This window comes from Jejuia spongiicola (assembly GCF_023502325.1).
In the GTDB taxonomy this organism is placed as follows: Bacteria; Bacteroidota; Bacteroidia; order Flavobacteriales; family Flavobacteriaceae; genus Wocania_A; species Wocania_A spongiicola.
Genome location: NZ_JAMFLZ010000001.1, coordinates 1 through 115,343, shown reverse-complemented (window position 1 = coordinate 115,343; position 115,343 = coordinate 1). Strand labels below are relative to the sequence as shown.

At 31.1% G+C, this 115,343-nt stretch carries 108 protein-coding genes and 1 tRNA gene (1 of these 109 running past the window's edge); 78 read left to right on the top strand and 31 right to left on the bottom strand.

From position 1 onward, the window contains the following. A protein-coding gene (locus M3P09_RS00545) for a CBS domain-containing protein (RefSeq protein WP_249971638.1) crosses the window boundary here: on the bottom strand, positions 1-1,555 show its 5' portion. The gene continues 302 nt to the left of window position 1, outside the view; only the first 1,555 of its 1,857 coding nucleotides appear in the window; its start codon is at positions 1,553-1,555; the stop codon falls past the left edge of the window. Positions 1,556-1,680: 125 nt separating this feature from the next. Here M3P09_RS00545 and rnpA point away from each other — a divergent pair, with 125 nt between their 5' ends. From rnpA to M3P09_RS00525, 4 genes are all read left to right on the top strand, one after another. Beyond that, positions 1,681-2,058, top strand: coding sequence for a ribonuclease P protein component (rnpA, locus tag M3P09_RS00540; RefSeq protein ID WP_249971637.1), 378 nt, complete (start codon positions 1,681-1,683; stop codon positions 2,056-2,058). A gap of 12 nt (positions 2,059-2,070) precedes the next feature. Then, positions 2,071-3,705: a S41 family peptidase gene (locus M3P09_RS00535; RefSeq protein ID WP_249971636.1), complete on the top strand. Its 1,635-nt coding sequence runs from the start codon at positions 2,071-2,073 to the stop codon at positions 3,703-3,705. 63 nt (positions 3,706-3,768) lie between these two features. Beyond that, positions 3,769-4,620, top strand: coding sequence for an OmpA family protein (locus M3P09_RS00530; protein ID WP_249971635.1), 852 nt, complete (start codon positions 3,769-3,771; stop codon positions 4,618-4,620). A gap of 6 nt (positions 4,621-4,626) precedes the next feature. Further along, positions 4,627-6,096, top strand: coding sequence for a T9SS type B sorting domain-containing protein (locus M3P09_RS00525; RefSeq protein ID WP_249971634.1), 1,470 nt, complete (start codon positions 4,627-4,629; stop codon positions 6,094-6,096). On the opposite strand, the gene M3P09_RS00520 is transcribed toward M3P09_RS00525, so the two are convergent. From M3P09_RS00520 to rpiB, 3 genes are read right to left on the bottom strand one after another with little or no spacing between them, the layout of a single operon-like run. Next, positions 6,097-6,540, bottom strand: a complete 444-nt coding sequence (locus tag M3P09_RS00520; RefSeq protein WP_099565152.1) for a GNAT family N-acetyltransferase — start codon at positions 6,538-6,540, stop codon at positions 6,097-6,099. A gap of 3 nt (positions 6,541-6,543) precedes the next feature. Beyond that, positions 6,544-7,455: a cation diffusion facilitator family transporter gene (locus M3P09_RS00515; protein WP_099565153.1), complete on the bottom strand. Its 912-nt coding sequence runs from the start codon at positions 7,453-7,455 to the stop codon at positions 6,544-6,546. Beyond that, entirely contained in the window at positions 7,456-7,890 is a 435-nt protein-coding gene (gene rpiB, locus M3P09_RS00510; RefSeq protein ID WP_249971633.1) for a ribose 5-phosphate isomerase B, read from the bottom strand. A gap of 619 nt (positions 7,891-8,509) precedes the next feature. On the opposite strand from rpiB, the gene rnr reads away from it, so the two are divergent. The 4 genes from rnr to M3P09_RS00490 all read left to right on the top strand — a co-directional run bounded on the left by rnr (position 8,510) and on the right by M3P09_RS00490 (position 12,756). Continuing rightward, the gene (gene rnr / locus M3P09_RS00505; RefSeq protein WP_249971632.1) at positions 8,510-10,708 is read left to right on the top strand and encodes a ribonuclease R; all 2,199 of its coding nucleotides are present in this window, start codon (positions 8,510-8,512) and stop codon (positions 10,706-10,708) included. Between the two features lie 95 nt (positions 10,709-10,803). Further along, positions 10,804-11,127: a YbjQ family protein gene (locus tag M3P09_RS00500; RefSeq protein ID WP_099565156.1), complete on the top strand. Its 324-nt coding sequence runs from the start codon at positions 10,804-10,806 to the stop codon at positions 11,125-11,127. Positions 11,128-11,264: 137 nt separating this feature from the next. Next, on the top strand, positions 11,265-11,939 hold the full coding sequence (locus M3P09_RS00495; RefSeq protein WP_099565157.1) for a head GIN domain-containing protein: 675 nt from the start codon (positions 11,265-11,267) through the stop codon (positions 11,937-11,939). Between the two features lie 121 nt (positions 11,940-12,060). Then, entirely contained in the window at positions 12,061-12,756 is a 696-nt protein-coding gene (locus M3P09_RS00490; protein WP_099565158.1) for a LysE family translocator, read from the top strand. Positions 12,757-12,774: 18 nt separating this feature from the next. On the opposite strand, the gene M3P09_RS00485 is transcribed toward M3P09_RS00490, so the two are convergent. Beyond that, a tRNA-Cys gene (locus M3P09_RS00485) sits at positions 12,775-12,845 on the bottom strand. Between the two features lie 101 nt (positions 12,846-12,946). Then, positions 12,947-13,309 carry a dihydroneopterin aldolase gene (gene folB / locus M3P09_RS00480; protein WP_249971631.1) on the bottom strand — a complete coding sequence of 121 codons (363 nt, stop codon included), beginning with the start codon at positions 13,307-13,309 and terminating at the stop codon, positions 12,947-12,949. A gap of 251 nt (positions 13,310-13,560) precedes the next feature. Between folB and M3P09_RS00475 the strand changes: the two genes are divergently transcribed. The 4 genes from M3P09_RS00475 to M3P09_RS00460 all read left to right on the top strand — a co-directional run bounded on the left by M3P09_RS00475 (position 13,561) and on the right by M3P09_RS00460 (position 17,913). Next, positions 13,561-15,570, top strand: coding sequence for a glutamine--tRNA ligase/YqeY domain fusion protein (locus M3P09_RS00475; RefSeq protein WP_249971630.1), 2,010 nt, complete (start codon positions 13,561-13,563; stop codon positions 15,568-15,570). A 76-nt stretch (positions 15,571-15,646) separates the two neighbouring features. Beyond that, on the top strand, positions 15,647-16,132 hold the full coding sequence (locus M3P09_RS00470; protein ID WP_249971629.1) for a DUF1761 domain-containing protein: 486 nt from the start codon (positions 15,647-15,649) through the stop codon (positions 16,130-16,132). A 64-nt stretch (positions 16,133-16,196) separates the two neighbouring features. Then, positions 16,197-17,357 (top strand): GNAT family N-acetyltransferase, encoded by a 1,161-nt coding sequence (locus M3P09_RS00465; protein WP_249971628.1) that lies wholly within the window; start codon positions 16,197-16,199, stop codon positions 17,355-17,357. A gap of 61 nt (positions 17,358-17,418) precedes the next feature. Next, positions 17,419-17,913: a hypothetical protein gene (locus tag M3P09_RS00460; RefSeq protein ID WP_249971627.1), complete on the top strand. Its 495-nt coding sequence runs from the start codon at positions 17,419-17,421 to the stop codon at positions 17,911-17,913. Positions 17,914-17,932: 19 nt separating this feature from the next. Here M3P09_RS00460 and M3P09_RS00455 read toward each other — a convergent pair whose 3' ends face one another. After that, positions 17,933-18,424, bottom strand: coding sequence for a YdcF family protein (locus tag M3P09_RS00455; protein WP_249971626.1), 492 nt, complete (start codon positions 18,422-18,424; stop codon positions 17,933-17,935). Between the two features lie 66 nt (positions 18,425-18,490). Further along, entirely contained in the window at positions 18,491-19,414 is a 924-nt protein-coding gene (locus M3P09_RS00450; RefSeq protein ID WP_249971625.1) for an SPFH domain-containing protein, read from the bottom strand. A gap of 75 nt (positions 19,415-19,489) precedes the next feature. Here M3P09_RS00450 and M3P09_RS00445 point away from each other — a divergent pair, with 75 nt between their 5' ends. Continuing rightward, on the top strand, positions 19,490-20,179 hold the full coding sequence (locus M3P09_RS00445; protein WP_249971624.1) for a hypothetical protein: 690 nt from the start codon (positions 19,490-19,492) through the stop codon (positions 20,177-20,179). 5 nt (positions 20,180-20,184) lie between these two features. On the opposite strand, the gene gltX is transcribed toward M3P09_RS00445, so the two are convergent. Then, positions 20,185-21,696 (bottom strand): glutamate--tRNA ligase, encoded by a 1,512-nt coding sequence (gene gltX, locus M3P09_RS00440; RefSeq protein ID WP_249971623.1) that lies wholly within the window; start codon positions 21,694-21,696, stop codon positions 20,185-20,187. 100 nt (positions 21,697-21,796) lie between these two features. On the opposite strand from gltX, the gene M3P09_RS00435 reads away from it, so the two are divergent. The 5 genes from M3P09_RS00435 (at position 21,797) to M3P09_RS00415 (ending at position 29,250) form a co-directional block, all read left to right on the top strand. Continuing rightward, positions 21,797-25,216, top strand: coding sequence for a hypothetical protein (locus tag M3P09_RS00435; RefSeq protein ID WP_249971622.1), 3,420 nt, complete (start codon positions 21,797-21,799; stop codon positions 25,214-25,216). Continuing rightward, on the top strand, positions 25,209-25,619 hold the full coding sequence (gene ybeY, locus M3P09_RS00430; protein WP_249971621.1) for an rRNA maturation RNase YbeY: 411 nt from the start codon (positions 25,209-25,211) through the stop codon (positions 25,617-25,619). Before M3P09_RS00435 ends, ybeY begins: the two co-directional genes overlap by 8 nt. 78 nt (positions 25,620-25,697) lie before the next feature. Then, complete coding sequence (mnmG, locus tag M3P09_RS00425) at positions 25,698-27,569, top strand: tRNA uridine-5-carboxymethylaminomethyl(34) synthesis enzyme MnmG (RefSeq protein ID WP_249971620.1); 1,872 nt, start codon at positions 25,698-25,700, stop codon at positions 27,567-27,569. A 56-nt stretch (positions 27,570-27,625) separates the two neighbouring features. Further along, positions 27,626-28,489 (top strand): class I SAM-dependent methyltransferase, encoded by an 864-nt coding sequence (locus M3P09_RS00420; RefSeq protein WP_249971619.1) that lies wholly within the window; start codon positions 27,626-27,628, stop codon positions 28,487-28,489. A gap of 233 nt (positions 28,490-28,722) precedes the next feature. After that, positions 28,723-29,250, top strand: a complete 528-nt coding sequence (locus M3P09_RS00415) for an OmpH/Skp family outer membrane protein (RefSeq protein ID WP_099565171.1) — start codon at positions 28,723-28,725, stop codon at positions 29,248-29,250. Positions 29,251-29,307: 57 nt separating this feature from the next. Here the strand turns inward: M3P09_RS00415 and M3P09_RS00410 are convergent, their stop codons facing one another. Both M3P09_RS00410 and M3P09_RS00405 read right to left on the bottom strand, forming a co-directional pair. Next, positions 29,308-29,727, bottom strand: coding sequence for a DUF6438 domain-containing protein (locus tag M3P09_RS00410; protein WP_249971618.1), 420 nt, complete (start codon positions 29,725-29,727; stop codon positions 29,308-29,310). 84 nt (positions 29,728-29,811) lie between these two features. After that, a complete protein-coding gene (locus M3P09_RS00405; protein ID WP_249971617.1) occupies positions 29,812-30,807 on the bottom strand; it encodes a zinc-binding metallopeptidase in 996 nt (331 codons plus the stop codon). Positions 30,808-30,916: 109 nt separating this feature from the next. Between M3P09_RS00405 and M3P09_RS00400 the strand changes: the two genes are divergently transcribed. From M3P09_RS00400 to M3P09_RS00390, 3 genes are all read left to right on the top strand, one after another. Further along, positions 30,917-31,423, top strand: coding sequence for an RNA polymerase sigma factor (locus M3P09_RS00400; protein ID WP_099565174.1), 507 nt, complete (start codon positions 30,917-30,919; stop codon positions 31,421-31,423). Between the two features lie 56 nt (positions 31,424-31,479). Next, entirely contained in the window at positions 31,480-32,397 is a 918-nt protein-coding gene (locus tag M3P09_RS00395) for a FecR family protein (RefSeq protein ID WP_249971616.1), read from the top strand. 77 nt (positions 32,398-32,474) lie between these two features. Next, the gene (locus M3P09_RS00390) at positions 32,475-34,805 is read left to right on the top strand and encodes a TonB-dependent receptor plug domain-containing protein (RefSeq protein ID WP_249971615.1); all 2,331 of its coding nucleotides are present in this window, start codon (positions 32,475-32,477) and stop codon (positions 34,803-34,805) included. A 6-nt stretch (positions 34,806-34,811) separates the two neighbouring features. On the opposite strand, the gene M3P09_RS00385 is transcribed toward M3P09_RS00390, so the two are convergent. Then, positions 34,812-35,966: a DNA polymerase III subunit gene (locus M3P09_RS00385; RefSeq protein ID WP_249971614.1), complete on the bottom strand. Its 1,155-nt coding sequence runs from the start codon at positions 35,964-35,966 to the stop codon at positions 34,812-34,814. Positions 35,967-36,064: 98 nt separating this feature from the next. Here M3P09_RS00385 and M3P09_RS00380 point away from each other — a divergent pair, with 98 nt between their 5' ends. The 4 genes from M3P09_RS00380 (at position 36,065) to M3P09_RS00365 (ending at position 41,097) form a co-directional block, all read left to right on the top strand. After that, entirely contained in the window at positions 36,065-37,138 is a 1,074-nt protein-coding gene (locus tag M3P09_RS00380) for a DUF2652 domain-containing protein (RefSeq protein ID WP_249971613.1), read from the top strand. A gap of 104 nt (positions 37,139-37,242) precedes the next feature. Then, on the top strand, positions 37,243-38,430 hold the full coding sequence (locus tag M3P09_RS00375; RefSeq protein ID WP_249971612.1) for a phosphoglycerate kinase: 1,188 nt from the start codon (positions 37,243-37,245) through the stop codon (positions 38,428-38,430). 79 nt (positions 38,431-38,509) lie between these two features. Further along, complete coding sequence (locus tag M3P09_RS00370; protein WP_249971611.1) at positions 38,510-40,063, top strand: LysM peptidoglycan-binding domain-containing protein; 1,554 nt, start codon at positions 38,510-38,512, stop codon at positions 40,061-40,063. Positions 40,064-40,089: 26 nt separating this feature from the next. Continuing rightward, positions 40,090-41,097, top strand: coding sequence for a DUF4837 family protein (locus tag M3P09_RS00365; protein ID WP_249971610.1), 1,008 nt, complete (start codon positions 40,090-40,092; stop codon positions 41,095-41,097). A gap of 75 nt (positions 41,098-41,172) precedes the next feature. Here the strand turns inward: M3P09_RS00365 and M3P09_RS00360 are convergent, their stop codons facing one another. Continuing rightward, on the bottom strand, positions 41,173-41,373 hold the full coding sequence (locus M3P09_RS00360; protein WP_249971609.1) for a twin-arginine translocase TatA/TatE family subunit: 201 nt from the start codon (positions 41,371-41,373) through the stop codon (positions 41,173-41,175). A gap of 115 nt (positions 41,374-41,488) precedes the next feature. Between M3P09_RS00360 and M3P09_RS00355 the strand changes: the two genes are divergently transcribed. The 15 genes from M3P09_RS00355 (at position 41,489) to M3P09_RS00285 (ending at position 57,240) form a co-directional block, all read left to right on the top strand. Next, complete coding sequence (locus tag M3P09_RS00355; RefSeq protein ID WP_249971608.1) at positions 41,489-42,358, top strand: M23 family metallopeptidase; 870 nt, start codon at positions 41,489-41,491, stop codon at positions 42,356-42,358. Further along, on the top strand, positions 42,359-43,843 hold the full coding sequence (locus M3P09_RS00350) for a GH3 auxin-responsive promoter family protein (RefSeq protein ID WP_249971607.1): 1,485 nt from the start codon (positions 42,359-42,361) through the stop codon (positions 43,841-43,843). 44 nt (positions 43,844-43,887) lie between these two features. Next, a complete protein-coding gene (locus M3P09_RS00345; RefSeq protein ID WP_249971606.1) occupies positions 43,888-45,567 on the top strand; it encodes a DUF6909 family protein in 1,680 nt (559 codons plus the stop codon). Between the two features lie 12 nt (positions 45,568-45,579). After that, positions 45,580-46,653 carry a hypothetical protein gene (locus tag M3P09_RS00340; RefSeq protein WP_249971605.1) on the top strand — a complete coding sequence of 358 codons (1,074 nt, stop codon included), beginning with the start codon at positions 45,580-45,582 and terminating at the stop codon, positions 46,651-46,653. Further along, positions 46,653-47,696, top strand: a complete 1,044-nt coding sequence (rfbB, locus tag M3P09_RS00335) for a dTDP-glucose 4,6-dehydratase (RefSeq protein WP_249971604.1) — start codon at positions 46,653-46,655, stop codon at positions 47,694-47,696. The genes M3P09_RS00340 and rfbB overlap by 1 nt, the downstream gene beginning before the upstream one ends. Before the next feature lie 3 nt (positions 47,697-47,699). After that, entirely contained in the window at positions 47,700-48,569 is an 870-nt protein-coding gene (gene rfbA / locus M3P09_RS00330) for a glucose-1-phosphate thymidylyltransferase RfbA (RefSeq protein ID WP_249971603.1), read from the top strand. Beyond that, positions 48,566-49,111, top strand: a complete 546-nt coding sequence (gene rfbC, locus M3P09_RS00325; protein ID WP_249971602.1) for a dTDP-4-dehydrorhamnose 3,5-epimerase — start codon at positions 48,566-48,568, stop codon at positions 49,109-49,111. Before rfbA ends, rfbC begins: the two co-directional genes overlap by 4 nt. Next, complete coding sequence (rfbD, locus tag M3P09_RS00320; protein WP_249971601.1) at positions 49,108-49,965, top strand: dTDP-4-dehydrorhamnose reductase; 858 nt, start codon at positions 49,108-49,110, stop codon at positions 49,963-49,965. The genes rfbC and rfbD overlap by 4 nt, the downstream gene beginning before the upstream one ends. After that, positions 49,962-51,101 carry a non-hydrolyzing UDP-N-acetylglucosamine 2-epimerase gene (wecB, locus tag M3P09_RS00315; RefSeq protein WP_249971600.1) on the top strand — a complete coding sequence of 380 codons (1,140 nt, stop codon included), beginning with the start codon at positions 49,962-49,964 and terminating at the stop codon, positions 51,099-51,101. The genes rfbD and wecB overlap by 4 nt, the downstream gene beginning before the upstream one ends. After that, on the top strand, positions 51,094-52,311 hold the full coding sequence (wecC, locus tag M3P09_RS00310) for a UDP-N-acetyl-D-mannosamine dehydrogenase (RefSeq protein ID WP_249971599.1): 1,218 nt from the start codon (positions 51,094-51,096) through the stop codon (positions 52,309-52,311). The genes wecB and wecC overlap by 8 nt, the downstream gene beginning before the upstream one ends. A 277-nt stretch (positions 52,312-52,588) precedes the next feature. Further along, on the top strand, positions 52,589-53,428 hold the full coding sequence (locus M3P09_RS00305) for a glycosyltransferase (protein ID WP_249971598.1): 840 nt from the start codon (positions 52,589-52,591) through the stop codon (positions 53,426-53,428). 121 nt (positions 53,429-53,549) lie between these two features. Further along, positions 53,550-54,743 carry an oligosaccharide flippase family protein gene (locus M3P09_RS00300; protein ID WP_249971597.1) on the top strand — a complete coding sequence of 398 codons (1,194 nt, stop codon included), beginning with the start codon at positions 53,550-53,552 and terminating at the stop codon, positions 54,741-54,743. Positions 54,744-54,750: 7 nt separating this feature from the next. Continuing rightward, on the top strand, positions 54,751-55,908 hold the full coding sequence (locus M3P09_RS00295; protein WP_249971596.1) for a glycosyltransferase: 1,158 nt from the start codon (positions 54,751-54,753) through the stop codon (positions 55,906-55,908). A gap of 254 nt (positions 55,909-56,162) precedes the next feature. Then, on the top strand, positions 56,163-56,618 hold the full coding sequence (locus M3P09_RS00290; RefSeq protein WP_249971595.1) for an acyltransferase: 456 nt from the start codon (positions 56,163-56,165) through the stop codon (positions 56,616-56,618). Beyond that, entirely contained in the window at positions 56,605-57,240 is a 636-nt protein-coding gene (locus tag M3P09_RS00285) for a DNRLRE domain-containing protein (RefSeq protein ID WP_249971594.1), read from the top strand. Before M3P09_RS00290 ends, M3P09_RS00285 begins: the two co-directional genes overlap by 14 nt. A 3-nt stretch (positions 57,241-57,243) precedes the next feature. Here M3P09_RS00285 and M3P09_RS00280 read toward each other — a convergent pair whose 3' ends face one another. The 4 genes from M3P09_RS00280 to M3P09_RS00265 form a co-directional block, all read right to left on the bottom strand. Then, positions 57,244-57,744, bottom strand: a complete 501-nt coding sequence (locus tag M3P09_RS00280; protein ID WP_249971593.1) for a hypothetical protein — start codon at positions 57,742-57,744, stop codon at positions 57,244-57,246. 767 nt (positions 57,745-58,511) lie between these two features. Continuing rightward, entirely contained in the window at positions 58,512-59,237 is a 726-nt protein-coding gene (locus M3P09_RS00275; protein WP_249971592.1) for an FkbM family methyltransferase, read from the bottom strand. 56 nt (positions 59,238-59,293) lie between these two features. After that, positions 59,294-60,406, bottom strand: coding sequence for a DUF1972 domain-containing protein (locus M3P09_RS00270; RefSeq protein ID WP_249971591.1), 1,113 nt, complete (start codon positions 60,404-60,406; stop codon positions 59,294-59,296). Continuing rightward, positions 60,403-61,323: an SDR family oxidoreductase gene (locus M3P09_RS00265; RefSeq protein WP_249971590.1), complete on the bottom strand. Its 921-nt coding sequence runs from the start codon at positions 61,321-61,323 to the stop codon at positions 60,403-60,405. The genes M3P09_RS00270 and M3P09_RS00265 overlap by 4 nt, the downstream gene beginning before the upstream one ends. Positions 61,324-61,376: 53 nt before the next feature. Between M3P09_RS00265 and M3P09_RS17465 the strand changes: the two genes are divergently transcribed. The 6 genes from M3P09_RS17465 (at position 61,377) to M3P09_RS00235 (ending at position 68,979) form a co-directional block, all read left to right on the top strand. Next, the gene (locus M3P09_RS17465) at positions 61,377-62,543 is read left to right on the top strand and encodes an O-antigen ligase family protein (protein WP_430886757.1); all 1,167 of its coding nucleotides are present in this window, start codon (positions 61,377-61,379) and stop codon (positions 62,541-62,543) included. 594 nt (positions 62,544-63,137) lie between these two features. Beyond that, positions 63,138-64,481 carry an exopolysaccharide biosynthesis polyprenyl glycosylphosphotransferase gene (locus M3P09_RS00255; protein ID WP_249971588.1) on the top strand — a complete coding sequence of 448 codons (1,344 nt, stop codon included), beginning with the start codon at positions 63,138-63,140 and terminating at the stop codon, positions 64,479-64,481. An 18-nt stretch (positions 64,482-64,499) separates the two neighbouring features. Beyond that, a complete protein-coding gene (locus tag M3P09_RS00250) occupies positions 64,500-65,801 on the top strand; it encodes a UDP-glucose dehydrogenase family protein (protein WP_249971587.1) in 1,302 nt (433 codons plus the stop codon). Positions 65,802-65,804: 3 nt separating this feature from the next. Continuing rightward, positions 65,805-66,791, top strand: a complete 987-nt coding sequence (locus tag M3P09_RS00245; protein WP_249971586.1) for a UDP-glucuronic acid decarboxylase family protein — start codon at positions 65,805-65,807, stop codon at positions 66,789-66,791. Beyond that, positions 66,791-68,194, top strand: a complete 1,404-nt coding sequence (locus M3P09_RS00240) for an exopolysaccharide biosynthesis polyprenyl glycosylphosphotransferase (protein ID WP_249971585.1) — start codon at positions 66,791-66,793, stop codon at positions 68,192-68,194. The genes M3P09_RS00245 and M3P09_RS00240 overlap by 1 nt, the downstream gene beginning before the upstream one ends. Positions 68,195-68,202: 8 nt before the next feature. Further along, positions 68,203-68,979, top strand: coding sequence for a glycosyltransferase family 2 protein (locus M3P09_RS00235; protein WP_284041099.1), 777 nt, complete (start codon positions 68,203-68,205; stop codon positions 68,977-68,979). Here the strand turns inward: M3P09_RS00235 and M3P09_RS00230 are convergent. Continuing rightward, positions 68,966-70,327, bottom strand: a complete 1,362-nt coding sequence (locus M3P09_RS00230) for a phenylacetate--CoA ligase family protein (RefSeq protein WP_249971583.1) — start codon at positions 70,325-70,327, stop codon at positions 68,966-68,968. The genes M3P09_RS00235 and M3P09_RS00230 overlap by 14 nt on opposite strands. Positions 70,328-70,365: 38 nt before the next feature. Here M3P09_RS00230 and purD point away from each other — a divergent pair, with 38 nt between their 5' ends. Further along, entirely contained in the window at positions 70,366-71,637 is a 1,272-nt protein-coding gene (gene purD, locus M3P09_RS00225) for a phosphoribosylamine--glycine ligase (protein WP_249971582.1), read from the top strand. Here purD and M3P09_RS00220 read toward each other — a convergent pair. Beyond that, positions 71,632-71,871, bottom strand: coding sequence for a DUF6341 family protein (locus M3P09_RS00220; protein ID WP_099565209.1), 240 nt, complete (start codon positions 71,869-71,871; stop codon positions 71,632-71,634). The genes purD and M3P09_RS00220 overlap by 6 nt on opposite strands. 45 nt (positions 71,872-71,916) lie before the next feature. On the opposite strand from M3P09_RS00220, the gene M3P09_RS00215 reads away from it, so the two are divergent. Further along, on the top strand, positions 71,917-72,840 hold the full coding sequence (locus M3P09_RS00215) for a DUF6427 family protein (protein ID WP_099565210.1): 924 nt from the start codon (positions 71,917-71,919) through the stop codon (positions 72,838-72,840). Here M3P09_RS00215 and upp read toward each other — a convergent pair. Then, positions 72,829-73,488: a uracil phosphoribosyltransferase gene (gene upp / locus M3P09_RS00210; protein ID WP_249971581.1), complete on the bottom strand. Its 660-nt coding sequence runs from the start codon at positions 73,486-73,488 to the stop codon at positions 72,829-72,831. The genes M3P09_RS00215 and upp overlap by 12 nt on opposite strands. 75 nt (positions 73,489-73,563) lie before the next feature. Between upp and M3P09_RS00205 the strand changes: the two genes are divergently transcribed. Together M3P09_RS00205 and M3P09_RS00200 are read left to right on the top strand one after the other, a co-directional pair. Then, the gene (locus M3P09_RS00205) at positions 73,564-74,172 is read left to right on the top strand and encodes a DUF4254 domain-containing protein (RefSeq protein WP_249971580.1); all 609 of its coding nucleotides are present in this window, start codon (positions 73,564-73,566) and stop codon (positions 74,170-74,172) included. Positions 74,173-74,245: 73 nt separating this feature from the next. Then, the gene (locus tag M3P09_RS00200; protein WP_249971579.1) at positions 74,246-75,265 is read left to right on the top strand and encodes a glycosyltransferase family 9 protein; all 1,020 of its coding nucleotides are present in this window, start codon (positions 74,246-74,248) and stop codon (positions 75,263-75,265) included. A 25-nt stretch (positions 75,266-75,290) separates the two neighbouring features. Here M3P09_RS00200 and M3P09_RS00195 read toward each other — a convergent pair whose 3' ends face one another. Beyond that, positions 75,291-76,346, bottom strand: a complete 1,056-nt coding sequence (locus tag M3P09_RS00195; protein WP_249971578.1) for a ferredoxin--NADP reductase — start codon at positions 76,344-76,346, stop codon at positions 75,291-75,293. A gap of 122 nt (positions 76,347-76,468) precedes the next feature. Here M3P09_RS00195 and M3P09_RS00190 point away from each other — a divergent pair, with 122 nt between their 5' ends. The 19 genes from M3P09_RS00190 to M3P09_RS00100 all read left to right on the top strand — a co-directional run bounded on the left by M3P09_RS00190 (position 76,469) and on the right by M3P09_RS00100 (position 94,573). Further along, the gene (locus M3P09_RS00190; protein WP_249971577.1) at positions 76,469-77,947 is read left to right on the top strand and encodes a DUF5687 family protein; all 1,479 of its coding nucleotides are present in this window, start codon (positions 76,469-76,471) and stop codon (positions 77,945-77,947) included. Positions 77,948-77,958: 11 nt separating this feature from the next. Then, a complete protein-coding gene (locus tag M3P09_RS00185; RefSeq protein ID WP_249971576.1) occupies positions 77,959-78,666 on the top strand; it encodes an ABC transporter ATP-binding protein in 708 nt (235 codons plus the stop codon). A 104-nt stretch (positions 78,667-78,770) separates the two neighbouring features. Next, the gene (porW, locus tag M3P09_RS00180; protein WP_249971575.1) at positions 78,771-81,338 is read left to right on the top strand and encodes a type IX secretion system periplasmic lipoprotein PorW/SprE; all 2,568 of its coding nucleotides are present in this window, start codon (positions 78,771-78,773) and stop codon (positions 81,336-81,338) included. 13 nt (positions 81,339-81,351) lie between these two features. Then, on the top strand, positions 81,352-81,774 hold the full coding sequence (locus M3P09_RS00175; protein WP_099565216.1) for a bactofilin family protein: 423 nt from the start codon (positions 81,352-81,354) through the stop codon (positions 81,772-81,774). Beyond that, positions 81,731-81,973, top strand: a complete 243-nt coding sequence (locus tag M3P09_RS00170; protein WP_249971574.1) for an AtpZ/AtpI family protein — start codon at positions 81,731-81,733, stop codon at positions 81,971-81,973. The genes M3P09_RS00175 and M3P09_RS00170 overlap by 44 nt, the downstream gene beginning before the upstream one ends. A gap of 1 nt (position 81,974) precedes the next feature. Next, positions 81,975-82,373 (top strand): hypothetical protein, encoded by a 399-nt coding sequence (locus M3P09_RS00165; RefSeq protein ID WP_249971573.1) that lies wholly within the window; start codon positions 81,975-81,977, stop codon positions 82,371-82,373. Between the two features lie 127 nt (positions 82,374-82,500). Then, positions 82,501-83,586 (top strand): F0F1 ATP synthase subunit A, encoded by a 1,086-nt coding sequence (atpB, locus tag M3P09_RS00160; RefSeq protein WP_249971572.1) that lies wholly within the window; start codon positions 82,501-82,503, stop codon positions 83,584-83,586. 19 nt (positions 83,587-83,605) lie between these two features. Then, entirely contained in the window at positions 83,606-83,815 is a 210-nt protein-coding gene (gene atpE / locus M3P09_RS00155) for an ATP synthase F0 subunit C (RefSeq protein ID WP_034042296.1), read from the top strand. A 77-nt stretch (positions 83,816-83,892) separates the two neighbouring features. After that, positions 83,893-84,387 carry a F0F1 ATP synthase subunit B gene (locus M3P09_RS00150; RefSeq protein ID WP_249971571.1) on the top strand — a complete coding sequence of 165 codons (495 nt, stop codon included), beginning with the start codon at positions 83,893-83,895 and terminating at the stop codon, positions 84,385-84,387. Between the two features lie 6 nt (positions 84,388-84,393). Further along, positions 84,394-84,930, top strand: a complete 537-nt coding sequence (gene atpH / locus M3P09_RS00145) for an ATP synthase F1 subunit delta (RefSeq protein WP_249971570.1) — start codon at positions 84,394-84,396, stop codon at positions 84,928-84,930. A 6-nt stretch (positions 84,931-84,936) separates the two neighbouring features. Continuing rightward, positions 84,937-86,517, top strand: coding sequence for a F0F1 ATP synthase subunit alpha (gene atpA, locus M3P09_RS00140; protein ID WP_249971569.1), 1,581 nt, complete (start codon positions 84,937-84,939; stop codon positions 86,515-86,517). 136 nt (positions 86,518-86,653) lie between these two features. Beyond that, complete coding sequence (gene atpG / locus M3P09_RS00135) at positions 86,654-87,514, top strand: ATP synthase F1 subunit gamma (protein ID WP_099565223.1); 861 nt, start codon at positions 86,654-86,656, stop codon at positions 87,512-87,514. Positions 87,515-87,680: 166 nt separating this feature from the next. After that, positions 87,681-88,190, top strand: coding sequence for a hypothetical protein (locus tag M3P09_RS00130; RefSeq protein ID WP_249971568.1), 510 nt, complete (start codon positions 87,681-87,683; stop codon positions 88,188-88,190). 58 nt (positions 88,191-88,248) lie between these two features. After that, entirely contained in the window at positions 88,249-89,679 is a 1,431-nt protein-coding gene (locus M3P09_RS00125) for an oligosaccharide flippase family protein (protein ID WP_249971567.1), read from the top strand. After that, positions 89,676-90,110, top strand: a complete 435-nt coding sequence (gene dut, locus M3P09_RS00120; protein ID WP_249971566.1) for a dUTP diphosphatase — start codon at positions 89,676-89,678, stop codon at positions 90,108-90,110. Before M3P09_RS00125 ends, dut begins: the two co-directional genes overlap by 4 nt. 34 nt (positions 90,111-90,144) lie before the next feature. Then, complete coding sequence (locus M3P09_RS00115) at positions 90,145-91,164, top strand: sugar phosphate nucleotidyltransferase (RefSeq protein WP_249971565.1); 1,020 nt, start codon at positions 90,145-90,147, stop codon at positions 91,162-91,164. Positions 91,165-91,215: 51 nt separating this feature from the next. Beyond that, entirely contained in the window at positions 91,216-92,577 is a 1,362-nt protein-coding gene (locus M3P09_RS00110) for a tetratricopeptide repeat protein (RefSeq protein ID WP_249971564.1), read from the top strand. Continuing rightward, positions 92,577-93,344 (top strand): lipoprotein insertase outer membrane protein LolB1, encoded by a 768-nt coding sequence (gene lolB1, locus M3P09_RS00105; protein ID WP_249971563.1) that lies wholly within the window; start codon positions 92,577-92,579, stop codon positions 93,342-93,344. Before M3P09_RS00110 ends, lolB1 begins: the two co-directional genes overlap by 1 nt. A gap of 2 nt (positions 93,345-93,346) precedes the next feature. Beyond that, positions 93,347-94,573, top strand: coding sequence for a murein hydrolase activator EnvC family protein (locus M3P09_RS00100; RefSeq protein ID WP_249971562.1), 1,227 nt, complete (start codon positions 93,347-93,349; stop codon positions 94,571-94,573). A gap of 123 nt (positions 94,574-94,696) precedes the next feature. On the opposite strand, the gene M3P09_RS00095 is transcribed toward M3P09_RS00100, so the two are convergent. From M3P09_RS00095 to M3P09_RS00085, 3 genes are all read right to left on the bottom strand, one after another. After that, positions 94,697-94,909, bottom strand: coding sequence for a DUF6515 family protein (locus M3P09_RS00095; protein WP_249971561.1), 213 nt, complete (start codon positions 94,907-94,909; stop codon positions 94,697-94,699). A 59-nt stretch (positions 94,910-94,968) separates the two neighbouring features. Next, complete coding sequence (locus M3P09_RS00090) at positions 94,969-95,478, bottom strand: acyl-CoA thioesterase (RefSeq protein ID WP_099565232.1); 510 nt, start codon at positions 95,476-95,478, stop codon at positions 94,969-94,971. A gap of 81 nt (positions 95,479-95,559) precedes the next feature. Then, entirely contained in the window at positions 95,560-96,495 is a 936-nt protein-coding gene (locus M3P09_RS00085; RefSeq protein ID WP_249971560.1) for an HU domain-containing protein, read from the bottom strand. A 194-nt stretch (positions 96,496-96,689) separates the two neighbouring features. Here M3P09_RS00085 and dprA point away from each other — a divergent pair, with 194 nt between their 5' ends. Then, a complete protein-coding gene (gene dprA / locus M3P09_RS00080; RefSeq protein WP_249971559.1) occupies positions 96,690-97,793 on the top strand; it encodes a DNA-processing protein DprA in 1,104 nt (367 codons plus the stop codon). A 24-nt stretch (positions 97,794-97,817) separates the two neighbouring features. Here dprA and trpS read toward each other — a convergent pair whose 3' ends face one another. Further along, on the bottom strand, positions 97,818-98,786 hold the full coding sequence (trpS, locus tag M3P09_RS00075) for a tryptophan--tRNA ligase (RefSeq protein ID WP_249971558.1): 969 nt from the start codon (positions 98,784-98,786) through the stop codon (positions 97,818-97,820). A gap of 119 nt (positions 98,787-98,905) precedes the next feature. Beyond that, complete coding sequence (locus M3P09_RS00070; protein ID WP_099565236.1) at positions 98,906-99,148, bottom strand: GlsB/YeaQ/YmgE family stress response membrane protein; 243 nt, start codon at positions 99,146-99,148, stop codon at positions 98,906-98,908. Between the two features lie 67 nt (positions 99,149-99,215). Between M3P09_RS00070 and M3P09_RS00065 the strand changes: the two genes are divergently transcribed. Beyond that, positions 99,216-99,953: a lysophospholipid acyltransferase family protein gene (locus M3P09_RS00065; protein ID WP_249971557.1), complete on the top strand. Its 738-nt coding sequence runs from the start codon at positions 99,216-99,218 to the stop codon at positions 99,951-99,953. Between the two features lie 81 nt (positions 99,954-100,034). On the opposite strand, the gene M3P09_RS00060 is transcribed toward M3P09_RS00065, so the two are convergent. The 4 genes from M3P09_RS00060 to recA form a co-directional block, all read right to left on the bottom strand. After that, a complete protein-coding gene (locus tag M3P09_RS00060) occupies positions 100,035-101,537 on the bottom strand; it encodes a hypothetical protein (protein WP_249971556.1) in 1,503 nt (500 codons plus the stop codon). Beyond that, the gene (locus M3P09_RS00055; protein ID WP_099565244.1) at positions 101,537-102,079 is read right to left on the bottom strand and encodes an RNA polymerase sigma factor; all 543 of its coding nucleotides are present in this window, start codon (positions 102,077-102,079) and stop codon (positions 101,537-101,539) included. Before M3P09_RS00055 ends, M3P09_RS00060 begins: the two co-directional genes overlap by 1 nt. Positions 102,080-102,109: 30 nt before the next feature. Continuing rightward, positions 102,110-102,535: a hypothetical protein gene (locus M3P09_RS00050; RefSeq protein ID WP_099565245.1), complete on the bottom strand. Its 426-nt coding sequence runs from the start codon at positions 102,533-102,535 to the stop codon at positions 102,110-102,112. 126 nt (positions 102,536-102,661) lie between these two features. Then, the gene (gene recA, locus M3P09_RS00045) at positions 102,662-103,666 is read right to left on the bottom strand and encodes a recombinase RecA (protein ID WP_249971555.1); all 1,005 of its coding nucleotides are present in this window, start codon (positions 103,664-103,666) and stop codon (positions 102,662-102,664) included. A 311-nt stretch (positions 103,667-103,977) separates the two neighbouring features. Between recA and trhO the strand changes: the two genes are divergently transcribed. The 6 genes from trhO to M3P09_RS00015 all read left to right on the top strand — a co-directional run bounded on the left by trhO (position 103,978) and on the right by M3P09_RS00015 (position 110,803). Continuing rightward, positions 103,978-105,051 (top strand): oxygen-dependent tRNA uridine(34) hydroxylase TrhO, encoded by a 1,074-nt coding sequence (gene trhO / locus M3P09_RS00040; RefSeq protein WP_249971554.1) that lies wholly within the window; start codon positions 103,978-103,980, stop codon positions 105,049-105,051. A 134-nt stretch (positions 105,052-105,185) separates the two neighbouring features. Beyond that, positions 105,186-106,373 (top strand): PSP1 domain-containing protein, encoded by a 1,188-nt coding sequence (locus M3P09_RS00035; RefSeq protein WP_249971553.1) that lies wholly within the window; start codon positions 105,186-105,188, stop codon positions 106,371-106,373. After that, positions 106,360-106,854 carry a gliding motility lipoprotein GldH gene (locus M3P09_RS00030; protein WP_249971552.1) on the top strand — a complete coding sequence of 165 codons (495 nt, stop codon included), beginning with the start codon at positions 106,360-106,362 and terminating at the stop codon, positions 106,852-106,854. Before M3P09_RS00035 ends, M3P09_RS00030 begins: the two co-directional genes overlap by 14 nt. Before the next feature lie 25 nt (positions 106,855-106,879). Continuing rightward, entirely contained in the window at positions 106,880-109,237 is a 2,358-nt protein-coding gene (locus M3P09_RS00025) for a transglycosylase domain-containing protein (protein ID WP_249971551.1), read from the top strand. A 122-nt stretch (positions 109,238-109,359) separates the two neighbouring features. After that, entirely contained in the window at positions 109,360-110,061 is a 702-nt protein-coding gene (locus tag M3P09_RS00020; protein ID WP_249971550.1) for a CoA transferase subunit A, read from the top strand. 88 nt (positions 110,062-110,149) lie between these two features. Continuing rightward, positions 110,150-110,803, top strand: a complete 654-nt coding sequence (locus M3P09_RS00015; protein WP_099565252.1) for a 3-oxoacid CoA-transferase subunit B — start codon at positions 110,150-110,152, stop codon at positions 110,801-110,803. A gap of 292 nt (positions 110,804-111,095) precedes the next feature. Here M3P09_RS00015 and M3P09_RS00010 read toward each other — a convergent pair whose 3' ends face one another. After that, a complete protein-coding gene (locus M3P09_RS00010) occupies positions 111,096-112,769 on the bottom strand; it encodes an ABC transporter ATP-binding protein (protein WP_249971549.1) in 1,674 nt (557 codons plus the stop codon). 216 nt (positions 112,770-112,985) lie between these two features. On the opposite strand from M3P09_RS00010, the gene M3P09_RS00005 reads away from it, so the two are divergent. Then, on the top strand, positions 112,986-115,343 hold a 2,358-nt coding region (locus M3P09_RS00005), incomplete at its 3' end, for a M14 family zinc carboxypeptidase (RefSeq protein ID WP_249971548.1).

Below are 115,343 nucleotides of genomic sequence, written 5' to 3'. Positions count from 1 at the left end.
CATTTTTATCAACGGAAAAAATATCAGTGCTCATAATGTGTTTTACAATTCTATTATCTTTTTTAACAATATTAAGTGTATCTCCTCTAAGTATTCTCCATGTCGAAACAGGGTAACCAAGCTCTTGTTTTTCATATATTTTAGAGGTTAGTAGCTGCATTGACTCATAACGCTTTCGTGTTTTTGTTAAGTATCTATAGCTTCTTGCAATCCACTCAGAACCATTGTGAGAAGCTATTCTGTTTTCAATAATTTTTAAATAATACTCAGCATCTTTTGGTGAAACTCCCATTTTATACAACCCTTTATATGCCATGGGCAACAAATCATTACTTATTAAATCAAAACTAGAAACATATTTACCATTCCAATAAAATTGAGCTGCCATACCATATCTTGCCGCATTAAAAAAGTTAGATTTCACATCTTTAAAATCCCATTTTTTATGAATGTTTTTATACTGTTTTGTTTGGCCTAACATCACTCCTACCCAAAACGCCATATTAGCTATTTCATCTCTTGGGGTTGGTCCCGACGGAATATATCGGTTTTCAATCCGTAAATGTGGTTTCCCATTTAATGTGCCATAGCAAACACGATTCCACGGATAAACTGTACCGTTATGCAATCGTAATGCACTTAATTTTGGTATCTCATTATTTTGTACCATTTCTACGCTATCCCGCATAAAATGTGTGGTGATAAAACTTCTAAAACGTGAAATATTATCTTTGAATATATCGGTTATATTCTCTGTTTGCCAACCGTTACCAAAACTAACCCGTGATTGTTTTTCATTTAATAAAAAGGAATTTGCTCGTGTATCTACACTTTGTGTGAACAACGCAATTCTAGTCTCACTCCAAAGCTCTTTTCCAAATAGTAAAGGAGAGTTAGTACATATACTTAAAATAGGACCTGATATGGCTTGAGCCCAGTTATAGGTTTCAATAAAAGCATTTGGGTTTACTTGTAAATGCATTTGAAAGCTGGTATTACAAGCTTCTAGCATCACTGAGTCGTGCAATAGGTTTAACTCGTCAGTACCTTTTATATGAATATTAAAATCTTGCTTTCGTGTTTCTTTTACTGCATCATTTAAAACCGAATACCGTTGTATTGGTGTCATTTTATCTTCAGTAATACTATCTAGTGTAAAGGATGGTAAAATACCTGTTAGTACAATTTTTGTGTCCTTTTTTTCTGCAACTGCCTTGGCTTTTTTTAATAGTGTATTTAATTGTTTATTTAGTTTTGAAAAACACTCGCCTTTAAGCTCAATAGGGTCTAGATTAGCTTCAAGATTATAGTGCCCTATCTCAGTAGTAAAGTGCTCATCATTAAGTGCCTTTAAAATATCTAAAGCATTATTTGCTGGTAAAAAGTTTTCGTTTACCAAACAAAACTCTTGTTCTGCCCCAATACGAATAGGTCTTTCTTCAATTATGCCCTTATCTATCATCATTTGCAACGCTTCAATATCGTTTATTAAATGATGAATATAGTGTGCTTTATCTTCTTTACTGTTCAGTTTTGTAACATTTAAATCTCCCATTTCCTGTGTTTTTAACAGAATTTAAAAGAGTTAAATTACTATGTCTTATGGTAATAAAGAATGATTTTTATCATGTGCAGAAACCTTGGTTATTGTGTTAATTCAAATCCCTATTTTTGTGGGGTATGAAAGCGACTTACCCTAAAAAAGAAAAACTTAAAAGTAAAAAGCTAATTGAGCAGCTATTTGCTGAAGGCCAATCGGTTTCTGCATACCCATTACGGTTGGCTTATCTACAAACCCGTTTTGATAATGATTATATTATTGCTAAAACTGGAGTTTCGGTTAGTAAACGTAATTTTAAAACTGCTGTAGATAGAAATCACATAAAACGCTTGTTAAGAGAATCTTACAGATTAAACAAAGCCGATTATTTTAACAACATTACAACACAATATGCGTTTATGATTTTGTACATTGGCAAAGAAAAACCCACATTATCCCAAGTTGAAACCAAAATGAAGCACTTATTTGAAAAGTTTTTAGATAAGGTTTCTGAATAAAAAATATTCTTAATGAAACAATTACTAAAAAAGAAAATAATAATTCCTGTTTTAGCACTTACTATTCTCTTTACCGGCTCTGCTTTTAAAAATGATTTTTTTGAAATTGCAAAACAAATAGAAATCTTCACAACCTTGTTTAAAGAACTCAACATGAATTATGTTGACGAAACCAATCCTGGGGATTTAATGGATACAGCCATTAAAAGCATGCTAGCCGACTTAGACCCTTATACCAACTTTTTAAACGAGCAGGATGTTGAAGCTGCAAGAATTAACAATACTGGAGACTATATAGGTATTGGAGCTAAAGTAAGAACACTAAAAGATAAACTGGTTATTGTTGAACCTTATAAAGATTATCCAGCCGATAAAGCAGGCTTAAAAGCTGGTGACGAAATTATTAAAGTTGGCAACACTAATGTTGATGGCTATAAAGACGATGCTGGTAATTTACTAAAAGGCGCTCCAGGAACTTCTGCTGAGGTAACTTATAAGCGTCAAAATCAAACAAAAACCGCAACCATAAATAGGGCTGAGGTAGAAATTAATGCTGTACCTCATTTTTCGATGGTTAATGATAATACGGGTTATATTGTTTTATCTCAGTTTAACAATAAAGCCGCATCTCAAACAAATTATGCGCTTAGAGATTTAAAAGCACAAGGTGCAAAGCGCATAATTTTAGATTTACGCGGAAACCCAGGCGGGCTACTTAACGAGGCTATTAAAATTGTGAATTTATTTGTTAAAAAAGGACAATTAGTAGTTACCACAAAATCTAAAGTTAAAAAATATAACAGAACATATTACACACAAAAAGACCCAATTGACACTGAAATACCTTTAGTGGTTTTAATTGATGGTGGTAGTGCTTCAGCAAGCGAAATTGTTTCTGGCTCATTACAAGATTTAGATCGTGCTGTTATAGTTGGCTCAAGAAGCTTTGGTAAAGGTTTGGTTCAGCGTCCAAAATTGTTAACCTACGGGACACAAGTAAAAATAACTATTTCAAGATATTATACCCCTTCTGGCAGATGTATCCAGTCTTTAGATTATTGGAATAGAAATGAAAAAGGAGAAGCGGTTAAGGTAAAGCAAGAAAACTATAATGAATATAAAACTAAAAATGGGCGTAAAGTTTTTGATGGCGGTGGCGTTTTCCCTGATGAAAATTTATCATCTTCAAAAAACTCTGCTATTATTAATGCAATAGTAAACGATAATCTAGTATTTGATTTTGCTACTCATTTTTATTATAAAAATCAGATTGCTGATATTAATAACTTTAAGCTTTCGGCTTCAAATTTTTCTGACTTTAAAGATTATTTAAAGGCAAACAATTTTTCTTTTATAACAGAAACAGAAAAGGCACTTTATAAGGCATTTGAAGCGGCAACAAAAGAAGATTTAAATGATGATATTGAAAATGATTACAACACATTAATTTCTAACTTAAATACCTCAAAAACAAAAGCCATTGATGAAAATAAAACGTATTTGCTAGAACTATTAACTGAAGAAATAGTAAAACGATATGTTTATAGAGAGGGTTTATATGATTATTATAAGATAAACGACCTTAAAATAAAGAAAGCAACCGAAATACTAAACAGCCCTTCCACCTATCAAAATTACTTAAGATAAAGACTGTTAATCTGTTAAAAAATTAAAAATAGTATCTTTATAGCTATATTCTATTCCCCAGTAATGACTAAATTATTTAGATTTATATTAATTGTATTTTGCTTTAATATTGCTTCTTCTCAAAGCAAACTCACACACGATGTTTATTTTGATACAGATAAATATGATGTGCCGTCGACTGAAGAAAATAGACTATTACTCTTTATTTCTACATTAACAGATGTTGATATTGAGTCTATATCTATATTTGGTTTTTGTGATGATATTGGTGCAGATGATTACAATTTAAAGCTATCTCAACAACGGGCTGATGCAATAAAAACTGTTTTTTCTAATAATGAAATAAGCGAATCTTTAATTACAAATGTAGACGGAAAAGGTGAAATTTTATTAAAGATAGTTAACGAAAAAAATATATTGAAAATTAGAGGTTTAAATCGTAAAGTAGAAATTATAGTAAAACCTAAACCTAAAATTGTTGAAGAAAAACCTATTGTAGAAACTGTTAAAAAGAAAGATGTTCCTGAACAAATTAAAGGAAAACTTAAGGTTGGTGATAAAATTATTTTTGAAAATATATTATTTAAAACTGGCTACGCTACGGTAACTCCTGATTCTAAAAAAACACTTCAAGAAATAGCTAAATCTTTAGTTGAACGAGATGATATTTATTTTACTATTCAAGGACATGTGTGCTGCACACAATTTACAAGGGATGCGGTAGACAGGAAAACAAAAAAACGCAACCTATCTGAAGCTAGGGCAAAATATGTATATAATTATTTTGTAAAAAAAGGCGTTAATAAAAAACGTATGCGATATATGGGAATGCGCAGAAAATTTCCTCTTGGTGGTGATCCAAAGCTTGATAGACGTGTAGAAATTTTAATTACTTATGTAGGTAATGAGAATTAATAATTTATGGTTAATAAAATTAGCTTATTTTCTTTATGCTTATTTTTAGCAAGCATGTATTGTGTTTCTCAAAACACCTTTGTTCCTGATGATAATTTTGAACAAGCTTTAATTGATTTAGGTTACGACTCTGGGCCTTTAGACGATTTTGTACTTACAGCAAATATTAATACTGTTACTGACCTTGATATAGCTTCAAAAAACATTTTTGATTTAACAGGTATCCAGGATTTTAATGAGCTATCAATCCTAGATTGTTCTGATAATAATCTTTCTACTCTAGTAGTTTCTTCTAATTTAAGTTTAACTGAGTTGTATTGCAAGAACAACTTTTTAACAAGTTTAAATGTTGGTGCGTTAACAGCTTTAAAAATACTTTGGTGTGATTTTAATCAATTACCTAGTATTAATATAACTAACAACTCTAATTTAATATCATTAACCTGTGGAAATAATTTAATAACCAATATTGATACTTCTAAAAATTCAAATCTAAATGTTTTAGTTTGTGAAAACAATCAAATACCTAACATAGATGTTACTCAAAACAAAAACCTTAACTCTTTACTTGTTAGAGGAAACCTGTTAACAAATATTGATGTTTCTCAAAACACAAATCTTGCATTTTTTGATTGTGGTATAAATCAATTATCCGTTTTAGATGTTTCTTTAAATTCTAATTTACGTGTTTTGTTATGTTTTAATAATCAATTATCAAGTTTAGATGTTACTCAAAATACGTTGTTAAGTGATTTAAGCTGTGAGTTTAATCAAATTACTCAACTAGATATGTCTAGAAACACATCTCTAGTAAATTTAGATTGTAGTAACAATAATCTTTGTTGGTTAAACATTAAAAACGGTACTAATGAAAATGCTACCATCATGGATTTTGAGTTTAATCCTAACTTAAATTGTGTAATTGTTGATGATGCCTCTAGAAGAAACCCCAACTGGAAACCTATTTCTTTTTCAAACTATGTTAATGACCCTTCTGATTGTAATAATTTTGTACCAGTTGATAGTTTAGATGATTTTATTGGAACTTCTTACACACTTCCTTTGCTTATTAATGGAAATTATTTTTCGCAATCTAACGGAAATGGTACACCTTTTCAAACAGGTGATATTATAGATAATTCTCAAACTATTTATATTTATAATGAAACTATTTGTGATAGTAATCAAACAAGTTTTAACGTAACTATTACTAATGAAGATTACTTTATTCCAAGATATTTTACACCAAATAACGACGGAAACCATGATTATTGGAAAGTTATTGATATAAATAATAGTATAAATAACATTTCAATTTATAACAGATACGGTAAACTATTAAAATTTTTACTTCCAAATTCTCAAGGTTGGGATGGTGTTTATAACGGACGTTTTTTACCTGATGGAAGTTATTGGTATGAAATTGTTTTAAATAATAAAGACGTTTTAAGAGGGTATTTTGCTTTAAAACGGTAGTTAATCCTTTATCATGGCTATATGTGGAATATCATCTTCAAGATACTCATCACCAATAACTTTAAAACCTAAATTGGTATAAAATTTCTTTAAATAAACTTGAGCTGAAATTTTAATTTTTGTTTCATTAAAATGATTTTTTATAGCCTCAATTGATGCTTTCATAATATCGTAACCATATTTGTATTGACGTTCGTTTTTAACAACTGCTACCCTGCCAATACTAGCATAATTAAAATAATCTCCTGACTTAAAAACACGTGTATAAGCCACTATTTTATTGCTTTTAAAACCTATAACATGTAAAGATTTTTGATCTTTACCATCAATATCTTGATATACACAATCTTGTTCTACAACAAAAATTTCACTTCTTAATTGTAATAAATCATACAACTCTTGAGTGGTTAATTGCTGGAATGTTTTTACTTTTATTTCTAACATAATTTAATCTTGAACAATAACATCTTTAGCATCATCTTTACCAAATTCCGGTTGAATATTAACATGATTAATATCGTATTTATTTAATAGTAAATCTTCAATTTTATGTAAAATAATATCAAATTGAGATAAAGAAATATCTTCATTAAAATCAATATGGGCTTCTAAGTGAATTTCCTCTTCATTTAATTGCCAAATATGTACGTGATGTACATTCTTTATACTTTCAAAACTATTAATTTCATTTACAATTTTATTTATTGGAGTTGAATCTGGAGTAAATAACATTAATACTTTTGTGGAGTCTTTTAATAAATCAAAACCCATCCAAATTAAATAGATTGCTATAGCAAAAGTTAATACACTATCTACCCAATACAATTGATAAAATTTCATTAATAATCCACCTATTAATACTGCAACACTAGCCATCATATCAGTTAATAAATGAAGGTAAGCACTTTTCATATTCATGTTAGCCTCTGAGTCTTTTTTTAATAAAAGCACACTAAAACCATTTCCTAAAATAGCTATTAAAGACAACCAAATAACTAAATTAGATTCTATTTCTTGCGGGTTTTTAAAACGCTCAACAGCTTCTATAATTAATAAAACTGCAACAATAATTAAAGTGGCAGCATTTATAAATGCTGCCAATATTTCTGCACGTTTATAACCAAAAGTTTTTTGAAATGATGCCTTACGTTTTGAAAGTTTTTCGGCAATATAACTTATAACTAATGAAACAACATCACTAAAATTATGTAAAGCATCACTTAACAATGCTAAACTTCCAGATATTAATCCTCCTATAACTTGAGCTACTGTTATAAGAATATTTAATAAAATAGATATAAAAAGATTTCGCCCTTTTAAATCAGGTTGTGAGTGATTATGAGAATGGTTATGCCCCATTTAACAAGATAATGGAATTTTATCAATTCTATTTTGGTGTCTTCCGCCTTCAAAATCTGTATTTAAAAATGTATCAACCATTTCAATAGCTTGATGTATTGCAGTAAATCGTGCAGGAATACATAATACATTAGCATTATTATGTTGGCGTATCAAACTAACAATTTCTTTATTCCAACACAAACCAGCTCGAATTTCTTTATATTTATTAGCAGTCATTGCTACACCATTTGCGCTACCACAAATTAAAATACCAAAGTCTGCTTTACTTCCAACTAAATCTTTAGCAACTGGATGTACAAAATCTGGATAATCAACACTATCATTAGCATCGGTACCATAATTATTTATAACATAACCTTTTGATTCTAAATGTTTTTTAATAGCAAATTTATAATCTGTACCAGCGTGATCGTTTCCTATAGAAATTGTCATTTTATATATATTAGTTTATAATAATACAAAGGTAATAATTATAAACATTGTCAATTAACATATTCATTACTTGTTAATAACTGTTTATTCTTTTTTAAAAGTAAAATTAGGAGATTTCAATTATTTTTTCAATCCATAACATTTCTATAACATCCAAATTAGTTAATGTAAATTTTTAGTTAAGTTATTAGGTATAAAATGTAAGTTTATTAAATACATTTTTGGTAATATTTATTAAAATTATATGTTAAAAGAGGTTATAAACAGTTGTTAATAGAAAATTTAAAATACCTATATTTTAAATAGTTATAATATTTACAATTGTTAACTTCCTATCAACAATATTCTATAAGAAACAAATCAAAGTAAAATATAAAAAAGTTATACTAGATATTAACAAGCTATAATAACCATCATTTATTTTTTAAAATTTTAAAAAGAAATTAATTATATAATATATAATGTGGATAACTTCAATTTAACATTAAAATAAAACGATTAAAAATAATAACCGTAGCTTTGTAAAAAATAAATAGCAAATCTTCTCCTAAAACAATAACGCTATTTAATAACAAAATTTCCAGTATCTTAGGAAATGAAAATGATTACAAAAATTTAAATGAGTAAAAAAAGAAAAGGAAAATCCAGAAGAAAAGGGATTTCCAACCTAACAAATACAATCTTAAGTATTTTAAAAAAAGAAAGAAACCAAGCCTTAAATTATAAACAAATAGCTGCTAAACTTGGAGTAAATGATGCAAGTAGCAGAAATCAAATTATAAAAAAATTACGCGATTTACAAGGAAAACAAGAAATTGAAGAAGTAGAACGTGGTAAGTATAAAGCTATTATAAGTACAGAATATTATACAGGCATCTTAGATTTAGCTGCTAAAGGTAATGGATATGTTATTTGTGATGAATTTGATGATGATGTATTTATAGCATCAAACAATATTAATAAGGCATTAGACGGTGATGAAGTAGAATTTTATGTTTATAAACGACGTAAACGTGGAAAATTAGAAGGTGAAATAACAGATATAATTAAACGTCAAAAAAGCGAATATGTTGGCGTTATTCAAATTCAGGATAAAAAGAATTTTGCATTTGTAATTGCAGATAGCAATAAAATGTATAAAGATATTTTTATACCTATTAATAAAACATTTAAAGCAGAAGATGGTGATAAAGTTTTAGTAAAGCTTGAGGATTGGCCAGAAAAAGCAGATTCTCCTTATGGTAAAGTAATTCAGGTTTTAGGAAAACCAGGAGATCATAATACTGAAATTCATGCTATTCTAGCAGAGTATGGTTTACCTCACGAATTTCCATACGAGATTGAAGAATTTGCTAATAAATTAGATACTTCAATTACTAAAGAAGAAATAGCTAAACGACGCGATATGCGTAAAGATTTAACCTTTACAATAGATCCTAAAGATGCTAAAGATTTTGATGATGCATTATCTTTTAAAATATTAGATAATGGTTTGTATGAAATAGGTATTCATATTGCCGATGTTTCACATTATTTACAAGAAGGCACTATTTTAGATGATGAAGCTTTTGAACGTGCTACATCTGTATATTTAGTAGATAGAGTAGTTCCAATGTTACCAGAAGTATTATCAAATAATGCATGTTCATTACGTCCACACGAAGAAAAATATACATTTTCTGCAGTATTTCAAATGAATGATAAATGTGAAATTAAGAACGAGTGGTTCGGACGTACTGTAACATATAGCGATGCACGTTTTGCTTATGAAGAAGCACAAGCTATAATTGAATCAAAAACTAACGATATCCCTGCAGCAGTTTCTTTAATTGGAAAAGTTTATAAAACAGATCAAGCTATTGCTGATGCTATTTTAAAAATGGATGAATTAGCAAAAACTATGCGAAGAAAACGTATGAGTTCTGGTGCTATTTCATTTGATAAAGTAGAGGTAAAGTTTAATTTAGATAAAGACAATAACCCAGAAGGTGTATTCTTTAAAACAAGTAAAGATGCTAATAAATTAATTGAAGAATTTATGTTATTAGCAAACCGTAAAGTATCAGAATTTATTGGTAAACAATCACCTAAAAAAACATTTGTATATCGTGTACATGATGAACCAGACGATAGTAAACTAGCTAGTTTACAAGGAATCGTATCAAAGTTTGGATATAAACTTAATTTTAAAGACCGTAAAACAACATCAGCTTCGCTTAATAATTTACTTAAAGAAGTTAATGGTAAAAAAGAACAAAATTTAGTTGATACACTAGCTATTCGTAGTATGAGTAAAGCTGAATATACGACACATAATATTGGACACTACGGATTAGCTTTTGATTATTACAGTCACTTTACATCACCAATTCGTCGTTATCCAGATGTTATGGCACATCGTTTATTACAACACTATTTAGATGGCGGGAAATCTGTTAATGAAGATGTTTATGAAGATAAATGTAATCATTCTAGTAATATGGAAAATTTAGCTACCAAAGCTGAGCGCGATTCAATAAAATACATGCAAATTAAATTTATGGAAGACCATAAAGATCAAGAGTTTGTTGGTGTAATTTCTGGAGTTACGGATTGGGGAATTTATGTAGAAATAATTTCTAATAAATGCGAAGGGATGGTAAGTGTTCGTGATATGAAAGATGATCATTATGCTTTTGATCAAGATCAATATGCTATGGTTGGTAGAAATACTAAAACCATGTATCAGCTAGGAGATGAAGTTATTGTAAAAGTTAAAAATACCGATTTAGTTAAGAAACATCTTGATTTTAATTTGATTGGAAAAAATGAAAGTTAATTGGGTTAAGAAAGGTTTATTTAATTTTTTTTAAAACAAAACAAAACTTTATGTAACATTTACAATAATTACAACTACTTATAAAAAAACAATTTATGATATTAACAACAACAAACACTATAGAAGGACATAAAATACAAGACTATTTAGGTATTGTATCAGGTATAGCGTATAATTCAAGTTATAAATATAAAGGCACAAGCGTTTCTTTTAAAGATATGTTTAAAATGTCTAAATATTATGAAGCTTATTCAGCTGGATTAGAGTTAATAAAAGAAGAAGCTTTTCAAAAATTAAATGATAATGCAATAGCATTAAAAGCAAATGCAGTTGTAGGTATAAAAATTGATATTGAGCCATTAGCAAACTCCTCCACTTTAATAGTTTCAATAACTGGAACAGCTGTAAAAGTTAATTAAATAATAAAATAAATTTTAGATATTAAAAAAGGGAATAATTATTGATAATTTTGCGTTAAGTAAAAAACCTTATTATTAATTAAGGTTGTTTAATAGCGAATTACGCTTGACTGATAAAAACAAAAAACCCTTAAAAAATGAAACAAATACTGTCAATTTTAGCAATTATTATTTCTTCAACTGTTTTTGCACAAGAATCCATAGAAAAGACAATAGGAGAGTTTAAAGAACTTAAAGTGTATGATTTAATTGAAGTTGAATTAATTAAATCTAAAGAAAACAAAATAATTATTACAGGAGAAAACAAAGAAGATGTTTTAATTAATAACAAAAATGGAAAGTTAAAAATTAAAATGAAATTAGAAGAAATTTTTGATGGTAATAAAACCTCAGTTAAGTTATATTATTCTAGTGTTGATATTATTGATGTTAATGAAGGGGCTAAAGTTTTTTCAGATGATAAAATAAAACAATTTGAAATTGATTTAAAAGCTCAAGAAGGCGGAAAGATTGACGTAAAACTAAATGTAACTTATGCAAATATTAAATCTGTAACAGGTGGCGTAATTAAAGCAACTGGTAAAGCTAAAAGTCAAGATATATCTATACTGACAGGAGGTGTTTATAAAGCAGGAGAACTTAAAACAGATAAAACTGAAGTTGCTATTAGAGCAGCTGGAGAAGCATATGTAAATGCCTCGAAATTAGTAGATATAAAAATTAGAGCCGGAGGTGATGTTTTTATATACGGCGATCCAGAAACAGTTAACGAAAGTAGAGTTTTTGGTGGGCGTGTAAAACGTATGAATTAGAAACCATTAAACATAAATTAAAAACCCGCTATTAATAGCGGGTTTTCTTTTCAAATAGTGTGTACAAGCAATTTAATAATCGTAAAATATTTCTTTACTTTGTGTAAAGCTTCACACAAATATGTTTGATGATATTTTAACAGCTATTCCTTTTGGAATAATTCTAGCCTTTACTATTGGCCCAGTTTTTTTTGTGCTTTTAGAAACCAGTGCCACAAAAGGGTTTAGAAGTGCATTAATATTTGATTTAGGCGTTATTCTTGCAGATATTATTTTTATTATAATTGCTTTTTATAGTACAAATAGCTTAAGAGGAAAAATAAAAGACGATCCTAGTTTTTTAATTTTTGGTGGTGTTTTATTAATAGTTTACGGTATTATTTCGTTTATAAAAACATCTAAATCGTTTCGATCTATAGTAAAAGAATATCATAAAGTAGAAATTCAAAAAGATTATGGTAAACTTTTTGTTAAAGGGTTTTTACTTAACTTCATTAACATAGGGGTTTTATTAGGCTGGTTAGGCTTTATTGTTTTAGGAGATTCGTTAACAACATCAAAGAATGGAGAAATAGTTTTCATTGTAACTATGTTAACCTCCTATTTTGTTGCAGATTTGTTTAAAATAGTAATAGCAAAGCGGCTAAAAGACAGATTAACCCCACGACTTATTTTTAAAACTAAAAAAATAATTGCTTTAGTTATTTTAGGTTTTGGAATACTACTACTCGTTCAAGGCTTATTTCCTGAAACTTACGAAAGAAATAAAGAAAAATTGGAGCAAATTAACCCTATAAAAGAAAAGCTTCCAGAGTAAAACTGAAAGCTTTTTTTGAGGCGTCGAGCGGATTCGAACCGCTGTAGAAGGTTTTGCAGACCTCTGCCTAGCCACTCGGCCACGACGCCATTAAATTTTTGCTATTAAAATATGTCTTAGACTATTTTTGAGAGGGTATCAAAAACTTGCTGCAAATGTAAAAAAAAATATAACTTTTCCTTACAAAAAATTAGATTTTACGCTTATCAGTCATTTTTATCGTTACACGTTCTACATCGCCTCCAATTGGAGGGTTTAGTTTACTTACCCAAACAGTAGCTTTTTTTACTAATTTATCTTCATTAAATATTCTATTAAGTATACGTTTTGCAACAGTTTCAAGTAGATGAGAAGGCTTTTCCATTTCTTCTTTAATAACCCTATTTAAAAACACATAGTCAACAGTATCAATAAGTTTATCGGTTTTTGCTGAAGCTTGTAAGTTTGCTTTAACTTCTAAATCTACCCGATAATCGCTTCCTATTTTGGTTTCTTCTTTTAAACAACCATGGTATGCAAATACGCGTATGTTTTCAACTTTTATAATTCCCATAAAGCAAAGTACTAGAATATTTAATTGGTAAACAAATCAAATATAATACTAATAACACTAGTTTTAGGTTTATAAAGCTTGGCTTAGATGAAGTAATTTACCAAAGGTTATATCATTTTTATAGCCAGATACTATATAACCAACAAATAATAGTTATATGTTTTTAGACCTTCCGATTTAATATATTGGAAGACCTTTTTACGTTTATATCTCGCTTTATTTCTATAAATTTGTGCTTTATTTTTAAAAGCATGTCTGAAGAAAAAAAGTCGCTTAATTTTTTAGAGCAAATTATTGAAGAAGATTTGGTTAACGGAATGCCAAAAGAAAATTTACGTTTTCGTTTTCCGCCAGAACCAAATGGTTATTTACATATTGGGCATACTAAAGCCATAGGTATTAGTTTTGGTTTGGGTGAAAAGTATAATGCGCCAGTAAATTTACGTTTTGATGACACAAACCCAGCAAAAGAAGAGCAAGAATATGTAGATGCTATAAAGCAAGATATTAATTGGTTAGGCTATAAGTGGGCAAATGAATTGTATTCTTCAGATTATTTTCAACAGCTTTATGACTGGGCTGTTTTACTTATTAAAGAAGGAAAGGCTTATGTAGACTCACAGTCTAGCGAAGCTATGGCTGAACAAAAAGGCACGCCAACACAACCAGGTGTTGATGGGCCATATAGAAACAGAAGTATTGCTGAAAACCTAGATTTATTTGAACGCATGAAAAATGGTGAGTTTGAAGAAGGCTCACATATTTTGCGTGCAAAAATAAATATGCAACACACAAATATGCTAATGCGTGACCCTATTATGTATCGCGTTTTAAAGAAACACCATCACAGAACAGGAAATGATTGGTGTATATACCCAATGTACGATTGGACACATGGCGAAAGCGATTATATTGAGCAAATATCACATTCATTATGTTCTTTAGAATTTAAGCCTCATAGAGAGCTTTACAACTGGTTTAAAGAGCAAGTGTATGCTTATAGCAAAAACAAGTATCCAGCGCTTCCTAAACAGCGTGAGTTTGCGCGCTTAAACTTGAGTTATACTATTATGAGTAAGCGTAAGCTACTACAATTAGTTGAAGCTAAAATCGTTTCTGGTTGGGACGACCCGCGTATGCCTACTATTTCTGGTTTACGCCGCCGAGGTTATACCCCTAACGCAATTAGAAAATTTATTGAAACCGTTGGTGTAGCAAAACGAGACAATGTAATAGATGTATCGCTTTTAGAGTTTTGTATTCGAGAAGATTTAAATAAAACAGCACCGCGAGTTATGGCGGTTTTAAACCCAATAAAATTAGTAATTACTAATTATCCTCAAGATAAAGAGGAGTGGCTTGACGCTGAAAATAATCAAGAAGATGAAAGAGCTGGTTTTAGAAAAGTACCTTTTTCGCGTGAATTGTATATTGAAAAAGAAGATTTTAAAGAAGAGGCTGGTAACAAGTTTTTTAGATTAAAACTAGGCGGAGAAGTGCGTCTTAAAAACGCTTATATTATTAAAGCTGATAGTGTTGTAAAAGATGCAAATGAAAATATTACAGAGGTACACTGCACATATAGTGAAGACACTTCAAAAAAGGTAAAGGGGACATTGCATTGGGTGTCAATAAAGCATGCAATAAAGGCTGAGGTTAGAGAATATGATAGGTTATTTAATGACGAAGCTCCAGATAGTCACCAAGATAAAACGTTTATGGATTTTATTAATCCAAACTCTTTAAAAGTTATTAAAGCCTTTGTTGAGCCTAGTTTAAAAGAAGCTAAGGCGGGAAATAGGTTTCAATTTCAACGATTAGGGTATTTTAATGTTGATAATGACTCAACTTCAAAAGCATTAATATTTAATAAAACTGTTGGTTTAAGAGATTCTTGGGCAAAACAAAAACCTAAAAACAATCAAACTCAACAAAAGAGTGCTGTTGGTAATAACAAAAGCGAACGAAAAGCGATCAGTATTATTCAGCAATTAGGAAAAAAATACACAAATCTACCTACTGAAAAGCAATTAAAAGTTAAAGCAGAAATTCAAGAATTAGCAAAAAAGGTGTCTTATGAAGACTTAGAACCTTTGTTTGCAACAGCTGTTAAAAAAGCAGGAACGCGTATTGCCACAATGTTGGCGTTAGGTGTTTTACTTAAAAATGGATTAGAACGAAATGAAGCAATAAATGAGTTTATTGCTAAAGCACTAGATGATAAAAACGAACTCTTAGTAGCTGAAGCTGAAGCAATTTAGAAAATAACAAAGTGTTAAATAAAAGAGCACATAAATTTTTTTAGCTATATTTAACTACTAACTAAAACAAATTATTATGGATTTTTTAAACTTCCCTGCAATTCTTGTTGCAGCTGTTTCTGCATTAGTTGTTGGATTTATTTGGTATAACCCAAAAGTTTTTGGCAATGCCTGGATGAAGGCAGCAGGCATGACAGACGAACAGGTAAAAGGCGGTAATATGGCGAAGATTTTTACTCTAGCCTTTATTTTTGCTTTTTTATTAGCCATGACTATGACGCAAATGAGTATTCATCAAACCGGAGCCTTAAGTTTAATTGGAGGTGATTCAAGTACGGCTCTTCCTTCTTATGCAGCATTTATGGCTGATTATGGAGACTCTTATAGAACATTTAAACACGGAGCACTGCATGGTGTTTTTGCAGGTATTTTTGTCGCTCTTCCTATTATTGGAACCAACGCTTTATTTGAACGCAAAGGTGCTAAATATATATTTATAAATAGCGGCTATTGGATTGTTACACTTGGTGTAATGGGAGCAATTGTATGTGGTTGGGTATAAATTTGTAAATTTTTAACATAAATAAAGACTGAGGTAATTAACTTCGGTCTTTTTTCTTTTTGTATTGATACATTATAAAATATATAGCACAGTTAGTCAGCTTCCTAATTCTTGGGATGCGCTTCAAAACCACGATATTTTTTTAAAAACATCATTTTTAAAAGGGCTAGAGTCTTCTTCACCTAGTAATATTACATCATACTATTTAGGTGTTTTTAAAGCTGAAAAATTAATCGCTATTGCTATTATTCAGCGAGTAGAAATGTACCTAGATGATATATTTAGAAAAACCTCAAACAACATTATTAAACAAGTTGCAAAACAATTGGTTTCAAAAATTATAAAAGGGAACGCGCTAATTGTTGGTAATTTAATGCATACCGGACAACACGGTTTGTGTTTTTTAAAAGAAGAAATATCTCAATCTGAATATCTAAATATTATTAATAAAGCTTTAAGCGATTTAACATTAGAAATTAAATCAAAGTTTAATAAAAAAATAAGAATCATTGCTTTTAAAGATTATTTTGAAAACAATACTATTCATAATGATTCTGAGTTTTTTAAAAATAACAACCTGTATAAAGTGCAAGTGCAACCAAATATGATACTTTCTATTTTAAATCACTGGAAGACACCAGAGGATTATATAGAAGCTTTCAATAAAAAATACAAAAGGCGCTATAAAACAGCACGAAAAAAAGCCAAAATGCTTGAGTGCAAAGAGTTAAACGAAGATTTTATTAAAAACAATTCTGAAACTATTTTTAAGTTATACGAAACTGTTTCAGACAATGCAGGGGTTAATTCATTCAAATTAAATAAAGCTCATTTTTATAATTTAAAAGCTAGCTTAAAAGAAAAATTTAAGGTTTACGGATATTTTTTAAATGAAGAATTAATAGGTTTTTATACTTTAATTTTAAATAATGATGTATTAGAAACATATTTTTTGGGTTACAATAAAGATTTACAACAAAAACATCAAATGTATTTAAATATGCTTTTTAATATGGCATTTTTTAGCATTGAAAATAATTTTAAAACCATTGTTTACGCCAGAACCGCTATGGAAATTAAAAGTTCTATTGGAGCAAAACCTAACACAATGCATGTGTATTTAAAACATACAAATAACTTTATAGCAAATACGGTTTTAAAGTGTATTGTAAAATATATGAATCCTATTAAAAAGTGGGAAGAAAGACACCCTTTTAAGTTATAAAAAGAAATACATATTAAGTAATTTAATAAGCTTTCGACTTATACCTTATAAATATGTAGTTATGAAAAAATTTATTTTTCTTGTTATTATCTTCCCTTTTTTTACTTTTTCCCAAACGATGGATAATAAAACACTTGAGAGTATTTATACTTCTGTAAGTGATTCTATTCAAGGGAAAAATGGTTCTTGGCATTTTTTTATTAAAGATATTCAGTTACTATCTATAACAGACACCAAGAATAATAGAATGCGAATTATTTCACCGATTGCAGATTCAAATAGTTTAAATAATGATTTGATTAAAGCTGCTCTAGTTGCAAACTTTCATACAGCTTTAGATGTTAAATATGCAGTTTCTGATGGTGTTTTATGGTCCGTATTTATTCACCCGCTAAAAGAATTATCTAAAAACCAAGTAAAAGATGCTGTTAGCCAAGTGTATTATGCGAATGTAAATTTTGGAAGCACATTTGCAAGCACATCGCTTGTTTTTCCTGGAAAGTTAAGTAAGGAGGAAAAACAAAAAGAAGAAGAGCCTAAACTTAGGAAGTTGTAAAAGCAATTTTTAACCGAGTTTAATAATACAAACCATTCTCTTTTATAGATTGAATTGCTTTTTTTTCATGGCTTTCTAAAGTATCAAACAATTCTTTATCTAGATTAGATTTTACGCCAATAAAAACCATTTTGAAACCTTTTAAAACTTCATTAAAAATTAGTTTTACTCTTTCCAAATGATAATCTGAAGTGATTACGGTTAAGTAACTATTTTCGATATTTTGAATTATAGGTTTAATTTTTACAGCATCATCAACTGTGTTTGATGATAAAGCAAAGTCTAAAAAAGCGCTCTCCGAAACCCCATTTTTAATAAGGTAAGTTTTGGAATATTCGGCATGAGGACTTTGGGTTGTATTAAAATGATCTCCCCATCCACCAGTACAAAGAATTTGTTTTCCTTCTAGGTAGTTTTCTAAACAGCAATTTAATCTGCTTTTTGAAATATTACTTAAAATGCCTTCAGGTGAGTTTGGAGACCCTAGAACAATTAAAACTTCTTTTTTCATGAGTTATATAAACAAAATAAAGCCCTCTAAGTATAAATTTAGAGGGCTGGTTTTTTAAAAACAAAGTTATTCGTTTTTATTCTTTTTAGAATTCTTCATGGCCTCACCAATCTGGTTACTAGCAGTAAAACTAGCTACCATATCATTTAGCATTTGACTACCAGCTTGTGGCGAATTTGGCAGTAAAATTAAGTTGCTATTGGTTTCTTGACCTATTGATTGAAGTGTATCATAATGTTGCGTTACTACAATTAAAGCAGATGCTTCCTGACTGTTAATACCAACTTTGTTTAACACCTCTACAGACTCTTCTAAACCGCGAGCAATTTCTCTACGTTGGTCAGCAATACCTTGACCTTGTAAACGCTTGCTTTCTGCTTCAGCTTTGGCGCGTTCAACTATTAAAATACGTTGTGCATCACCTTCAAATTGAGCTGCAATTTTTTCGCGTTCAGAAGCATTAATACGATTCATGGCTTCTTTTACTTGGCTATCAGGGTCAATATCTGTTACCAGTGTTTTAATAATATCATAACCATAGGTCATCATTGCTTCGTTTAACTCTCTTTTTACAGCTATAGCAATATCGTCTTTTTTTACAAACACATCATCTAGTTTCATTTTTGGAACTTCAGCACGCACCACATCAAAAACATAAGAGGTGATTTGATCGTGAGGATAATCTAACTTATAGAAAGCATCATACACCTTGTCTCTAATCACTTTGTATTGCACAGATACTTTTAGTTTTACAAATACATCGTCTAAAGTTTTGGTTTCAATAATAACATCTAGTTGTTGAATTTTTAAGCTTAGTCGACCAGCAATTCGGTCCACTAATGGAATTTTAAAACGAAGACCAGAATGTCGAATACTTTGAAACCTACCAAAACGCTCAACAATCACTGCGGTTTGTTGTTTAACAATAAAGAACGCTGAGATTAATATGATTAATCCAAAAAGAATAACGGGGATAAAAAACAAGTTCATAATAAATTTATTAAAATGGTTAGAAAAATTAAGATACAAAAATTATACTATATTTGGTTGTTTATAACCCAAACTATGAAATATAATCCGCTTTTCTTATTAGTAGCTATTTTACTATGTTTTGTTACAAAAAGTTTTTCGCAAAAAGGAAACTATCGCATTACTAACGGCTTTGGGGTAGTGGGAGGCATTACTCAATTTGATATTACTACAGACAATTTTATAACTAAAGAATCAAACGGATTTGTTGGAGGCTTAACAGCAACTGTTAATATTCCGGTTAGGTGGTACGACATAAGTTTTGGAATGCAGCTTTCTGAAAACACCATTGAAATTTCAGCAAGACCAAGCATGTTAAGTAATAGGAACCCTAACGAATTTATTAAATATAAAATGTTTGCTGCTCAAGTAGCGATGCTAATGCACATAAAAATAATTCCAAACCATTTTACTATTGATTTAGGGCCCATGCTTCAATACAACGGGGAACTAGAGCTTAACGAGGATGCAAAGAAAGGTTATTATATAAATAATTATAGCAATTTAATAGCGGGAGATATTTCAAGTATCTCTCAATTTAACATAAATGGGGCTATAGGAGCATCAGTTGGTATAAAAAACTTTAAGTTAAAAGCTCAGTATATTTATGGTTTTACTAATATTTTAAAGAAGCTAAATTCTCAAAGCCTTGATGCTTCTGGGGGCGCTACAAGTTTTAAAGGAAACCAAACCATGTTAGTTTTAGGAGGAATAATTTCGTTTTAGCTGTTTTATAAAATAGCAACCATTTTCTCTAAACGCTTCACACTTTCGTTTTTGCCAATTAAAAACATAATATCAAAAACATCAGGCCCTTTTAACGCACCAACTAAAGCTAAGCGTAATGGCATCATAACCTTTCCAAAGCCAATTTCATTAGATGTAATCCAGCCTTTAATATTAGTTTGAAGGTTTTCTACAGTAAAGACTTCAATATTGTTTATTATAGAAATTAATTCAGTCATTAATTCCTTGGTGCCGTCTTTAAATGCTTTTTTTGATGCCTTTTCATCATAAGATGTTGGTGGAGTAAAAAAGAAATGACTCAATTCCCAAAAATCAGAAATAAAAGTAGCGCGTTCTTTTATTAAACCAATAACCATTGAAATATAGTTTGCATCAATATTTGCTAATTCTGAATGATTATTTTTAAAGGCTTCAGCTAGCTCATCATTATTTTGTTCTTGCATGTAATGATGATTAAACCATTTGGTTTTATCGGGATCAAAACGTGCTCCGGCTTTATTAATTTTTGCTAAATCAAAAGTGTTTACTAGCTCTTCAAGATTAAATATTTCTTGTTCTGTTCCTGGATTCCAACCTAAAAAAGCTAAGAAATTAACAACGGCTTCTGGAAAATATCCAGCTTCCTTGTAGCCAATAGAAAGCTCGTTAGTGTTCTTGTCCAACCAGTTTAAAGGAAACACAGGTATCCCTAATTTAGAAGCATGCCTTTTACTTAATTTTCCTTTCCCTGTTGGATTCATTATTAATGGTAAATGTGCAAATTCTGGAGCTTCCCAACCAAAAGCTTTATATAGTTGATAGTGTAGTGCTAAACTTGGCAACCATTCTTCACCACGTATAACATGCGATATTTCCATTAAATGATCATCAACAATATTGGCTAAATGGTAGGTTGGCATGCCATCACTTTTAAACAACACTTTATCATCTAAAATATTTGTATCTATTTTAATGTCACCACGAATAATATCTTTTAAATGAAGTGTTTCGTCTTGGGGAGATTTAAATCGAATAACATAATCTTCGCCATCATCTAATTTTGCTTGAATTTTTTTTGCGCTAAGTGATAATGAATTATTTAGTTTTTGGCGATTATGCCAGTTATAAATAAAGGTTTTTCCTTTAGCTTCATGATCCTTTCTATGAAGATCTAAAGTTTCAGCAGTATCAAAAGCATAATATGCATTGCCAGAAGCAATTAATTCATCTGCATATTGTTTGTATAAATGTTTGCGTTCGCTTTGTCTGTATGGTCCAAATTTTTCGTTTTTGTTTACACCTTCATCATAAGGCATTCCACACCAATTTAAAGCATCAACAATATATTGTTCTGCCCCTTCAACATATCTATTTTGGTCGGTATCTTCAATTCTTAGAATGAAAGTGCCGTTGTGTTTTTTGGCAAATAAATAATTAAATAGAGCTGTACGAACTCCGCCAATATGTAAAGGTCCTGTTGGGCTTGGTGCAAAACGCACACGAACGTTTTTGGTCATGTTTTTAATTTATGACTGCAAAGATACAATTAACACTTAATTATAAACCTTATAAAAATAAAATTGTAGTTTAGTATGTTAAATGCCTTAAATACTATAATTGAATACTTTTAATAATATACAAACCAAGCTCGAACAATTTATTAACCGTTATTATACTAACGAGCTAATAAAAGGCACTATTTTGTTTGTTGCTATTGGGCTACTTTACTTTTTGTTTACATTATTTATTGAGTATGTTTTATGGTTAAACCCCTTGGCGAGAACCATTTTGTTTTGGATGTTTATTTTAGTTGAGGTTGTTTTGCTTGCTAAGTTTGTTGTTAGCCCATTAGCAAAATTAGTGAAACTCAAAAAAGGCATAAATTATATTGATGCTTCAAAAATTATTGGAAAACATTTTCCTGAGGTAAATGATAAGTTATTGAATGTTATTCAGCTTAAAGAAAATCAATCAGAGTCAGAATTATTGCTGGCAAGTATTGAACAAAAATCATTAGAATTAAAGCCTATTCCGTTTAAATTAGCTATTAATTTTAAAAAGAACACCGTTTATTTAAAATACGCTGCAATTCCTATTTTAATTATTTTAATTACGTTTTTAACAGGGCATTCTAATTGGTTTAGCGATAGCTACGAGCGCGTTATTCATTATAAAACAGCCTATCAACCGCCAGCACCATTTGAGTTTTTTGTAGTTAATAATGATTTGAAAGTTATTGAAAATAAAGATTTTAAATTACAAGTTAAAACTGCTGGCGATGTAATTCCAGAAAATGTACAAATACTTTATAACAACGAAAGCTATTTTTTAAAACAAAAAAACATAGGAGAGTTTGAATATATATTTTCACAGCCAAAAACAAATATTGAGTTTCAATTAACAGCGAATGATGTAACGTCAAAACCTTACACATTAAGCATTGTAGAAACCCCTTCGTTATTGAGCTTTGAAATGGTATTAGATTACCCAAATCACACTAAAAAGAAGAATGATATTTTAAAAAGCACAGGAAATGCTATAGTGCCAGAAGGCACTAATGTAACATGGTTGCTCAAAACAAGATCTACCGATAATGTGCATTTGTATAGCAAAGACACGCTAAACTTTTCTACTGATGAATCTAATAATTTTAAGTTGTCTAAACAACTCTATAATCATTTAAACTATAGTTTAAGCACCAGCAATGCTAATCTTAAAAATTACGAAAACCTTACTTTTAGAATAGATGTGGTTAAAGACGAATACCCGGAGCTTAACTTAAAAATGGAGCTTGATAGTTTAGATTTGCAAACACTTTATTTTTATGGTCAAATAAGTGATGATTATGGTTTTAGTAAGCTTCAAATGGTTTATTATCCAATAAATAATGAATCGAAAAAACAAATAGAAAACATACCAATATCTAAAACTAATATTGATGATTTTATTACAGCGTTCCCTAATAATTTAAATATTGAAGAAGGTGTAGGGTATGAATTGTATTTTCAAGTATTTGATAATGATGTAGTTAACAGATATAAGCAAACAAAAAGCAATGTATTTACCTATAGAAAAAGAACTAAAGAAGAAGAAGAGCAAAAGCAATTAGATGAACAAAACGAAACAATTAAAGATTTAAACAAATCTTTAGAAAAGTTTGAAGAACAAGAAAAAAAGCTTGAAGAGTTATCTAAAAACCAAAAAGAAAAATCAAATTTAAATTTTAATGATAAAAAGAAATTAGAGTCATTTTTAAAGCGTCAGAAGCAGCAAGATGAGATGATGAAAAACTTTAACAAAAAGCTTAAAGATAACTTAGATAATTTCCAAAAAGAAAAACTTGAAGAAGATGCTTTTAAAGAAGATTTGAAAAAACGTTTAAAAGAAAATGAAGAGCAATTAAAAAAAGACGAAAAGCTTTTGGAGGAATTAAAAAAAATCCAAGAAAAAATAAACAAAGAAGAGTTAACTCAAAAATTAGAACAACTAGCAAAACAGAACAAGAATAAAAAAAGAAGCTTGCAGCAATTACTAGAGCTCACTAAAAGGTTTTATGTTGAGAAGAAACTAGAAAAGCTTAAAAGTGATTTGGAAAGTTTAGCAGAGGAGCAAGAAGAATTATCAAACAAAGAAGATGAAGAGAATACCAAGGAAGCACAGGATAAATTAAACGAAGAATTTAAAAAGCTTAAAGAAGCCCTTGAGCAGCTAGAGAAAGATAGTAAGGCCTTAAAAAAACCTATTGATATTCCGAGAGATAAATTAGACGAAAAGGAAATTAGTGATGAACAGAAAAAAGCTTCTAAAGAATTAGAAAAAAGTGAGGAGCAAAAAAACAATGAACAACAAAAACCTAATAATAACGAAGATCAAAATAAAAAGAACGCTCAGAAAAACCAAAAGAAGGCGGCTCAAAAAATGAAGGAAATGAGTGAAAAAATGCAAAGTTCTATGAGTGGAGGTGAAGCCAATCAAATGCAGGAAGATGCTGAATCACTAAGGCAAATTCTTGATAATTTAGTGTTGTTTTCTTTTGACCAAGAAGCACTCATGAATCAATTTAAAACCATTGAAGTTAATCACAATAAATATGCATCTTTTTTAAGAAAACAACAAAACCTTAAAGAGCATTTTGAGCATATTGATGATAGTTTGTTTGCGTTATCATTACGTCAACCAAAATTATCAGAAACCGTTAACAAAGAAATAACAGAAGTTTTTTATAATATAGACAAAGCATTGAGTCTGTTGGCTGAAAACCAACTTTATCAAGGTGTTTCAAATCAGCAATTTACAATCACGGCAGCTAATAATTTAGCCGATTTTTTAAGCGATGTTTTGGATAATATGCAGGAGAATATGAGCATGTCTCAAGGAAAAGGTGGAAAAGGAGATATGCAACTTCCAGATATTATTATGAGTCAAGAACAACTCAATAAAATGATGGAAGAAGGAATGAAAAAAGGTAAAGGAGAGAAACCTGAAAAAGGCGAAGGTGAAAAAGATGGCAAAGGTGATAAAAAAGGACTAAATGAAGAGGGAGGGAAAGATGGCGATAAAGAAGGAAAAGGAAATCAAGGAAATCAAAATGGCTCTGAAGGAGAAGGGCTTAATGAAGATTTAAACGGCAAGTTATATGAGATTTATCAACAGCAACAAGAATTGCGAAACGCTTTACAAGAACGATTATCAAAAGAAGGCAAGGGAGCGAAAGGAAATGGTGAAGCGCTTTTAAAAAAAATGGAGGAGATTGAACTGGATTTATTAAACAAAGGTTTCACGAATCAAACTCTTCAAAAGATGATGCAATTGAAGCATCAGCTCTTAAAAATGGAAAACGCCACTTTTCAACAAGGAGAGGATAACAAACGAGAGTCTGAATCAAATAAAAACAATTTTGATAATAACACGAACAATCAAATCCCGTCTGCTAAACAATATTTTAATACAACTGAAATATTGAATAGACAAACCTTACCTTTGCGTCAAATTTATAGAAAGAAAGTACAAGAGTATTTTAAAAAGGCAAATGATTGATTTTAATTACGAAACCGAATTTTTATTAGATAATTCTAACGAAGTTTCTGCTTGGATTTCTAATGTAATTTCAGATGAAGGGTTTAAGGAAGGTGATATAAATTATGTTTTTTGTAATGATGATTACTTGCACAACATAAACGTAGAATTTCTTAATCATGATACTTTAACCGATATTATTAGTTTCGATTATTCAGTCGGAAAAATAATACAAGGCGATATTTTTATATCTATAGAACGCGTAAAAGATAATGCTGCTGATTTTAAGGTTTCATTTCAAGAAGAGTTGCACCGAGTTATTATTCATGGTATTTTACATTATTGTGGCTATAAAGACAAGACAAATGAAGACGCTAAATTGATGAGGCAAAAAGAAAACCACTACTTAAAATCACTCAACTAAATATTCAAGAATTCAGCGTATATTTGCACACTTAATTTAGACAGTGTTCCACGTGGAACGTTTTAAAGATTGAACAGTATGTTTAACGAAGTATATGATGTTATTGTTGTTGGAGCAGGTCACGCAGGAAGCGAAGCCGCAGCCGCTGCTGCCAACATGGGAAGCAAAACATTACTTATTACAATGAATTTACAAAACATTGCACAAATGTCTTGTAACCCAGCCATGGGGGGTATTGCTAAAGGACAAATTGTTCGCGAGATTGATGCGCTTGGTGGTTATAGTGGAATTGTTTCTGACACATCAGCTATTCAGTTTAAGATGCTAAACAAGTCTAAAGGACCGGCTATGTGGAGCCCGAGGGTACAGAGTGATAGAATGAGGTTTGCAGAAGATTGGAGGTTGCTTTTAGAAGCAACACAAAACCTTGATTTTTATCAAGACATGGTTTCTGGTTTGTTGATTGAAAAAGACAAAGTTGTTGGTGTTAAAACATCTTTAGGAATAGAAGTGAAAGCTAAATCTGTAGTGCTTACTAATGGCACATTCTTAAATGGATTGATTCATATCGGTGATAAAAATTTTGGAGGTGGTAGAGCGGGTGAAAGAGCGGCAACAGGAATTACTGAGCAGTTAGTAGGTTTGGGTTTTGATTCTGGAAGAATGAAAACAGGAACACCACCACGAGTAGATGGGAGGTCATTGGATTATTCTAAAATGATTGAGCAACCTGGTGACGAGAACCCTGAAAAGTTTTCGTATTTAGATACAACAAGACCTTTAAACAATCAACGTTCTTGTCACATGACATATACGAGCGAACTGGTACATGATTTACTTCGTGAAGGTTTTGAAAGATCACCTATGTTTAATGGTCGAATTAAAAGCTTAGGACCTCGTTATTGTCCGTCAATAGAAGATAAGATTAATCGCTTTGCTGATAAAGATAGACATCAATTATTTATTGAGCCTGAGGGATGGAATACTTGTGAGGTTTATGTAAATGGTTTTTCTACGTCGTTACCTGAAGATGTTCAGTTCAAGGCGTTGCGTTCTGTAGTTGGTTTCGAAAACGTTAAGTTTTTTAGACCAGGCTACGCGATTGAATACGACTATTTCCCACCAACACAATTAAAACACACTTTGGAAACTAAGCTGGTTAATGGGTTATATTTCGCAGGTCAAATTAATGGCACAACGGGATATGAAGAAGCCGCTTCTCAAGGATTGATGGCAGGTATAAACGCAAGCCTTAATGTAAGGGGAAAAGACGCTTTTACTTTAAAAAGAGACGAGGCTTATATAGGTGTTTTGATAGATGATTTAATCACTAAAGGAACCGAAGAGCCATATAGAATGTTTACATCTAGGGCAGAATACAGGACATTGTTGAGGCAAGATAATGCAGATTTAAGATTAACCCCTAAAGGATTTGAGTTAGGGTTGGCTTCTGAAAAGCGATTAAAACGAATGGAGAAAAAGCATGAAGATGCTGAGAAGTTTGTTAGCTTTTTTAACGTAACAAGTGTGAAACCAGAAGAGGTGAACCCGATCCTTGAATTAAAAAATTCATCACCAGTTAAACAATCTGGCAAGCTATTCAAGATATTTGCGAGACCAAATATTGATATGAATGATGTTAGAAAAGTAGAAAGTGTTGAGGCTTATATTCAAGAAAATAATTTGGATAGAGAGGTTATAGAACAAACAGAAATTCAAGTAAAATATTCAGGTTATATTGCCAAAGAAAAGAACAATGCAGATAAATTAAGTAGGCTGGAATATGTAAAAATCCCAGAAAATTTTGATTATTCTCAAATTAAATCTATGAGTTTTGAGGCTCGAGAAAAGCTTAAAAAAGTACAACCAACAACGGTATCTCAGGCTTCAAGAATTAGCGGTGTTTCTCCTAACGATATTTCTGTTTTATTGGTTTATATGGGTAGATAATATTCAACGTTCCACGTGGAACATTTCATTATTTTTAGAAATACATTTACAAGTCTGTGGCAAATAAAAACTCAAATCATGTTCATTTAAAAGTAAAGGATTACTCTGTTTCAGGAGAAGAATTTGAATTAATCTTAAATTCGGAATACGGCTTTTTAGAAACTACGCCTCAGCCATCTTTGAATAGACTACCTAATTATTACGAAAGCGAAGATTACATTTCGCATACAGATTCTCAACGAAATCTGTTTGAAAAAGCATACCATTTAGTTAGGAAGGTTTCATTAAAAAAGAAATTAAAACTAATTAATTCATTTTCACCAACCAATAAAACCTTACTAGATGTTGGATGCGGAACTGGTGATTTTTTGCAAACGGCAAAGCAAAATAATTGGAATGTTTCAGGAATTGAACCCAATAAACAGGCTCGTAAAATTGCTAACAATAAAACAGATGACTCTGTTTTTGAAACCAGCCAACTTTTAAAATTTGAAGAATCTAGCTTTGATGTTATAACACTTTGGCATGTATTAGAACATTTACCAAATATAGAAGAGCAAATGTCTTGCTTTAAAAAACTACTAAAACCAAAAGGCACATTAATTATAGCTGTGCCTAATCACAAAAGTTACGACGCAAAGTATTATAAACAATTTTGGGCCGCTTATGATGTACCCAGACACCTTTGGCATTTTAATAAAGGTTCAATTTCAAAATTGGTTTCTAAGCAGTTTATGAAAGTTGTAAAAATTAAACCAATGTTTTTTGATGCTTTTTATGTAAGTCTACTTTCTGAAAAATATAAATCTGGAAAAATGAATTTAGTTAAAGGTTTTTATGTTGGACTGATGTCAAATTTAAAATCGATAACTACAAAAGAAGCTTCTTCTCTAATTTACATTATTAAAAACAACCAATAACTGTTTTAACAAATGTATTGAGACTTTCAAGTGCCTAGGCGCACAATCTAAAGGGTGTTTTGTGAAAGCGTCTTAAAAGCCCTTAAACAAGCTTGTTTTTAATAGATATTTATTATTTAAAACCACAAACAACATAAGAATTCATTATATGTTAAATTCAAAATAATTTCATGCTGATTTATGCCATACTTTATTACATTTGTGCGAATTCTTAAAATAGAAAAACCAAACACATGAAAAATATAGTTTACGTAGTTTTAGCAATGATTGTTTTATCCTCATGCCAAAAACAAGCAAAAATTGGATATGTAAATAACGGAACAGTTATAAATGATTTTCAAGAAAAGAAAGACCTTGAAGCAAAGTTCGAAATAAAAAAAGTGGCGTTTCAAAAAAAATTCGATAGTATCGATTTAGCGTTTCAAAACGAAGTTCAAAAATTTCAAACGGACGCTAAAAGAATGTCTCAAACAAAAGCTCAGCAAAAATATCAGGAGCTTGGTCAAAAGAAACAAATACAAGATCAGCAAAAACAAGTAGAAGCTCAACAATTTCAGCAAGCATTTCAAGTTGAAATGGATTCTTTAATAATTAAAGTAAAAGATTTTGTTAATGACTACGGTAAGAAAAATGGATACACTTATATTTTAGGAACTACTGATGCAGTATCAACAGTTATGTATGGTACCGATGAAAACGATTTAACACAAACAATTATAGATGCTTTAAATAAGGTTGATAATACTGATATTAAAGAGTAGTTATAATATAAAACACTTTTAACAGAAAGCTCTTTTTATTAAAGAGCTTTTTTTGTGTTATAATTTATCTTTAATATTTTCAATTAAATTGTTGATTTTCAATAAGTTGCCAGAAGAGCGAGTAGATCGATAAACAACTTTTTTGTCATTTATTTTTAATATGGTAAAGGGTATATCTCTTCCGTTTGTATTTCCTATTTCTTCAGGACTAAAATGCTTCATTAAATATTCAATGCGTTTAACCGTGTCTAAAGCAATTAAGGTTTCGTAAACCCCTTTTTTCTTTACATTGTCAATCCCATTATATACAACACGACCATTATTGTAAATGTATAGGTCGTAGACAGGACAATTACCTAAACATTTGCCTTTGGAAAAGGTTACGATTAATTTTTCTTTAACTACTGAAGCGTTTTTTTTGCTAATCGAACAAGAGGGAGACATTAAAATCATTATAATTAAACTTAAATATTTCATATTACTTTTTAGTTTCTAATTAACTGGTAATAAAGGCTTACAGCTTTAGGCATGCTTTATTACTAGTTAATACCAACCAATAAATCACTTTTTATGCGAGCAATGACTTTTGTTTGGGTTGCCAAAAGTGTTTGCTTTTTTCCAACTTCCTGGAGCTGGCAGTATGCTTTTTTTATTACTTCTTGAAGTTGATGATGCTCCAAGATTATTTCTTATATAATTTCTTAACTCTATTAATTCATTATGGTTATACATAAGTTGAATTTTTTGCTCAGCTATTGAGCTTCCATTTACACCACCATTTCGAGTAACAAAAGTTGCAAATACCTCAGCAATATCCTCGCCAGGATTTGTTGATGCATATTGTGTAACATACCTGCTGCTATACTTAGTATAAAAGCTTTCCATAGCTGTTTCAGTGTCTTTGGCTTTTATAAATTCCTCCCATATATCTGCCCAATAATTGCTTTGTAATTTGTTTATATATGATGCTGTTTTAGAACAACCTTCACCTGTATAATAATTACTACAATTAGCTTCATTAATAATTGCATCTACCTGGTCGTTATTTAGAGTTAAAATATGGCCAAACTCATGAATTATAGTATATGCTAATTCTTTTTGGTCATTAGTAAAGTTTATTGCAACTCCCATTTGCCACTTTGAAAGATCCGATTTAGTTTCAATTACAAAACCTGAACTACCAGAAACATCTCCATTATAAATTAAAAACTCATTCATTTTAGTTCTATAATTAGCAGGTATTATTTTTTTTGTTAAAGACCAAAGCTCTTGATGCTTTTTCGTGTCTTGTTGATATGCAAGATCTTGCCCCGTTACTTTATAGTCTTGTTTTTTAATAATGTTTTCTCCATGAATTGTATATAACGTAATTTCTCCATCACTTCCTGTTGGGTTGTTTGTATTATCTGGGTTATCTGTTGTATCACCAGGATTACTATTAGTGTCAGGATTAACAGTAGTTGTTAAACCATCATCTATTTCTTCAGTATTACAAGAGTTAAAGGTTACAAAAGAGAGCAAAATTGCAAAAGTAAAAACGAGCTTTATATTTTTCATCTGTTCAAGTTTTGGGTTTAACTATTGTTTATAGTAAAACAGACAATTAAAAAAACACCCTACTTTTTATTTAATTTTATTTAGTTTTGAAAAAGGTAATTTTAAATAAATGAAGCATAAATCTGTTTGCGAAAGCGAAACATTTAAAGTTGTTTTTAACACACACTCAGACACTTTAAGAAATTTTATATACTATAAATGTGGAGATATCCAGCAAGCCGAAGATATTGTTCAAGATACTTTTATTAAATTATGGAAAAATTGTGCTAAAGTAGTTTTTGAAAAAGCTAAATCATATTTATTTACAGTTGCCAATAATGCTTTTTTAAATGAAGTCGCTCATAAAAAAGTTGTTTTAGAGCACCAAAAAAAACATTCTCAAAAGAGTTCTAATATTACACCAGAGTTTCTGCTTGAAGAAAAGGAGTTTATGATAAAGCTTAATGCGGCTATAGCAAATTTACCCTTTAGGCAAAGAGAAGTGTTTTTGTTAAGTAGAATTGACAAAAAGAAATATTCTGAAATCGCAGAAATAGTTGGTATAACAGTTAAAGCTGTAGAAAAAAGAATGAGTCAAGCATTGATTGTTTTACGAAAAAAAATAGGAGATGTATAATAAAAGTAGGGTAAAGCAATAAGAATTTGTTCTATATATAAAAAGAAACCATAACAATGGAAAAACAATACTCTGATGATACTTTTTTAGCTAGATGGATTTCTGGAGAGCTAACTCCTGAAGAATTATCTGAGTTTAAAAAATCAAAGGACTATAAAAGTTTTGAAAGAATAAACAAAGGTGCTCAAAACCTCTCTGTGCCTGCTTATAACAAAAACAATGCATTTTCAAAGTTGCAGGAGGATATAAACAAAAAAACAAAAACTGTTAAATTGATTCCTAATTGGGCTTATACAGCTGCAGCTATATTGGTTGTTGCATTAAGCCTGCTTTTCTTTTTAAATAATAAATCAACCCATTTTAAAACAGGTGTTGGCGAGCAACTAGTTGTTACATTGCCAGATAACTCTAAAGTAAATTTAAATGCAAATTCTTCAATAAAATTTAAAGAAAAAGATTGGAGTGAAAATAGAGAACTAAAATTTAGCGGCGAAGCCTTTTTTGATGTTGAGAAGGGGTCGTCTTTTAGAGTAAAATCAGGTGAGGGCATTGTAGAAGTATTAGGAACTGAGTTTAACGTTATTTCTAAGAACAATTTTTTTGAAATAAAATGCTATGAAGGTAAGGTTAAGGTTTTAAATTCTGGAAATAATGATTTAGCTATATTGACATTAGGAAAGGCCTTTAGGGTACATAATAAGGAAAACAAAAACTGGACTTTTATAGAAAAAACACCAACTTGGATACAAGGAGAGAGTAGTTTTAAAGACATGCCGCTAAAACAAGTAATAAAAGCACTTGAAGACCAGTATGAAATTAAATTCGATATTTCCCTTATTAATTTAAATAGACGTTTTACAGGAAGCTTTACCCATAAAAACTTAAAGCTTGCTTTACAAACCGTTTTTACTCCAATGAATATTAATTATACTACATCAAAGAATAACACAATTATTCTTAAAGATAAAAAGTGAAACAATTTTTTTTGATTAATATTGTTACAAATTATAAATAGTTTGTAGCAGTAATAATGAACCTAAAGTATACATTCTTGTTTTTTTTTCTTTTGGTTTCATTGGTAAACGCTCAAGAAAGAACATCCATTAATTATAATCAAGAACCACTTGTGGATGTGCTTTTAGATATTGAAAAAAAGTTTGATATTAAATTTTCTTTTAATTCAGAGTTAATAAATAAGCAAAGTATTACTTTTTTAAAAAGCATCGCTAGTTTACAAGATATAATTACAGCAATAGAATCTCAAACAAACTTAGAATTTCAAAAGGCATCAGAACGATATTACCTTATAAAAAGGCAAACATTGTTAGACCTTCTATCAACACAGCAATTAGACGAAGTTGTTATAAGTGAGTACATTACATCGGGAGTAAAGAAGAAAGATGATGGCTCGGTTGTTTTGACACCTAAAACTTTAGGTATTTTACCAGGGCTAACAGAATCAGATGTATTACAAAGTTTGCAATTACTTCCTGGTGTACAAAGCCCTACGGAAACAACTTCAGGGCTATATGTAAGAGGAGGAACACCAGATCAAAATCAAATATTGTGGGATGGTATAAAAATGTATAATACAGGCCACTTTTTTGGAATGATATCTGCGTTTAACCCTTATATAACTAAAGATATTGCCTTTTTTTCTAATGGAACAAGTGCTCGATATGGCAATAGTATTTCCAGTGTAATAGATATTGCTTCTTACAATAATGTGCCTGAAAAAATTGAAGGAGGTTTAGGTTTTAATATGACACACGCTGATCTTTTTTTAAAAGCACCAATCACAAAAAAATTTGCTTTAGTAGCCTCGGCAAGAAAATCATATACAGACGCTATAAACACTTTTACTTTTCAAAACCTGTCAAGCAGAGTATTTCAGAACACAAAGATTTCGGAAGGAAATAAGATTTATGATGACGATAATGTAACATTAACAAACGATTCTTTTAGTTTTTCTGACGTTACATTAAAAGCCATCTTTAATCCATCAGAAGGAGATGAAGTTGTTTTTAGCAGTTTATTTACTAAGAATAAATTAGATTATGGGTTCTTAATTGAAGAATTTGAAGAAGTATCTAAAGATGTTTTAGACATAAAAAACAAGGGATTGAGTTTAACGTGGAATCATAATTATAGTAATTCATTTTCGCATGAAATTCAAGCTTATTATTCAAATTTTGAATTGGATTATGAGGGCACAAATAATTACCCTAACGACCTTTTTAATAAAACAACTAAAAATAATATCATTCTAGATAAAGGCATTTCAATTCATACCAATTGGAAAATTAATAAGGAAAACTCTTTAGCTATTGGATATCAATTATCTTCAAATAAAGTAGACTTTTCTTTGGGATACGATAATAATTATTTTCCAGATGATCTTTATGAAGATATAAACAGAAAAAGTAATAGCACTAATACAATTTATACCGACTATCAATTTAAAAAAACACGAAAGTGGCTGATATATTTAGGACTTAGGGGTGATTTTGCATCATTATTAAAGAAGTTTTATTTAGAACCTAGGTTGCTGACAGAGGTTTATTTAAGCAAGCCAATTAAAGCTAAAATCGCTTTAGAGAGAAGACATCAAAACTTAAGTCAAATTTTAGAATTTAACACTAGAGATTTCGGATTAGAAAACCAAGTTTGGGCTTTAGCTCAAGATGATTATGTGCCACTACAAAGAAGCAATAAGCTGTCTATAGGTTTTAATTTTAATGATAATGGATGGAATATAGACATTGACTTTTATAAAATAAAAACAAAAGGCTTATCATCATTAACTAGGGGTTTTGAAAGCACGGGTGCAAATTACTCAGAAGGAGAAAGCAGTATTTCAGGTATTGATATTTTGCTTAAAAAGAGAATAAATAATTATAGAACATGGTTAAGTTATACAACAACAAAAAAGGATTTTAACTTTAATGATATAAACAATTCTCAGTCATTTTCTGGTAATTTTCATATTGCGCATCAGCTTTATTGGTCACATTCGTATAAATTAAATGCTTTTGATTTCTCTTTAGGGTGGCGATTTAGAACAGGTATACCTTACACAAAAGCTTTGGGGCTGCAAGATGATGGATATTCTATTCTTTACGATAAAATTAATAATGAGCGCCTTCCAAATTATCATCGCTTAGATTTTTCAGCAACATATAAATTTAATATTTCAAAAAGCGATACATGGAGAGGTAAATTGGGTTTTTCATTACTTAATGTATATAATAAAAAAAGCATCTTAAGTAGAGACAATAGAGTTAGATTATCTACCGACCCAGATACTCCATATTTTTTGCAAGAAACAACTAAAACATCTTTAGGTATAACACCTAATTTAGTGTTCAGAATAGAGTTTTAAAAGCTGTTATGCTGGTTTTTTGTGAAGTAACCTTGTTAGTTTAATAGATAAATCGGTTAAAATAATTTTAGAATTCCCATTACGCTCAATATGGTAAATGGCATTTTGTAGTTCATCACTAATTTCTAAAATGTTATTACCATGCACAAAAGGCGCAAAGTTTTCCAGTTTAAACTTTTCGGTTTTTGGTTCCAAGAACACCAAATCTGTAGCATTATAATTTAAAAGCAAAGCCTGACGAAAAAAATCTAAACAAAAATTAAGAAACTGTTTTTGAGTTTCACGACCAGTTTTTGCTATGTCTTCACTCCAAGAAATTAAATCATGAATCGCTGCCTTGTTGCCTTTAGCTTTAAAAGCACTACGAATCCAGAAAATAAACCAAGTTTCAAATTGTATATCTTCAGAATCTTGATATACTAAATCGCAAGCTTTATTATAATTTCCATTGGATTGATGTGCTATTTTTGTTGCTACCGAAAGTTCTAAACCATAACTTTTAACTAAGGCGCTTTTTATAACATCCTCTGCTAAAGGTGGAAAGTGTAAAACTTGACAACGCGATTTTATAGTATTAATTATTTGTTCTTCATCTTCAGCAACTAAAAGGAAGATTGTTTTATTTGGAGGCTCTTCAATAAGTTTTAAAAGTTTGTTTGCACAAGCAGTATTCATTTTTTCTGCCATCCAAATAAGCATTACTTTATAACCTCCTTCATAAGATTTTAGTGTTAACGATTTTACAATTTCATGTGCCTCATCAACCCCTATTTGTCCTTGCTTATTGTCAACACCAAGTAATTTATACCAGTCAAACAAATTCCCATAAGGCTGTTCTTTCAGTAATTGACGCCACTCTTCTAAATAAAAACTAGATACTGGTTTGCTCTTAACTTTATCGCTAGTTGTAACAGGAAATGCAAAATGTAAATCGGGATGTGAAAAGTTTTTAAATTTTAGGTTACACGTCTCATTTCCAGAGTTGTTTTCTCCACTAGAGTTAGAACACAAAATGTATTGCGCATAAGCAATTGCCATAGGCAATGTGCCACAACCTTCGTTACCCACAAACAATTGAGCATGTGGTATCCTGCCATTGTCAACACTTTGTGTTAAATGGTTTTTAATATGATTTTGACCTAATATATCTTCAAAAAGCATCAAACAAATATAACTTATGTTTTTAACATTATGTTGTAATAAATTAAAGATAAATCGACTTATTTTTATAGGATAAACAACAGCCTATAATTTAAAAAATGGCACAAAACGCTATTCTATTTATTCCAGATATTTCAGGCTTCACTGAGTTTGTGCATCACACAGCAATAAGCCATAGCCGACATATTGTGTCTGAGTTATTGGAATTGTTGATTGATAGTAATACTTCGGATTTAGAATTAGCTGAAATTGAAGGCGATGCTCTTTTTTTATATAAAATAGAAAACAAGGTTGATATTTCTATAATAGAACAGCAAATAGAAACAATGTATCTTGCGTTTCATACACATTTAAAACGCTATGAATATCAACGCATTTGTCATTGTGGAGCATGCTCTTCTGCGTATAATTTAAAGCTGAAATTTGTAGTGCATTATGGTGAAATAGAGTTTATAACTGTAAAAGAATCTAAAAAACCATATGGGAGCGATGTTATAAAAGTACATCGTCTGCTTAAAAATGAGGTGCCAATAGATGAGTATGCTATTCTTACTGAAAATATAAAAAAGATAGTTGTAGATTCTAAAAAAACAATAACAGCAACATACGATTTTGGAAAAATAAGTTTTACTTATAACTCCCTTAAGCACTTAAAAGAAAGGATCCCCGAAATAAACCCTATTCCTGATAATGTGCCAAAGCACAAACTATTTGATGAAACAGAAATTATAAAACTTCCAATTAACGATTTGTATGAAGTAATAAGTAATTTTGATTACAGGTTACTTTGGACAAAGGGTGTTGACAAAATGGAGTACGAAAAAAATAAAGTAAATCGTATAGGAGAAAAGCACAAGTGTTTATTTAATAAAAATGACGATGTAGTGCAAACTACAGTTTCCAAAAAAGTAAAAAAGCATCAGTTAGTTTATGCCGAATCGACAACCGATGTGCCTTTCACTAAACAAATGAATAGTTATTTTATTTTAGAAGAAACTCAGGTAGGGTACACAAAATTAAATATTGAGGTTTTCGCAGATTTTAAGCCTTTCGGGATATTCATGAAACCCTTATTAAAATCGAAACTTAAAGCCAACATATCAGAAAGCATAAAAGAGCTTGTACTTCTAATAGGTTCTGGTTTTTCATTAAATAAGCCAACAGAAAGTTAGTTTTTAAAAATTATTTAACTCTTCAAACGTTTTCGTAAAAAAACTCATTTTATACCTCTCTTTAATTAGTTACATTTGTGACACAATCTATTAAAACGATAATAATGAAAACTCTTAATGATTTTAATTTTGAAAATAAAAAAGCATTAATTCGCGTTGATTTTAATGTGCCTTTAAATGAAAATTTTGAAGTAACAGATGCTACAAGAATTATGTCGGCAAAACCTACAATCATTAAAATTTTAGAGGATGGAGGCAGCTGTATTTTAATGTCACATTTAGGTCGCCCAAAAGGGTTTCAAGAGGAATTTTCACTAAAACATATTGCTAGTAAAGTAGAAGATGTTTTAGGTGTTGAGGTTAAGTTTGCTAAAGATTGTATTGGAGAAGAAGTAGAGGCAGCAGCAGCCAATTTACAACCTGGACAAATATTATTGTTAGAAAACTTGCGCTATTATAAAGAAGAAACAGCAGGCGATGTTGGGTTTGCAGAAAAACTATCAAAACTAGGAGATATTTATGTTAATGACGCTTTTGGAACAGCACACAGAGCACATGCTTCAACAACTATAGTAGCTCAGTTTTTTCAAGATAAAAAGTGCTTTGGAAACTTATTAGCTCAAGAAATTGAAAGCATTAAAAAAGTTATGGAAACTGGAGAAAAACCAGTTTTGGCTGTTTTAGGTGGTGCTAAAGTTTCTTCTAAGATTACTATCATTGAGAATATTTTGGATAAAGTTGATCATTTAATTATTGGTGGAGGCATGACCTTTACCTTTATAAAAGCACAAGGCGGAAAAATTGGAGATTCAATTTGTGAAGATGATAAAATGGATTTGGCATTAGATATATTAAACCAAGCCAAAGCAAAAAATGTTCAAATACACTTACCTGTTGATGTAATTGCAGCTAATGCATTTAGTAACGATGCCGAGACTCAAATTGTAGATGTAACTACAATTCCTGATGGTTGGCAAGGTCTAGATGCTGGACCAAAGTCAAAAGAAATTTTCCACAATGTTGTTACGCAAAGTAAAACTATACTTTGGAACGGACCGCTAGGTGTTTTTGAAATGGAAAGCTTTGCAAACGGTACAATTGAGCTAGGAAACTCTATCGCAGAAGCCACAAAAAACGGCGCATTTTCTTTAGTTGGCGGAGGCGATTCTGTAGCAGCCGTAAAGCAGTTTGGCTTTCAAGATAAAGTGAGCTATGTAAGCACTGGAGGCGGTGCAATGCTAGAAAGCTTAGAAGGAAAAACACTTCCTGGAATTGCAGCAATTTTAGAATAAACTTAATTAAGTTTTCAAATTCGCTTAAAAAATACGATTTTAGCCATACAATCGTTCAATAACCAACTGAATAGATTTTATGGCTTTCCGGTTTTTTATAATATGCTTTTTTTTAAGTTTTGGGATTTGTTTATCGCAAACTCAAGACTCTATCTTACCTAAAAAAGAATCTGCTAAAGATTCGATAATTGATGGGAAAACGCATAGTGTAAAAAAAATAGAAGCAGAAAAAGACAGCACTTCAATTAAAAAACTAGGAGACCTAGAATTTGCTGCGAAAATAGACGAAAAATGGTTAGAGGAGTTATATAGCAACAATCTTTTTGATACGATTTACAAATCGGTTACTGAGCTTACTTTTGAGCCTGTCGATTATCCAGAACTACCAACGGACACCCTTAAAAAACGATTAAAAGAGCTAGATGCTAGAACACCTTTTAATGTAGAATACAATCCAGCATTAGAAAGTGTTATAAAGTCATATTTAAAGCGCCGAAGAAAGCATTTGCAAAAACTAATGACTTTGAGTGCTTTTTATTTTCCAATGTTTGAGCGCGAGTTAGATAATCATAATATCCCGTTAGAAATAAAATATTTAGCTATTGTAGAGTCAGCATTAAAACCTAGAGCTAAATCTAGAGTTGGTGCAACAGGCTTATGGCAATTTATGTTTGGCACTGGTAAAGAGTATGGGCTGGACGTGAGTAGTTATGTTGATGAACGGAGCGACCCAATAAAATCTACTGAAGCAGCAGCAAAGTATTTATCTAAATTATATAAAATTTTTGGTGATTGGGATTTAGCTTTAGCTGCATATAATTCTGGACCAGGAAATGTTACCAAAGCCATCAGACGCTCTGGCGGATATCAAAACTACTGGAATATTAGGCATAATTTACCTCGCGAAACCGCAGGCTACTTACCTGCATTTTTAGCAAATATGTATATTTTTGAATATGCCGAAGCTCACGGGTTTGAAAACCTTAAACCAGAATTTGCATTAGTTGAAACAGATACCGTTAGAGTAAAACACATGATAACCCTCGATCAAGTTTCAGAAGTTACTGGCACACCAGTTGAAGAGCTGCAGTTTTTAAACCCTTCATATAAATTAGATATTATTCCTTTTATAGACAAAGAAAATTATGTGTTGCGCTTACCAAGAGATGTTGTTGGGAGTTTTGTAAATAATGAAGAGAAAATCTATGCTTTTGCTAAAGAAGAGTTTGCGAAACGAGAAAAACCATTGCCTCAATTTTTTAACGCTAACGATAGGATACGTTATAGAGTTAAATCTGGTGATTATTTAGGGAAAATTTCCAGAAAATATGGAGTTCGGGTAAGTCAAATAAAAAGATGGAACGGATTAAGAAGCAATAATTTAAGAATAGGACAGAGATTAACAATCTACCCCAGAAAACCTTATGTAGCTAGTGCTTCGCCAGTAAGCAAAACAACAAAAGCAAAGCCCATTTCTGGTAATGTGATTACTTATACAGTAAAAAATGGAGACTCACTTTGGAGCATTGCGCAAAAGTTTCCGGGAGTTTCTGTTCAAAATATTAAAGATTGGAACGATATTAGTGGTAGTAAATTAAAACCAGGAATGAAGCTTAAAATATCAAAAGGATAAGTTCCTAAAAAAACCAAAACTTAATTATGCGTAATTTTCTTTTAACAACATTAGTGCTAATACTGCTAACAGCTTGCGGAGACAAAAAATCGTCAAACCAAAGAATACTTTTTGATTCATCAGGAATAGTCAACAACATATCGGTTGTGGTAAGTAATGACCTATGGAATGGGAGTATTGGAGAGACAATTAGAAATGTACTTTCAACACCTATTTATGGTTTGCCGCAAGACGAGCCAATGTTTAAAATAAACCAAATACCTTCTTCAGTTTTTTCTGGGTTTGTAACAAAGAACAGAACCATTTTAAAAATTGAATTAGGCAAAGAGTCGGCATTTAAGATTGCAAAAAATGTATATGCACAACCGCAAAAAGTTATTGTAGTTTCAGGAAAAACAAAGAGCGATGTTATTGAATTGCTTAAAGAAAATGCAAAAAAAATAACTAATGAATTTAATAACACCGAATTAACAGAAAAACAAAGACTTATAAATAAATCGCTTTATAATGCTAAAGACATTCAAGAGAGCTTAGGACTAAACATTAACTTTCCAACAGCATATAGAATAGCAAAAACAACAGCAACAAAAGAAGATAAGTTTTTTTGGGTAAAAAAAGATTTCAAGGCAAGCTCAAATGTTTCGGGAGACTTAAATGTACTATTATATCAAGTACCATTAAAGACCATAAATAGAGACTCAACTTTGGTAAGCCAAATCATTAAAATTAGAGACTCTATAGGGAAAAGGTTTGTTGAAGGTGCTGTAGAAGGATCATACATGGCAACAGAAGATGCCTATACACCATTTAATTCAGAAACCATTTTAGATAATAAACCTGCTCTTGAAACAAAAGGGCTTTGGGATTTAAAAGGAGGAACATTTATGGCAGGACCTTTCGTAAATTATGCTATTGAAGATAAAATTAATAATAGATGGATTATTGCTGAAGGTTTTGTTTTTGCACCTTCAGTAGAGAAAAGAGCCTATATGTTCGAGCTCGAAGCTATTATTAAATCTATTAAAATAAACTAAACACAATTTTTTAGCTATAAATGAAAACAAAAAAACCAGCACATTGTGCTGGTTTTTATTTAAAAAAATATATCTCTATTCTTTTTTAGCGTTTTTTTGCTTGTCGTCATTTAATTTGTCTTCATCTTTAGTAGCATCCTTAAATTCCTTAATGCCACTACCAAGACCACGCATTAACTCTGGTATTTTTTTACCTCCAAACAATAATAAAACAGCAACAACAATTAATGTTATTTGCATTGGGCCAATTGCTAATGGTAACATATATAAACTCATAATATTAAATTTAAAAGCAAAGTTAATAATTAAAGTTTAATAATCTCGTTTTAAGCATAACTTTAGCATAAAGAGAATCATGTTGTGCAATAATTTTACATATTTTTGTTTTTAAATGGAGGAGAAAAAAAAAGAATCTAAAAAAATAAAACGAAAACTTCTTGATAAGTATCGGTTGGTTATTCTTAATGAAAACACTTTCGAGGAACGCTTATCTTTTAAATTAACACGATTAAATGTTTTTGTATTAGCATCAATATCTGTCATTGTTTTAATAACGGCCACTTATGCATTGATTGCTTTCACTCCGCTAAGGGAGTATATTCCTGGATATTCTTCTACTAAACTAAAAAAGAAGGCTATAGAACTTAATTATAAAACCGACTCGCTACAACAAGTTATTTCAATGAACGAGCGATATTACTCTTCAATTAAAAAAGTTTTACAAGGAGATGTTAGCGCTACAGATTTCAATAAAGACTCTATAATTGAGGCGGCTAAACTAGAAATTAGTGAAGTAGATTTAAACCCAAACCTAGAAGATTCATTATTACGCCAAAAAGTAGATAAAGAGGATAAGTATAATTTATTTGAATCGGCTACATCGGCTGCAAATTTTGTATTGTTCCCTCCAGTAAATGGCACTATAAGTGAACCATACAACCTTAAAGAAAAGCATTATGCAGTAGATGTTGTTGTTGCTAAAGATGCGCCAATAAAGGCCACAGCAGATGGTATTGTAATTTTTGCAGAATGGACAACTAGCACAGGGCACGTCATTATTATAGAGCACAGTTACGGGTTAATTTCAGTTTACAAACATAATGCAGCTCTAACAAAAACTCAAGGCGACTTGGTAAAAGCAGGAGAAGTAATTGCTACAGCAGGAAGCTCTGGAGAGCTTTCAACAGGACCACATTTACATTTCGAGCTTTGGAACGATGGTTACCCAATTAACCCAACAAACTTTATAGATTTTAAATAAATGCTATCATTAAAACCAGCTATAGCTAAATCCTTAGCAAAACGTGTTTATAAGAGTATTCAAAAATGGGCAAAGAAACCTATTGAAACCCAAGAAAAAGTTTTTCAAAGTTTAATAAGTAAAGCCGTAGAAACTGAATTTGGAAGAGACCATGATTTTATAAGCATAAACAATCATTCTGATTTTGTAAAGCGTGTACCAATTAGAGATTATGAAGCCTTAAAACCTTATGTTGAAAGAGTAGTTGCTGGCGAAGAAAATATACTTTGGATAGGCAAACCGATTTATTTTGCCAAAACATCTGGAACAACATCAGGCTCTAAATATATTCCTATCACAAAAGAAAGTATGCCTACACATGTAGATGCTGCAAGAAATGCTATTTTAATGTATATTAAAGAGACTGGAAAGGCAAAATTTGTTGACGGTAAGATGATTTTTTTACAAGGAAGCCCAGTCTTAAAGGAGCAAAACGGTATTCAATTAGGAAGGCTTTCAGGCATTGTTGCTCATTATGTGCCTAAATATCTTCAAAAAAACAGGATGCCTTCTTATAAAACAAACTGTATTGATGATTGGGAAACAAAAGTTGATGCAATTGTAGAGGAAACACTGTCTGAAAACATGACGATTATTTCTGGCATTCCATCGTGGGTTCAAATGTATTTTGAAAAACTTCAGCAGAAAACAGGAAAACAGATTGGCGATATTTTCAAAAATTTTAATCTCTTTATTTTTGGTGGAGTAAATTATGAACCCTACAGAGCAAAATTTGAAAACCTTATAGGTAGAAAAGTAGATAGTATTGAGTTGTACCCTGCTAGCGAGGGCTTTTTTGCTTTCCAAGACAAACAAAGCGAGAAAGGAATGCTACTTCAGTTAAATTCAGGCATTTTTTATGAGTTTATAAAAGCTGATGATTTTTTTAGTGAAAACCCAAAGCGGATAACCCTTGAAGCTGTTGAGGTAGGTGTAAATTATGTGATGATAATTTCAACCAATGCAGGGCTTTGGGCTTATAATATTGGTGATACGGTAGAGTTTACATCAACAAAACCTTATCGAGTTATTGTTTCTGGTAGAATAAAACATTTTATATCTGCTTTTGGTGAGCATGTAATTGGTAAAGAAGTTGAACAAGCTATGCAGGAAGCGATAAAAAATACTAACATTAGTGTTTCAGAGTTTACAGTAGCACCCCAAATAACCCCAAAAGAAGGATTGCCTTACCATGAGTGGTTTGTGGAATTTGAAAACGAACCAGAAAACCTTTCCGCTTTAGCGAAAAAAATAGATGAATCGCTTCAAAAACAAAACAGTTATTATTTTGATTTAATACAAGGTAAAGTATTGCAACCACTAAAAATCACTAAAGTAAAAAAAGGAGGGTTTCAAGACTATATGAAGTCTGTTGGGAAACTGGGTGGTCAAAATAAAATTCCTCGATTATCAAACGACAGAAACATTGTTAAAGATTTTTCGTAAATTAATTAAGGCAAATAGTATTATCTTTGCAAGAATTAAAATTTATGAGTAAAAAGAGACATCACGAAAGAACGAGAGCGCAAGAAAGTTCGAATGCCATTGAGAGAATGTACATTACTATGCGCCATTTGTTTAACAGAGGTTTTTATAAACCAATGGGCGTGTCTGGTGAAACTTTGCGACAGTCATTGTTATTATTGAGACCAGAAATATATGGATCAATAGGAGATGAAAAAGCAGAATTAGAAGGTTTACTTTATGTAATTGACAGATTGCCAATAGGAATTGAAGAATGTACTTTTATTAATTTAACAAGTGACGAAGGCTATTCGGATTCTCATTTCAAACCTATAATTCCACCAAAAAGAAGGCGTAATTGTTATAGAATTGATGACGAACAAATGAATATTGAGATTACTAGAGGGCGCTCAGAAATCTACGATATTTTAACACACCTCACATTTCTTTTTGTAGAGTCTCATAAAATAAGTAATCGTGTTATTATTGACGATAAAGGAAACACAACAAGAGATTGGGTTAAGTTAGAAAAAGCAGTTTTATCAACTAAAAAACTAACACAACCAGAGCGAGAAATTGCTATTACGCATACTGCAAATATTTTAGGTCGTACTTTTAATGAATTAAGAGACGTATATTCTAATTTTGCAACACCAAAACAACCAGAGCGCTTGTTACACATTGTGTATTGGTTAGGTAAGTTGGCTATCGAAGAGCAAATAAATAATAACAAAAGAACAGTTACTTTTAGCCCTGTGCTAAGAGAACGCCTTGGACACCACATACATGGTGAGATTTGGGCAAATACAATTAAGGAAGTTTTACATAAAAATAATTTATTAGAAAGACCTATACATATTATTAGTGCGAATATGCATAGTGTTATGAATACGCTTTTTGCACCAAATGCTTTAAAATCAAAAAAAGATATTTTTGAGGTTTATGAGTCTTTAAGTCAAAAAGAAAGTGAAAGCCTCAGAAATAAAGTAACAAAGGAAGCGTTGCATCGCGGTATGATTTATATAGAAGACACTTCAGGCACTAATATAGACGTTCAGATTTTTGATACTGATAAAATGGATGCTTCAAAAATTGACATAAAAGCAAACGAAACGTTTCTAAAATCAAAAAAACCAGTGATTGTAGTTATGGATTATGCTTTTGGAGAGCAAGCCTATGAAACTATTGATGAATTATTGAAACCCTATAAGGTAAAGAAAAATAAGATACATTTAGACGTAGAATCGATATCTATAATGGGTAAAGCAGGTATTTTAGAAGGAGGTAAAGGCGATATTATGATTCCTACTGCACATATTTTTGAAGGAACAGCAGACAATTACCCCTTTACAAATGAATTAAAAAAAACAGATTTAGAAGGGCAAGGTGTAAATGTTTTTGAAGGATCAATGATTACGGTTTTAGGCACGTCGCTACAGAATAAAGACATTTTAAAATTCTTTTACAACTCAACATGGAGTGTTATTGGTTTAGAGATGGAAGGCGCGCATTATCAGAAGGCTATTCAAGCAGCATCAAAAGTTAGAAACAGTATAAATCCAAATGTAAAAGTACGTTATGCGTATTATGCGAGTGATAACCCCTTAGAAACGGGAAGTACTTTAGCATCAGGCGGACTAGGAACTTCTGGTGTAAAACCAACATATTTAATTACAAGAAAAATATTAGAACAACTATTTAATTAATACAATAAAATTATGAGTAAAGATTTGCCACAATCAAACCCATCTGAAGAAGTCGATTTAGGACAATTGTTCAAGCTTATTGGCAATATGTTTGAAAGATTGTTTAAGTTTATTGGTAGCGTTTTTAACAAGTTGTTTTTAGCATTTGTATGGTGCGTATTTTTCTTAAAGAAACACTTTGTAAAATTTGTTATAGCAGGAGTAGTTGGAATTGCATTAGGAATATTGCTTGAAAAAACATCAGAACCTGTATATAAATCTTATATTACGGTTAAACAAAATTATCCAACAGGTGAGAATTTATACAATGCAATTAGCTATTATAATGATTTAATTGCTCAAAAAGACATAAGTACTTTAGAAAATGTTTTAGGAATGCAACAACATGAGTTGTCTTCTATTATAGAATTTGAAATAGAATCTATAATTAGTGAAAACCAAAAACTTAAAGAGTATAATAACTATTTAAAAACACTTGATTCAACTGTAGCAACTACTGTTGAGTATGAATCTTTTTTAAAGAATGATAGAGATTATAATCATCAATACCAGCAAATAACAATTAAAGCAAAGCAAAGAAATAGTTTTAAACCTGCTTTTAGTAGAATTATTGATAACATTAAAGAAAATGAGTATTTTAAAAATGAACAAGAGAAAGACCTAAAAGAACTATCTAATAAAGTAGATTATATAAAAGAAGCATTAATAAAATCTGAATCTTTACAAAACACTTATAAAAGAGTGCTTGAAAAAACTATTAACAATAAAACAGGTTCAGAAATTGGTATTACTTTTGAGGGAGCAAATGACAAGGAAAAGACTCGGGAATACGATCTTTACAAAAATGACTTAGAATTGAGACAAGAATTGGTTGAATTTGAAAGAGATATTAATGATAAAGAACATATTATTGAAATAACATCCAGTAAACAAGATAGTGGATCAATTGATAACAGAAAAGAAATATTTGGTAAATCCATTAGTTCAAAAATATATTATGCGTTTATTTTACTAGTACTTACTTTTTTAATATTGTCAGGATTAGAGTTTATTAAGTTTCTAGAACGTTTTAAAGATAAGATATAATGAATATTTTAATTACTGGAGGAGCTGGTTTTATTGGGTCTCATGTAGTTAGGTTGTTTACTAACTCTTACCCTAATCACCACATTTTCAATTTAGATGCTCTAACTTATGCTGGGAATCTAGAAAACTTAAGAGATATTGAAGAGAAGCCAAATTATTCTTTTATCAAAGGCGACGTTACCGATGAAGGTTTTATAGAGTCTCTTTTTAATACCTATAAATTTCAGAAAGTGATTCATCTGGCTGCAGAATCACATGTAGATAGATCTATTAAAGATCCGCTAGCATTTGTAAAAACTAATGTTATTGGAACAATGATTTTATTAAATGCTTTTAAAAACCTATGGAAGGCTGATTTTAGCAATAAACTATTCTATCACATTAGTACTGATGAAGTTTACGGGACACTTGGGGAAACAGGGCTGTTTACAGAAACAACCTCATACGATCCAAATTCGCCGTACTCAGCTTCAAAGGCAAGCTCGGATCACTTTGTTAGGGCTTACGGAGAAACGTATGGAATGCCCTATGTAATTAGTAATTGCTCTAACAATTATGGGCAGAATCAATTTCCCGAAAAGTTAATTCCTTTATTTATAAATAATATTATAAATAAAAAGGAGTTACCTGTTTATGGAGACGGAAACTATACTAGGGACTGGCTATATGTTAAAGATCATGCAAAAGCAATTGATTTGGTTTTTCATCAAGGAAAGCTAGGAGAAACATACAATATTGGAGGGTTTAATGAATGGAAAAACATAGACCTAGTTAAATTGCTTTGTAAGCAAATGGATGATAAATTAGGATATGGAAAAGGGGTGTCTGAACAACTAATAACTTATGTTAAAGACCGCCCCGGACATGATTTAAGATATGCTATAGATGCGTCAAAAATCAAAAAAGAGTTAGGGTGGAAGCCGTCAGTAACTTTTGAGGAAGGACTTTCTAAAACAATAGATTGGTATTTAAATAACGAAAACTGGCTTAATAATGTAACGAGTGGTGCATATAAGACGTATTATAAAAAACAATACAGTTAGCAGATGAAAGGAATTATACTAGCCGGTGGATCTGGAACAAGACTTCACCCTTTAACATTGACAATAAGTAAGCAGTTGATGCCTATTTATGATAAGCCAATGATTTATTACCCTCTATCTACTTTAATGTATGCAGGGATTAACGAAATACTAATTATTTCAACACCTAAAGACCTTTCTTTATTTAAAGATTTATTGGGAGATGGTAAAAAATATGGATGTAAATTTGAATATGCTATACAAGAACAACCTAAAGGTCTAGCTGAAGCTTTTATAATTGGAGCAGATTTTATTAAAGATGATAAAGTAGCTCTTATTTTAGGTGATAATATTTTTTATGGGTCAGGTCTATCTAAGCTTTTACAAAACAATAATGACCCAGACGGTGGAATTATATATGCTTATAGAGTTCACGACCCAGAACGTTATGGCGTCGTAGAGTTTGGTGAAAAAGGACAGGCTATATCTTTAGAAGAAAAACCAAAGAAACCTAAATCAAATTTTGCTGTTCCAGGGATTTATTTTTACGATAATGATGTTGTTGAAATAGCAAAAAATATAGAACCAAGTTTAAGAGGAGAACTTGAAATCACAGATGTAAACAGAAAATATCTTGAGGCAGGAAAATTAAGCGTTAGTATTTTAGATAGAGGAACAGCGTGGTTAGACACAGGGACTTTTCAGTCTTTAATGCAGGCATCTCAATTTGTTGAGGTCATAGAAGAGAGACAAGGGCTAAAGATTGGCTCGATTGAAGCCGCTGCATTTGAAATGAGATATATAGATGATAAGCAATTTGAAGATTTGGCAAATTCCCTGTTAAAAAGTGGTTACGGAAAGAATTTACTAGGATTATTGAAAGGAAAGCAATGAAAATAACAGAAACCAAAATAAGAGGGTGCTTCATTTTTGAACCTAAAGTTTTTAATGATAAAAGAGGGTATTTCTTAGAAAGTTATAATAAAGAAATATTTAAAGATATTATTGGAAATGATATTAAGTTTGTTCAGGATAACGAATCTTTCTCATCAAGAGGAGTTTTAAGAGGCCTTCACTATCAAAAAGGTGAACATGCGCAAGCTAAATTAGTAAGAGTAGTCAAAGGAAAGGTTTTAGATGTAGTAGTAGATCTTAGAAAAGAGTCACCAACATTTGGAGAGCATGTTACAGTAGAGTTAACGGAGGAAAATAAAAAACAGCTTTATGTTCCAAGAGGATTTGCTCATGGGTTTGTTGTTTTAAGTGATACCGCCATTTTTTCTTATAAATGTGATAATTTTTATAATAAAGAATCTGAAAGAGGTATAATATATAATGACAAAGATTTAAAAATTGACTGGAGGCTTGATGAAGAAGATATTATTATTTCTGAGAAAGATAAGTTATCACCAAATTTTAGAAGCTTAAAATTATGATTTCTGTACTTGTAACTGGGGCAAATGGTCAACTAGGACAATGCCTTAAGGATGTAGCTTTAAACCATAAGGATATAGAATGGGTTTTTAAAACGTCAAAAGAATTGGATATAACCGACCCCAAAAGTATTCAAACTCTTTTTGACCAAAAAAACTTTGATTATTTAGTAAACTGTGCTGCATATACTGCTGTCGACAAAGCTGAATCAGAAAAAGAAAAGACATTTTTAGTAAATGCAGAAGCGGTAAAATATTTAGCTGAAACCTGCAATGCTAATAATGCAGTATTTATACATATTTCAACAGATTTTGTATTTGATGGTTCAAAGAACACCGCTTATCAAGAAGGCGATAAAACTAACCCCATTAATGTTTATGGAGCTTCAAAACTAAAAGGAGAACAATACATTCAAGAAATTTTAGACAAGTATTTTATTATTCGTACCTCATGGGTGTATTCAGAGCATGGCCATAACTTTGTAAAAACAATGCTTCGTCTCGGAAAAGAAAGAAATGAAATAAGTGTTGTGAGTGACCAAATCGGTTCTCCAACATATGCCAAAGATCTTGCATTGCTGCTGGCTGAAATTATTGAATCTCAAACAACTGCTTTTGGGTTGTATAATTATAGTAATGAGGGAGCTATAAGTTGGTATGATTTTGCAAAAGCAATTTTTGAACAATCAAATTTGGATTTAAAAGTATCTAAAACAACAACAGAGAATTACCCTACTCCTGCTAAAAGACCAAGTTATAGCTTATTAGATAAATCCAAAATAAAGAAAGCCTTAAAACTAGAAATTCCTAACTGGAAAGATAGTCTGGATAAGGTATTAATTAAAATTTCGGAATGAACAAAATCAAAAATCTAATTGTTTTTGGAACAAGGCCTGAAGCTATTAAAATGGCTCCTTTGGTACAGGAATTTAGGAAACATTCGAATAGATTTGAAACAAAAGTTTGCATAACTGCTCAACATAGAGAAATGCTTGATCAGGTGCTTTCATTTTTTGAAATAATACCTGATTATGACTTAAACTTAATGAAGCCTAATCAAAACTTATATAACCTTACTGCAGATATAATTACAGGTTTAAAACCAGTTCTTGAGGAGTTTAAACCTCAACATGTATTTGTTCATGGGGATACAACTACAACAATGGCTTCAGGAATTGCAGCTTTTTATTCTGGCGCTCAAGTTTGTCATGTTGAAGCGGGTTTAAGAACTTTTGATAAAAGATCTCCTTTTCCAGAAGAAATAAACAGATCAGTAACTGGGAGTATTGCAGACTATCATTTTTCTCCCACCAAGGTTTCTAAACAAAATTTATTAAATGAAAATGTTCAGGAAAATCAAATTTTGATAACTGGGAATACGGTTATAGATGCATTAGAATTCAGTGTAAATAAAGTAAAATCGAATACCTTTAGTGATAGTGAAATAGTTGATTTAAATAAAATAGTTGATCTAAATAAACGTATTATTTTGGTTACTGGACATCGAAGAGAAAATCACGGAAAAGGGTTTGTTAATATCTGTAAAGCACTAAAGAAGATCGCTATTGAAAATCCGGACTCTCAAATAATTTACCCTGTACATTTGAATCCGAATGTACAAAAACCGGTATACGAATTATTGAGTGATATTGATAATATACAATTAATTAAACCATTGTCCTACCCCGCTTTTGTATGGCTGATGGATAAATGTTTTTTGATAATTACTGATAGTGGGGGTGTTCAAGAAGAGGCACCTAGTCTTGGAAAACCTGTACTTGTTATGCGAGATACTACAGAAAGACCAGAAGCCGTAGATGCAGGAACTGTAATTCTAGTAGGAACTGATGAGGAAACGATAGTAGCCGAAGCTAAAAAGCTTCTAAATGATAATGCTTTATACGAGAATATGAGCAAACTTCATAATCCATATGGAGATGGTAAAGCATGTGAGCGAATAGTAAAATATATTTCAGAAAATTATTATGGATAATAAACCTAATGTAGTAATGGTTGGTCTTGGGTATATAGGATTACCAACCGCAGCATTGATTGCAAAAAACAAAACATACGTTCATGGGGTTGATATTAATCCGGAAATTGTAAAAACGATAAATGCTGGGAAAATTCATATTATTGAACCAGAACTGGATAATGCCGTAGAAAATGCTGTTAAAGATGGATTTTTGTACGCCTCGACTGTACCAGTTGAAGCTGACTCATATCTAATAGTTGTGCCAACACCATTTAAGGGTAAAAACGAACCTGATATTTCTTTTGTGGAATCAGCTACCAAAGCAATAATACCACTTTTAAAAGAAAATGATTTATATATTATTGAATCAACATCTCCTATAGGAACTACAGAATTGATGATGAATTTAATTTATTCTGAAAGACCAGAGCTTAAGAACAAATTAAATATTGCATATTGTCCTGAACGAGTTCTTCCAGGAAATGTGATGTATGAACTAGTGCATAATGATCGTGTGATAGGAGGAATAAATGATGAATCTACAGAAAAAGCAGTAGATTTTTATAGACAATTTATTAAGGGGGATTTACACAAAACTAACGCAAGAACAGCGGAAATGTGTAAACTTGTGGAAAACTCTTCAAGAGATGTACAAATTGCTTTTGCTAATGAACTTTCCCTGATTTGTGATAAAGCCGATATTAACGTTTGGGAATTAATAAAATTAGCAAACAAACATCCAAGAGTAAATATCTTACAACCAGGATGTGGTGTAGGAGGACATTGTATAGCCGTTGACCCCTATTTTATTGTAGCGGATTATCCGATGGAATCAAAAATCATTGGTACTGCCAGAGAGATTAATAATTATAAATCATTTTGGTGTGCTGAAAAAGTAAAGAATGCAAAACTTGAATTTGAATTACAACATGGTAGAAAACCAAGAATTGCATTGTTGGGATTGGCATTTAAACCTAATATTGATGACTTAAGAGAATCACCTGCCAAATATATCGTTCAAAAAGTTTTGCAAAATGCTAATGATGAAGAATATTATATTGTAGAACCCAATATAAATGAACATAAAGTTTTTAAACTTACATCTTATGAAGAGGCTATCGACAAGGCAGATATAATAGTATTTTTAGTAGCTCATGATGAATTTAAAAACTACAAGGCCATAAAAGAAAAAATCGTTTTAGATTTTTGTGGTGCTCTAAATAAATAATAATAAATCATTGAAGCATAAAAAAATACTAATAGTTCAAAGGGTGATTACATCGTATCGCTTGGATTTGCTGGTAGAGTTATGCCAAGAATTTGAGGAAGTTGGAATCGTTACATCAAAAGGTGAAGAAAAAGGAACTCTTAAATTAGTTTCTTATCAGACCTATTTAAAAAAGTATGAGAATTTAAAGATTTATGAATTATCTTCATTGAAGATATCCTATACGGGTGAGTCACGAGGGACTTCATTTTTTTTATATCCACAAGTGGTATTTAAAATGTTCAAATACGATGTACTTTTACTTGAAGGAGTAACTAATCTTATAAATAACTGTTACCTAGTACCCATTTCTAGATTATTTGGAAAAAAGATGATTTGGTGGGATCCAGGATATTCTAGAGCTGTAAGAACAAAACGGCGCAAATTAATAGATGCAATACTTAAACCTTTCGTTAAATTAACTCAAATCCAGATGGCATACTCTTCTATGGGAGAGGTATATCTTAAAAATTATATGGGAGCAAAAAATTGTTTCACAAATTTAAATACTATAAATACAAACTATTTTGAGTCTATCCAAAACGAGGCGAATAGCAGTATTGATAGTTATAATTTTGAGGATACTCAGGTTCGCTTATTATATGTTGGTGTTGTAGAAAAACGAAAAAAAGTAGAGGAATTAATAAAATATGTTACCAAACTTAATGAATTGTCGGGACCTAGAAAGTTCGTTCTTAATATTATAGGGGAAGGTAATCAACTTGAATATTTAAGAAATCAATACTACAATCAGGAAATTGTATTTCATGGCCCGATTTATGATAAAGAAATGCTTAAAAACTTTTATTTTGAAAGCGACTTATTTGTGCTTCCAGGGGATGGAGGTTTAGGAATATTGCAATCCTTACTTTATGGTTTACCAGTATTGTGTATTAGAGGAGCTGATGGTACAGAATCGGATTATATTGATGATGACAATTTTATATTGAATTCTACCGAAGAGATCTACGATAAACTTAAGACATTAAAGAATATAAATCGAAAATCGTATAAAAATTATGTGCTTAAAGTTTCTTCAGAACAATGGATAGAAAGACTGATTAGTCATTTGGAATAAGAATCATTTAATAATTATCTACCTTACAGCAATAATTAATTTATTAAATAGTAGAACGTTTGTTAAAAAACGAATTTAATTTTCTGGATAAAAAATGTAGAATTTATGATAATTAATGAAATTGAAAACAATTAATGTTTCTCGTATTCTTGTACCATTCTTTGAGGTAGGTGCAAAGGTCATTTCCTTTTTGGTAATTATTTTATTGACTAGAATAATTTCTACTGAAGATTATGGTGTATATAGTTTTTCTATAGCGATAGCAAGTTGGTTTACCATTTTTGCAGATATGGGTGTTGGGTGGTTTACATTTAATAATGCTGTAAAACGAGAAACATCGGTATTGAATTTATCTATAAACTCGAGATTGTTTCAATCATTGTTTGTTCTTCTTGTTGTACCATTCTTTTTTATTGGAAGCTCTAATTCAATTTTAATAACATTTTTAGTTACTTTCTTTTTTCTTAATACAGGATTCGTAAAGTTTTTGCAAAATATTTTTAGAGGTTTTGAGCAAAGTAAAAATGATATTATTCTTGTAAGCTCAGAGCCTATAGCTAGGCTAATATTAATGGTTATTTTATATGCCTTTAATATCGAAATTTCTTTATTAGGTATTTGTATTGGTTTTAGTATAATTGGCTTAGTTCTTACAATAATATTTCTTGTTATTAACCTAAAAAAACTCAATTTTAAAATTTTTATTCCTCCTTTTAAAAAACACATAGCTTTACTAGGAAAAACTAAACAATATTTCTTTTATCAATTTTTTCAGATTGGGATTGGTCGAATGGACATTTTCTTTTTAGAAAAACATTTGGACTTCAAGGACGTAGCGTATTTTTCTTCAGCCTACAATTTATATAGTGCAGTGACATTGTTTTTTTTAGCTTTCATTACTGCAAACCTTAAATCCTTATTTAACAAGTTAAAATTAAAATATTTTTTATTCTTTTTAATTAGCAATTTAATTTTAGTAACCGTTTATTTCAAATACTTAAGGGGTATTTATACTATTATTTATCCTATTGATTATAAACCAGGAGCTCTAGTGCTTGCAATAATGGCTTTAGCGTTGCCATTCTATGCTGGATATCAGTTAAAGCTATTCTATAATAACTATAGAAATAGAACTTTACAAACCGTTATTGCTTTTGGAATAGTATTTTGTTTAAAAATAGTTATATATTTTGTCTTGACAGCAAGAAGTCTTTATTTTGCAGCAATAGTCTTTAGCTCATTTGAGATAATTACTTTTTTATTAATATTCGGAATACATAAATTTAAATGGAATAATGAGAGTACTGCAGGTTAATAAATACATGAAAATTGTAGGAGGAGCAGAAACATATATGTTTAATTTAGCAAGGGCTCTTACTGAAAACGGAATTGAAGTAGAGTTTTGGGGAATGGAAGATAAAAACAATAAAGCAATAGATACATATAATTGTTTTGCCAGAGGAATCGACTTCAATACAACAAAAGACTTTAAATCCAAATTAAAAGAATCTGTAAATGTAATATATTCTAAACAAAACAGAAGAAGATTGGCAATTATACTGGATGAATTCAAACCTGATATTGTTCATATACATAATTATAATTTTCAGTTGACACCATCGATTTTATCAGAAATCAAGAAAAGAGGGATTAAAGTTGTACATACCATACACGATTCTCAATTAGTATGCCCAAATCATAGACTATATATTCCACATAAAAATGAGGTTTGTACTAAATGTTTAAATAAGAAATATTATAATGCGCCTTTAAATAAATGTTTTGACGGATCATTTTCGAAAAGTGTTATAGGAAGCTTTGAATCTTATCTTAACCATAATTTATTAAACATTTATAATAAGAATATAGACGCATTTATAAGCCCTAGTAAATTTTTTAAAAACCTTATACAGCCAGTAATTAAAAAAAATATAATTGTTCTTCCTAATTGTGTTGAAAATAAAAATCTAAATTATAAAAGCAGAAAAGAAGATTATATTTTATTTTTTGGAAGGCTCTCTATAGAGAAAGGTCTACATAAGCTTTTTGAAATATTCAAGCATATTGACTTAAAATTAAAAGTTATTGGTAAAGGAGACATAAGCTCCCCAGGGTATGAAAATATTGAGTTTTTAGGGCCTAAGTATGGAGATGAGCTCTTTGAGTACATAAGCAATGCTAAATTTACTATTCACCCTTCTTTTTGGTATGAAAATTGCCCAATGACATTAGTTGAATCATATATGGTTGGGACCCCTGTTATAACCTCTAATCATAGTGGACTAAAAGAAATGGTAACAGAAGATACTGGGTATTTACTTGATTTTTATGACGCAAATGCAATAAATAGTTTAAAAAAAATTCTAAGTAAACCATATCATTTTGAATCAAAAAAGATCATAAGCCACTATCAAGATAATTATGGAGAAAAGGTTCATTTAAACAAATTGTTAAATATATATAAGGATATTTTAAATTAGTATAGATAATTATGATTTCATGGATTATTTCTAAAATAAAAAAAGAAGAATATAATTTATCTTATAGTTTTCCATTTATAGAACTTTATGAAATATTCAACAGTAAGTTTATAGAAATAATAAGAGGCTTCCTAAAGTTTAAATTTAGAGCGAGATACAAAGGCCTTTTGTTTGCAAAGAAGGGTTCAAAAATTTGTTTTAAACACAAAGTTAAATGTGGCAAAAATTTGACGTTAGGGCGTTATAGTAAAATAATGGCTTTGAGTATTCATGGCGTAGAAATAGGAGACAATTTTATGTTAGGCGATTTCGCTATTATTGAGTGTACTGGGGTTCTTCGAGCTCCAGGGAATAAGCTGGTTATTGGTAATGATGTTGCAATTAATCATTTTTGCTTTATTGGAGTAAGGGGAGAGGTTTTAATAGGAAATAATGTGATTTTCGGACCAAGAGTAACCGTTTTATCTGAAAACCATAATTTCGATGACTTAAACATCCCTATTAAGTGTCAAGGTGAAACCAGGTTTAAAACAGTTATTGAAGATAATGTTTGGATAGGTGCAAATGTTATTATTATGCCAGGTGTTATAATTAAAGAGGGCTCGGTTATTGGTTCAGGTGCTGTAGTAACAAAAGATACTGAGGTAAATTCTGTCATGGTTGGAGTTCCTGCTAAAATGATAAAAAGGAGAGGGTATGGCAGACCTTAGGGCTATAGGATTAAAACTATTAGTTTTTTTTTTCGTTTCATGTGTGAAAAAAGGTAATTTAGAGTATACTTTTGATATTTCAAATGGAGGTAACGATGCAGTATTAAGCTTCCCTAAAACCAAAAATAATTATGGGGATCATATAGAAATCAATATTTTTTGTGATACCATTAACGGAATTAAATATATAAATCGAGCAATATTAGATTTTAACCTTGAAGAATTACCAAAAAATGTAGAAGTTGATAGTGTGGTCCTACAGTTATTTTTTAATGATAATTCTGGGCTGTACAAAATTAAAAAACCTGGACATTCAGGAAACACAAAGTTAATTGTTGAAAATGTATTAAGTAATTGGAGTGAAGATAAAATCAATTGGAGTAAATACCCAAAAATAGGAAAGAAAAAGCTATACTTTGGAGCGCACAAAACGTTTGAGCAAGATTTTAGATTCAACATTAGTGAGTTGGTAATAAATAAAAAAAAGAAATTGATAAAAACTAATGGTTTTTTGTTAAGACTTGAACAAGAAAAGACAGGAAACTATCTACACTTTTGTAGTAAGGAAAACAAAAGTATATATTGTAATTCTGCTAAATTAAAAGTATATGTAAAGAAATAGCTTTTATTTATTTTTTAGTTTCCCAAAAGGGAAAAATATATTTACCAAATACATAAATGGCAAAGCATTTATTGGGTAAACAAAAGTAATTGAAACAATAATTAAAATATAAAAAGTAGAGAAGTAAGTAAGTTTAATGTTAGTGGTTTTTAATATAATAGCATAATAAAGAAATAAGCCTATTACTCCGAATTCAACCAAGACCATAAAAAAGAAATTTTCGGTTCCTGATTTACTATTATTTCCAGATGCCAGAATATTTTTATAATGTTGCGGGAAATTTATTTTGTCATAAACATCTGATTTATAAACAACAGATTCTGCAGAACCAAAACTTCCAATTCCTGTGCCAAGAATTAGTGTTTTCGGATCATTTAGTAACTCTATGCCAGACCTATAAGTAATGCTTCTTAAAGTACTGTAATCTTTTATATTTATATAAGTAGATAAGCCAAATAAGGCTAAAAAAATTATCGGATAGAAGAATAGATAGAAATATTTCAATGGTAACTTATATCTATTGATTAACAATTTTTTACTGATAACAAATCTGTAAGCATAATAAATAAACATCAGAAGTATCACAAACCTTGTGCCCGAGAGCATAATTGAAGATATAAATAGGATATAAGGCCATTTTCGTTTGTCATTAAACACCTCTTTTCCAATAATAATTGAAAAAAAAGCTAACAATGCTAGAGAGATAGGGTGCCAAGTAACGCTAGATACTCTATAAAGCCCAAATCTAGTAGAATAAGCAAAATAGTGGATATAGCTCCAGTCTATATACTGAACAAGATAAAATTCAAATATTGAAAAAAGGCATATAAATATAAAAATGTTATAGAGATATTTTTTATATTTTAAGAGCATGTATTTGTTTGCCAAATAACTTACGAATACAAAAGTTAAAAGAGGTTTCCCATAAAAAAAACTTTTAGCAAAAAAAGCACCAATACTATAAAAATTGAATATAAAGGAAATTAAAATGAATATTATAAATAATACACCTAAATAACTGTAGGTACGTGAAAATTTGTTTGAAATTATTAAATCTAATACAGAAATTATGGTGACTATTAAAAATAACACATCATCAAAATAAATATAGGGAATCCAATATTTTGCTATCAACTGGGTAGAAGCAACAAAGCAAAGTATAAACAATAATAAAGAATATATTTTTTTCATCAGATTTAGTATGTTCAAAAATATTTATTTTCTATACAAATAGCGATAATGCAATCGTAAAAAAATAAAAACACTTTATTCTAAATACTATTAACCTCTTTTAAAACATGTTTTCTAATAAAAGAGATCTCCTCATAAGAATCAGATACTGCAAAAATCTCATATCCTTTTGCCCTTAGGAGGTTTACAGATTTTAAAGATTTAGGAGTTTTATCATCGAAAAACCTATCATGAAATTCAATTAAGATTTGATCAATAACAACATCACTTTTCAGAATACTTTCAATAACATCATATTCAGCACCTTCAATATCCATTTTAAGCAAATCAATTTTTTTGTGACCTAATAAACTAGTTATATCTTGAAAAGATTTCATATGCACCTTAACACTTTTTTTATCTGTTACATTACTATGTTTTTTAAGGCTTCCTGAAACATGCTCTTTATTTGCTGGAAGATAAAACAGGGTGTCTTCAGTATTTATGCCAATGCCAAAATTGTTAAAGTTGAAATTAACAGGGGTAGATTGAGCGTTTACCCAATTAATGGATTTAGGTGTTGGATCAAAACCAAAAACTTTACATTTATGACTATTTATAATCGCTTTGTCAAAAGAAATATCTTCACCTATACCAAATGAATATACAATAGACTGATTATTTAGAAGATTAGGACAAACATAAAACCCAGTATAATCTCCCCCATACCATTTATTTGGACATTCGACATTCCTTTTTAAATGCCCTACAGGTCTAGTTAGGCTAATTATTTTCTTTTTAATTTTCTTTTTAATTTTTGCAATCATTCTAATATTGTTTTATGGAAATAAAAATACGTAAATCCTACTCGTTAAACCAGTATTTATGAGTTTTGGAATAAAGAAATGTATCTTTGGGATATGTTTTCCCAACTATAATTGTCTAAAACATGTTGATGGCCAATTTGAGCCATGTTTTCAATTTCTGAAGGATTATCTATAAAATATTGCCACTTTTCAGTTAGACTATTGTAATCATTCTTTTTAAATACGGTACCTGAATTCCCTAAGGTAGCTAAATTTTCTTCAATCCCATTTACCAGAGTACATACATTGGCACCCATGGCGGCTAATAATGATGGAGAAGTACCTTCAAGTTCACTGGCAGATATATACAATAATGCATTATGTAAAATTGCTTCATATTCCTTACCAAACCGGTAACCTAACAATTTTATTTTAGGGTGAGACGAATAGGTAGAGAAGATATAATCACGATATTCATTTCCCTCTATATCATCTCCTATGATTACTAATGGCAATTCTGATTTTAAGTTAAAATAGCTTTCAATTAAATTTTTAACACCTTTTTCTTTTACGAATCGACCAACAAAAAGAAAGTACTTCTTGGGAGATAATTCGAGTTTGTCTAGAATCTTTTTAGAACCCACAATATTTTGTGTAATAATCTTAGATCCGTAGGCAATTAGAGTAGTTTTTTTATTAAATTTATTATGATAAAAATCTTCCACAACCTTATTGTCTACAATAACTTGATCTGAAAATTTTATTGCCATTAATGCACCAAGTTTATACATGAATTTTGCAATAAACCCCCACTTTTTTCTTTTCCACTCTAAGCCGTCTACGGAGATAAAAGTTCTTTTTCCAAAAAGTTTAAGAATAGGTATAAAGATTCCATTTCCACAATTATAAATGTGGATAGTTTTAATTTTTCTATTTATAAAACACAAATGTAATATTGAAAAGAGAGTATGAGATAAAGTCTCTATAGATTTTATTCTAATAGATGGAAGATATTTTAAACAGACGCCTTCTTCTGTTGTAGAGGGTTGATTTTTATAAAGGTGTTTTCTACAGTATACAACAACATCATGATTGTTTTTTACCCAATTTTTAGTTGTGTGAGCTGCACAAGTTTCAAAACCACTGTAGCTAGCAGGAAGCCCTCTTATACCTATTACTGCTATTTTCAATTATTAAAATCTTTAATATATACCTTAGCATAATCTTCTAAAGCCTCTTTCCAATCAGGCATTACGTTAAGACCCCTACTATTAAGTTTTAAGTTCGTAAGTTTTTCAGAGTATGGTCTAGGAGCAAAGTACTCAGTTTTAAAATAATCTGAGTTTACTTTAGTAACTTTAATGGTTTCTTTTAAGCCTAAAAGGTTAATGAACTCTTTAGCAACATCATATCTACTGCAATCCCCATTACAAACTTGATTATACACACCATACATTCCTGATTGTACTACATGCATGATCCCCTTAGCAAAACTCTTCGTGTAAGTTGGGGTGCCAAGTTTATCATCAACAACAAAAAGTTCTTTTTTACCGCTTTTAATTTGTTTATATATTTTGTTAATAAATTTTTTGTCTTTTGAAGGCCCAGCACCCATCATCCATCCGGCTCTAAAAACATAAAACTTATTCACGTGAAATTGAGTGAATAATTCTCCATGGTATTTAGCCTTTGCATAAATACTTAAGGGGTTAGGCTGGTCAAAGTCATTATAAACATCTTGTAAGCCGTCAACTATTCCTGCGGTACTTATGTATACTAAAGGAATATCAAGCTCATTTGCAATTAGACCTATATTTTCAGGTCCTAGAGCATTTGTGAGCCAAGTTTCCTCTTGATTTTTTTCACAATACTCAAGGTCGGTAAGTGCAGCTAAGTTAATAATAAGATCAGCTTCAAATTCCAAGATAGATTCTTTTATGTCGGTGTAATTTCTGACATCAGCATATTCTAACCATGGTTCTGTAAGATTTATATCTGTTGCTTTTACAATACATTTTTCTTTAAAAGCTTCATATACTGCTTCTCCAAGCATGCCACCACAACCAGCAATGTAAACTTTAGTGTTTTTAGATAATTTAAAACTCATTTAGATACAAAATTTATATATTTGAGTCAGCTAAATTAAGATTTAGAATTTAAATGATGATGATAAATAAAAAAAAAATTTCCTTAGTTGTATTTTTGTTGCTATCATTAAGTTTAAGTTCTGTTTTATTTTCATTTTTCATTAGTTCATTAACTCTTTTTTTTTCACTTGCGCTTTCTTTTTTTTTGTTTGAAAAGAGAAAATTCTCTAAAAAAAACATTAAGTTTTTTTTAATTATATCGGTTCCGTTTTGGCTTACCTTAGTGTCTCTTGTTTTTTCATATGATGTTGAAAATGCAATAAGTATTCTAGTTAAAAGGCTTCCTATCTTTCTGGTTCCATTTATCGGAATTTTAGCATGTGAAAATATCCAAAAGAAAGACTTTATATCTTTCTTTTGGGTGTTATTAATAGGTTTTTCTTTAGTTAATTTTTATGGACTTGTAAAAGGTTTTGTTTTTTATCTAGAAAAAGATAGTTTTTTTGATTCTAAGAATTTGTTTTATATATATCCAACTCAGCATGTATATTTAGCTACCTATAATATATTCGTATTAGTTTCTTCTATTTTTTTGTATTCTAAAATTAAGACACAGTTTAAAACCATTTTTATTGTTTTAAACTGTGTCTTAATTTTAAGTTTCATTTTTTTATCTTCAAAAATGGCCTTAATAACATTAATAATATGTTTAGTATTAATTTTTTTTTCAAAATTTAACACAAGAAATGCTGTTTTATATTCAATTATTTTATTCTTTTTAGTATTGTTAATGTTTATAATATTTGAGCCATTTTTAGACAGAATTAAATCGTTAGTATCAGGCCCAGACCCAAGGGTTACTATATGGGATTGTGTTTTGGAAAAAATACGAATTAACAATTATTTGAATTTTATTCCAATAGGAGATTATCAAAAACACCTTGACTACTGTTACTATCAAAAGGAATTCAAATTTTATTTGGATGGATATAATACTCATAATCAATTTTTAGAAATTTGGTTAACTAATGGGCTTTTAGGTTTAATTGTTTATATGTCAAGTTTATTCTCATTATTTAAATATTCAATCAAAGCCAAAAAAAAAATTATGAGTTATTTTTTAATTATCACGATATTATTTAGTATTACTGAGACTATTTTTCAAAGACAATATGGTATAATGTTTTACTCAGTACTACTTACTGTTTTTGTGTTTTCCCCATTTGAGTTTTCTGAGTAGGTATTTATAATTTATACGACTTCAATGCCTTAAAAGTATAAATGTTTATAATATTTGAGTTGCTTTAAATATTAAGAAAGTGAAGCTAAAGCGAATTTTGTATAGAAAAAACACTTTGTCATTTTTCTAATCTTTACTAAAATGAAATAGCAAACCACTCCAGTACTAATAGATGAAGTTATATAATTTACCTTAGATTCATAAAGCGTCTAGGTTTAAATAGCTCAAGAGTTAAAAGGTTTAATAGAAAAGGGTGTTTAGGCGATAAAGGGTTAGAGGAGATCTCCTATCAATATAAGGTTTTTTTTGCTTAGCAAAAAATATTGGTTGCGATTTTTTGCTACAGAGTATGCTGCAAAAAAATAGATAAGATGGTTTAGGAAAATACGAATGCACAAGGGTAAGCTATTCTTGCAGAAAATATTTAGATATTATGATAAAGTCGAATAAGAATTTCTTTTTTTAGCTAAAAAGATGGATTTCAAACCCATAGAGGTTTATTTGGCGAAAAACGTAAAAGCTAGCAAAAGCATTGATTTTTTATAATTATATTTGCCATTCAAAATATTTGGCAAATTATTATATGAGCATTATATGAACATTAAAGGAAGATTTTCCATTTTAATAAAGCCTTTGTTATATATATTAGACTTGTTAATTATTTCTTTTTTAATTAGTTTATTTTTAACAAAGGATATTGTTGATTTAATATTTTTTATTGGTTTTTGGTTATTCCTATCTTTTTGTTATTCCTTTTACAATGTCTATAGATTTACCAAAATAATAAAATTAGTTTCTTTAATTACTAAGCAAATATCGGTATTTATACTATTAATCTTTTCTTATTTGTATGTAAGGAACTCAGATATCGATTATATCGATATTCTGAAACTTTCAATTTTGCTATTTGGGTTGTTTAATTTTTGGAGAATCTCTTTGCATATAATTTTTAGAAAGTATAGAATAATAACAGGGAGCAATTATGTAACAGTGGTTATAGTTGGGTCAAATCATAGTACAAAACGGCTGGAGAAATTTTTTAATGAGCAGTTAGGGTTTGGATATAAATTTCTCGGTTTTTTAACTAACAAGAAGGACGCAAATAAACTTGGAAATTTATCTCAAAGTTTTGATTTTATAATGAGAAATCATGTAGATGAGATATATTGTTCGGTTAATGAACTCGATGACAATCAAATCAGGGAATTTATTGAATTTTGTGATGTCAACATGAAGACGCTAAAATTTATTCCTGATAATAAAGAACTATATGCTAAAAATTTACGGTTAAACTATTATGACATTGTTCCTGTATTATCTTTACGAGAAATCCCTCTAGATGATCCAATAAAAAGTATTACTAAACGTGCTTTTGACATTATATTTTCTTTAATTATTGTATTCTTCCTTCTTTCTTGGCTTATCCCTATATTAGGATTGATTATAGTATTGGAAAGCAAAGGACCTATTTTCTTTCTTCAGAATCGACCGGGTATCAAAGAAAAAGGATTCGGGTGCTATAAATTTCGTTCTATGACTTTAAATTCGAGATCTGAAGAGTCAGCAACAAGAAATGATTCTAGGATAACTAGAGTAGGCAAATTTATTAGAAGAACTAGTATTGATGAATTGCCTCAGTTTTTTAATGTTCTATTTGGATCAATGTCAGTTGTTGGACCCAGACCGCACTTATGGAGGCAGAACGAAATTTATGGAACAAAAATCCCTAAGTATATGGTTAGACATTTTGTTAAACCGGGTGTTACAGGGTTGGCACAAGTTAGGGGATATAGAGGAGAGATTGAAAATAGAGAGGATATTGTAAATAGAACAAAATATGATATTTTCTATATAGAGAACTGGTCATTATTAATGGATATAAATATCATTGTACAAACAATAGTAAATGTATTTAAAGGAGAAGATAAGGCATATTAAAAATAATTAAAAAAAAGAATGAAAGTATCAGTAATAGGAACGGGATATGTCGGTTTAGTAACCGGAACATGTTTGGCTGAGACAGGAAATGATGTATTATGTATTGACATCAATGAAGAAAAAGTAAAGCAAATGCAAGAAGGGTTAGTCCCAATTTACGAACCTCATTTAGATGTATTATTTCAAAGAAATATTAAAGCTAATCGGTTAAGTTTTTCTACATCTTTAAAAGAAGGATTAGAGCATGGTGACATTATTTTTTTAGCGTTACCAACTCCAGAAGATGAAGATGGCTCAGCAGATTTGTCATATGTATTAGGAGCAGCTAAAGATATTGGTCGCCTAATAACAGATTATAAAGTTATAATTGATAAGAGTACAGTTCCAGTAGGGACGGCAGAAAAAGTTACCGAAGTAATTTCTAAAGAAACGAATGTGAAATTTGATGTAGTTTCAAATCCAGAATTTTTACGAGAAGGATTTGCCGTTGATGATTTTTTGAAGCCAGAACGCATTGTAATAGGGTCTAGTTCAGAGAAAGCAATTGCCTTAATGCAAAAACTGTACAAACCTTTTGTTCGTTCAGGAAACCCTGTAATAGTTATGGATGAAAAGTCTGCTGAACTTACTAAGTATGCTGCTAATTCTTTTTTAGCAACAAAGATTACATTTATGAATGAAATAGCCAATTTCTGTGAAAAAGTTGGAGCCGATGTGGATAAAGTTAGAGCAGGAATAGGAACCGATTCTAGAATAGGAAAACGCTTTTTATTTCCTGGAATTGGGTATGGAGGCTCTTGCTTTCCAAAAGATGTAAAGGCATTATATAAATCTGGAAAAGAAGTAGGATATAATTTTGATATTTTAGACTCGGTAATAAGAGTGAATGAAACACAAAAGAAAATTTTAATTCCTAGAATTGAAAGGTATTTTAATAATGATATTAGCGGAAAGACTTTTGCTATTTGGGGATTAGCATTTAAACCCGAAACTGATGATATAAGAGAAGCTCCTGCATTATATATCATTGAAGAATTGTTAAATAGAGGGGCAAAAATCCAAGTTTTTGATCCAGAAGCAATGCCAAATGTTGAAAGAAGATTTGGTGACAAAATTGTTTATTCATTAAATAAAAATGAAGCAACAAAAGGAGCTGATGCTTTAATTGTTTGTACGGAATGGAGTTTGTTCAGAACACCTGATTTTGAAAAATTAAAAGCTAACTTAAAACAGTCTGTAATTTTTGATGGTCGAAATCTTTATGATTTGGAAGATATGAGAAAAGAGGGGTTTTATTATAGTTCAATTGGCAGAAAGTAAAGTATGAAAAAAGTATTAATAACAGGAGCAGCAGGGTTTTTAGGATCACATTTGTGTGACCGCTTTATTTATGAAGGGTATAAGGTTATTGGAATGGATAATTTTATCACAGGCGATAAAAAAAACCTACATCATTTAGAGCCTAATCCAAATTTCGAATTTATAGAACACGATGTAACACAATTTGTTAAAATTGAAGGCAAGTTAGATTACATTTTACATTTCGCATCTCCAGCAAGCCCAATTGATTATTTAAAGATCCCTATTCAAACCCTAAAAGTGGGTTCGCTAGGCACTCATAATTTATTAGGATTAGCTAAAGCTAAAAATGCACGAATACTTATAGCATCAACATCTGAGGTTTACGGAGACCCCTTAGTACACCCACAAACTGAAGGTTATTACGGAAATGTAAATACTATTGGTCCTCGTGGAGTTTATGATGAAGCTAAGCGTTTTCAAGAATCTATAACCATGGCATATCATAGATTTCACGGATTAGAAACACGGATAGTTCGTATATTTAATACTTATGGGCCAAGAATGAGACTTAATGATGGTAGAGTTATTCCTGCATTTATGGGGCAAGCGCTAAGAGGAGAAGATTTGACGGTTTTTGGAGATGGATTGCAAACTCGATCGTTTTGCTACGTAGATGATGAGATAGAGGGTATTTATAGATTATTATTAAGTGATTACGCTGAACCAGTAAATATTGGCAACCCTCATGAAATTACAATTAAGGATTTTGCTGAAGAAATAATTAAATTGACAGGAACAGAGCAAAAAGTAATTTATAAAGAATTACCTGTGGATGATCCCATGCAAAGGCAACCAGATATTTCATTAGCTAAAAAATTATTAAATTGGGAGCCGAAAATTGGAAGACAAGAAGGCATGAAAAAAACCTTTGATTACTTTAAATCCTTATCAAAAGAGCAATTATATAAAAGTGAACATAAAGATTTTTCCAACTATATTAATAAGTAATGCACTATAAAAGAGGTCGATACTCATGGTTATTAAGACCTGTATTAATAGTGTATGATCTTTTTGTAATCAACTTTTTAGCAATCTATTTATTTAATTTCAACAATGAGAATTTATACTTTTTTTCAATTGAATTATTTAATAACAAGCACGTACTTTATATAGTTTATGCCATACTTATTTGGCTTCCATTAGCTTTTTTATTAAAGTTTTATGAGGTATATAGGTTTACTACAATACTTAATATTTTATCGCTTTTAGCTAAGCAGTTTTTAGCCTTTTTACTTTGTGTTTTTGCCTTTATTGGATTTTTTAGAAGTATCAATATACAAGCTTTTACAGTTATAGAATATTTATTTTATTCGCTTATTGCAATAGGAGCTATTAAGGTTTTAAGTTTTTATGCTTTAAAAAAGGTTCGCTTATATTTAAAAGGAAATATGAGAAATGTTATTATTGTTGGAAGCGGAACGGCAGTAGAAGAACTTAAAAGAATTTTCACCAATAATAAAGAATTGGGCTACAATTTAAAAGCTGTTTTTAGTGATTATGATAATAATGTAATAGGAACAATAAAAGACAGCTTTAAATACTTAAACAACAATAATATAGATGAAGTTTATTGTGATATTGATGGAATAGAACCTGGGGAGATAAATGAGTTTGTTAAGCACGCAACCAAAAACCATTACAATATTAAATTTGTTCCTAATACTCTAAAGTTTTTTAATAAATACTTTGAAGTAGACTATTATAATTATCTACCAGTTTTATCAATTCCAAATGTTGCTTTAAATAGCGAGTTTAACAAATTAGTTAAGCGGGGGTTCGATATTTTATTTTCTACATTAATAATAATTTTTATTCTTTCTTGGCTTTCTGTAATTTTATTTATCATTCTAAAGCTGGAATCTAAAGGCCCTTTGTTTTATAAACATCAAAGGAATGGAATTAATTATAAGGAATTTGAATGTTATAAATATAGGTCTTTAAAAACAACAAAAGAAGTTAAAGGGACTTATGTAAAACCTAATGACAGCAGGCTAACTAAAGTTGGAAAGTTTTTAAGAAAAACCAATATTGATGAATTGCCTCAATTTATTAATGTTTTTTTTGGAGATATGAGCATTGTTGGACCTAGGCCTCATATGGTATCATATACAGATGATTATTCCAAAAAAATAGATAAATACAGCTTTATTCTTAGACATCATGTAAAGCCAGGAATTACGGGATTAGCTCAAACAAAAGGGTATAGAGGTGAAATAAAGTCTGATGCCGATATTGTTAACCGTATAAAGTATGATATTTTTTATATAGAAAACTGGTCATTACTATTAGATATAAAGATTATTTTTCAAACTACTATAAATATTATAAAAGGAGAAGAAAAAGCATATTAAAAATTATTTTGAAAAGTCTAGTCTCCATAATTACGCCAATGTATAATTCAGAAGCTTTTGTTTCAGAAGCCATAACTACTGTTTTAAATCAAACTCACAAAAACTGGGAACTGATTTTAATTGATGATTACTCTAATGATAAAACATTAGAAATGGCGCAGTCTTTCACAGAAGAAAACTCCAATATTAAGCTTTTAAAAAACAATACAAATTTAGGTACAGCTATTTCAAGAAACAAAGGTGTTGAAGCAGCCCAGGGCGATTATATAGCATTTTTAGATGCAGATGATTTATGGAAACCTGAGAAATTAGAAAAACAACTAGCTTTTATGCAAGCTGAAAATTGTTATGTATGTTATAGTAGTTACAACCAAATAAATGAAGCGGGAAAACCTTTAAATATTCAGATAGAAGCATTACCTGTTTTGAGTTATAAAAAGTTGCTAAAAAGTAATTATATAGGGAATTTAACAGGGATATATAATGCAAAGGTATTAGGTAAAGTTACTTCTCCTAATTTGCGTAAAAGACAAGATTGGTTGTTATGGTTAGCTGCAATAAAAAAATCAGGAAAAGAGGCAAAAGGCATTAAGGAATCTTTAGCCTTTTATAGGGTAAGGCAAGATTCTATGTCTTCAAACAAGTTAAATTTAATTAAGTACAATTATTGGGTTTATAAAAAAGGGTTAAGCTTTTCTACTGTAAAGGCAGTTTATTACTTAATAATATTCTTAATAGAACATTTCTTTGTAAAATCTAAACAAAGTGTTTCTATAAATAACTAGTAAACTGTTTAAGTTTCCCTCTGTTGGAACGATCTAAAGATGCTTTCGATTCAAAAACAATAGTTAAATCAGGCTCTAAATAACGCTCAATAGTTTTTTCAATAGTTTGTTTTTTAAACTCAGAAAGCGCTTCACAACTCACATAGCTTATTTTAAATGTATCAAGTTTTATCTGCTCAATAATAAACTCTTTTACATTTGCATCATCTTCAATAACCGTTTTGGTAACATAGTAAAAAGTTAAACCAGCAGCTTTTTTACCACTAGGGAGTTTTATAATATCGTTTTTTCGCCCAACAAGTTTTTCAAGTATAGGCTTTTCAATAGTACTCGACTTTGAAAGCACTCCAATGTCGCCCAAATCATATCTAATAAAAGGATGCGCCTTGTTGTAAAGCGATGTTATAACTAGCCTCCCTTCTTCTCCATAAGGTAAAGCGGTATTGTTTTCATCAAGAACTTCAATAAATAAATCCTCTGTATTAACTAGCCATTCTTTTTGAGTGTTTTCAAAAGCAATTAAACCTAATTCTGCTGCACCATATTCATTAATAACAGGAATACCTAATTGTGCTCCTAACAACAATCTATCCTCTTCAAAAAGCATTTCGGAAGTTACAATACAGGCCTTTAGCGAAGGGCAAACCGTATTAAGAATACTGTTTTTACGCTTTAAATATTTTGCAAATTGAACAATAGAACTTGTATAGCCATTAATATAATCAAATGGAGTAGATTTAAATTTCTCTAAATTTTTATTGAATTGGATATCGCTTAAATTAAAAGTTGAAAACCGATAACGTTTACTTAAAACATCTTTAAACCGTTCTTTAAAATAACCTTTTTTATCTAATGGAATTCCGTAAAAACGGGCTTGTTTAGAAGTGTTGAGGTTTATATTATACCAATTATATCTGTCAATAAAAATAGCCCAAGTTAGGGCATGGCAAAACTTGTCTTTAGCAAAAATAAACGGCGTACCAGAAGACCCTGAAGTTTTGTGTTTGTGTACCTTTTTAATATTAAAACCATTAGAAAGTCTATTAGCAAGAGGCTGTTGCAAATCGTGTTTTGTCATCACAGGAATACTATTCCAATCTAAAGGACTAGCACTTTTTGCAAAGGCTTTATAAAACGAATTGTGCTTTAAGTGATAAGCAACAATATCTTGTTTTTTAGTTTCCTGATAAGATTTAAAGTCAGCATCACTTTTGTTTTGAATAAATTTCAAATGAGTTTTAGCTTCTTTTATAGGAAAGCCTTTTAGTTTTAATGAAAGATCAAATAATTTCAAAAGAAAAGATAATTTTTGTAAAGTAAATAAAAAATATTCGTGTATTCGTAGCATTAGTTTTATTTTTGCGCATTATAAAAAACTACACCACAATGAATATTTTAGTACTTGGTTCTGGCGGAAGAGAACATACTTTTGCATGGAAAATTGCTCAAAGCCCATTATGTAAAAATCTTTACGTTGCTCCAGGAAACTCTGGAACTGCAGAAATAGCAACTAATATAAATGTTGGAGTAACGGATTTTGAAGCTATTAAAGAACAGGTTTTAGATAAAAAAATTGATATGGTTGTAGTTGGTCCTGAAGACCCTTTAGTAAAAGGAATTCATGATTACTTTCTAAATGATGACACCTTAAAACATGTTTCGGTAATAGGTCCTCAAAAGGAAGCAGCAGTATTAGAAGGCAGTAAAGAATTTGCTAAAGAGTTTTTATATCGCCATAATATACCAACAGCTGCTTACGAGAGTTTTACAAAAGAAACGGTAGAAAAAGGCTATACTTTTTTAGAAACTTTAAACCCTCCATATGTTTTAAAAGCCGATGGATTAGCAGCCGGAAAAGGCGTTGTTATTCTTAATAATTTAGATGAAGCAAAAGCTGAATTAAAAAGTATGTTGATTGATGCCAAATTTGGAGAGGCTAGCACAAAAGTTGTTATTGAAGAGTTTTTAGACGGTATTGAATTAAGTTGTTTTGTACTTACAGATGGAAAAAACTATAAAATTTTACCAACGGCTAAAGACTATAAACGTATAGGTGAAGGTGATATAGGATTAAACACAGGAGGTATGGGAGCTGTTTCTCCAGTTCCTTTTGCTACTGAAGAGTTTCTTAATAAAATTGAAGAGCGCATTGTTAAACCAACCATTGCCGGTTTTGAGAAAGATAATTTACCGTATGTAGGCTTTGTTTTTATTGGACTTATTAAAGTTGGTGACGATCCTAAAGTGATAGAGTATAATGTAAGGATGGGCGACCCTGAAACCGAAGTGGTTTTACCGCGTTTAAAGAATGATTTTGTTGAAATATTACGGGCCATGTCTAACCAAACATTAGATACTGTTAATATTGAAATAGACGACCGTGCAGCGACAACTATTATGTTGGTAAGTGGTGGTTATCCTGAAGCTTACGACAAAGGAAAGGAAATTACAGGAACTAATACTATTAAAGATTCTATCCCATTTCATGCAGGAGCACAAATAAAAGACGGTAAAATAATCACTTCTGGTGGACGTGTTATGGCAATTACATCTTACGGAGATACTTATCAAGAAGCCATAAAAAAATCTTATCAAAATATAGAAAAACTACACTTTGATAAGATGTATTATCGTAAAGATATTGGTTTCGACTTATAAATAAGAGTGCGAAGAGATACTTTTATCTTCTTCATTGTTTGCATCAAATATTCTAAGTTGCTTCATCCAATAAATTGTGGCAACAAAACCAATAACAAGAAAAATCCAAGAAACTACATTTGCCGCAAACCAGTTATCTAACTCCAATGCTCTTAAGGCATCATAAGGAGCAAAAAGTACATCAACAAATAAGTTAGCAATTGCTTCCCATAAATCTTTCCAAAAATAGTTCATTATAATAAGTATTATATTTACAGCACAAAAATACAAAAACAGTTAATGATTACAAGCATTTTTAATAAATCTAAGCCAATAAATTTTACTATTGTTTTTTTTATTACGTTTTTGGCTTTTATTGTACTTAACATAAAGCGTATAGAAGAGTCAATTACAGCTACTTTTCTTTTAAAACAGGCTTTTTTGTTTTTTGTTTGTTATGTATCTATTTTAGGTCTCAGTTTCATTGTTGGAAAAAATAGCCTAACAAAAAAAAGTAATTATGAAATTGTTCTTTATAGCCTTTTTTTGCTAGCTATCCCTCAAACCGTAGGTAACCCAGATATTATTTATGCCAACTTTTTTGTATTACTAGGTTATAGAAGAATAATTAGTTTACGCTCTCAAATAAGCGTAAATAAAAAGTTGTTTGATGCCGCTTTCTGGTTTGGTATTGCAGCCCTGTTTTATTTTTGGGCTATATTGTTTTTTTTATTAATTGTTATTTCTCTTCTTTTATATACTGATAATAATATAAAGCATTGGCTTATTCCTTTTACGGGATTATTAGCTGTTTTTTTAATATCAGTCTGTTTGTCTATAATTTGGTATGATAGCTTTTTTGAAATATTTGACAGTTTACCAGAAGTGAGTTATAATTTTAGCAACTATAATTCAATTCAATATTTAATTATAATAACAATGCTATTTTCTTTTGGAGTATGGGCATCAATTTTTTACATAAAAAACATAAAACAAAAAAAGAAAGTATTAAGGCCATCTTATTATGTGGTTTTATTTGCGGTACTTATTGGGTTTTTAATTATAGTTTTTGCGCCAAATAAAAACGGTAGTGAGTTTTTATTTTTATTTGCACCATTAGCGATAATAATAGCTAATTATATTGAAATCATTCAAGAAAGATGGTTCAAAGAGTTGTTCCTTTCAATTATTATTATTGCCCCTTTTGTGATTTTATTGTTGTAGCTTTTTACCAAAAGCCAAATCTCCAGCATCCCCAAGTCCAGGAATAATATAACCTTTGTTGTTTAAAGTTTCATCAATTGTAGCAATCCATAAATGCGTGTTTTCATCAAAGGTGTTTTTAACATAATTGACGCCTTCTTGAGCACCAATAACACTTACTAAATGTACTTCTTTGGGTGTGCCAAAAGGTTTTAGCGCCTCAAAAGTGGCAACCATAGATTGACCTGTTGCTAGCATGGGGTCTGCAAGAATTAAGGTTTTGTTTTCTAAGTTTGGGCAAGCCAAATATTCAACAATAATTTCAAAACTTTCAGGGTTTTCTTTATGATGCCTATAAGCCGAAATAAAAGCATTTTCAGCATTATCAAAATAGTTTAACAATCCATTATGCAAGGGTACGCCAGCTCTTAAAATAGAACACAAAACAATATCATTATCCAACAAATCTATAGAACAAGTGGCTAGAGGCGTTTCAATTGCTGAGGTTTCATAATTTAATGACTTGCTCATCTCGTAACCCAATATTTCTCCAATACGCTCAATATTGCGTCTAAAACGCATACTGTCTTTTTGAATTATTACGTCTCGTATTTCAGAAATAAACGTATTTAATACAGAATTTTGTTGAGATAAATTATGAATATGCATCTTGGGTTTTTGTTATTTTGAAATAGTAAAGTTAATTATTTAGAAGTATATTTACACTTTAAAATTAATAACAATATGTTTACAAGTAAGGCCAATAAAATTTTTCAAGACGTTATAGAGAAATATCACATTATAAATACGGTTGACCAGCCTTTTACTAATGTTTATGATGAAAACACTCATTTATTAGAACATTTATTATACAGAAAATGTTGGATTGATACTGTACAATGGCATTACGAAGACATTATTCGCGACCCACAAATTGATCCTGTAGCAGCTTTAACTTTAAAACGTCAAATTGATGCATCTAATCAAGACAGAACTGATATGGTTGAATATATTGACAGCTATTTTCTTGAAAAATACAAAGATACTGTTGTAAAAAACAATGCAACTATTAACACAGAAAGCCCAGCTTGGGGAGTTGATAGATTATCTATTTTGGCTTTAAAAGTATATCACATGAATGAAGAGGCTACTAGAGCAGATGCTTCTGATACTCATAGAACAGCTTGTCAAACAAAATTGGATGTTTTATTAGAGCAGCGAGTTGATTTATCTACGGCAATAGATACACTATTAAGTGATATTGAAAACGGCGATAAGTATATGAAAGTTTACAAGCAGATGAAGATGTATAATGATGATGAACTTAATCCTGTTTTAAGAAGTCAAAAATAAGACTTTGTCATCCTGAACTCTTGTACTAAAAATAATCGAAGTGAGTTTCAGGATCTCATCAAACTTTGTTGAGATGCCAAAAAAACTAAAACACATCCTAGTCATTCGTTTTTCAGCAATGGGAGATGTTGCTATGTCAGTCCCTGTTTTACGAGCTTTTACACAGCAATACCCAGACGTTAAATTAACAATTCTTACTCGTGCTTTTTTTAAACCTTTTTTTAGAGATTTAAAAAATGTTTCAATATTTGAAGCAGATATTAAAGAGAAGCATAAAGGAGTTTTTGGGCTTTACACACTTTCAAGAGAACTAAAAAAAACTAACATTGATGCTGTTGCAGATTTGCATAATGTATTGCGTAGTAATATTTTAAAATGCTTTTTTTTTGGAAAGCAATTTATTCAAATTGATAAAGGAAGAGGCGAGAAAAAAGTATTAATTTCTGGAGAGAAGTTTCAGCAATTAAAAACCACACATCAGCGGTATGCTGATGTATTTAAAACATTAGGTTTCCCTTTAAACTTATCAAAACCTACATTTCCTAAAAAATCAGTTTTAAACCAGAAGCTTCAATTAATTTTGAGCAATGAATCAAAAAAGCGAATTGGGATTGCTCCTTTCGCTGCTCACGAAGGTAAAATGTACCCCTTAGACTTAATGAAAGAAGTTATTAAGTCGCTTTCAAAAGCTCACAATATCATTTTATTAGGTGGAGGAACTCACGAAATAGATTTATTAAATGGTTTTGAAAATGAATTTGAAAACACGGTTAATATAGCAGGAAAACTTTCTCTTGATGAAGAAATGGATATTATTTCTAATTTAGATGTAATGCTTTCTATGGATTCTGGAAATGCCCATATTGCTGCAATGTTAGGCGTTAAAGTTGTTACTGTTTGGGGTGTAACACATCCGTTTGCTGGCTTTATGCCATTTAATCAACCTGATGATTATGCATTGCTTGCAGATAGAAATCAATACCCTAAAATTCCAACGTCAGTTTATGGAAACAAATATCCTAAACTTTATAAAGAAGCTTCAAGAAGTATACCTCCAGACGTAATTGTTGAAAAAATTATGTCTATTATCTAAAAGTGTAGACTTCTAATTGTTTAAACTAAACATCATCATAATCAACAACAAGTGTAGGAGTTGTTGGATGTGCTTGACAAGTTAAAATTAAGCCTTCTGAAACTTCACTATCAGTTAAGATATTATTTTGCCTCATTGTAGCTTCACCTTCAGTAATGCGAGCAATACAGCTACTACAGATGCCTCCTTGACAAGAGTAAGGTGCATCTAAATCTTCATCTAAAGAAGCTTCAAGTACTGTTTGTTTAGCAGACATCTCAAAAGTTGTTGTCTCGTCATCTACAACAACAGTTATCTTTGTTTTGCCACTATGAACAATGTCTTCCGTTATTTCAGCAGGTTTTGCAGCTTTAAAAAGCTCAAAATGAATGCGGTTTTCGTCAATATCGTGTTCAGTTAAAACATCTTTAACTGTATGAATCATGGCTTCTGGCCCACAAAGGTAAAATGCATCAACATCAATATGTTTATGCTTATTCTTCATCACATAATTAACCGTACTTTTTTCAATACGGCCAAAAATAGCATCGTCTTCATCTTCTTGACTAAACACAAATTGAATAGAAAAGCGATCTTTATATTCATGCTGAAGCTCTAAAAGCTCGTTTAAAAACATAGTGTCTTTGGTTGTTTTATTACCAAAAACCAAAATCACTTTACTGTAAACTTCTTCTTCTAAAGCACATTTTATAATACTTAAAACGGGTGTTATGCCACTGCCGGCAGCAAATGCTGCAATGTTTTTAGTTTTAGAATCGTTAGGTTCAAAAACAAAACGTCCTTTTGGTGGAGCAACTTCTATAACATCACCAACTTGCAATGTGTTATTGGCATAAGCCGAAAATGTACCATTTTTAACCTCCTTAATAGCAACCTTTACATCACCGCTTTTAGGTGAAGAACAAAGCGAATAATCGCGTCGTACTTCGTTTCCATCAATTACAGTTTTTAAAGTGATGTATTGTCCGGCTTTAAAAGCATAAGCACTTTTTAAGTTTTCAGGGATATTAAAGCTAATGCTTATAGCTTTACTAGTTTCCCTATTTATTTGTTTTATAGTGAGTTTATGAAATGATGACATGTAAAAGTTTTTGACAAAAATAGTGAAGTATATTTTTAAAATTTAGCTTTATTTGTAACAATTGATATAAAAGGCTTACTAACCCATTGAGCTAAATTTAAAAATTTAATTAACCAAAAACTATGATTAAGCATTTTATAAGTTTAGAATGGAAGTCTTTTTTTAGATCCGCAAGCTTTGGCAAAAGTTTAGCCATTAAAATATTAATGGGATTTTTCGCCTTATATTTTATGGCTATGTTTTTAGGGATGGGATTTGTAATGGATAAAATCTTAAAAAAAGCATATCCAGATTTAGATCTATTGGTTGCGTTTAATGGGCTTTTGTTTTTTTGGATTATTGGAGACCTGCTTATTCGATTCTTCTTTCAAAAATTGCCAGTAATGAGTGTAAAACCATTATTGACACTACCTGTAAAACGAAAATCTGTAGTTAATTTTGTTTTAGGTAAATCGGTATTATCATTCATTAATTTTTTACCACTATTTGCGATTGTACCTTTTGGGCTTAAATTAATAGCAAGCGACTACAGCGTATCAATTGTTTTAGTTTGGATGTTTGTTATTGTACTAATTACGTTAATTAACAACTTTTTAAACTTTATTATTGAAAGCTTATCGGCAAAGACTGAATTATCATTTTTGCCCATTATTGTTTTTTCAAGCTCTCTTTTTGCATTAAATCATTTTAATATAATTAATATTTCTGAAGCACTTTCAAAAGGTGTCACAGCAATTACAGTTAATCCAATTTTAATATTAGTGCCAATTTTAATATTAATAGGCTTATACCGTTTTAATTTTAAAATTCTAAGACAAAAATTGTTTTTAGATAGCGGATTAAAAGCTAAAGTGAAGGAAGTAAACACATCTAATCTTGAATGGACTAAAAACTTTGGAGACATAGCGCCTTTTATGCAGCTAGATTTAAAATTGATTTGGCGTAACAAGCGTACTAAATCATCAGCTTTCTTGGTATTAATTGGATTGTTTTATGGGCTGTTTTTTTATCCACAACCCATGTATCAAAACATGCCTTGGTTTTTTATGTTTATTGGCGTATTTTCAACAGGAATCTTCTTAATTAATTTTGGGCAGTTTATTCCAGCTTGGGATAGTGGTTATTATAAATTGTTAATGAGCCAAAACATTAAATACGAGCAGTATTTAAAATCGAAATTCACATTAATGGCAGTAAGTGTAATTATTTTGTTTGTGTTAGGAATCCCGTATGTGTTTTTTGGATGGAAAATTTTATTAGCACATTTTGCTGCGGCAATTTATAATGTAGGCGTTAACACACATGTTATTTTGTATGGAGGATCTTTTAACAGAAAGAAAATAGATTTAAACCAAAAAGCAGCATTTAATTATCAAGGAACTGGAGCAGTCCAATGGCTTATTGGTATTCCTCTTTTATTATTACCTATGGGATTATTTGCTTTATTTTATTTTTTAATAGGGTTTGAAATAGCTTGTTTAATACTAGCCATATTAGGCATAATTGGTATTGTTTTTCATCAAAAATTAATGACAACAATTACACAAAAATACTTAGAATCAAAATATAAAATGATCAACGCTTTTGATCAAGACAATTAAAAGAAAACATTATGATTACAACATCAAATCTTTCAAAAAAATACAACAACAACCTTGTTTTAAATATTGAAAATCTAGATATCCCTAAAGGTCAAAGCTTTGGTTTAGTTGGTAATAACGGAGCTGGAAAAACCACGTACTTTAGCTTGTTATTAGATTTAATTCAGCCTACAACGGGGCATATAAAAAACAATAATGTTTTGGTTCATGAAAGTGAAGATTGGAAACCGTTTACCTCGGCATTTATTGACGAAAGTTTTTTAATAGGCTATTTAACAGCTGAAGAATATTTTTATTTTATTGGTGAGTTACGCGGACAAAACAAAGCAGATGTTGATAAACTAGTTGGTCAATTTGAAGACTTTTTTCATGGTGAAATTCTCGGACAGAAAAAATATTTGCGCGATTTAAGTAAAGGAAATCAAAAAAAAGCAGGTATAGTTGCAGCACTTATTGGAAACCCTGATGTTATTATTTTAGATGAACCTTTTGCAAATCTAGACCCAACAACTCAAATTCGCCTTAAAGGCATAGTTAAAGATTTAGCAGAAAAACAAGGCGTAACCGTTTTAATTTCTAGCCATGATTTATTACATGTAACAGATGTTTGCGAACGCATTGTAGTTCTTGAAAAAGGAGAAATTGTTAAAGATTTAAATACTAGCGAAGCCACTTTAAAAGAGCTTGAAGCACATTTTTCTGGTACAGAGGCTATTTAAAAGCCAATTGATTTTATAGGTAAATCCAAAAAGATGCTTATTTTTACGTTTATATATAATAATAACTAGAGTTTTTAGTTATTTATTAGACTAAAAAGCCAGCGTTGAAAGCACCTATTAAAGCCATACTACTTATAACATTTTCTATTGTTTTAGTAACAAGTTGTTCAAGAAAAAAAGACAATTTTGTTAGTCGAAATTTCCATGCAGTTACTGCCGAATTTAATGCGCTTTATAACGGCTACTTAGCTTTAGAGCAAGGCAGAAACGCCCTAAACGAAAGTTATGCCGATAATTATTGGGATATCCTCCCGATAGAGCGTATGCAAATACAAGAAGAAGTTGTTTTACCAGGGCAATCTAAAAACGAGAATTTTAATCGAGCTGAAGAAAAAGCGGTAAAAGCTATTCAAAAGCATAGTATAAATATTGAAGGCAGAGAAAAAAATCCACAAATAGACGAAGCATATTTGCTTTTAGGAAAGGCACGCTATTTCGATCAGCGATTTGTTCCTGCACTTGCAGCGTTTAACAATATTCTTAATAAATACCCTACAAGTGATAAAATAAATCAGGTAAAAATATGGCGTGAGAAAGCTAATATTCGTTTAGAAAATGATGAGGTTGCTATAAAAAAGTTAAAACGATTATTAGACGAGGAAGAGTTAGAAGATCAAGATTTAGCTGATGCCACTTCTATATTGGCTCAAGCTTACTTAAACACAAAATCTGTAGATAGTGCCATCACACAATTAGAGATTGCTGCCAACGCTACAAAAAATAATGACGAGCGCGGTCGTTACCGTTTTATTCAAGGGCAGCTTTACAATAAATTAGGATATAAAGACAGTGCTAATATAGCGTTTGATAAAGTTATTGAGCTTAATAGAAAAACACCTAGAATTTACATGATTAGTGCTCATATTGAGAAAATTAAAAATTTCGATTATGAAACTGAAGATAAATTAGCTCTTTTAGAACATCTTACGGAACTTGAAGAGAACAGAGAAAACAGACCGTATTTAGATAAAATTTACCATCAAATAGGCGAGTATCATTTAAATAATGAATCAGACTCTTTGGCTATTGCTTATTATAACAAATCTTTAAGAACCAACTCGCAAGACAAGCTATTAAAAGCCAAGAATTATCAAACTCTTGGAGACATGAGTTTCGATAAATCTGTATACGAAATAGCAGGCAGCTATTACGATAGCACAATGGCAAACTTAGTATTAAACTCTAAGCCATATCGTATTATTAAAAAGAAGCGAGACAATTTAGAAGACGTTATTTATTATGAAAATGTAGCTCATGTAAACGATAGTGTTTTGCAATTGGTGAATTTTTCCGAAACAGAACGATTAGAGTATTTTGAATCTTTTGTTGAAGCATTGAAAGTTAAAGCTGAAGAAGAAAAAGAAAGAGCCGAAGCGGCAGAGCGTAATAGCAATAGTGGTTTAGTAACAGCTAATAACGTAATTGGAGTACAAGGGCCAAAAAGCGGTTTGCCAAATCAAGCGGCTGCATTTTATTTTTACAACCCAACAACTGTTGGTTACGGAAAAAACGAGTTTATTAAAATTTGGGGAGACAGAGCTTTAGAGGATAACTGGAGATGGTCTAACAAAACAACTTCTGGCAGTGGAAATAATAATGCGTTAGATAATGATATAGTAGCCTCGGCATCTGAAGAAGAAAGATTCGACCCTCAATTTTATATATCTAAAATCCCATCTGAAGAAAAGGCAATCGATAGCATTTCAAAAGAACGCAATTTTGCATACTATCAATTAGGGCTTATTTACAAAGAAAAGTTTAAAGAATACCATTTAGCTAAAAGCAAGTTTCAAAACTTATTAAATAGTAACCCAGAAGAACGATTAATATTACCTTCAAAGTATAATTTGTATAAGATTCATGAATTATTAGATGAAAATGACGAAGCTTCAATTGCGAAAAATGAAATCATAAATAGCTACCCGGAATCTCGTTACGCAACTATTTTAAATAATCCAGACTTAGCTGGTTTAAAAGATGAGAATAGCCCAGAAAATGTTTATGAAAGCGTATATGCAATGCATGAAAACCAAGAATACGCAGAAGTAATATCAAAATGCGAAACCTATATTAATGTGTTTGATGGCGATCCTATAGTTTCAAAATTCGAACTTTTAAAGGCAACAGCAACAGGTCGATTATTTGGTTACGAAGCTTATAAAAAAGCTATTAATTACGTTGCTATAACTTTTGCCAACACACCAGAAGGCAAGCAAGCACAAAAAGTAGAGTCTCAGATTCTACCAAAAATAGCTAGTAGTGATTTTGTTGAAGAAACCGATGATGCTTCAACAAATTTCAAAGTAGTTTATAAGTTTGAAAATGCAAAATCAGATAAAATTGAAGAGTTCCAAAAAACATTAGATTCTGTTTTAAAAAACATAAAATATTACAATTTAAAAACATCAGTTGATGTTTATAAGCCTAATACAACGCTCGTTATTATTCATGGTTTAAAAAATGCTCAAGTAGCCAAAACATTTGACCAGCTATTAACCAAAGAAGATAAACGAAAAGTAACCGAACCATATTTTGCAATATCATCTGCAAACTATCAAATCGTTCAGATTCATAAAAATCTGGATACGTATTTAAGCCTCAGCAATAACTAAAATTAACAACATTATGTTCTCTGATAATAAAAAAGACAAACAAATGGTAGAAGGAACATCTAGTCAAAACATTATATCTCAAGGCACTAAAATTGTAGGCGACTTTAATAGCGAAGGCGATTTTAGAGTGGATGGGATTATAGAAGGAAATATAAAAACCACAGGAAAAGTAGTTGTAGGTAAAGCTGGTTTTATAAAAGGAACCTTGCAAGGCACTGATGCTTATTTTGAAGGAAAATTTTCAGGAAAGTTATCGCTATCAGGTACACTTACTTTAAAAACAGCTGCCCATATTGAAGGAGAAGTTGTTGTTGGAAAGCTTGCGGTTGAACCAGGAGCAACATTTAATGTTACCTGTATTATGAAAGGGACGGTAAAAGAAATAAATAAAGGTGGACAACAACAACGACAGTCGGAAACCGAAAAAACAGCTTAACGCCTACGCTCGCTTTTCAGGACTTGCTATTCAAATGTTTGCCATTATTGGTGTTGGAACTTTTATAGGTTATAAATTAGATGAGAATTACCCCAATGAGCATAGATTATTTACGCTTTTTGGCGCATTGTCTTCAGTAATTATATCAATAATATATATAATTAGACGTATTATTGCAACTTCTAAAGAAGAACAATAAAATGAATAATCTTTTTAAAAAAAGAGAATCTAACTTTCTTATTCAACTTACTGCTTTAAGTATTTTATTATTTGGAATTCATGTTTACTTAAACTTTCACTTCGTGAAAGATGTTAAGTTGTTTTTTCCGCTATGGCATATTTACGTATTTCATGTGATTACTGTTATTATAATTTATACATTAATCAACTATAGAGAATCTGTTGGTAATACAGAGGTGTTCAATACTTTTATATTAGGGATGCTACTAAAAATGATATTAACCATTGTGTTTTTATTGCCATGGATTTTATCTAAACCAGATCAAAAAGGTTACGATCTTGCCAATTTCTTTATTCCTTATTTTATTTTTCTTGTATTTGAAGTGTATTCTGTAACTAGAATACTTCAAAAAAAGTAACTAATTTATCAGCACTATTAATTAAAAAAAGGAAGGCTAAATAATCATTAAATTATTATTTGTCAATTCATTTTATGTGTGTACATTTGCACCGAATTTAAAGCAAGGTATTTTTAAGCGACACATAATGACATTAAACACCTTTAAAAGCGTATTATTTTCTGCATTATTTTTAGCAATTTCATTTGCTGGATATGCAACAGAAGATTCAAACAACAAAGACGATAAAGAATTCAATGCTAAAGAAATGATTTTGCATCACGTAAAAGATGCTCATGAATTTCATATTATTGACATTAATGATAAGCCAATATCTATTCCTTTACCAATTATACTTTGGACAGATAATGGTTTAACGACGTTTATGTCTAGTGCATTTCATCACGATGATTCTGGTAAAACAATTGTAGAAAAGAATGGTGGTAAGTTCGTAAAATTTCACGAAAAAATATATCAATTAGATGCTAACGCAAGTAGTGTGGTATTTGATGAAGCACATCATCCAACAAACGCACATAAACCATTAGATTTTTCTATTACAAGAAATGTGTTTATGATGTGGGTTTCTGTGATTGTTTTATTGTTTATCTTTTTTGCTACTGCAAGACGCTATAAAAAATCTGAAGATAATGTTCCAACTGGAATTGCAGGTTTTATAGAGCCTCTTGTAATATTTGTTAGAGACGAAATAGGAAAGCCAATGATTGGAGAGCATAAATACAAGAGATATATGCCTTATTTGCTAACCATCTTTTTCTTTATTTGGATTAACAACATATTTGGTTTAATTCCAATTTTAAATGGCGCTAACTTAAGTGGTAATATTGCCTTTACATGTACACTAGCGGTATTCACCTTTATAATTACAACATTTAGCGGTAACAAGAATTATTGGAAACACATCTTTTGGATGCCTGGAGTTCCTGTACCAATGAAAATATTTTTAATGCCAATAGAAATTATCGGGATGTTTGTAAAACCAATCTCGTTAATGATTCGTTTGTTTGCTAATATTACAGCAGGGCACGTTATTATATTAGCATTAATGTCATTAATATTTGTATTTAAGTCCGTTGCGATTGCACCAGTGTCTGTAGCATTCTCATTGTTTATTACAGTTATTGAAATTATTGTTACGGCGATACAAGCATATATATTTACAATATTGTCAGCTCTTTATTTTGGGATGGCAACTGAAGAAGAACATCATTAATTAATTTAAATTTTATATTATGACTATTACTGGAATTGCAGCTATTGGAGCTGGTTTAGCAGCTATTGGAGCTGGAGTTGGTATTGGTAAAATTGGTGGATCAGCTATGGAAGCTATGGCTCGTCAACCAGAAATGCACGGAAAGATTCAATCTTCTGCATTAATTTTAGCAGCCTTCGTAGAGGCGGTAGCACTATTTGGTGTTGTTGTTGCTTTCTTACAAGGGTAAAAAACTAGAAATACTGAAGTAACGGTTGGTTGCTTCAGTGTTTTTTAAAATTTAAGTTATTTAAAACAAAAAAAGAAATGGATTTAATTACACCTCAATTTGGATTGGTTTTTTGGACTGCAATTACATTTTTAGTGTTGCTATTCCTCTTAAGAAAATTTGCTTGGAAACCTATTTTAGGAGCAGTTGAAGAAAGAGAAGATGGAATTAAAAACGCATTAGCATCTGCAGAAAAAGCTCGTAAAGAGATGGAGAATCTTCATGCGGATAATGAGCGCATTTTAAAAGAAGCACGTGCAGAACGAGAAACAATGCTTAAAGAAGCTCGCGATATTAAAGCAAAAATGATTGCTGATGCTAAAGATGAAGCACAAGCGCAGGCAAGCAAAATGATTGAGCAAGCGCAAACAGCTATTGAAAGTGAAAAGAAATCTGCTATGGCTGAACTTAAGAATCACGTTGCAGGATTATCATTAGATATTGCAGAAAAAGTAGTGCGTCAAGAATTATCAAACAAAGACAAGCAGTTAGAATTAGTTGAGTCAATGTTAGGTGAAGCAAAATTAAACTAAGAAAAAATGGCAGGAGCAAGAGCAGCAATACGTTACGCAAAAGCAGTTTTAAGTTTAGCATCAGACCAAAATATAGCTGAGGTTGTAAATAATGATATGAAGCTAATTGCTACAACTATAGCAGACAATAAAGACTTAAACAACATGCTTCAAAGTCCTGTAATTAAATCATCAAATAAAAAAGATGTGTTGCTTGAAGTCTTTAAAGACTCAAACGCAATGACAACTAATATGATAGATACACTTATTACAAACAGAAGATTAGCACTTTTAAATGATGTAGCTGTTAGTTATAACCGTTTGTATGATGAATTAAAAGGTGTACAAATTGCACAAGTAACAACTGCAATACCTTTAACAGATGATTTAAAAGTTAAGGTTTTAGCAAAAGCTAAAGAACTTACGGGAAAAGATGTTGAAGTTAAAAATATTGTTGATGCAGATATATTAGGAGGCTTCATATTACGTGTTGGAGACAAACAATACAATGCTAGTATAGCAAACAAATTAAATAAGTTAAAAAGAGAATTTACTTTAAATTAAAATAAAATGGCAGAAGTAAAACCAGCTGAAATTTCAGCAATCTTAAAACAACAACTATCAGGTTTTGAAGCAAGTGCTTCGTTAGATGAGGTAGGAACAGTATTAACAGTAGGTGATGGTATTGTACGTGCTTACGGATTGTCTAACGCACAATACGGTGAGTTAGTAGAATTTGATGGAGGTCTTGAAGGAATTGTACTTAACCTTGAGGAAGATAACGTTGGTATTGTATTATTAGGACACTCTAAAGCAGTTGCAGAAGGGTCTACAGTAAAGCGTACTGGTCGTATCGCATCTATAGATGTAGGTGAAGGTATAGTTGGTCGTGTTGTTGACACACTAGGAACACCAATAGATGGTAAAGGTCCTATTGCTGGAGATACTTACCAAATGCCACTAGAGCGTAAAGCTCCAGGAGTAATTTATCGTGAGCCAGTTACTGAACCATTACAAACAGGTATTAAGTCTATTGACGCAATGATTCCTGTAGGACGTGGTCAACGTGAGTTGGTAATTGGTGATAGACAAACAGGAAAAACAACAGTTTGTATTGATACGATATTAAACCAAAAAGAATTTTATGATGCAGGTGAGCCTGTATACTGTATATATGTAGCAGTAGGGCAAAAAGCATCTACAGTAGCAAATATTGCTAAAGTGCTAGAAGAAAAAGGAGCGCTTGCCTATACAACTATTGTTGCGGCAAACGCATCTGATCCTGCGCCAATGCAAGTTTATGCACCTATGGCAGGAGCTGCAATTGGAGAGTATTTTAGAGACACTGGTCGTCCAGCTTTAATTATTTATGATGATTTATCTAAACAGGCAGTTGCATACCGTGAGGTGTCTTTATTATTACGTCGTCCACCAGGACGTGAGGCGTACCCTGGAGATGTATTCTATTTACACTCGCGTTTATTAGAGCGTTCTGCAAAAGTAATTAATGATGATGCTATTGCTAAAGAAATGAATGACCTTCCAGACTCATTAAAGCCAATGGTAAAAGGAGGAGGATCTTTAACAGCTTTACCAATTATTGAAACACAAGCAGGAGATGTATCAGCATATATTCCAACTAACGTAATTTCTATTACAGATGGGCAAATCTTCTTAGATGGAGATTTATTTAACTCTGGTGTACGACCAGCAATTAACGTAGGTATTTCAGTATCTCGTGTTGGTGGTAATGCTCAGATTAAATCTATGAAAAAAGTATCTGGTACTTTAAAATTAGATCAAGCAGCTTTCCGTGAATTAGAAGCGTTTGCAAAGTTTGGTTCAGATTTAGATGCGGTTACTTTAAATGTAATTGAAAAAGGAAAACGTAACGTTGAAATCCTTAAACAAGCTGAAAACGATCCATTTACTGTTGAAGATCAAATTGCAATTATTTACGCAGGGTCTAAAAACTTATTAAAGGATGTTCCTGTAAATAAAGTAAAAGAATTTGAAAGAGATTTTATAGAGTTCTTAAATGCAAAGCATAGAGATGTTTTAGATACTTTAAAAGCAGGTAAATTAACTGATGAGGTTACGGATACATTATTGAATGTATGTAAAGACCTTTCAGCTAAATATAAAGCATAATTGTCATTCCTGCAAAATCGTAGATTCACGAATACAATATTGTAAAACGTGAATTAATGAGTAAAGCAGGAATCTCATGTTTTTAAATTTAATTAAAATAGATTCCGTATCAAGTACGGAATGACAAAAAGAGATTATGGCGAATCTTAAAGAAATACGTAACAGAATATCATCAGTATCTTCAACGATGCAGATTACTAGTGCCATGAAAATGGTATCGGCTGCAAAGTTAAAGAAAGCGCAAGATGCCATTACAGCAATGCGCCCTTATGCAGATAAGTTAACAGAGCTTTTACAAAGCTTAAGTGCGACTTTAGATGCAGATTCTGGAAGTAAATTTTCGACACAACGTGAAGTAAAAAACGTTTTAATTGTTCCAATTACGTCTAATAGAGGTTTATGCGGTGCTTTTAACACTAATATTATTAAGCAAACACAAAATTTAATAAGTAATGTGTATGCCGATAAAAAGGTTTCAGTTGTAGCTATAGGAAAAAAAGCGAATGATACGTTTGCTAAACAAAATATTGTTATCGCTAATAAAAGTGAAGTTTTTGACGATTTAACATTTGATAATGTTGCTGAAATTGCTGAAATGTTAATGGAAAAATTTGTTACAGGTGAATTTGATAAAATCGAAATCGTTTATAACAAATTTAAAAATGCTGCTACTCAAATTGTAATGACTGAGCAGTTTTTACCAATTGTTCCTGTTGAAGGAGAAGTCGACAACAATGCAGATTATATTTTTGAGCCATCAAAAATAGAAATTGTAGAGCAATTAATTCCAAAATCATTAAAAACACAATTGTTTAAAGGTATAAGAGATTCTTTTGCTTCTGAACATGGTGCTCGAATGACAGCAATGCACAAGGCAACAGATAATGCTACTGAGTTAAGAGACCAGCTTAAGTTAACTTATAACAAAGCACGTCAAGCAGCTATTACTAATGAAATCTTGGAAATTGTTGGTGGTGCGGAAGCTTTAAACAATTAGACGAAGCCGAGCGAAGTCAAATTATTAAAAGAGGTAAAGCTTTGAATAACTAATATTCATACTGAATTTCTTTTCAGTTTTCACAATATCAAGCCTCACTTAAAGTGAGGCTTTTTTATGGCATTCATTTTGCAAATAGTATCTTTATAATATTCAATTCTATGTAATGAAAGCCATTAAAAGCATACTGAAGACGTTACTAATACTTTTAACTATGGTTAGTTTTTCTAAATGTTCAACTACTAAAAAGCTCCAAAACACTGCACCTTTTGAAATTGGAGAAGTGTATTATCAATATTGGACTGCTGGTATAAAAGACGGGGGTTCAGGATTTAATTTATTTATACCCATCGAATCAGCTCCTAAAAATATAATATTAGATAGTGCCTATTTTAGAGGAGAACAATCTAAACTTGAAAGCATGGATCAAACACTTTTTGTTGGTCGTTTTAAAACGGATACAAATCAAAAAAAAGATATTATCATGAGTAGCGATCCATATGCTGAATATGGCAATGAAACACCAGAGCTTTCCAAAAATTTTCCTTTTAAATTAAATGATAGAGAGTGTATTATTAGTTACAAACAAGGAAGCACACTTAAATACTATAAAATTTCAAATATTATTAAAAAGGAATCGAAGCGTAATCTTGATACCAAACCTAATGAGCAATAACTTATCTTTGGTTTACGTTAGCTAAAAACGTATTTTTATACATATAAACAACCAGTAATTGAGCGGACTTAAAACCTTTTTTAAAGACACAGTTATTTACGGTTTAGCAATAGTATTGCCTAGACTTATTAACTTTCTTCTAGTACGTTTGCATACAGATGTTCTCCCTAACGAGGACTACTCCGAAAACACCGAATTTTATGTTGTAGCAGCTTTTTTTAATGTCATTCTTACCTATGGAATGGAAACTTCGTTTTTTAGGTTTTTTAGCAAGAACAAAGAAAAAAACGCAGTATTATCAACAGCAATGATAACAATCGTGTTAACCACTGTCTTTTTGGGAATACTACTGTTTCTATTCAGAACTCCAATTTCAGAAACATTAAGAATTAATACAGATTTTTACAGCTTACTTGTTGGTATTACACTTATAGACACATTAATTGTTATCCCTTTTGCTTATTTAAGAGTTACAGGAAGACCAGTTAGGTTTGCTTTTATTAAGCTAATAAATGTTTTAATTATTGTTCTTTTAAACGTTCTTTTGCTTTCAAAAACTTACGGTCTAGATAATTTAAGGCAACTATTTAGTGTTGAAAACAATGTAGAATATATTTTTATTGCTAACCTCATTGCTAGCGCAGTGGTTTTAGTTTTAGTACTTCCATATTTCTTTAAAACAAAGCTTCAATTTGAAGTAAAAGTTTTGAAACAATTATTAGCTTACGGTTGGCCAATTATGGTAGCAGGTTTAGCTTTTGTAATTAATGAAAATTTTGATAAATGGTTGTTGCCAGATATGGAAGGAGAATTTGTAAACGGTGCTTATAGCGCTTGCTATAAATTAGCTGTTTTTATGACGCTTTTTATCCAAGCTTTTAGAATGGGAGCGGAACCCTTTTTCTTTAATCATTCAGGTAAAAAAAATGCAAAGGAAACTTATGCAACGATATTAAAATATTTTACTATTGTTGGTTCATTGGGGTTAATGATAGTTGTTATATATATTGATCTTCTAAGACCTGTTTTTATAAAAAAAGAAAGTTATTTGTTAGCTTTAGATATTGTACCAATTGTTTTATTGGCTAATCTTTGTTTAGGCATCTATCATAATTTATCTATTTGGTATAAACTTACAGATAGAACACGTTTTGGGATGTATATTTCAATTACCGGGGCAATTATAACTATAGCCTTTAACCTGATTTTTATTCCAAGAATAGGTTTTATGGCATCTGCATATGCTACACTAATTGCCTATGGGTTAATGATGCTTATTTCGTATGTTTTAGGACGAAAATATTACCCAGTACCTTATCAAGTTTCTCGAATAGGGTTATACTTATTCCTAAGTTCTGGACTAAGTTTTATAACTTATTATTCTTTTGATAGAAATATATTATTAGGAACTGTATTTTTGCTATTATATCTAGCCTTTATGGTTTTTTTAGAACGAAAAGAATTAAAACAAATATTTATCAATAAATGACAATCAAAATTATAAATAAATCTAGCCATGATTTGCCACATTATGAGACTGTTGCTTCAGCAGGAATGGATTTACGAGCAAATATATCGGAATCAAGAACACTAAAACCATTAGAGCGAAGTATTGTGGGCACTGGGTTATTTATAGAATTACCAGTAGGTATTGAAGCGCAAGTGCGCCCTCGTAGTGGACTAGCTGCAAAAAAAGGCATTACTGTTTTAAATGCACCAGGAACTATAGATGCAGATTATAGAGGAGAAATAGGCGTTATCCTTGTAAATTTATCAAATGAGGAGTTTGTTATTAATAACGGCGAGCGTATTGCACAATTAGTAATAGCAAAGCACGATCGTGCTGAATGGATTGAAGTAAATGAATTATCAGAAACTTCTAGAGGAGAAGGCGGTTTTGGTAGCACAGGAGTTAAGTAAATAAATTAACAAACACACAAATCAACTCAAAAACATGAAAATAATAGTACCCATGGCTGGACGAGGTTCTCGCCTACGCCCACATAGTTTAACCGTACCAAAACCATTAATTCCAGTTGCAGGACAACCCATTGTTCATCGTTTAGTAAAAGATATAGCTAAGGTTTTAAAACAACCTATCGAGGAGATAGCTTTTGTTTTAGGAGACCCTGCATGGTTTGGAGAAGATGTGGTTAACAGCTTGAAAGATTTAGCACAAAGCTTAGGGGCTAAAGCTTCTATTTATCGACAAGACTTGCCTTTAGGAACGGGTCATGCTATTATGTGTGCTAAACCATCACTTTCTGGTTCTGCTGTGATTGCTTATGCCGATACATTAATTAGAGCAGAATTTGATTTAGACGATAAAGCCGATGCTGTTATTTGGACAAAACAAGTTGAAAACCCTGAAGCTTATGGTGTAGTTAAACTTAATGAAAATGAAGAGATTGTTGAGCTTGTTGAAAAACCAGAAACCTTTGTAAGTGATCAAGCCGTTATTGGTATTTATTATTTTAAAGATGTAGCCGTTTTAAAAGATAAACTACAAGAGATTTTAGACGAAAACGTAACGAATGGTGGTGAATATCAAATTAATGATGGTATTAAGCGTATGATGGCAGATGGAAAAGTTTTTAAAACCGGCACTGTTGATGAATGGATGGACTGTGGAAATAAACCAATAACTATTGAAACAAATCAACGTATGTTAGGCTTTTTAAAAGCTGATGGTGAAGAGCAATTGGTATCATCTTCGGCTGAATTAGAAAATTCGAATATTATAGAACCTTGCTTTATTGGAGACAACGTAGTGCTTAAAAACACTACTGTTGGACCATTTGTTTCTATTGGAAATAATAGCGTTATAGAAAACACAACCGTTAAAAATAGCTTAATTCAAACCCATACAACTATTAAAAATGCTAATTTAGACAACGCCATGATTGGTAATCATGTAAAATATGATGGCAATTTTACTAGCATTAGTATTGGAGATTACTCTATTTTGGAATAACTTTTGAAAGCTATTTGTTATGTCAAAGCAAAGCGAGACATTACATTATTTATGAAACAAAATTTATACATACTTATTTTCTTTTTAGGGTTATTTATCTGCCCTCAGACAAATAATGCGCAAGTAGATTTTAATAAAAAACCAGATGACGATTTAGGAAATGTTGATGATAAATTCCAAGAACTTTTTTACGAAGCATTAAAACAAAAAGGTATTGAAAATTACGACCGTTCGGTTGAAGCGCTTTTAAAATGTATTGAAATAGACGACTCTGCACCTGTTTTGTATTTTGAGCTAGGTAAAAATTATAATAAGCTTAAAAATTTTGGAGAAGCTGAGGATGCGCTTAAAAAAGCAATTAAAATTGAGCCTGACAACGAGTGGTTTTTGGATGAGTTATATGGCTTTTACGCGCAGCAAAATGATTATGATAAGGCTATAAAAACAGTAAAGCAACTAGTAAAATATCACCCAGATTACAAAGAAGATTTGGCATCACTTTATGTAAGAACTAAAAACTACAATGACGCCTTAAAAATTTTAGATGAATTAGATTTAGAATTTGGAATATCAGTAGCAAGAGATATTCTTCGTAATCAAATTTATGATGCTACTGGACGTAAAAAAGATCAAATTAAAAACCTAGAAGAACGCGTTGAGAATAACCCTGATAAAGAATCGAATTATTTAGCGCTCATTTTTCGCTATAGCGAAAACAACGAAAAGCAAAAAGCTTTTGAAACCGCCAAAGAGTTACTTAAAATAAACCCTAACTCGCAAATGGTTCATCTAGCTTTATATAAGTTTTATTTAGATGATAATAATACTGAAAAGGCTATAGAATCTATGAAAATAGTTATAAAAAGCAGCCAAATAAAACCAGAAGCGAAACTTAAAGTGCTATCAGATTTTGTGAATTTTGTACGTGCTAACCCAAAATATGAATCAGACTTAGTTGAGGTTACGGCCTTAGTTGGCGATAGTAATAATGGTAAAACTTTAGTTGAATTAGCACAGTATTATTTAAAAAAAGAGGATAAAGCAAAAGCTTTAAGGTATTACGAAGAAGCCTTAGCTTTAGAAGTTGATAATTTTCAAATTTTACGAAACGTATTATTGCTTTATGTGGATTTAAAGCAATATGATTTGGCTTCTGAAAAAAGTAATAAAGCCTTAGAAAAATACCCATCTCAACCTATATTTTACTTGATTAATGGTGTGGCTTTAAACGGATTGAATCAACCAAAAAAAGCAGTAGAAATTCTAGAGTCTGGATTAGATTATATTATCGATGACACTAAAATGGAAGGAGATTTTTATAGTCAATTAAGTAAGGCGTATGCGCTATTAAACAATACGGCCAAAGCAAAAACGTTTAGTGATAAGGCAAAACAATTAGAAACTTCAAATTAATGAATAGATTTTCTTATATCACTTTTACGCTTGTTGCAATGTTAGCATTTAGTTGTAAATCAAGCAAAACAATAAGTGCTGGTGAAGCTAACTATAACTTATCAACAAGGCAATTAATAAAGGAAAACGCAAAGCAAACAGCAAGTTTTAAAACGCTGCAAGCAAAACTTAAAATAACCTATTTTCAAAACGAAAAAGAACAAACTCATTCGGTTTCATTTCGAGCAAAGAAAGATGAAATTTTATGGATTAGTGCAACTTTTTCTGTTATAAGAGCTAAGGTAACACCAGAAAAAGTTAGCTTTTACAATAAGTTGGACAACACTTATTTTGAAGGAGATTACAAGTATTTAAGCGAATTGTTAGGCACAGAATTAGATTTTCAAAAAGTCCAAAATTTACTATTTGGAGAAACGTTATTTAATTTAAAAGAAGATGCTTATAAATCTAGTGTTGATAATAATGTTTATGTACTTCAACCTAAAAAACAACGCGATTTATTCGAAATTTTCTTCTTACTAGACCCTTCGCATTTTAAAGTAAAATCGCAGCAAATTTCCCAACCAAAAGAATTTAGGCATTTGCAAATAGATTATTTAACATATCAAGAAGTAAATAGTCAGACTTTGCCACAGCATATAAAAATTAATGCAGTTGAAACCAATAAAGAAACTATAATAAAATTAGAATTTAAAAATGTATCGTTAAACGAAGAGTTACGTTTTCCGTTTAAAATACCATCTGGTTTTAAAGAAATTAAATTATAACATTGAATAAAATACACGTACATAAATATTCAATATTACTCTTTGTTTGCTTGTTTTGTGCTCTAGGTTTTTCTCAAAACAACAAACAAAAAGAACTAGAAACGCGCCGTCAAGAATTGCGACGCGAAATTCGAAAAATTAACGAATTACGTTTAGAAAACAAGTCAAAAGAAAAGTCGCAATTATCTCTAATAGAAGATTTTAATTATAAGATTAATGTATTAAATAATTTAATTAAAGTTACTAATCAGCAAGCAAATTTAATTACTAGAGAAATTAATTCGAACCAAAAGAAGATAAGTAAACTTAGAGATGAATTAAAACAATTAAAAGAGGATTATGCAGCAATGATTGTTAAATCTTATAAAAGCAAAAACCAACAGAGTAGGATTATGTTTTTATTGTCTTCAAACGATTTTAAACAAGCTTATAAACGATTACAATACATAAAACAATATAGTGACCATCAAAAACTTCAAGGTGAAACTATTAAAGCTAAAACTACAGAATTACAGGACATCAATACCAATTTATTAAAGCAAAAAGAAGATAAGCAAAAGTTAATTGCTGAGAATAAAGTCACTCAAAAATCACTAGAAAGAGAGCGAAAACAGCATGAGGTTTTAATGAAATCTATTAAAAGGAACATTAACCTTTATACATCTCAAATTAATAAAAGGCAGCGTGAAGCTAATAGGATTGATGCAGAAATTGACAAAATTATTAAAGCTGCAATTGCTAAATCAAATAAAAAGGCAGGAAAATCTTCAAGTTCAAAAACATTTGCGTTAACTCCAGCTGGTAGAGCTTTAGCAAAAGATTTTGAATCGAACCGAGGGAAATTAGATTGGCCAGTTGAAAAGGGTATTGTAAAAATGCGCTACGGAACTCAACCACACCCAATCAATAGATCATTAACTATTAAAAGTAATGGTGTAAGGATTGCAACTGAAAAGAAAGCCAAAGCTAGAGCGGTTTTTAATGGAGAGGTTACTGCGGTTATTAAAATAAGAAATGCTAATACGGTTGTTATGGTACAGCATGGAAACTATTTTACAGCTTATAAAAACTTAGATAAAGTTTTTGTAAAAAAAGGAGATAAAGTAAAAACCAAGCAGCAAATAGGAGAAGTATTTACTAACCCTTCTAACGGAGAAACCATTTTAAGCTTTAGTATCTTTAAAGAGAGTAGTACTCAAAATCCAGCATCTTGGATTTACAAAATGTAGCATTTACTTGGGTTAAAGCACAGTGGTTTACGTTCATTAATAAGGAGTTAGAAACGTAAAACTCATATAAAAGAAACAATAAACAGACTCTTACGCTTCGCTCTGAATGATATTTAACTTAATTTAAACTCTTACAATTACATACCCCTTATTAGTTTTTCTGTAATGATTGCCATTCCAAAAATAGTAACGCTTTCCTTTAACCTTTACAATTTTGTAGCGCTTAGGTGTTGACTTAATAATAGTAACATTTGCAGGTCTTGCTTCTACATAAGTTGCACAAGACGTGCTAGATAGTATAAATAAAACGGAAAATAAAATAACAATAGTTCTCATAGCAATATAGATTTTGGGTTTTATTGCTAATAGGACTTGCTAAAAATTAAAAGGTTTAATTACTCAAACAAAGCCTTAAGTTCTGTAGCTTTATCAGGAGAAATTTTACCAGCCAATAATAAGCTTAATTGTTTACGACGTAAAGCAGCATCAAAACGCTCTTTTTCTAAATTGGTTTGTGGATGGACTTCTGGAACAGAAACAGGTCTACCGGTATCGTCTACAGCTACAAATGTGTAAATAGCTTCGTTAGCTTTAGTTTTTTCACCAGACTCTCTATCTTCAATCCATACATCAATAAACACTTCCATTGAGGTTTTAAAGGCACGAGATACTTTAGCCTCAACGGTAACCACACTACCCAAAGGTACTGCTTTATTAAATGCAACATGGTTAACTGATGCTGTTACCACAATACGTCTACTATGTCGTCTAGCAGCAATACTAGCGGCACGATCCATTCGTGCAAGTAATTCGCCACCAAATAAATTGTTTAAAGGATTGGTTTCACCAGGTAAAACCATATCGGTAAGTGTTGTTTTAGATTGCTCAGGTGTTTTTGCTTGCATCACTTGTGTTTTAATGATGTTGCAAAGGTACTATGCTTTTAAGTATTAATGAAGTAAAAAAGGTGTGAATTATGTTAGAAATTAATCAAGCTTTTTAACTAACAACCAAGCATCTTTATTGTGTGTTTTTCTAATTTCACGAATAGCTTTAAGTGCATCTTTTCCATTTTCATAGCTTGCATATACAACCTCGTGTAAACCGTATTTGTTTACACCAATTTTTCTAGCGCTAAAACCTTCTTTTTTTAGCTGAGTTATTATTTTATCACAATTTTCTTCAACTCTAAAAGCGCCTGCTACTATATGGTAATTACCAGTTTGTTTAGTAACACTTAGCGTAATTGCAGGAAGAGAACTTAAACTAAAAGTGGCTTGCTGTATTTTTGTGTCTAGTTGTTTTGCGGCTTCTTCTTGAGCTAATTGATTATGCGTTTCAATTTGATTAACATAAAACTTTGAAGCAGTAAAACCTCCAAGGGTTAAGGCTATTAAAGCCACAGCTGCATATTTTAAATAAGGTTTAGCTTTACGCTTTTCAGATGTAATGGTAAGCGGAATAACCTTTTCAATTTGTTCAACGTCTTCTTTATAAACTTCGCGAGTTACAGAAGGTGATACAAATTGGGATAAACCAAAAGAATCGGTTAAATAATTAAGGCTATAAGTGGGTTCAAATAAAATTTTACCTTCGTTATTAAAAACTACTTCACCAATATTTTTAAAGGTAAGTGTTTCGCCTTGTATTAGGTACGATTTAAGTATTTTAACGCGTTTGGCAATTTTTTTAATAGCTACTTCAAAAGGGATTTTTTCCACATCAGCAATATAATGCGCTAATAGCCCATCATTTTGCTGAATTTGTTCGTTAAACGATACTGCTTTTTTAGGTGGGTAAAAAGCATTTGTAGAATCGTTAATGGTAGCTGATACGCGCTGCGTTAAAAAAGATCCAAATTCAGGAATAGTAACACATTCATATCTATATAATAAATCGCTTATGTAAGTTTCTAATTGCATAAAAACAAAGTTAAAAAATTAAGCTAGCAGATAAAATTTCAACTTAAAAATTTATTAACAATGGCAAATCTTCCTATAAAATTAGGGTTGAAGCTGAAAGAAACTTATTAGTTTTTGTGACTAATACCAAAATTTTAATCCTTAATTATTGAGTAAAAATGCTTTTATTGTAGCTTTAAAACCAAATGCTTAGAATGACAGAAAACGATTTGCTTTATACTTTAGCTTTACAACATGTACCTAATATTGGAGATATTACTGCTAAAAAACTTATTGCACATTGTGGTTCTGCGGAAGCTGTATTAAAAGAAAAAAAGCAAAATCTGTTAAAAATTGACGGAATAGGTCATGTGATTTTAAGCGACTTATTTGAAGTTTACCACTTAAAAGAAGCAGAAAAGGAGATAAGGTTTATAAAAGAAAATAAACTCAAGGCTTTCTATTTTAAAGATGAAAGTTACCCTGAAAAGCTAAAACATTGCATTGACGGACCTATTTTGCTTTTCCAATCTGGACATATTAATTTAAACCAACAACATATTATTAGCATTGTTGGGGCAAGAAAAATTACCACTAGCGGTGTCACTTTTTGTGAAAAACTGATTGAAGCGCTTGTACCTTATAACCCAATTATAGTTTCTGGTTTTGCATACGGTACAGATATTACAGCACATAAAGCAGCGTTAAAGCATAGTTTGCAAACCATTGGCTGTTTAGCACATGGTATGCATACCATTTACCCTAAAGTGCATAAAAAGTATATGGCTGATATTGAAAAGAATGGTGGGTTTTATACTGATTTTTGGAGTAGTGATACTTTTAATAAAAACAATTTTTTAAAACGAAATAGAATTATTGCAGGTATAAGCAACGCTACCATTGTTATTGAATCTGCTGAGAAGGGTGGAAGCTTAGTAACTGCTGATATTGCTAATTCATACAATCGTGATGTGTTTGCAGTTCCTGGACGCACTACAGATTCGCAAAGTGTGGGTTGTAACAATTTAATAAAGCATCAAAAAGCACATATGCTTTCTAACCCTTTGGACGTGCCTTATATTTTAAACTGGCAATTAGGAGAAAATGAAAAGCTTGCAATACAGAAACAACTATTTGTTGAGTTAAGTGATAACGAAAAAACGATTTACAGTTATCTAAAAGCAAATGACAAACAACAATTGGATATTATTGCTATTAATTGCAACATGCCTATTTTTAAAGTAGCCAGTATTTTGCTGACTATGGAATTAAAAAGTGTTATTAGACCGTTACCGGGAAAATTGTTTGAGGTTGTTTAAAATGTTTGTCTTCGCATGAACTTGTTAATACCCAGTCTTCTCTCTAACTCTATTTAAAACACCATCAGCAACTAACTTTGCTTTTGAAGCACCAACTGCTAAAGCGGCATCAATTTCGTTGAGGTTATTCATATAATAATTATAACGCTCGCGTTGGGGAGCATATTTTTCAACAATTAATTCAAATAAAGCCTGTTTAGCATGCCCATAGCCATAGCCACCGTTTTCATAATTAGCTTTCATAGTAGTTATTTGTTCATCAGAAGCTAATAAATTATAAATAGCAAAACAGTTACACGTACTCCAATCCTTTGGCTCTTCAAGTGGAGTGCTATCGGTTTGGATGGTCATAATTTGTTTACGTAGTTTTTTATCATCCAAAAATATATTGATGATGTTATTTCTACTCTTACTCATTTTCTCGCCATCGGTACCAGGAATAAGCATGGTGTTTTCTTGTATTTTCCCTTCTGGTAATACAAATGTTTCTCCCATTTTAGCATGAAAACGAGAAGCTACATCCCGTGTCATTTCAATATGCTGTAATTGATCTTTCCCTACAGGAATAATATTGGCATCGTACAATAAAATATCTGCAGCCATTAGCATAGGGTAAGTAAATAATCCAGAATTTACATCTTCTAGTCTATCAGCTTTGTCTTTAAAACTATGTGCTAATGTTAAACGTTGGTATGGAAAAAAACAACTTAAATACCAGGATAGCTCGGTTACTTGTGGCACATCGCTTTGTCTGTAAAACACTGTTTTTTCAATGTCCAAATTAAAAGCTAACCAGGTTGCGGCAGTAGAATATGTATTAGCTCGTAATGTTTCAGCATCTTTAATCTGTGTTAATGTGTGCAGATTTGCAATAAACAAAAACGAATCGTTTTCTGGGTTATTAGCCATTTCTATTGCAGGAATAATGGCACCTAAAATGTTTCCTAAGTGCGGTGTTCCTGTGCTTTGTATGCCTGTAAGTATTCTTGCCATAATATGCCCTGTAAATACAGGATTTTATTTTAATTAAATAACATCGCGAAAATACGTATTTGTTAGGCAATAAAAAAAGTGGCAAAGGCCACTTTTAGTATATTAAGTTAGGGTTTTTCTTATTTTTTAAATAAGCCAGCAACAAATAGAATAACAGACGCACCAATGGCTCCTGTTAAAATATCTCCAACAACACCATCCATTAAAGAAATGTTTAGTTGTCCAAACAGCCAATTACCAACAATACCTCCAACAATACCAATAATAATGTTGAGAAGTAGTCCAAATCCGCCACCTTTCATCAATTTGCCAGCTAACCAGCCAGCAACGGCTCCAATTAAAAGAGAATACAGTAAACCCATAATTTTAGTTGTTTTAAAGTTAATATGTTCTAAATATAATCAATTTATAATAGTATTTTTGATACTTATGAAAATTGTAAAACATATTTTCTGGACTCTGTACCGTGTTTGGTTCTACATTCTTGTAGCATTGCCTATACTTATTATGTTTCCAATTCTTCTAATTTCAATCTTAAAAGAGTCGTGGTATCCGTTCTTTTTTAAATTGGCAAGATTCTGGGCAAAAATCATTTTAATTGGCATGGGTTTTAAAACCATTATAAAGCACGAACAAGCCCTAGAAAAGGGCAAAAGCTATATGTTTATAGCTAACCATACTTCTATGGCAGATATAATGCTTATGCTGGTTTCGGTTAAAAACCCATTTGTTTTTGTAGGTAAAAAGGAACTAGCCAAAATTCCGCTTTTCGGCTTTTTTTATAAGCGTACTTGTATTTTGGTTGATAGAAGTTCTGCAAAAAGTAGGCAAGCTGTTTTTTTAAGAGCACAACGTCGATTACAATCTGGTTTAAGCATTTGCATTTTTCCTGAGGGCGGTGTGCCAGAAGAACATATTGAATTAGATGATTTTAAAGATGGTGCTTTTAGGCTAGCTATTAACCATAAAACACCAATTGTTCCATTAACTTTTGCTGATAATAAAAAACGTTTTTCGTATACTTTTTTTAGCGGAAGCCCAGGTAAAATGCGTGTAAAAATTCATAAGTTTTTATCTACTGAAAATTTAACAGTGGAGGATACAAAAGCTTTAAACCAAGAAGCAAGGCAAATAATTTTAAAGCAATTGCAGGTATTTAATAAATAAAAAACTGCTCTGGGGAGAGCAGTTTTTTTGATGTTGATTTCTGAGCTTAAAAGAAACCAACGCCTAGATCTAACCAAAAACCTAAAACTTAATAGCAAATCCGGTATAAACCCCAATAAAATAAGGTTTGAAATTACCAGACGTATTATTAAACGTATTGATTTGATATTTGAACATAGGCTCAAAATTCAAATCTATTTTTTTTGAAACTTTATAATTTAACCCTAAACCAAAATTGGCACTATAGCTTACTTTATTTAAATTACTTGCTTCACCTAAAAGTGTTTTAGACCCCGCACTTTCAGAGAAAATCTCATTTTTATTTAAAAAGAAAGAACTAAAACCACCAATAAGGTTAACGCCTAATTTTTTGTTTGTAAGAGCATATTGAATTTCTAAAGGCACTTCAATGTAACCCATGTCTTGATTAATAGATGTGTTTGAGTTTTTTGAAAATACCTCAGGGCTTTTTGCAGAACTCAAATTGTCGCTACTTATAAATGAAACAGCATTAGCTGTGTTGTTAACCGTGTTTACGTTTTGTAGTGAACTCGAGTTAGCACTAAGAGATTGAAACACGACCACATTGTTAGTATTGTAACCTAAATTAACTTTATTAATACCCGTGCGAATACTTAGCTTTTTATTAACAGCATAACTGGCTTTAATACCATAACTCATATTAAGCTCGCCACTTTTCGAGTTATTGTTAAACTGTGGGTCTATTGAAGAGCCGTCTCCTAAACTACTAAAATAAACAGGCGCCGCATTTGGGGCAATACTCCACCTGCTTATGTTTTCGTCTTTCTCTTCTTCAATAATATCTTTGTTTTTATTTAAAACCTCATCAATAGTAAGTGTACTTTCTTTAACCTCGTCTTTAACTATATCTTCGGTATTTTCGTTTTGTTTAGTATCTGCAACAGCAGTATTGTTTTTTGTAGAATTGCTAATTATTTCGTTTGCTTTATCTATATCAATTTGAGGGGTCTTATTTTGAATAACCTCATTGTTTTTTTCTGTTGAATTTTCAGCAATAGCCGTTTTATCGTCTTTATTTAAAATAATATTAGAAGCGTTTGTTTTCTTATTTGAAGAAAGCTGAGTTTGTTGGGTGCCTTCGTTTTTATGTTTTGAAGATGTGCTTTCTGCAACTGATGTTTTGTTTGAAGGGGTAATATTATTTTTAATTTCAGAAGCTTTTTCAGCAGGTTCTTTTTCTGTATTTGATTCCGCAACAGCATCTTTCACATCTATAATTCCATTTTCCTTTTTAATATTACTAGTTGAATTATCGTCTGGAGCAGTATTAGGATTCTCAGGTTTCACATTCTCAGTTTCAACAACCTGGTTTGTGGGAATATCATCAGAGTTATTACCATTAAACAAGCCACTAACTGTTAGTAAAAGCACAAGTAAAGCTGCTACGCCAGCATATCTCCACCAAATAGGGATAATACGTCGTTTCTTCTTTTTCTTGTTAAGCTCGGCTTCTATATTTTCCCAAACAGCATCGCTAGGGGTTGCTTCAAAATTTTTGAAACGTTCCTGAAATAATCTGTCTATATGTTTTTTATCACTCATTATAAGGATTGTAAACTTTTTGTTGTCTTATAATTTTCAATAGTCTCCTTCAAAGCCTGTCTAGCCCTTGCTAAATTTGATTTTGAGGTACCTATGTTTATATTTAGCATTTCTGCAATTTCTTTATGCGAATAACCATCTAACACATAAAGGTTAAAAACTAGCCGATAGCGATCAGGTAGTTCTTGAATAATTTTTAAGAGATAATCTAAAGAAACATGATCTTCATCAATCTCTAATTCTACATCATCTTCTATATTCTCATTTACTATATCAAAAACTTTTTCGTTTCTGTAACGCTGTAGCGCTGTATTTATAGCTATTCGTTTTAGCCACCCCTCAAAAGAGCCTTTGTTTTTATATTGCTCTATTTTATTAAAAATAGTTAAAAATGCGTCTTGCAAATTATCTTCTGCTTCGGCATAGTTTCTTGAATACTTTAAGCATACAGAGAATAACTTACTCGAAAAGAGTTTGTATAATTCCCCTTGGGCTTTAGTATCATTAATTCTACAATTTTCTATGAGTTGATTTAAACTCAAATTAAAACACGTATTTATTAATACTTAAACTTAATTTGTAACGGGTACTTCTATAGTTAAATATTGGTCTTCCCCATTATTGTCTTCTCCTTGCCAAAACTTAAATATATACGATCCGTTACTGTTAACAATAAAATTAAATGTTGCTTCTACTAATTCGTTTGTAAGCGTTTCGCAACTGTTGTTTTCAAATACGTAATTTATTGGGGCTACAGTACGTATGTTGTTTTCTTTTAAATAATAAAACTCTTTAAAAGAATGGCAGGTTGAAGGTTTAAAATAAGAAACCGTTATAGGATAAACTTCTCCTAAAGTAAAAGCATCCGGAATATCAACACTTTCTACAGATAATATTTCAAAGCTATAGTTTGCACTACCATCATTTGAATTATCATCATCAAGACTGCATGATACAAATAAAAGTAAAGTAAAGCTTAGGGCGACTAACTTTTTCATTACAAATAATTTTTAATATTTCTACTTAATACATGTTTTTGTATTTATAGATGTCAAACAAACTAAAAGGTTGCGTGTATTATTCGCTTAATTGCAAAAAAAATCCCGATTCATCGGGATTTTTTTTTATTCGGATACTTTTAAAGCTGCTTTTATTTTATCTTCTAGCTCGTCCATGAGCTCGGGATTGTCTTTAATAATTGCTTTTACAGCGTCTCGCCCTTGTCCAAGTTTAGTGTCGTCATAGCTAAACCAAGAGCCACTCTTTTTAACGACTTCGTGTTCAACTGCGATATCTAAAATCTCTCCAACTTTACTCACACCTTCTCCATACATAATATCAAATTCTGCCAATTTAAAAGGCGGAGCTACTTTGTTTTTAACAATTTTAACTCTAGTTTTATTTCCTAAAACAGAACCATTACTATCTTTAATTTGAGTAGAACGTCTAATATCTAATCGTACCGAAGCATAAAACTTTAAGGCATTACCTCCTGTTGTTGTTTCAGGGTTGCCAAACATTACTCCAATTTTTTCACGTAATTGATTAATGAAAATTACAGTACAATTAGTTTTACTTATTGATCCTGTTAGCTTTCTTAAAGCTTGAGACATTAAACGTGCGTGTAAACCCATTTTCGAGTCTCCCATTTCGCCTTCAATCTCACTTTTAGGTGTTAAGGCTGCTACAGAGTCTATAACAACAATATCAATAGCACCAGAGCGAATTAAGTTATCAGTAATTTCAAGTGCTTGTTCTCCATTATCAGGTTGAGAGATAATTAAATTGTCAATATCTACACCTAGTTTTTCTGCATAAAATCTATCAAAAGCATGTTCAGCATCAATAAATGCAGCAATGCCTCCTGCTTTTTGCGCTTCTGCAATGGCATGCAATGTTAATGTTGTTTTACCAGAAGATTCAGGGCCATAAATTTCAATAACACGACCACGCGGATAGCCACCAACGCCTAAAGCAATATCTAAGCCTAAAGATCCAGATGGAATAGCATCAACATCTTCAATAGCGGCATCGCTCATTTTCATTACGGTTCCTTTCCCGTAAGCTTTATCTAATTTATCTAAAGTAAGTTTTAGTGCTTTTAATTTTGCTTCTTTTTCGTTGCTCATTTCTAATATTTTTTTCTGAAGTAATAGCAGCTAAAATACTATAACTTTTATCAGAATACAATTTTATCACGCAACCTTTTTAAACATTTTGCATCTACTAATAAACGCAGGAAAATTTTTGCTATGAAATTTACCTACAATGGTTTGAATATAGAACTAACTCGAACTATTTTATCAAAGCACTTTATGTAAATTAAGGTGCTTTTTTTATGCAAAAAATTGTTCTATTCTTATAAAAGTGTACTTTTGCATTTTAAAATATTTCTTTATTCCGCTTTATGCGGTTTTAACCTTAAAAACATTAGTATAGCATGCAACTGTACAATAAATTAAGCGCTAAAGAAAGAGCAGAATTAATCGATAAAGCAGGAAAAAATCGATTGACACTTTCTTTTTATCAATACGCTAAAATCACCAATCCTCAAGAGTTTAGAGATCAATTATTTATTACTTGGAATGAATTAGATGTTCTAGGTAGAATTTATGTCGCACATGAAGGCATTAACGGACAATTGTCGCTTCCAGCAGATCGCTTTAACGCCTTTAAATCTCATTTAGATACGATTGATTTTTTAAAAGGAATACGATTAAATATCGCTGTTGAGCAAAACAATAAATCGTTTTTAAAACTTAAAGTAAAAGTACGAGATAAGATTGTTGCAGATGGCTTAAATGATGACACTTTTGATGTTACCAATAAAGGCGTACATGTTGATGCAAATACGTTTAATGAACTTATTGAGGACAGTAAAACTGTATTGGTAGACATGCGTAACCACTATGAAAGCGAAATAGGACATTTTAAAAATGCGATAACACCAGATGTTGATACTTTTAGAGAATCGTTGGATATTATTGAAGACGATTTAAAAACACATAAAGAAGATAAGAATCTAGTAATGTATTGCACAGGAGGCATTCGATGCGAAAAGGCAAGTGCCTATTTTAAACATAAAGGTTTTAAAAACGTATATCAGCTAGAAGGTGGAATTATTGAATATACACGACAAGTAAACGAAAACAACTTAGAGAATAAATTCGTTGGGAAGAATTTTGTTTTTGATGAACGTAGAGCTGAAAAAATTAGTGATGATGTAATTGCTTGTTGCCACCAATGCGGAAAACCAGCAGATATACATACCAATTGCGCTAATGACGCCTGCCATTTACTATTTATTCAATGTGATGATTGCAAAAAAGAGATGAATAATTGTTGTTCAACAAATTGCAAAGAAATACATGCTTTGCCTTACGAAGAGCAAAAAGAACTCCGTAAAGGACAAGGTAATAGTAATGATATATTTAAAAAGGGACGCGCAGACCATTTGCCATATAAAAAAGATTTAAGAAATATTTTTGAAGTTTTAAAAAATAAAGAGGCCTAAACTTAAGCCGAAAAGAACAACTGTAAATTCTTTGTTTTAAGTCTTTAGAATAATCTTATATTTACGTTTTAAAAGATTTATAAACCTTCATTCGTAATAATCTAATTATTAGCGAATTCAACATATAAAAACATATGGCTTGTAACAGTTGTTCAACTGGAAAAGACGGTCAACCAAAAGGATGCAAAAATAATGGCACTTGCGGAACAGATAGTTGTAATAAACTAACTGTTTTCGATTGGCTTGCAAATATGTCACTTCCCAATGGAGAAAAACCATTCAACTGGATTGAAGTTCGTTTTAAAAACGGACGAAAAAATTACTATAAAAACACTGAAAATTTAACGTTAAGCATTGGCGATGTGGTTGCCACTCAAGCGCAATCTGGTCATGATATTGGTATGGTTACTCTTGCAGGAGAATTGGTACGCGTTCAAATGAAACGTAAAAACATTACGACTGAGGGCGACGATATTTTAAAAATATACCGAAAGGCAAGTCAAAAAGATATTGACATTTGGCAAAAAGCGCGCGACAAAGAAGAATCGATGAAGGTTAAAGCACGCCAGTTTGCTATCGATTTGAAATTGCAAATGAAAATTTCAGATATCGAGTTTCAAGGCGATGCCAGTAAAGCAACGTTTTATTATACAGCAGAGGAGCGTGTAGATTTTAGAGAGCTTATCAAAGTTTTTGCACGCGAGTTTAGAACGCGCATAGAAATGAAGCAAGTAGGTTTTAGACAAGAAGCAGCAAGGCTTGGTGGTATAGGGTCTTGTGGGCGCGAATTATGTTGCTCAACCTGGTTAACAGATTTTCGTTCTGTAAGCACATCAGCAGCACGTTACCAGCAATTATCTTTGAATCCTCAAAAATTAGCTGGTCAATGTGGAAAATTAAAATGCTGTTTAAATTATGAGTTAGATACATATTTAGATGCCTTAAAAGATTTTCCTAAAACAGATATTAAACTTAAAACCGAAAAAGGCACTGCAGTTTGTCAAAAGACGGATATTTTTAAAGGACATATGTGGTATGCTTATGAAGGAGAGTGGATGAATTGGCATAAAATAACCACAGCACAAGCCAACGAAATAATAGAAGCCAATAAGAAGAATAAAAAAATAGCAAGCCTTGAAGAATATGCTTCAGATCTTATTGAAGATACTAAAACAGAATTTGAGAACGTTGTAGGACAGGATAGTTTAACACGTTTCGATAGTCCAAAACGCTATAACAAACGTAAAAATAATAAGAGCAGAAACAATAGGAACAGAAAAAACAAAAGAAAACCTCAAAAAAATAAAAATGAAGCTAAGTAATGCCGTATTATTTTGTCTAGTTTTTTTTCTTGTTTTAGCATCATGCGATTCAAATCGTGTATTTGACACCTACAAATCTGTTCCAAGTTCGTGGCATAAAGATAGTATTGTAAGCTTTAAGGTGAATCCGCCAGATTCAACAAATGCGTATAACTTGTTTGTTAATTTAAGAAACACAAACGATTATAAATTTAACAATCTGTTTTTAATTGTAGAGATGGTTTTTCCATACGGTAAAACAATAAAGGACACATTAGAGTACAGAATGGCAGACCCAAGCGGAAAACTTTTAGGAACTGGAATAACAGGTGTAAAAGAAAATAAACTGTGGTATAAAGAACAAGTTGTATTTAAGGAAACTGGAGAGTATATTGTTAACATCCAGCACGCTATGAGAGAAAATGGAAAAGTTAATGGCGTAACAGAGCTTGATGGTATTACAGATGTAGGTTTTAGGATAGAAAAACCAATAAAAAAATAGCATTCATAATTTTAGGCACTTAATTATGGCAAAAACAAAAGCAAAGAAAGAAACAAAAAATATACAAGATTTTTCAAAATATATTCGATGGTTTTGGATATTGTTTATGGGAGGTATATTTTCTATCGTATTAATGTTTTTAATGGCATCGTGGGGTGTTTTTGGCGAAATACCAGATCATACACAATTAGAAAATCTTAAATCGAATCTTGCTACTGAAATAATTTCTTCAGATGGAAAAACTTTAGGGAAATTTTACTTTAATGATAACAGAACACCTGTTAGTTATGATGATTTGTCACCACATTTGGTGAATGCTTTAATTTCTACTGAGGATGTGCGGTTTCATGAACATGCAGGGATAGATGCTCGAGGAACATTAAGAGCTGCGATATTTTTAGGCAGGAAAGGTGGGGCTAGTACAATTTCCCAACAATTAGCTAAATTGTTTTTTACTAAAAAAGCATCAGGTAATTTTGTTAAAAGGATAATACAAAAAATGAAGGAATGGGTTATTGCTATCCGTTTAGAACGCCAATATACTAAAGAAGAAATTATAGCACAGTATTTTAATATTTATGATTTTGGAAACAACGGAGACGGTATTCGAAGCGCTTCAAGAATCTATTTTAATAAAGAACCAAAAGATTTAGAGGTTAAAGAAGCCGCCATGTTAGTAGGGATGTGTGTGAATTCTTCCTTTTACAACCCAATACCTAGTCGTAATCCAGTAGGCGTAAAAAACAGACGTAATGTAGTTTTATCTCAGATGGAAAAATCTGGTCATATTAATGAGGTAGTAAAAGATTCTCTTCAAAAAACAGAATTAGATTTAGATTTTACACCTCAATCGCATCGTGATGGAATTGCTACTTATTTTAGAGGATACCTCTCTGGTTTTATGAAAGATTGGATAAAAAAGAACCCAAAACCGGATGGGACTAAATGGAGTTTATATAATGATGGATTAAAAATTTATACGACTATCGATTCACGTATGCAAAAACATGCTGAGGATGCTGTACAACAACACATGCCTAGGTTACAAGCAGAGTTTTTTCATCAAAACACACCAGAAAGAAATCCAACAGCTCCATTTTTAGAGTTAACTCGAGGCGCTATTGATACGCTGATGCTTAGATCAATGAGAAGAGGAAAGAGATGGAATCATTTAAAATATGATTTAAAAAAGTCTAACAAAGAAATAGAAGCATCGTTTTACGAACCAATACAAATGACTGTATTTGAATGGAAAGACGGAAAACCTTCGGAGAAAGATACTATTATGAAACCTATCGATTCGATGCGTTATTATAAATCGTTTTTGCGACCAGGGATGATGTCTATGAATCCGCAAACGGGTCATGTAAAAGCGTGGGTTGGCGGCATGAATTACAGACATTTTCAATACGATATGGTAAAACAAGGGAAGCGCCAAATAGGTTCAACCTTTAAGCCTTTAGTATATGCAACAGCCATAGATCAATTACATAAATCGCCTTGCGACGAATACCCAGACACGCCATATTGTATAGAAGCAAATAAACACGGGAATCCTGACCCATGGTGCCCTAAAAATTCTAATGGCGATAGTGACTATGGGGGAAAAAGAACTTTAAAAAATGCTTTAGCAAATTCAGTAAATACTATAACGGCAAGACTTATTGACGAAGTAGGACCACAAACCGTTGTTGATTTAGCTAAAAAATTAGGAATTGAATCTGAAGTTTTACCAGTGCCAGCGATTGCCTTAGGGGTGCCAGAAATTAGCGTTTACGAAATGGTTGGAGCATACTCCACTTTTGCTAATAAGGGGGTGTATACAAAACCTGTAATGGTTACTAGTATTGAAGATAAGAACGGCACGATTTTATATCAGTTTACGCCAGAGACCAACGATGTATTAAGTGAAGAAACCGCGTATGTAACTGTAAAGCTTATGGAAGGGGTTACACAATCAGGTTCTGGAGTTCGTTTAAGAACAAAAGGGGCAGATGCTTATAGAGCAGATTTTAGAGAAGTAGTAACAGGATACCCTTACGAATTTACAAATCCAATAGCAGGAAAAACAGGAACCACACAAAATCAAAGTGATGGTTGGTTTATGGGAATGGTACCTAACTTGGTTACTGGTGTATGGGTAGGTGGAGAAGAAAGATCGATTCATTTTAGGACTACTAAATATGGTCAAGGAGCAGCTATGGCATTACCAATTTGGGGTATATATATGAAAAGTTGTTATGCCGATAAAGATTTAAATATTTCTAAGGAAGCTTTTGAAGAACCAGCAAACCTTTCTATAAATGTTGACTGTTCTAAAGTCAAAAATAAAACGATTACAGATGATGGAAGTGATGAGATTCCAGATGATTTGGATTTCTAATTAGAAACGTATTACATCTTAAAATAAAAAAACCATTCTTTTTTAGGATGGTTTTTTTATTTGATAATACTTTGATGTAATTATTCAATTATTCGTAATTTTATACAGCAAAAATTTAGATAATGATTAATAAAAAAGTAGCTAACGTTCAAGAGGCGCTTCAAGGCGTAAAAGATAACATGACTTTAATGCTTGGCGGTTTTGGATTAAGTGGAATACCCGAAAATGCAATTGCAGAATTGGTTAAGCATGGTGTTAAAGGATTAACATGTATTTCTAATAACGCTGGGGTCGATGATTTTGGGTTAGGTTTATTGCTTCAAGAGCGTCAAATAAAAAAAATGATATCATCTTATGTGGGAGAGAATGATGAATTTGAGCGCCAGATGCTTTCAGGAGAATTGGATGTAGAACTTATTCCGCAAGGAACATTAGCAGAACGTTGTCGTGCAGCTCAAGCGGGTTTTCCTGCAATTTATACGCCTGCTGGATTTGGAACTGAGGTAGCAGAAGGAAAAGAAACTAGAGAGTTTAACGGAAAAATGTATGTTTTAGAACATGCTTTTGACGCAGATTTTGCTTTTGTAAAAGCGTGGAAAGGAGATGAAGCTGGAAACTTGATTTTTAAAGGGACTGCCAGAAATTTTAACCCTAATATGTGTGGAGCAGCAAAGATAACTGTTGCTGAAGTTGAAGAATTAGTGCCTTTAGGTAGTTTAGATCCTAATCAAATACATATTCCTGGAATTTTTGTGCAACGTATTTTTCAAGGAGACACCTATGAAAAACGGATTGAACAAAGAACGGTAAGAGTAAAAGAATAGATATTGTATTCCTGTTTATACAGGAATTTACTTTCAATTAAAAAGATTCCTGCGTACGTTATCAGGAGCATTAAAAATATAAAGATAGATGTTAGATAAAACCGGTATTGCAAAACGAATAGCTAAAGAAGTAAAAGATGGTTATTATGTTAACTTAGGAATAGGCATTCCTACTTTAGTTGCAAATTATGTTAGAAACGATATAGAAGTAGAATTTCAAAGCGAGAATGGTGTACTTGGAATGGGACCATTTCCTTTTGAAGGAGAAGAAGATGCCGATGTAATTAATGCTGGTAAACAAACTATAACTACATTACCAGGAGCAAGTTTTTTTGATTCTGCAATGAGTTTTTCAATGATAAGAGGGCAACATGTAGATTTAACAATTTTAGGAGCTATGGAAGTTGCTGAGAATGGAGACATTGCAAATTGGAAAATACCAGGACGTATGGTAAAAGGCATGGGCGGAGCTATGGATTTAGTTGCCAGTGCTGAGAATATAATTGTGGCGATGATGCACACTAATAAAAGAGGCGAATCTAAATTATTAAAAAAATGCTCATTACCATTAACAGGTGTTGGTTGTGTTAAAAAAATAGTAACCAATTTGGCAGTACTAGAAGTTACAACACTTGGTTTTAAACTATTAGAACGCGCTCCAGGGGTTTCTGTAGAGGATATTAAAAATGCTACAGAAGGCACATTAATTGTTGAAGGAGATATTCCTGAGATGAGTTTATAAGAAAGTCTCAATCGACCAAAAGCATACTAAATGTTAAAAAAATATGCATTTCATCGAATTTATATGTTTTTAAACTGGTTTTTTAAAAATATGTTTCATATTTGCTTTCCCCAAATTAACCAAACCAATATTATAGATTTTCCCAAATCTACCATTAAACTTAACCTACGGAATTATGGAATCAAATCTACCTGAACAATCTACAATAAGTGAAAGCAAATTGAAAGAGACGCTTCAAGAAAATTTACGATTTGTAAAAAGCTTACTATACTTAACAAAAAAAATATTTATGTTATAACCCTTTAGGGATAGCATTAATTAACTTTTTAGTATAATCTTTTTTAGGCTGGTTGTATATTATATCTGCATCGTCTAATTCTTCAATTTTACCTTTATTCATAACTAGTAGCTGATCTGCCATGTATTTAACTACGGCCAAATCATGTGAAATAAATATATAAGTAAAGTTAAAATCTTCTTTTAGCTCATTTAACAGGTTTAAAACTTGGGCTTGAACAGAAATATCCAATGCAGAAACCGATTCGTCGCAAACAATAAGCTTAGGTTGTAATGCTATAGTTCTAGCAATTCCAACACGCTGCCTTTGCCCGCCAGAAAATTCATGAGGATATCTATTAAAATAATTTTCAGATAAGCCAACACGCTTTAAAATCTCAATTACTTTTTCTTTGCGTTCTTTATCTGTTGAATATAAATTATGAACTTTCATAGGTTCTAAAATAGCTTCTCCTATTGGAATTCTTGGGTTTAAAGACGAATAAGGATCCTGAAAGATTATTTGAATGTCTTTCCTTAGTTTTTTTATCTCAGAATTAGATAATTGAGTGATATCAACCCCGCTATACAAAATTTGGCCAGCTGTTGCTTTATCTAATTGAAGTATGGCATTCCCTAAAGTAGATTTTCCGCAGCCAGATTCGCCAACTAACCCTAATGTCTCTCCTTCGTATAACTTGAAACTTACATTATTTACAGCCTTAAATATCTCGGGTTTACTAAACCATCCAGATTTTGATATATACTCTTTTTCAACATTAATAACTTCTAATAAAGGCTTATTACTATACAGTTTTTCATGTTTTAATTTTCTGTCTTCAGCAGTAATTATATCATGAGAAGTAGCATCATTTAAATAGTCATTGATAGTTGGTAAAATTTTCAACCTAGTTTTTAATGAAGGACGAGAATTTATAAGCGCTTTTGTGTATATATGTTGAGGATTGTTAAAAATACTAGATACATTACCCTTTTCAACAATATCACCTTTGTACATAACTATTACTCTATCTGCAATTTCTGAAATTAAAGCCAAATCATGCGTAATAAAAATTATGCTCATTTTGGTTTCAAGTTGTAACTCTTTTAGTAAACTAATAATTTCTTTTTGCACAGTTACATCAAGAGCTGTTGTAGGCTCATCAGCAATTAAAACATCTGGTTTGCAGGCTATAGCCATGGCTATCATAACCCGTTGTTTTTGACCACCAGAAATTTCATGAGGGTATGCGTTATAAACTCGATTTGCATCAGGAAGTTTTACTTTTTCAAATAATACAATAGCTTCTTTTTTTGCTTCCTTTTTTGAAAGATTTGTATGAAGCAATAAAATTTCTTGTACTTGTTTACCACAGGTCATAGAAGGGTTTAAAGAACTCATGGGTTCTTGAAAAATAAAAGCTATTCTATTACCGCGAATTTTTTGAAATTCTTTGGGTGATAACTTAGTTAAATCTTCATTGTTATAAATGATACTTCCAGAACTTATTTTAGAAATATTTTTAGGAAGCAAACCTAAAATAGCTAAAGATGATACAGATTTACCCGACCCAGATTCTCCAACAACTCCTAAAATTTCGTTTTCGTTCAGACAATATGAAACATTGTGAATTACTTCATTCTCACCAAATGAAATAGATAAATCTGTAATAGTTAAAATTGATGACATTATTTTAAAGCTATTTAAGTAGAATTTCAAAGATACCAAACGGAAAACATATAATAATAAAAATAAGACACTATAAAATGTAATCTGTTTCCTCAAAAAAATTATGGCTATTCCGTAAAAAGCTACATTACATAAAGATTGTCTGTAAAAATTGTATTTAATCTTAAAAAAACAACTAGATTTATAATAATTGTTTAACCCTTATAACCAACCATTATGAAAAGACTATTACTACCCCTCGTTATTTTATTTAATGTAGTTTTTGCATTCTCTCAAGATTATGAACAAAAAGCAGAGAGGTTTTTAAAGCAAAAAGGAGAACTTACATTTTCTTTTAAAGTAAATCACCCTTCAGAAGTTGAAGCTTTTAGTAGAAACTTATCTATAGTTAATTACGATAAGAAAACAAAAACTCTCACAGCTTGGGCAAACGAAAAACAGTTTAGAGCATTTCAAACAAAAAACATTCCTTTCCAAGTCCCAGAAAGCGAAAATGAAGTTGATGCTAGTATAATATACGATAACAAACAGGCTAAGTCTTTTAAAGGCACGACCTCAAAAAGTTTTGCAAATACGCTTACTTTTCCTGTAGCTAATTATCCAACTTATGCACAGTATGCACAACAAATGCAGGATTTTGAAAATGACAATCCAACACTTGTACAAAAAATTAGCATTGGTAATACAGCAGAAAATGACGGTAAAGAACTACTGTTTGTGAAAATTTCGGATAATGTTACAACAGACGAACAAGAACCAAAACTTATGTATACTTCATCTATGCATGGTGATGAAATTGCTGGGTATCCAATGATGCTTACTCTTATCGATTACATATTAACTGTTTACGCGGATACGGGACATGCTGATCATGCTAGAGTAAAGAACTTGGTTGAAAACACGGAAATTTGGATAAACCCTAGTGCTAATCCAGATGGCACTTATTATGGAAGCTCTAATAATACCTCTGTAGCTGGGGCTAGAAGAGGTAACATTAATAATCTAGATTTAAATAGAAACTATCCAGATAATGTTCAAGGTGCTCATACTGATGGTGAAGCTTATCAAGCAGAAACTTTAGCATTTATGGCTTTAGCAGATGCAAATCATTTTGTTATATCTGCTAACTTTCATGGAGGAACAGAGTTGTTTAATTACCCATTTGATAATGCTTATGTAAGCCAATATACACATCCTGATGGAGATTGGTTCGAATTTACAGGAGTAGAATATGCTACGCATGCGCAAAATGATAGCGATGCCTTAGGTGACACAACATATATGACGGCTGATGATGATAGTAATGTATATCCAAGCCCTGGAGTAACTCATGGAGCTGAGTGGTATCGTGTATTTGGAGGGCGTCAGGATTATATGAATGTTTATCAACAATGTAAAGAGGTAACTATTGAACTATCTGATACTAAGCTTCTTCCTGAAAGTCAGTTGGTTAATTATTGGCTTTATAATCGTGACGCTTTATTAGATTACTTAACTCAAGGAACTTATGGTTTTAGAGGTATTGTTAAAGATGCGAGTACCAATACTCCAATTGAAGCTACAGTAACACTTGTAGGTCATGATGCATTTGGATCGAATACGTTTTCTGATGCTAATGGAGGTGATTATTACAGGCCTGTTAAAGCAGGAACTTATGATATTCTATTTGAAGCACCTTGTTATCAGTCGTTTACTTTATCTGGGCAAACCATATCAGATTATCAAACGCTAACGTTAGCTGATGTTTTGTTAACTCCAATTGGCGCAGTTGCTCCTACCGGTTTAAATGCATTTAATATTGGGGCTACGACAACATCTTTAAGTTGGGACGCTACTTCTGGAGCAACTTACGATTTAAGATATAGAGAAATTGGAGCATCAAATTGGACCAATGTTAATGGTTTGTCTAGTGCGTCAACTAATTTAACTGGTTTAACGGCTTCAACACAATATGAAGCGCAGGTAAGAAGTAATTGTACAGGAGGAAGCAGTTCGGTTTACAGTGCTTCTGTTAACTTTACAACAACAAATGTTCAGCTAAATTACTGTACTTCTAGTGGAAACACATCATATCAAACAGCAGTATCTAGGGTAATATTTGGAGCAATTGATAATATTGATGGACCAGCAAAAGATGTCGGTTATGAGGATTTTACCAATCTTAGTACAACAGTTACTCAATCGACATCAGAAAACCTTACGGTTTATGTTAATACTGATGGAAATTATAGAGTAGATGCATTTGTTTGGATTGACTGGAATCAAAATGGAGATTTCACAGATAGCGGAGAAGCATATGATTTAGGTAACATAAGTAATGTTCCAAATGGAGCTTTACCAACATTGTCTGTTTCTATTCCTGCTAGTGCTCAACTAGGAAGTACTAGAATGAGAGTTTCTGCTAGGTATAATTCTAACCCTACTTCCTGTCAAACAAATTTTGATGGAGAAGTTGAAGATTATACAGTAATTGTACAAAGCTCTGTAGACACAACAGCACCAGTAATAACTTTAATAGGTTCATCTCCAGTTAACTTAGACTTAGGTGATATTTATACCGATGATGGAGCAACC

Coding starts and splice junctions, on each gene's coding strand:
- rnpA (WP_249971637.1), top strand. CDS start 1,681: ATGAAAGCGACTTACCCTAAAAAAGAAAAACTTAAAAGTAAAAAGCTA.
- M3P09_RS00535 (WP_249971636.1), top strand. CDS start 2,071: ATGAAACAATTACTAAAAAAGAAAATAATAATTCCTGTTTTAGCACTT.
- M3P09_RS00530 (WP_249971635.1), top strand. CDS start 3,769: ATGACTAAATTATTTAGATTTATATTAATTGTATTTTGCTTTAATATT.
- M3P09_RS00525 (WP_249971634.1), top strand. CDS start 4,627: ATGGTTAATAAAATTAGCTTATTTTCTTTATGCTTATTTTTAGCAAGC.
- M3P09_RS00520 (WP_099565152.1), bottom strand. CDS start 6,540: ATGTTAGAAATAAAAGTAAAAACATTCCAGCAATTAACCACTCAAGAG.
- M3P09_RS00515 (WP_099565153.1), bottom strand. CDS start 7,455: ATGGGGCATAACCATTCTCATAATCACTCACAACCTGATTTAAAAGGG.
- rpiB (WP_249971633.1), bottom strand. CDS start 7,890: ATGACAATTTCTATAGGAAACGATCACGCTGGTACAGATTATAAATTT.
- rnr (WP_249971632.1), top strand. CDS start 8,510: ATGAGTAAAAAAAGAAAAGGAAAATCCAGAAGAAAAGGGATTTCCAAC.
- M3P09_RS00500 (WP_099565156.1), top strand. CDS start 10,804: ATGATATTAACAACAACAAACACTATAGAAGGACATAAAATACAAGAC.
- M3P09_RS00495 (WP_099565157.1), top strand. CDS start 11,265: ATGAAACAAATACTGTCAATTTTAGCAATTATTATTTCTTCAACTGTT.
- M3P09_RS00490 (WP_099565158.1), top strand. CDS start 12,061: ATGTTTGATGATATTTTAACAGCTATTCCTTTTGGAATAATTCTAGCC.
- folB (WP_249971631.1), bottom strand. CDS start 13,309: ATGGGAATTATAAAAGTTGAAAACATACGCGTATTTGCATACCATGGT.
- M3P09_RS00475 (WP_249971630.1), top strand. CDS start 13,561: ATGTCTGAAGAAAAAAAGTCGCTTAATTTTTTAGAGCAAATTATTGAA.
- M3P09_RS00470 (WP_249971629.1), top strand. CDS start 15,647: ATGGATTTTTTAAACTTCCCTGCAATTCTTGTTGCAGCTGTTTCTGCA.
- M3P09_RS00460 (WP_249971627.1), top strand. CDS start 17,419: ATGAAAAAATTTATTTTTCTTGTTATTATCTTCCCTTTTTTTACTTTT.
- M3P09_RS00455 (WP_249971626.1), bottom strand. CDS start 18,424: ATGAAAAAAGAAGTTTTAATTGTTCTAGGGTCTCCAAACTCACCTGAA.
- M3P09_RS00450 (WP_249971625.1), bottom strand. CDS start 19,414: ATGAACTTGTTTTTTATCCCCGTTATTCTTTTTGGATTAATCATATTA.
- M3P09_RS00445 (WP_249971624.1), top strand. CDS start 19,490: ATGAAATATAATCCGCTTTTCTTATTAGTAGCTATTTTACTATGTTTT.
- gltX (WP_249971623.1), bottom strand. CDS start 21,696: ATGACCAAAAACGTTCGTGTGCGTTTTGCACCAAGCCCAACAGGACCT.
- ybeY (WP_249971621.1), top strand. CDS start 25,209: ATGATTGATTTTAATTACGAAACCGAATTTTTATTAGATAATTCTAAC.
- mnmG (WP_249971620.1), top strand. CDS start 25,698: ATGTTTAACGAAGTATATGATGTTATTGTTGTTGGAGCAGGTCACGCA.
- M3P09_RS00415 (WP_099565171.1), top strand. CDS start 28,723: ATGAAAAATATAGTTTACGTAGTTTTAGCAATGATTGTTTTATCCTCA.
- M3P09_RS00410 (WP_249971618.1), bottom strand. CDS start 29,727: ATGAAATATTTAAGTTTAATTATAATGATTTTAATGTCTCCCTCTTGT.
- M3P09_RS00405 (WP_249971617.1), bottom strand. CDS start 30,807: ATGAAAAATATAAAGCTCGTTTTTACTTTTGCAATTTTGCTCTCTTTT.
- M3P09_RS00400 (WP_099565174.1), top strand. CDS start 30,917: ATGAAGCATAAATCTGTTTGCGAAAGCGAAACATTTAAAGTTGTTTTT.
- M3P09_RS00395 (WP_249971616.1), top strand. CDS start 31,480: ATGGAAAAACAATACTCTGATGATACTTTTTTAGCTAGATGGATTTCT.
- M3P09_RS00385 (WP_249971614.1), bottom strand. CDS start 35,966: ATGCTTTTTGAAGATATATTAGGTCAAAATCATATTAAAAACCATTTA.
- M3P09_RS00380 (WP_249971613.1), top strand. CDS start 36,065: ATGGCACAAAACGCTATTCTATTTATTCCAGATATTTCAGGCTTCACT.
- M3P09_RS00375 (WP_249971612.1), top strand. CDS start 37,243: ATGAAAACTCTTAATGATTTTAATTTTGAAAATAAAAAAGCATTAATT.
- M3P09_RS00370 (WP_249971611.1), top strand. CDS start 38,510: ATGGCTTTCCGGTTTTTTATAATATGCTTTTTTTTAAGTTTTGGGATT.
- M3P09_RS00365 (WP_249971610.1), top strand. CDS start 40,090: ATGCGTAATTTTCTTTTAACAACATTAGTGCTAATACTGCTAACAGCT.
- M3P09_RS00360 (WP_249971609.1), bottom strand. CDS start 41,373: ATGAGTTTATATATGTTACCATTAGCAATTGGCCCAATGCAAATAACA.
- M3P09_RS00355 (WP_249971608.1), top strand. CDS start 41,489: ATGGAGGAGAAAAAAAAAGAATCTAAAAAAATAAAACGAAAACTTCTT.
- M3P09_RS00350 (WP_249971607.1), top strand. CDS start 42,359: ATGCTATCATTAAAACCAGCTATAGCTAAATCCTTAGCAAAACGTGTT.
- M3P09_RS00345 (WP_249971606.1), top strand. CDS start 43,888: ATGAGTAAAAAGAGACATCACGAAAGAACGAGAGCGCAAGAAAGTTCG.
- M3P09_RS00340 (WP_249971605.1), top strand. CDS start 45,580: ATGAGTAAAGATTTGCCACAATCAAACCCATCTGAAGAAGTCGATTTA.
- rfbB (WP_249971604.1), top strand. CDS start 46,653: ATGAATATTTTAATTACTGGAGGAGCTGGTTTTATTGGGTCTCATGTA.
- rfbA (WP_249971603.1), top strand. CDS start 47,700: ATGAAAGGAATTATACTAGCCGGTGGATCTGGAACAAGACTTCACCCT.
- rfbC (WP_249971602.1), top strand. CDS start 48,566: ATGAAAATAACAGAAACCAAAATAAGAGGGTGCTTCATTTTTGAACCT.
- rfbD (WP_249971601.1), top strand. CDS start 49,108: ATGATTTCTGTACTTGTAACTGGGGCAAATGGTCAACTAGGACAATGC.
- wecB (WP_249971600.1), top strand. CDS start 49,962: ATGAACAAAATCAAAAATCTAATTGTTTTTGGAACAAGGCCTGAAGCT.
- wecC (WP_249971599.1), top strand. CDS start 51,094: ATGGATAATAAACCTAATGTAGTAATGGTTGGTCTTGGGTATATAGGA.
- M3P09_RS00305 (WP_249971598.1), top strand. CDS start 52,589: ATGTTCAAATACGATGTACTTTTACTTGAAGGAGTAACTAATCTTATA.
- M3P09_RS00295 (WP_249971596.1), top strand. CDS start 54,751: ATGAAAATTGTAGGAGGAGCAGAAACATATATGTTTAATTTAGCAAGG.
- M3P09_RS00290 (WP_249971595.1), top strand. CDS start 56,163: ATGGCTTTGAGTATTCATGGCGTAGAAATAGGAGACAATTTTATGTTA.
- M3P09_RS00285 (WP_249971594.1), top strand. CDS start 56,605: ATGGCAGACCTTAGGGCTATAGGATTAAAACTATTAGTTTTTTTTTTC.
- M3P09_RS00275 (WP_249971592.1), bottom strand. CDS start 59,237: ATGATTGCAAAAATTAAAAAGAAAATTAAAAAGAAAATAATTAGCCTA.
- M3P09_RS00265 (WP_249971590.1), bottom strand. CDS start 61,323: ATGAGTTTTAAATTATCTAAAAACACTAAAGTTTACATTGCTGGTTGT.
- M3P09_RS17465 (WP_430886757.1), top strand. CDS start 61,377: ATGATGATGATAAATAAAAAAAAAATTTCCTTAGTTGTATTTTTGTTG.
- M3P09_RS00255 (WP_249971588.1), top strand. CDS start 63,138: ATGAACATTAAAGGAAGATTTTCCATTTTAATAAAGCCTTTGTTATAT.
- M3P09_RS00250 (WP_249971587.1), top strand. CDS start 64,500: ATGAAAGTATCAGTAATAGGAACGGGATATGTCGGTTTAGTAACCGGA.
- M3P09_RS00245 (WP_249971586.1), top strand. CDS start 65,805: ATGAAAAAAGTATTAATAACAGGAGCAGCAGGGTTTTTAGGATCACAT.
- M3P09_RS00240 (WP_249971585.1), top strand. CDS start 66,791: ATGCACTATAAAAGAGGTCGATACTCATGGTTATTAAGACCTGTATTA.
- M3P09_RS00230 (WP_249971583.1), bottom strand. CDS start 70,327: ATGCTACGAATACACGAATATTTTTTATTTACTTTACAAAAATTATCT.
- purD (WP_249971582.1), top strand. CDS start 70,366: ATGAATATTTTAGTACTTGGTTCTGGCGGAAGAGAACATACTTTTGCA.
- M3P09_RS00220 (WP_099565209.1), bottom strand. CDS start 71,871: ATGAACTATTTTTGGAAAGATTTATGGGAAGCAATTGCTAACTTATTT.
- M3P09_RS00215 (WP_099565210.1), top strand. CDS start 71,917: ATGATTACAAGCATTTTTAATAAATCTAAGCCAATAAATTTTACTATT.
- upp (WP_249971581.1), bottom strand. CDS start 73,488: ATGCATATTCATAATTTATCTCAACAAAATTCTGTATTAAATACGTTT.
- M3P09_RS00205 (WP_249971580.1), top strand. CDS start 73,564: ATGTTTACAAGTAAGGCCAATAAAATTTTTCAAGACGTTATAGAGAAA.
- M3P09_RS00200 (WP_249971579.1), top strand. CDS start 74,246: ATGCCAAAAAAACTAAAACACATCCTAGTCATTCGTTTTTCAGCAATG.
- M3P09_RS00195 (WP_249971578.1), bottom strand. CDS start 76,346: ATGTCATCATTTCATAAACTCACTATAAAACAAATAAATAGGGAAACT.
- M3P09_RS00190 (WP_249971577.1), top strand. CDS start 76,469: ATGATTAAGCATTTTATAAGTTTAGAATGGAAGTCTTTTTTTAGATCC.
- M3P09_RS00185 (WP_249971576.1), top strand. CDS start 77,959: ATGATTACAACATCAAATCTTTCAAAAAAATACAACAACAACCTTGTT.
- M3P09_RS00175 (WP_099565216.1), top strand. CDS start 81,352: ATGTTCTCTGATAATAAAAAAGACAAACAAATGGTAGAAGGAACATCT.
- M3P09_RS00165 (WP_249971573.1), top strand. CDS start 81,975: ATGAATAATCTTTTTAAAAAAAGAGAATCTAACTTTCTTATTCAACTT.
- atpB (WP_249971572.1), top strand. CDS start 82,501: ATGACATTAAACACCTTTAAAAGCGTATTATTTTCTGCATTATTTTTA.
- atpE (WP_034042296.1), top strand. CDS start 83,606: ATGACTATTACTGGAATTGCAGCTATTGGAGCTGGTTTAGCAGCTATT.
- M3P09_RS00150 (WP_249971571.1), top strand. CDS start 83,893: ATGGATTTAATTACACCTCAATTTGGATTGGTTTTTTGGACTGCAATT.
- atpH (WP_249971570.1), top strand. CDS start 84,394: ATGGCAGGAGCAAGAGCAGCAATACGTTACGCAAAAGCAGTTTTAAGT.
- atpA (WP_249971569.1), top strand. CDS start 84,937: ATGGCAGAAGTAAAACCAGCTGAAATTTCAGCAATCTTAAAACAACAA.
- atpG (WP_099565223.1), top strand. CDS start 86,654: ATGGCGAATCTTAAAGAAATACGTAACAGAATATCATCAGTATCTTCA.
- M3P09_RS00130 (WP_249971568.1), top strand. CDS start 87,681: ATGAAAGCCATTAAAAGCATACTGAAGACGTTACTAATACTTTTAACT.
- dut (WP_249971566.1), top strand. CDS start 89,676: ATGACAATCAAAATTATAAATAAATCTAGCCATGATTTGCCACATTAT.
- M3P09_RS00115 (WP_249971565.1), top strand. CDS start 90,145: ATGAAAATAATAGTACCCATGGCTGGACGAGGTTCTCGCCTACGCCCA.
- M3P09_RS00110 (WP_249971564.1), top strand. CDS start 91,216: ATGAAACAAAATTTATACATACTTATTTTCTTTTTAGGGTTATTTATC.
- lolB1 (WP_249971563.1), top strand. CDS start 92,577: ATGAATAGATTTTCTTATATCACTTTTACGCTTGTTGCAATGTTAGCA.
- M3P09_RS00095 (WP_249971561.1), bottom strand. CDS start 94,909: ATGAGAACTATTGTTATTTTATTTTCCGTTTTATTTATACTATCTAGC.
- M3P09_RS00090 (WP_099565232.1), bottom strand. CDS start 95,478: ATGCAAGCAAAAACACCTGAGCAATCTAAAACAACACTTACCGATATG.
- M3P09_RS00085 (WP_249971560.1), bottom strand. CDS start 96,495: ATGCAATTAGAAACTTACATAAGCGATTTATTATATAGATATGAATGT.
- dprA (WP_249971559.1), top strand. CDS start 96,690: ATGACAGAAAACGATTTGCTTTATACTTTAGCTTTACAACATGTACCT.
- trpS (WP_249971558.1), bottom strand. CDS start 98,786: ATGGCAAGAATACTTACAGGCATACAAAGCACAGGAACACCGCACTTA.
- M3P09_RS00070 (WP_099565236.1), bottom strand. CDS start 99,148: ATGGGTTTACTGTATTCTCTTTTAATTGGAGCCGTTGCTGGCTGGTTA.
- M3P09_RS00065 (WP_249971557.1), top strand. CDS start 99,216: ATGAAAATTGTAAAACATATTTTCTGGACTCTGTACCGTGTTTGGTTC.
- M3P09_RS00060 (WP_249971556.1), bottom strand. CDS start 101,537: ATGAGTGATAAAAAACATATAGACAGATTATTTCAGGAACGTTTCAAA.
- M3P09_RS00050 (WP_099565245.1), bottom strand. CDS start 102,535: ATGAAAAAGTTAGTCGCCCTAAGCTTTACTTTACTTTTATTTGTATCA.
- recA (WP_249971555.1), bottom strand. CDS start 103,666: ATGAGCAACGAAAAAGAAGCAAAATTAAAAGCACTAAAACTTACTTTA.
- trhO (WP_249971554.1), top strand. CDS start 103,978: ATGCAACTGTACAATAAATTAAGCGCTAAAGAAAGAGCAGAATTAATC.
- M3P09_RS00035 (WP_249971553.1), top strand. CDS start 105,186: ATGGCTTGTAACAGTTGTTCAACTGGAAAAGACGGTCAACCAAAAGGA.
- M3P09_RS00030 (WP_249971552.1), top strand. CDS start 106,360: ATGAAGCTAAGTAATGCCGTATTATTTTGTCTAGTTTTTTTTCTTGTT.
- M3P09_RS00025 (WP_249971551.1), top strand. CDS start 106,880: ATGGCAAAAACAAAAGCAAAGAAAGAAACAAAAAATATACAAGATTTT.
- M3P09_RS00020 (WP_249971550.1), top strand. CDS start 109,360: ATGATTAATAAAAAAGTAGCTAACGTTCAAGAGGCGCTTCAAGGCGTA.
- M3P09_RS00015 (WP_099565252.1), top strand. CDS start 110,150: ATGTTAGATAAAACCGGTATTGCAAAACGAATAGCTAAAGAAGTAAAA.
- M3P09_RS00010 (WP_249971549.1), bottom strand. CDS start 112,769: ATGTCATCAATTTTAACTATTACAGATTTATCTATTTCATTTGGTGAG.